Origin of the sequence: Amycolatopsis sp. NBC_01488, from assembly GCF_036227105.1 — a bacterium.
In the GTDB taxonomy this organism is placed as follows: Bacteria; Actinomycetota; Actinomycetes; order Mycobacteriales; family Pseudonocardiaceae; genus Amycolatopsis.
The window spans coordinates 5,493,310-5,608,652 of record NZ_CP109434.1; the positions used below are offsets into that span (position 1 = coordinate 5,493,310).

At 72.9% G+C, this 115,343-nt stretch carries 93 protein-coding genes (2 of these 93 only partly in view); 50 read left to right on the top strand and 43 right to left on the bottom strand.

The features are described from left to right. Positions 1-1,481: the 5' portion of a thiamine pyrophosphate-dependent enzyme gene (locus tag OG738_RS26270; protein ID WP_329044843.1), read on the bottom strand. The gene continues 190 nt to the left of window position 1, outside the view; 1,481 of the gene's 1,671 nt are visible here — the first part of the coding sequence; the start codon lies at positions 1,479-1,481; the stop codon falls past the left edge of the window. Positions 1,482-1,483: 2 nt separating this feature from the next. Between OG738_RS26270 and OG738_RS26275 the strand changes: the two genes are divergently transcribed. Beyond that, the gene (locus OG738_RS26275) at positions 1,484-2,158 is read left to right on the top strand and encodes a GntR family transcriptional regulator (RefSeq protein ID WP_329044844.1); all 675 of its coding nucleotides are present in this window, start codon (positions 1,484-1,486) and stop codon (positions 2,156-2,158) included. Between the two features lie 255 nt (positions 2,159-2,413). Beyond that, positions 2,414-3,256: an alpha/beta fold hydrolase gene (locus OG738_RS26280; RefSeq protein WP_329044845.1), complete on the top strand. Its 843-nt coding sequence runs from the start codon at positions 2,414-2,416 to the stop codon at positions 3,254-3,256. On the opposite strand, the gene OG738_RS26285 is transcribed toward OG738_RS26280, so the two are convergent. The 4 genes from OG738_RS26285 to OG738_RS26300 all read right to left on the bottom strand — a co-directional run bounded on the left by OG738_RS26285 (position 3,230) and on the right by OG738_RS26300 (position 6,627). Then, positions 3,230-4,234 carry a pirin family protein gene (locus OG738_RS26285; RefSeq protein ID WP_329044846.1) on the bottom strand — a complete coding sequence of 335 codons (1,005 nt, stop codon included), beginning with the start codon at positions 4,232-4,234 and terminating at the stop codon, positions 3,230-3,232. The two genes, OG738_RS26280 and OG738_RS26285, sit on opposite strands and share 27 nt — an antisense overlap. A gap of 350 nt (positions 4,235-4,584) precedes the next feature. Then, positions 4,585-4,878 (bottom strand): hypothetical protein, encoded by a 294-nt coding sequence (locus OG738_RS26290; RefSeq protein ID WP_329044848.1) that lies wholly within the window; start codon positions 4,876-4,878, stop codon positions 4,585-4,587. 140 nt (positions 4,879-5,018) lie between these two features. Continuing rightward, entirely contained in the window at positions 5,019-5,462 is a 444-nt protein-coding gene (locus OG738_RS26295) for a single-stranded DNA-binding protein (protein WP_329044849.1), read from the bottom strand. A 778-nt stretch (positions 5,463-6,240) separates the two neighbouring features. Further along, the gene (locus OG738_RS26300) at positions 6,241-6,627 is read right to left on the bottom strand and encodes a zinc-ribbon domain-containing protein (protein WP_329044850.1); all 387 of its coding nucleotides are present in this window, start codon (positions 6,625-6,627) and stop codon (positions 6,241-6,243) included. A gap of 100 nt (positions 6,628-6,727) precedes the next feature. Here OG738_RS26300 and OG738_RS26305 point away from each other — a divergent pair, with 100 nt between their 5' ends. Further along, a complete protein-coding gene (locus tag OG738_RS26305) occupies positions 6,728-7,153 on the top strand; it encodes a nitroreductase/quinone reductase family protein (RefSeq protein ID WP_329044852.1) in 426 nt (141 codons plus the stop codon). Here OG738_RS26305 and OG738_RS26310 read toward each other — a convergent pair. From OG738_RS26310 to OG738_RS26330, 5 genes are all read right to left on the bottom strand, one after another. Then, entirely contained in the window at positions 7,150-9,270 is a 2,121-nt protein-coding gene (locus tag OG738_RS26310; protein WP_329044853.1) for a transglycosylase domain-containing protein, read from the bottom strand. The genes OG738_RS26305 and OG738_RS26310 overlap by 4 nt on opposite strands. Before the next feature lie 36 nt (positions 9,271-9,306). Then, a complete protein-coding gene (locus OG738_RS26315; protein WP_329044854.1) occupies positions 9,307-10,128 on the bottom strand; it encodes an ABC transporter permease in 822 nt (273 codons plus the stop codon). Then, positions 10,088-10,891 carry an ABC transporter ATP-binding protein gene (locus tag OG738_RS26320; RefSeq protein WP_329044856.1) on the bottom strand — a complete coding sequence of 268 codons (804 nt, stop codon included), beginning with the start codon at positions 10,889-10,891 and terminating at the stop codon, positions 10,088-10,090. The genes OG738_RS26315 and OG738_RS26320 overlap by 41 nt, the downstream gene beginning before the upstream one ends. Continuing rightward, a complete protein-coding gene (locus OG738_RS26325; RefSeq protein ID WP_329044858.1) occupies positions 10,888-11,337 on the bottom strand; it encodes a MarR family winged helix-turn-helix transcriptional regulator in 450 nt (149 codons plus the stop codon). Before OG738_RS26325 ends, OG738_RS26320 begins: the two co-directional genes overlap by 4 nt. 69 nt (positions 11,338-11,406) lie before the next feature. Continuing rightward, entirely contained in the window at positions 11,407-11,733 is a 327-nt protein-coding gene (locus OG738_RS26330) for an ArsR/SmtB family transcription factor (RefSeq protein ID WP_329044860.1), read from the bottom strand. Between the two features lie 82 nt (positions 11,734-11,815). Between OG738_RS26330 and OG738_RS26335 the strand changes: the two genes are divergently transcribed. The 4 genes from OG738_RS26335 (at position 11,816) to OG738_RS26350 (ending at position 15,131) form a co-directional block, all read left to right on the top strand. Then, the gene (locus tag OG738_RS26335; RefSeq protein ID WP_329044861.1) at positions 11,816-12,820 is read left to right on the top strand and encodes a zinc-dependent alcohol dehydrogenase family protein; all 1,005 of its coding nucleotides are present in this window, start codon (positions 11,816-11,818) and stop codon (positions 12,818-12,820) included. Positions 12,821-13,039: 219 nt separating this feature from the next. Next, entirely contained in the window at positions 13,040-13,597 is a 558-nt protein-coding gene (pspAB, locus tag OG738_RS26340) for a PspA-associated protein PspAB (protein ID WP_329044862.1), read from the top strand. Positions 13,598-13,750: 153 nt separating this feature from the next. Continuing rightward, positions 13,751-14,392 (top strand): hypothetical protein, encoded by a 642-nt coding sequence (locus OG738_RS26345; RefSeq protein WP_329044863.1) that lies wholly within the window; start codon positions 13,751-13,753, stop codon positions 14,390-14,392. Positions 14,393-14,453: 61 nt separating this feature from the next. Further along, on the top strand, positions 14,454-15,131 hold the full coding sequence (locus tag OG738_RS26350) for a GNAT family N-acetyltransferase (RefSeq protein ID WP_329044864.1): 678 nt from the start codon (positions 14,454-14,456) through the stop codon (positions 15,129-15,131). Here the strand turns inward: OG738_RS26350 and OG738_RS26355 are convergent. Next, positions 15,128-15,553 carry a DUF2269 family protein gene (locus OG738_RS26355; RefSeq protein WP_329044865.1) on the bottom strand — a complete coding sequence of 142 codons (426 nt, stop codon included), beginning with the start codon at positions 15,551-15,553 and terminating at the stop codon, positions 15,128-15,130. The two genes, OG738_RS26350 and OG738_RS26355, sit on opposite strands and share 4 nt — an antisense overlap. 135 nt (positions 15,554-15,688) lie before the next feature. Here OG738_RS26355 and OG738_RS26360 point away from each other — a divergent pair, with 135 nt between their 5' ends. Beyond that, positions 15,689-16,045: a hypothetical protein gene (locus OG738_RS26360; protein WP_329044867.1), complete on the top strand. Its 357-nt coding sequence runs from the start codon at positions 15,689-15,691 to the stop codon at positions 16,043-16,045. 210 nt (positions 16,046-16,255) lie between these two features. Here OG738_RS26360 and OG738_RS26365 read toward each other — a convergent pair whose 3' ends face one another. The 6 genes from OG738_RS26365 to OG738_RS26390 form a co-directional block, all read right to left on the bottom strand. Then, on the bottom strand, positions 16,256-17,158 hold the full coding sequence (locus OG738_RS26365) for an IS5 family transposase (protein ID WP_329044868.1): 903 nt from the start codon (positions 17,156-17,158) through the stop codon (positions 16,256-16,258). A gap of 131 nt (positions 17,159-17,289) precedes the next feature. Beyond that, complete coding sequence (locus tag OG738_RS26370; protein WP_329044870.1) at positions 17,290-18,567, bottom strand: sensor histidine kinase; 1,278 nt, start codon at positions 18,565-18,567, stop codon at positions 17,290-17,292. Positions 18,568-18,664: 97 nt separating this feature from the next. Beyond that, positions 18,665-20,095: a carboxylesterase/lipase family protein gene (locus tag OG738_RS26375; protein ID WP_329044872.1), complete on the bottom strand. Its 1,431-nt coding sequence runs from the start codon at positions 20,093-20,095 to the stop codon at positions 18,665-18,667. Positions 20,096-20,269: 174 nt separating this feature from the next. After that, entirely contained in the window at positions 20,270-22,441 is a 2,172-nt protein-coding gene (locus tag OG738_RS26380; RefSeq protein WP_329044874.1) for a xanthine dehydrogenase family protein molybdopterin-binding subunit, read from the bottom strand. After that, a complete protein-coding gene (locus OG738_RS26385) occupies positions 22,438-23,400 on the bottom strand; it encodes an FAD binding domain-containing protein (RefSeq protein WP_329044876.1) in 963 nt (320 codons plus the stop codon). The genes OG738_RS26380 and OG738_RS26385 overlap by 4 nt, the downstream gene beginning before the upstream one ends. After that, a complete protein-coding gene (locus OG738_RS26390; RefSeq protein ID WP_329044877.1) occupies positions 23,387-23,839 on the bottom strand; it encodes a (2Fe-2S)-binding protein in 453 nt (150 codons plus the stop codon). Before OG738_RS26390 ends, OG738_RS26385 begins: the two co-directional genes overlap by 14 nt. Before the next feature lie 195 nt (positions 23,840-24,034). On the opposite strand from OG738_RS26390, the gene OG738_RS26395 reads away from it, so the two are divergent. Next, on the top strand, positions 24,035-24,601 hold the full coding sequence (locus tag OG738_RS26395) for a TetR/AcrR family transcriptional regulator (protein WP_329044878.1): 567 nt from the start codon (positions 24,035-24,037) through the stop codon (positions 24,599-24,601). Here the strand turns inward: OG738_RS26395 and OG738_RS26400 are convergent. Genes OG738_RS26400 through OG738_RS26410 form a run of 3 tightly spaced genes read right to left on the bottom strand, consistent with a single transcriptional unit; the run spans position 24,598 to position 27,384 of the window. Continuing rightward, the gene (locus tag OG738_RS26400; RefSeq protein WP_329044879.1) at positions 24,598-24,957 is read right to left on the bottom strand and encodes a hypothetical protein; all 360 of its coding nucleotides are present in this window, start codon (positions 24,955-24,957) and stop codon (positions 24,598-24,600) included. The two genes, OG738_RS26395 and OG738_RS26400, sit on opposite strands and share 4 nt — an antisense overlap. Before the next feature lie 39 nt (positions 24,958-24,996). Continuing rightward, positions 24,997-26,490 carry a CoA-acylating methylmalonate-semialdehyde dehydrogenase gene (locus OG738_RS26405; RefSeq protein ID WP_329044880.1) on the bottom strand — a complete coding sequence of 498 codons (1,494 nt, stop codon included), beginning with the start codon at positions 26,488-26,490 and terminating at the stop codon, positions 24,997-24,999. A 24-nt stretch (positions 26,491-26,514) separates the two neighbouring features. Then, on the bottom strand, positions 26,515-27,384 hold the full coding sequence (locus OG738_RS26410) for a Cgl0159 family (beta/alpha)8-fold protein (RefSeq protein ID WP_329044881.1): 870 nt from the start codon (positions 27,382-27,384) through the stop codon (positions 26,515-26,517). A gap of 170 nt (positions 27,385-27,554) precedes the next feature. On the opposite strand from OG738_RS26410, the gene OG738_RS26415 reads away from it, so the two are divergent. Continuing rightward, positions 27,555-28,349, top strand: a complete 795-nt coding sequence (locus tag OG738_RS26415) for a GntR family transcriptional regulator (protein WP_329044882.1) — start codon at positions 27,555-27,557, stop codon at positions 28,347-28,349. A gap of 201 nt (positions 28,350-28,550) precedes the next feature. Next, a complete protein-coding gene (locus tag OG738_RS26420; RefSeq protein ID WP_329044883.1) occupies positions 28,551-29,027 on the top strand; it encodes a hypothetical protein in 477 nt (158 codons plus the stop codon). 178 nt (positions 29,028-29,205) lie between these two features. On the opposite strand, the gene OG738_RS26425 is transcribed toward OG738_RS26420, so the two are convergent. The 8 genes from OG738_RS26425 to OG738_RS26460 all read right to left on the bottom strand — a co-directional run bounded on the left by OG738_RS26425 (position 29,206) and on the right by OG738_RS26460 (position 34,571). Further along, positions 29,206-29,895, bottom strand: coding sequence for a glycoside hydrolase family 75 protein (locus OG738_RS26425; RefSeq protein ID WP_329044884.1), 690 nt, complete (start codon positions 29,893-29,895; stop codon positions 29,206-29,208). Between the two features lie 198 nt (positions 29,896-30,093). Beyond that, the gene (locus OG738_RS26430) at positions 30,094-31,614 is read right to left on the bottom strand and encodes an FAD-dependent oxidoreductase (RefSeq protein WP_329044885.1); all 1,521 of its coding nucleotides are present in this window, start codon (positions 31,612-31,614) and stop codon (positions 30,094-30,096) included. Next, positions 31,611-32,318: a class I SAM-dependent methyltransferase gene (locus OG738_RS26435; protein WP_329044887.1), complete on the bottom strand. Its 708-nt coding sequence runs from the start codon at positions 32,316-32,318 to the stop codon at positions 31,611-31,613. Before OG738_RS26435 ends, OG738_RS26430 begins: the two co-directional genes overlap by 4 nt. Beyond that, complete coding sequence (locus OG738_RS26440) at positions 32,315-32,635, bottom strand: lycopene cyclase domain-containing protein (protein WP_329044888.1); 321 nt, start codon at positions 32,633-32,635, stop codon at positions 32,315-32,317. Before OG738_RS26440 ends, OG738_RS26435 begins: the two co-directional genes overlap by 4 nt. After that, complete coding sequence (locus OG738_RS26445; protein WP_329044890.1) at positions 32,632-32,976, bottom strand: lycopene cyclase domain-containing protein; 345 nt, start codon at positions 32,974-32,976, stop codon at positions 32,632-32,634. Before OG738_RS26445 ends, OG738_RS26440 begins: the two co-directional genes overlap by 4 nt. A gap of 1 nt (position 32,977) precedes the next feature. Continuing rightward, positions 32,978-33,925 carry a phytoene/squalene synthase family protein gene (locus OG738_RS26450; RefSeq protein ID WP_329044892.1) on the bottom strand — a complete coding sequence of 316 codons (948 nt, stop codon included), beginning with the start codon at positions 33,923-33,925 and terminating at the stop codon, positions 32,978-32,980. Next, the gene (locus tag OG738_RS26455) at positions 33,922-34,083 is read right to left on the bottom strand and encodes a hypothetical protein (protein ID WP_329044893.1); all 162 of its coding nucleotides are present in this window, start codon (positions 34,081-34,083) and stop codon (positions 33,922-33,924) included. The genes OG738_RS26450 and OG738_RS26455 overlap by 4 nt, the downstream gene beginning before the upstream one ends. Beyond that, on the bottom strand, positions 34,080-34,571 hold the full coding sequence (locus tag OG738_RS26460; RefSeq protein ID WP_329056844.1) for a hypothetical protein: 492 nt from the start codon (positions 34,569-34,571) through the stop codon (positions 34,080-34,082). The genes OG738_RS26455 and OG738_RS26460 overlap by 4 nt, the downstream gene beginning before the upstream one ends. 146 nt (positions 34,572-34,717) lie before the next feature. Here OG738_RS26460 and OG738_RS26465 point away from each other — a divergent pair, with 146 nt between their 5' ends. Beyond that, on the top strand, positions 34,718-35,710 hold the full coding sequence (locus tag OG738_RS26465; RefSeq protein WP_329044894.1) for a DUF5914 domain-containing protein: 993 nt from the start codon (positions 34,718-34,720) through the stop codon (positions 35,708-35,710). A 107-nt stretch (positions 35,711-35,817) separates the two neighbouring features. Here the strand turns inward: OG738_RS26465 and OG738_RS26470 are convergent, their stop codons facing one another. Further along, entirely contained in the window at positions 35,818-36,150 is a 333-nt protein-coding gene (locus OG738_RS26470; protein ID WP_329044895.1) for a hypothetical protein, read from the bottom strand. Between the two features lie 141 nt (positions 36,151-36,291). On the opposite strand from OG738_RS26470, the gene OG738_RS26475 reads away from it, so the two are divergent. The 6 genes from OG738_RS26475 (at position 36,292) to OG738_RS26500 (ending at position 41,989) form a co-directional block, all read left to right on the top strand. Next, positions 36,292-36,735 carry a hypothetical protein gene (locus OG738_RS26475; RefSeq protein ID WP_329044896.1) on the top strand — a complete coding sequence of 148 codons (444 nt, stop codon included), beginning with the start codon at positions 36,292-36,294 and terminating at the stop codon, positions 36,733-36,735. Further along, positions 36,732-37,523 carry a zinc-binding dehydrogenase gene (locus tag OG738_RS26480; protein ID WP_329044897.1) on the top strand — a complete coding sequence of 264 codons (792 nt, stop codon included), beginning with the start codon at positions 36,732-36,734 and terminating at the stop codon, positions 37,521-37,523. Before OG738_RS26475 ends, OG738_RS26480 begins: the two co-directional genes overlap by 4 nt. 24 nt (positions 37,524-37,547) lie before the next feature. After that, on the top strand, positions 37,548-38,015 hold the full coding sequence (locus tag OG738_RS26485) for a DUF4383 domain-containing protein (protein WP_329044898.1): 468 nt from the start codon (positions 37,548-37,550) through the stop codon (positions 38,013-38,015). A gap of 136 nt (positions 38,016-38,151) precedes the next feature. Then, entirely contained in the window at positions 38,152-39,174 is a 1,023-nt protein-coding gene (locus OG738_RS26490; protein WP_329044899.1) for an FUSC family protein, read from the top strand. Positions 39,175-39,801: 627 nt separating this feature from the next. After that, on the top strand, positions 39,802-40,527 hold the full coding sequence (locus OG738_RS26495; RefSeq protein WP_329044900.1) for a GAF and ANTAR domain-containing protein: 726 nt from the start codon (positions 39,802-39,804) through the stop codon (positions 40,525-40,527). A 1-nt stretch (position 40,528) separates the two neighbouring features. Continuing rightward, positions 40,529-41,989, top strand: coding sequence for a PP2C family protein-serine/threonine phosphatase (locus OG738_RS26500; RefSeq protein ID WP_329044901.1), 1,461 nt, complete (start codon positions 40,529-40,531; stop codon positions 41,987-41,989). Between the two features lie 171 nt (positions 41,990-42,160). Here the strand turns inward: OG738_RS26500 and OG738_RS26505 are convergent, their stop codons facing one another. The 5 genes from OG738_RS26505 to OG738_RS26525 form a co-directional block, all read right to left on the bottom strand. Further along, positions 42,161-42,580 (bottom strand): SRPBCC family protein, encoded by a 420-nt coding sequence (locus OG738_RS26505; protein WP_329044902.1) that lies wholly within the window; start codon positions 42,578-42,580, stop codon positions 42,161-42,163. 27 nt (positions 42,581-42,607) lie between these two features. After that, the gene (gene nrfD, locus OG738_RS26510) at positions 42,608-43,642 is read right to left on the bottom strand and encodes an NrfD/PsrC family molybdoenzyme membrane anchor subunit (RefSeq protein WP_329044903.1); all 1,035 of its coding nucleotides are present in this window, start codon (positions 43,640-43,642) and stop codon (positions 42,608-42,610) included. After that, positions 43,639-44,670: a 4Fe-4S dicluster domain-containing protein gene (locus tag OG738_RS26515; protein ID WP_329044904.1), complete on the bottom strand. Its 1,032-nt coding sequence runs from the start codon at positions 44,668-44,670 to the stop codon at positions 43,639-43,641. Before OG738_RS26515 ends, nrfD begins: the two co-directional genes overlap by 4 nt. Beyond that, positions 44,667-47,948 (bottom strand): formate dehydrogenase, encoded by a 3,282-nt coding sequence (fdh, locus tag OG738_RS26520; protein ID WP_329044906.1) that lies wholly within the window; start codon positions 47,946-47,948, stop codon positions 44,667-44,669. The genes OG738_RS26515 and fdh overlap by 4 nt, the downstream gene beginning before the upstream one ends. Positions 47,949-48,248: 300 nt before the next feature. Then, the gene (locus tag OG738_RS26525) at positions 48,249-48,626 is read right to left on the bottom strand and encodes a hypothetical protein (RefSeq protein ID WP_329044907.1); all 378 of its coding nucleotides are present in this window, start codon (positions 48,624-48,626) and stop codon (positions 48,249-48,251) included. A 127-nt stretch (positions 48,627-48,753) separates the two neighbouring features. Between OG738_RS26525 and OG738_RS26530 the strand changes: the two genes are divergently transcribed. After that, on the top strand, positions 48,754-50,418 hold the full coding sequence (locus OG738_RS26530; RefSeq protein ID WP_329044908.1) for a RecQ family ATP-dependent DNA helicase: 1,665 nt from the start codon (positions 48,754-48,756) through the stop codon (positions 50,416-50,418). A 248-nt stretch (positions 50,419-50,666) separates the two neighbouring features. Here OG738_RS26530 and OG738_RS26535 read toward each other — a convergent pair whose 3' ends face one another. The 4 genes from OG738_RS26535 to OG738_RS26550 form a co-directional block, all read right to left on the bottom strand. Next, positions 50,667-51,842 (bottom strand): zinc-dependent alcohol dehydrogenase, encoded by a 1,176-nt coding sequence (locus OG738_RS26535; RefSeq protein ID WP_329044909.1) that lies wholly within the window; start codon positions 51,840-51,842, stop codon positions 50,667-50,669. Then, positions 51,839-52,741 carry an SRPBCC family protein gene (locus tag OG738_RS26540; RefSeq protein ID WP_329044910.1) on the bottom strand — a complete coding sequence of 301 codons (903 nt, stop codon included), beginning with the start codon at positions 52,739-52,741 and terminating at the stop codon, positions 51,839-51,841. Before OG738_RS26540 ends, OG738_RS26535 begins: the two co-directional genes overlap by 4 nt. 499 nt (positions 52,742-53,240) lie before the next feature. Further along, complete coding sequence (locus OG738_RS26545) at positions 53,241-54,584, bottom strand: NtaA/DmoA family FMN-dependent monooxygenase (RefSeq protein WP_329044912.1); 1,344 nt, start codon at positions 54,582-54,584, stop codon at positions 53,241-53,243. Between the two features lie 11 nt (positions 54,585-54,595). Next, positions 54,596-55,801, bottom strand: a complete 1,206-nt coding sequence (locus OG738_RS26550; RefSeq protein WP_329044913.1) for an LLM class flavin-dependent oxidoreductase — start codon at positions 55,799-55,801, stop codon at positions 54,596-54,598. A 386-nt stretch (positions 55,802-56,187) separates the two neighbouring features. On the opposite strand from OG738_RS26550, the gene OG738_RS26555 reads away from it, so the two are divergent. The 11 genes from OG738_RS26555 (at position 56,188) to OG738_RS26605 (ending at position 69,822) form a co-directional block, all read left to right on the top strand. Beyond that, positions 56,188-57,126, top strand: a complete 939-nt coding sequence (locus OG738_RS26555) for an ABC transporter permease (RefSeq protein WP_329044915.1) — start codon at positions 56,188-56,190, stop codon at positions 57,124-57,126. Then, positions 57,126-58,121, top strand: a complete 996-nt coding sequence (locus OG738_RS26560) for an ABC transporter permease (protein WP_329044917.1) — start codon at positions 57,126-57,128, stop codon at positions 58,119-58,121. Before OG738_RS26555 ends, OG738_RS26560 begins: the two co-directional genes overlap by 1 nt. Before the next feature lie 10 nt (positions 58,122-58,131). Further along, positions 58,132-59,808 carry an ABC transporter substrate-binding protein gene (locus OG738_RS26565; protein WP_329044918.1) on the top strand — a complete coding sequence of 559 codons (1,677 nt, stop codon included), beginning with the start codon at positions 58,132-58,134 and terminating at the stop codon, positions 59,806-59,808. Beyond that, a complete protein-coding gene (locus tag OG738_RS26570) occupies positions 59,805-61,514 on the top strand; it encodes an ABC transporter ATP-binding protein (RefSeq protein WP_329044919.1) in 1,710 nt (569 codons plus the stop codon). The genes OG738_RS26565 and OG738_RS26570 overlap by 4 nt, the downstream gene beginning before the upstream one ends. A 170-nt stretch (positions 61,515-61,684) precedes the next feature. Then, the gene (locus OG738_RS26575) at positions 61,685-63,295 is read left to right on the top strand and encodes an ABC transporter substrate-binding protein (protein ID WP_329044921.1); all 1,611 of its coding nucleotides are present in this window, start codon (positions 61,685-61,687) and stop codon (positions 63,293-63,295) included. Next, on the top strand, positions 63,292-64,245 hold the full coding sequence (locus OG738_RS26580) for an ABC transporter permease (protein ID WP_329056845.1): 954 nt from the start codon (positions 63,292-63,294) through the stop codon (positions 64,243-64,245). Before OG738_RS26575 ends, OG738_RS26580 begins: the two co-directional genes overlap by 4 nt. Continuing rightward, complete coding sequence (locus OG738_RS26585) at positions 64,238-65,056, top strand: ABC transporter permease (RefSeq protein WP_329044922.1); 819 nt, start codon at positions 64,238-64,240, stop codon at positions 65,054-65,056. Before OG738_RS26580 ends, OG738_RS26585 begins: the two co-directional genes overlap by 8 nt. Further along, complete coding sequence (locus tag OG738_RS26590) at positions 65,053-66,618, top strand: ABC transporter ATP-binding protein (protein ID WP_329044923.1); 1,566 nt, start codon at positions 65,053-65,055, stop codon at positions 66,616-66,618. Before OG738_RS26585 ends, OG738_RS26590 begins: the two co-directional genes overlap by 4 nt. Before the next feature lie 240 nt (positions 66,619-66,858). Beyond that, positions 66,859-67,989 carry a dimethylsulfone monooxygenase SfnG gene (sfnG, locus tag OG738_RS26595; protein WP_329044926.1) on the top strand — a complete coding sequence of 377 codons (1,131 nt, stop codon included), beginning with the start codon at positions 66,859-66,861 and terminating at the stop codon, positions 67,987-67,989. Continuing rightward, positions 67,986-69,161, top strand: coding sequence for an acyl-CoA dehydrogenase family protein (locus tag OG738_RS26600; RefSeq protein ID WP_329044927.1), 1,176 nt, complete (start codon positions 67,986-67,988; stop codon positions 69,159-69,161). Before sfnG ends, OG738_RS26600 begins: the two co-directional genes overlap by 4 nt. 76 nt (positions 69,162-69,237) lie before the next feature. Then, positions 69,238-69,822 (top strand): TetR/AcrR family transcriptional regulator, encoded by a 585-nt coding sequence (locus tag OG738_RS26605; RefSeq protein WP_329044928.1) that lies wholly within the window; start codon positions 69,238-69,240, stop codon positions 69,820-69,822. Positions 69,823-69,874: 52 nt separating this feature from the next. On the opposite strand, the gene OG738_RS26610 is transcribed toward OG738_RS26605, so the two are convergent. Both OG738_RS26610 and OG738_RS26615 read right to left on the bottom strand, forming a co-directional pair. Then, the gene (locus OG738_RS26610; RefSeq protein ID WP_329044930.1) at positions 69,875-72,157 is read right to left on the bottom strand and encodes a non-ribosomal peptide synthetase; all 2,283 of its coding nucleotides are present in this window, start codon (positions 72,155-72,157) and stop codon (positions 69,875-69,877) included. After that, the gene (locus OG738_RS26615) at positions 72,154-72,867 is read right to left on the bottom strand and encodes a thioesterase II family protein (RefSeq protein ID WP_329056846.1); all 714 of its coding nucleotides are present in this window, start codon (positions 72,865-72,867) and stop codon (positions 72,154-72,156) included. The genes OG738_RS26610 and OG738_RS26615 overlap by 4 nt, the downstream gene beginning before the upstream one ends. 219 nt (positions 72,868-73,086) lie before the next feature. Here OG738_RS26615 and OG738_RS26620 point away from each other — a divergent pair, with 219 nt between their 5' ends. The 3 genes from OG738_RS26620 to OG738_RS26630 all read left to right on the top strand — a co-directional run bounded on the left by OG738_RS26620 (position 73,087) and on the right by OG738_RS26630 (position 76,830). Beyond that, entirely contained in the window at positions 73,087-74,496 is a 1,410-nt protein-coding gene (locus OG738_RS26620; RefSeq protein WP_329044932.1) for a KamA family radical SAM protein, read from the top strand. Next, positions 74,493-75,752 carry a pyridoxal phosphate-dependent aminotransferase gene (locus OG738_RS26625; RefSeq protein ID WP_329044933.1) on the top strand — a complete coding sequence of 420 codons (1,260 nt, stop codon included), beginning with the start codon at positions 74,493-74,495 and terminating at the stop codon, positions 75,750-75,752. Before OG738_RS26620 ends, OG738_RS26625 begins: the two co-directional genes overlap by 4 nt. Positions 75,753-76,095: 343 nt before the next feature. Then, positions 76,096-76,830: a helix-turn-helix transcriptional regulator gene (locus OG738_RS26630; protein WP_329044935.1), complete on the top strand. Its 735-nt coding sequence runs from the start codon at positions 76,096-76,098 to the stop codon at positions 76,828-76,830. Positions 76,831-76,920: 90 nt separating this feature from the next. On the opposite strand, the gene OG738_RS26635 is transcribed toward OG738_RS26630, so the two are convergent. Both OG738_RS26635 and OG738_RS26640 read right to left on the bottom strand, forming a co-directional pair. Next, positions 76,921-77,715 carry an ABC transporter permease gene (locus tag OG738_RS26635; RefSeq protein ID WP_329044936.1) on the bottom strand — a complete coding sequence of 265 codons (795 nt, stop codon included), beginning with the start codon at positions 77,713-77,715 and terminating at the stop codon, positions 76,921-76,923. After that, the gene (locus OG738_RS26640; protein ID WP_329044938.1) at positions 77,712-78,647 is read right to left on the bottom strand and encodes an ATP-binding cassette domain-containing protein; all 936 of its coding nucleotides are present in this window, start codon (positions 78,645-78,647) and stop codon (positions 77,712-77,714) included. Before OG738_RS26640 ends, OG738_RS26635 begins: the two co-directional genes overlap by 4 nt. Positions 78,648-78,813: 166 nt before the next feature. Between OG738_RS26640 and sbnB the strand changes: the two genes are divergently transcribed. From sbnB to OG738_RS26725, 17 genes are all read left to right on the top strand, one after another. After that, positions 78,814-79,860, top strand: a complete 1,047-nt coding sequence (gene sbnB / locus OG738_RS26645; RefSeq protein ID WP_329044940.1) for a 2,3-diaminopropionate biosynthesis protein SbnB — start codon at positions 78,814-78,816, stop codon at positions 79,858-79,860. A gap of 57 nt (positions 79,861-79,917) precedes the next feature. Further along, positions 79,918-80,913, top strand: a complete 996-nt coding sequence (sbnA, locus tag OG738_RS26650; protein ID WP_329044942.1) for a 2,3-diaminopropionate biosynthesis protein SbnA — start codon at positions 79,918-79,920, stop codon at positions 80,911-80,913. Between the two features lie 16 nt (positions 80,914-80,929). Continuing rightward, entirely contained in the window at positions 80,930-93,064 is a 12,135-nt protein-coding gene (locus OG738_RS26655) for a non-ribosomal peptide synthetase (RefSeq protein WP_329044944.1), read from the top strand. After that, positions 93,061-93,270, top strand: coding sequence for an MbtH family protein (locus OG738_RS26660; RefSeq protein WP_329044947.1), 210 nt, complete (start codon positions 93,061-93,063; stop codon positions 93,268-93,270). The genes OG738_RS26655 and OG738_RS26660 overlap by 4 nt, the downstream gene beginning before the upstream one ends. A gap of 25 nt (positions 93,271-93,295) precedes the next feature. Next, complete coding sequence (locus OG738_RS26665; protein WP_329044948.1) at positions 93,296-93,550, top strand: phosphopantetheine-binding protein; 255 nt, start codon at positions 93,296-93,298, stop codon at positions 93,548-93,550. Then, positions 93,547-94,785: a beta-ketoacyl-[acyl-carrier-protein] synthase family protein gene (locus tag OG738_RS26670; RefSeq protein WP_329044949.1), complete on the top strand. Its 1,239-nt coding sequence runs from the start codon at positions 93,547-93,549 to the stop codon at positions 94,783-94,785. The genes OG738_RS26665 and OG738_RS26670 overlap by 4 nt, the downstream gene beginning before the upstream one ends. Before the next feature lie 45 nt (positions 94,786-94,830). After that, a complete protein-coding gene (locus OG738_RS26675; RefSeq protein WP_329044950.1) occupies positions 94,831-95,886 on the top strand; it encodes a beta-ketoacyl synthase N-terminal-like domain-containing protein in 1,056 nt (351 codons plus the stop codon). A gap of 29 nt (positions 95,887-95,915) precedes the next feature. After that, the gene (locus OG738_RS26680) at positions 95,916-96,281 is read left to right on the top strand and encodes a 3-hydroxyacyl-ACP dehydratase FabZ family protein (RefSeq protein ID WP_329044951.1); all 366 of its coding nucleotides are present in this window, start codon (positions 95,916-95,918) and stop codon (positions 96,279-96,281) included. Beyond that, on the top strand, positions 96,278-96,766 hold the full coding sequence (locus tag OG738_RS26685; protein WP_329044952.1) for a 3-hydroxyacyl-ACP dehydratase FabZ family protein: 489 nt from the start codon (positions 96,278-96,280) through the stop codon (positions 96,764-96,766). Before OG738_RS26680 ends, OG738_RS26685 begins: the two co-directional genes overlap by 4 nt. After that, complete coding sequence (gene fabG, locus OG738_RS26690) at positions 96,763-97,512, top strand: 3-oxoacyl-[acyl-carrier-protein] reductase (protein ID WP_329044953.1); 750 nt, start codon at positions 96,763-96,765, stop codon at positions 97,510-97,512. Before OG738_RS26685 ends, fabG begins: the two co-directional genes overlap by 4 nt. An 18-nt stretch (positions 97,513-97,530) precedes the next feature. After that, positions 97,531-98,244 (top strand): 2-hydroxychromene-2-carboxylate isomerase, encoded by a 714-nt coding sequence (locus tag OG738_RS26695; RefSeq protein ID WP_329044955.1) that lies wholly within the window; start codon positions 97,531-97,533, stop codon positions 98,242-98,244. Between the two features lie 351 nt (positions 98,245-98,595). Beyond that, entirely contained in the window at positions 98,596-101,397 is a 2,802-nt protein-coding gene (locus tag OG738_RS26700) for a helix-turn-helix transcriptional regulator (protein ID WP_329044957.1), read from the top strand. Positions 101,398-101,614: 217 nt separating this feature from the next. Further along, the gene (locus OG738_RS26705; RefSeq protein WP_329044958.1) at positions 101,615-104,389 is read left to right on the top strand and encodes an AAA family ATPase; all 2,775 of its coding nucleotides are present in this window, start codon (positions 101,615-101,617) and stop codon (positions 104,387-104,389) included. After that, the gene (locus OG738_RS26710; RefSeq protein ID WP_329044959.1) at positions 104,383-107,124 is read left to right on the top strand and encodes an AAA family ATPase; all 2,742 of its coding nucleotides are present in this window, start codon (positions 104,383-104,385) and stop codon (positions 107,122-107,124) included. Before OG738_RS26705 ends, OG738_RS26710 begins: the two co-directional genes overlap by 7 nt. Positions 107,125-107,138: 14 nt before the next feature. Then, positions 107,139-108,065, top strand: a complete 927-nt coding sequence (locus OG738_RS26715; protein WP_329044961.1) for a HEAT repeat domain-containing protein — start codon at positions 107,139-107,141, stop codon at positions 108,063-108,065. Between the two features lie 60 nt (positions 108,066-108,125). Continuing rightward, the gene (locus OG738_RS26720; RefSeq protein WP_329044962.1) at positions 108,126-113,246 is read left to right on the top strand and encodes a phosphotransferase; all 5,121 of its coding nucleotides are present in this window, start codon (positions 108,126-108,128) and stop codon (positions 113,244-113,246) included. Beyond that, positions 113,246-114,277 (top strand): PQQ-binding-like beta-propeller repeat protein, encoded by a 1,032-nt coding sequence (locus OG738_RS26725; RefSeq protein WP_329044964.1) that lies wholly within the window; start codon positions 113,246-113,248, stop codon positions 114,275-114,277. Before OG738_RS26720 ends, OG738_RS26725 begins: the two co-directional genes overlap by 1 nt. A gap of 254 nt (positions 114,278-114,531) precedes the next feature. Here the strand turns inward: OG738_RS26725 and OG738_RS26730 are convergent, their stop codons facing one another. Then, a protein-coding gene (locus tag OG738_RS26730) for a M28 family peptidase (RefSeq protein WP_329044966.1) crosses the window boundary here: on the bottom strand, positions 114,532-115,343 show its end. 829 nt of this gene lie beyond the right edge of the window; only the last 812 of its 1,641 coding nucleotides appear in the window; its start codon lies beyond the right edge, outside the window — the gene reads right to left on this strand; the stop codon is at positions 114,532-114,534.

Below are 115,343 nucleotides of genomic sequence, written 5' to 3' on the forward strand. Positions count from 1 at the left end.
TTCCGCAGCCGCCCGCCCAGCGCGCGGCCCTCGAACAGCCGCTCCTGGTCGAGGTGGACGTTGCCGTAGTAGCCGTTGTCGAACACCACCGCCACGACGTTCAGTCCATATTGGACGGCCGTGGCCAGCTCCTGCGCCGCGAACATGAACCCGCCGTCCCCGGCCACCGAAACCACCGGGCGGCCGGGGAAGGCCGCCTGCACGCCGAGTGCCGTCGGGTAGCCGAAGCCGAGCGTGCCCTGGTGGCCGCACGTGACGAAGGTGCGCGGCGAGTAGACCTCGAACCCGAAGTAGGACGCGAAGCCGACCTGGCAGATCTCCTCGACGAAGAAGCCGTCGCGCGGCAGCACGTCCCGGATCGCCCGCAGGTACTCCAGTTCGGGGCCGACGTCGGTGCACCGCTCGGCCACGGTCGCCTTCAGCGCGGCGAACTCGGCGGTCCGGTCCGTCCTTTGTGGACCTGCCGCTTCGGTGAGTGCCGCTGTGGCGTCGGCGGCATCGGCGACGATCGCTACGTCCGGTTCCAGCCGCGTCGCCTGCCGCGGGTCGATGTCGAGCAGGATCGTCTCGAGGCCCGCGGGCTTCTCCGGCCAGCGGAACCAGGACAGCTCCATCCGCGACCCGATGCCGATCACCACGTCGGTCTCCGCCCACCGTTCGAAGCCGGAGACGCAGGTGAAGCCCAGCGGGTGGTCGTCGCCGACGATGCCGCGCCCGCCGCGGAACGGCACCACCGGCGCCTGCAGCCGCTCGGCCAGCGCCCGGACTTCGGCCGCCGCGTGCCGCGCGCCGCCGCCCACCATGATCATCGGGTTCTTGGCGCCGGCGAGGAGATCCGCGGCCTTCTCCACGGCGACCGGGTCGACGGCCGGGCGAGGCAGCGGCAGCGGACCGGCCGCCTCGGCGGGGGCACGCAGGCCCAGCACGTCCCAGGGCACGGCCAGGGAAACCGGCCTCGGCCGCCCGCCCGCGGCTTCGCGGAAGGCGGTCGCCAGCGCGTCCGGGACCGCCACCGGGTGCTCGACCAGCGCCGACCACTTGGTCATCGTCCGCAGGGTGGCCAGCTGGTCGGGCATCTCGTGCAGGTGCCCCAGCCCGCGGCCGAGGTACGCGCGGGGGATCTCGCTCGTCAGGCACAGCACCGGCGCGCTCGCCCCGTACGCCGAGAGCATCGCGGCCGAGGCGTTGAGGACGCCGGGACCGGGCACCACGGTGTAGACGCCGGTGCGGCCGGTCGCCTGGGCGTACCCGAACGCCATGTAGGCCACGGTCTGCTCGTGCCGGGCGCCGATCACCCGGATCCGGTCCCCGGCGCGGGCCAGGCTGTCGAACAGGTCGTAGGTCTGCACGCCGGGCAGCCCGAAGACGGTGTCGACGCCGTGGGCCCGCAGCCCGTCGACGATCAGGTCGGCCGCGGTCGGGGCAGGCGGGGGAATCGGCATCGGCGCGGCCTCCTGGGCGTCGTCCGTCGGCAGGACCATATATGGTTTCCTACATGATCAGCGCGTCCTCGGGAAGACCGGTCACGAAGTCCCAGCTGGCCTACGAGACGATCAAGGCCAGGATCCTCGACGGCCGCTACGGCCCCGGGTACCGGCTGGTGCTGGACCAGATCGGCCGCGAGCTGGACGTCAGCGCGGTGCCGGTCCGCGAAGCCCTGCGCCGGCTGGAGGCCGAGGAGCTGATCCAGTTCGAGCGGAACGTCGGAGCCAGGGTGGTGGCCATCGACCCCACCGAGTACCGGCACGCGATGCAGACGGTGGCGATCGTGGAGGGCGCGGCCACCGGGCTCGCCGCGCCGCTGCTCACGCCGGACGCCCTGGCACGCGCCCGTTCGCTGAACGAGCGGCTGCGGCGGAGCCTGGCCGAGTTCGACCCGCTGGCGTTCACGGCGCTGAACGCCGAGTTCCACGAGGTGCTGTTCGGCGCCTGCCCGAACCCGAACCTGGTCGACCTGGTGCGGCGCTGCTGGACCCGGCTGGCCGCGGTCCGCGACAGCACGTTCGCGTCCGTACCGGGGCGGGCTCGGGCGTCGGTCGAGGAGCATGAGCGGTTGCTCGCGCTGATCGAGGGTGGGGCTGATCCGGCGGAGGTCGAGCGGTTCGCGCGGGGACATCGGTTGGCGACGTTGGAGGCCTTTCTCGCGCGGGAGCGGTGACGGTTGCGGGATGGGCTGGTTCGGGGGTGGCCGACCGGGGGCATTGGTTGGCGCGGTTGGGCTTTTCTAGCGCTGGGGCGGTGACGGCTCCGGAGCACCAGTTGGGGCTGTCCCGGCGTTCCGCGGCGAGGGAAGTGCCGCACGCCGCATGAGCGGGGCAGCTCGGCGAGCCCCGGAGAGGGGAGCGCGGCACGTGGCAGGAGGGCTGCGCGAGTGAGGGTTGCCCGGGCCGGGCGCGGAGTGCCAGGGTCGGGGATGCCGATCTTCTCCGCGCCGGACGGGACCGCGCTCTCCGTGCACTTCTCCGGGGCCGGTGGGGCGCCTGTCGTCTGCCTGCCCGGTGGGCCCATGCGGGCCGGTGCCTACCTCGGGGATCTCGGTGGGCTGGGCGTCCGCTGCCGCCTTGCCGTGCTGGATCTGCGGGGGACCGGGGACTCCGAGGTGCCCGGTGACCCGGCGACCTACCGGTGCGATCGGCAGGTCGAGGACGTCGAAGCGCTGCGCAAGCACCTCGGCCTCGACCAGCTGGACCTGCTGGGGCACTCGGCCGGGGCGAGCCTGGCCGTGCTCTATGCCGCTCGGTGTCCCGGGCGGCTGCGGCGGCTCGTGCTCGTCGCGCCCAGTCCGCGGGCCGTCGGCTTGCAGCTGCCTGTCGCCGACCGGCGGCGGATCATGGCCCGGCGGGCCGGGGCGCCCTGGTTCGACGACGCCGCCGCGGCCTACGAAGCGATCGCCGCCAGGACCGCGACCAGCGCCGACTGGGCCGCCATGGCGCCGATGTACTACGGCCGCTGGGACGACGCCGCCCGGCGGCACCAGGCCGCCGAACCCGGTCAGCGCAACGGCGCCGCCGCGCGCGTCTACAACGCCGATGGCGCCTTCGATCCCGAGGTCACGCGGGCCGCGCTCGGTGCCGTCGACACTCCCGTTCTCGTGCTGGCCGGTGAGCTGGACTGGATCGCCAGCCCCGGTGTCGCGGAGGAGTTCGCCGCGCTGTTCCCGGACGGCCGGGTCGTCGTCATGCCCGGCGCCGCGCACTATCCCTGGCTGGACGACGCGCCCGCGTTCGCGTCAGCCGTGACGGGTTTCCTGGCCTGACGCCGGATTGCGCCTCGGCTTGATCCGGACCGCCGGCAGCTCCGGCGCCGGCAGCCGCCGCGGGGTGCCGGTGTAGCCGGTGACGCTGCCGAACTGGTCGGACTCCGCTTGCCAGGCTTCGCGGAAGGCCGCGATCTCCTCGTGGGTCCGGCCGACGAAGTTCCACCACATCAGGATCTCTTCGTCGAACGGTGTCCCGCCCAGCAGGAGAAACCGGGCCGGTGCCGTGCCCCGGTTGCTCAACGTCAGGGAGCGCACGCCGGTGCCGACATAACCCAGCTCCGCCGCGCGGACGCGGGTGCCCGCGACCTCCACGTCCCCGGTGTCGACCAGCACGCCGTGCTCGAAGCGAGGGTCGGTGCCGAGGGACATGTGCGCGTCCGGGCCCAGCACGATCTCGGCGCCCAGCAGCGGGGTGAACGTCGGGATCGGGGACGTGCGCCCGGCCAGCGACCCCAGGAACACCCGGATCTCGGCGCCCTCGATGCGGTTCACCGAAGGCACGTAGTGGTCGAAGGCGCGGGCGGTGTGCCGGTGCCGTTCGGGCAGCGCCACCCAGAGCTGGACGCCGTGGAGGGTCTTCGTGGCTTCGGTCGAGACCTCCGAGTGGCAGATGCCGTGGCCGCCGGTCATCAGGTTCAGCTCGCCGGGACGGACCATCGCGTGCGTGCCCAGGCTGTCGCGGTGCTCGATTTCGCCGGCGAACAACCAGCTCACCGTCTGCAGGCCGGTGTGCGGGTGCGGGGCGACGTCCATCGCGCCGGTCACCTCGGTCGGGCCGTAGTGGTCGGCGAAGCACCAGGCGCCGATCAGCGACCGCGACCGCTGGGGGAGCGTCCGCCGGACCCGCATCGCCCGTGGTCCGCCCAGGGGGACCTCACGCGGGGTGAGGATCTCGACGGCCGGACGGTCGGGATCGGCGGCCGTGGGCCGGTCGCCACAGGCGAGTTCGGCGGGGGCGGCCTCGGTGTTGCTCATGTCCGCCACGGTAGTCGCGTCGCGGGCCGGGTTCGGGTGCCTGGTGGCGTCGCGTCGGACGGGCGGACCGACGGCGCTGTGGGGGTGGAGTAGCTCTTGGAGGTGGACGCGCCGGAGGGCTGGGTGGCGCGCCCTTCGGCTGCGGTGGCACCTGCGGGCCATGTGGGCTGGTGGCGGTCAGGGCCGCTGAGGGTCGGTCCGCGGGTGCGCTCGGCTTGCGTGGCGGCGTGTGGCCTGCAGCCGAGGTGGTGGTCAGGACCGTCGAGATCCCTTCGCGGACACGCCGAGGGCGCATGGCGCGGCGGCCGCCGGTTTCGCTTTCTGGAGTTGTCAAACGTCGCACCGCCGGGTCAGGCGGCGTGGTGCTGGTGCTGTGCCGTGACGATCGCCTGGCCGTCGGCCGTCAGGATCGCCGGGACCAGCTCGCCCGGCTGTCCCGGGCGGGCCGGGCGGACCAGGCCCTGGTGGGCCAGCGCGTGGGCCGCGAACTGGTCGCCGCACGAGATGCCGTCGATGAACAGGTCGGGCTCGCTGCTGCAGGACACCCGGCCGCGGCCCGCGCCGACTGCTCGCAGCATCGCCAGCATCCGGTGGTTCACCAGGGGGCGCGCGGCCGGTGTCCCGGTCTGTTCGTTCCCGTCCATCTCGGTCCCTCCCGCTCGTGGTTCGACCTCGTCCTACCCATGCGTCGAACCCGCCGACGGGTTTTCGACAGCACATCCGGAACCGGCCCGGCCAGAAGCGTCCGTCCATCGTCACCGCCGCCGGTCGAGCCGGGATCGACTCAGAACGGAGGCTCCGCCCCGGAGCCCACCGGTACCGGCTCCGGCGTCCACGAGCTGTTCGCCTCCCCGGTCGTGGCCCGGCTGAGCCTGGTCACCTTGGCCGTGGCGTACCGCAGGGCCGGGCCGATCTCGTCGACGTCCAGCTCCGTCACGGTGCGCTTCTCGCCCTCCTTCGTGTCGAACGACCGCTGTCTCAGCCGGCCCTGGACGATCACGCGGGCACCGCGCCCGAGCGACTCCGCGACGTTCTCCGCGTACTGCCGCCACACGCTGCAGCGCAGGAACATCGCGTCGCCGTCGCGCCAGGCGCCGGACTCGCGGTCGAACGTGCGGGGCGTGGACGCGACCGTGAAGTTCGCGACCGCGGCGCCGGACGGGGTGAAGCGCAGCTCGGGGTCGGTCGTCAGGTTGCCGATCACGGTGACCAGCGTTTCGCCTGCCATCGGTCTCCTCCTTCTCCTCCGGGTGCGGGGTGCACCGCTCTTGCCGACGAGGAGAGCACGGGGGTCCGACAGTTCCGGGCCGGGCGACGAGATGCCGGCACCCGGCCGGGCTGGTTTCCGGCCGCCATGCCGACGGCGTTTCAGAAGGAGCTGGGCACGCTCGCCGACCGGCTGGCGGACCTGTGCGCCCTGGTCGCGATCGCGCTCGAAGACGCCACGCGTGCCGTGCTCGAAAGTGACCACACGCTGGGCGGACGGGGGCGAGATGACGCCGCCGCGCTCGCGGTCGCCTGCGAGGACCAGGCGGGTGCGCTGTCGGCTCTGCACACGCCGCGGGAGGAGGACGTGAAGGCGGTCGCCGGCGCCGTCCACACCGCCGCGGATCTCACTCGGATGGGTGGTCTTGCGCAGGAGGTCGCGCAGCCGCAGCGAAGGGTGCCGCCGGCCGCCCTCGGCCGGCTGGGCGGGCACGCGGTCGCCTCGGCCCGTGCCCTTCGGGAGTTGCTCGCCGGCGAGAGCGGCGCCAGGCTGGCCGACGCGGTCGCGCTCGCCGCGGTGGCCGAGCGGGAGCTGCGCGACGAAGCGAGCGGGAGCGATTGGCCGCTCGGGGCCCAGGCCACGGTCGAGGTCACGCTGCTCGCCGCGGCGTGTGGGGCGGTTCGCCGGGACTTCGGCCCTGATCGCGCGCCGGGTCGCGAAGTCTGCCCACGTCGGGGCCGGACCGGGAGAGCGCTCGAGGCCGGTCGGCAAGGGGACCGGCGCTCGAGTGCGGAATGGCTCAGCTGCCCTGCTGGGGGAACTGGGGCGGGTACTGCTGCTGCGGAAGCCCCTGCGAAGGGTGCTGCGGCTGCGGGAAGCCCTGCGGCTGCGAGGGGTGCGGCGACGGGAACCCCTGCTGCGGGTACCCGCCGGACGGCGGCTGCCGGCCCTGCTCCTCCTGGGCCTGCAGGCGCAGCGCGTCCTCCTTCGAGATCCGGTTCTCGATCCCGCAGAAGGTGCACTGCGCCGAGTACTTGACGCCGATCGGGAAGAGCGGGATGAAGAAGAGGGTGAACTTCGTGACCGCCTTCCGCACCGCGTGCGAAGCGGGGTTGCCGCACCGGCCGCACAGGAAGGTCGTCATCGCCAGCACGTAGATCCGTGTCCGCCAGCCCCAGATCAGCATCGGTACTTCTTTCTCCCAGGTCCTCGTTCGCCGCGCAGCCTCGCACACCGCTGCGCCGCCGCGTGGCGGTTTCGCCGAACTCGGGGACTAGATTGTGATCATGCCGAGCGACTTCGCCCTCAAGACCATGAACGCCGTGCACCGCGGCCTGATCAAGCTCACCGGCGGGAAGGTGGGCTGGCACGCCGCCATGCCGGTCCTCGAACTCACCACGATCGGCCGCAAGAGCGGGCAGCCGCGGTCGGTGCTGCTGACCTCGCCGCACCAGGACGGCGACACGCTGGTCGTCGTGGCTTCGCGCGGCGGGGACGACACGCACCCCGCGTGGTTCCTCAACCTGCGTGACAACCCGGAGGTCGAGGTGTCGCTGAAGGGCGCGCCGAAGCGGCCGATGCGCGCCCGGGTCGCCGACGCCGACGAGCGCGCGAAGCTGTGGCCGAAGATCGCCGGCCAGTTCAAGAACTACGCGCAGTACCAGACCAAGACCGAGCGCGAGATCCCGCTCGTCTTCCTCGAACCGCGCTAGTTCCGCGCGGTCAGGTACGCCGGGTCCGGCCCGGGGATCGGCTGGTCCGGCACGCCCGCGAGCAGCTGGCTCATCGCGTGGAAATACGGCGGCGCGGCGACCGTGCCGCCGAACGCGCCGTGGCCGCAGTTGCCCAGGTGCACCGGCGTGCCCGGGCAGATTTCGCGCGGGCGCGGGCCGTCGGCGAAGACCATGGACGACACCGCGTAGCCGTCGACACCGCCGACGAACGCGACGGACTCGCTCTGCTGCGTCGTGCCGGTCTTGCCGATGTCGGGCCGGGTCCAGCCGGCCGCGCGCGCCGCCTGGGCCGACGTGCCGCTGGTGGTGTCCTTGCTCAGCCCCGCTTCCAGGGTGTTCGCGACGCCGGTCGGGATGACCTGCTCGCACCCCTGCTGCTGCACCGGGACGGCGTTCCCGTTCCGGTCGGTCACCGAGAGGATCGGGGTGGGCGGGCACCAGACGCCCCCGCTCATCAGCGTCGCCGAGACGTTCGCCATCTCCAGCGGGCTCACCGGGCTGTTGCCCAAGGTGAACGACAGCAGGTTCCGGAAGTACTGCGACTGCGGCTCGTCGTACTGCGGGTTCGACGACTTCGGGTCCGGCGTCGCGCCCGCGTCGTTCGTGGCCAGGGTGTTCCGCAGGCCCAGCTTGTAGGCCATGTCGAGCACGGCGGGCATCCCGACCTGGCTCTCGAGCCCGACGAAGGCGACGTTCGGTGACGTCGCGAGCCCGTCGGCGAGGGTGATCGGATCGGCGTAGTGGCCGTCGTTGTGGACGGTGTAGCACGCGGTGTGCGCGTTGGCGTTCGGCGGCGCGAAGCACTGGCTGTCCGGGTTGGGCAACGGCGTCTCGAGGCCCGCCTTGCCGGTGACGAGCGCCGCGGCGGAGGTGAAGATCTTGAACGACGAGCCCGCGCCGAACTCGTTGCTCGCGTCCGCGACGATGTCCGTGGACGTCTGGCCCTGCGCGGGATCGGTGCCGTAGTTCCGGTTGGCGACCATGGCGAGCACCTGGTGCCCGGTCGAGCCCGGCTGCACGACGGCGAAGGTGTTGGCCACGCCGTCCTGCGTGGTCGGGACGTTCGCGTCGACGGCGTCCTTCGTCACCTGCGAGACACGCGGGTCGAGGGTCGTCTTGATCGTGTAGCCACCGGTGGCGAGCTGGTCCGCGGTGAACCCGGCGTGCACCAGGTAGTTTTCCGCGTAGGCGCAGAAGAACCCGGCGTCCGGCGCCGCGCCCATGCACGTCCCGGACGGCGTCACCGGCCCGTTCGGCAGCAGCCCGAGCGGGGCCGCCTTCGCCGTCGCCGCGTAGGACGCGGGGAGGGAGCCGTTGGTGACCATGTCGTCGATGACGAGGTTGCGCCGCTGCAGCGCCTTGGCCGGGTGCGTGTACGGGTTGTAGACGCTCGGGTTGTTCACCATTCCGGCGAGCAACGCGGCCTGCGGAACGGTCAGTTTGTCCGCTGTGGTCCCGAAGTAGGCTTTCGCCGCCGAACCGACGCCGTACACCGTTCCGCTGAATTCCACGACGTTCAGGTACGCGGCGAGAATGTCGTCCTTGCTCATCGTGTCGTTGAGCTGGACGGCCATTTTCGCTTCCCGCAGCTTGCGCGCGACGGAGTCCTCGCGGTCGGCCGCCTGGGCCACCGGGTCGGTCCGGTCGACGACGTTCACGAGGTAGTTCTTGACGTACTGCTGCGAGATCGTCGACGCGCCCTGCAGCGAGCCGCCGGTGCTGTCGTTGACCGCCGCGCGGAGCATGCCCTGCACGTCGACGCCGCCTTCGGTGTAGAACCGGCGGTCCTCGACCGCGATGATCGCGGCCTTCATGGTGGTCGCGATCCCGGCCGCGGTGACCGGGAGCCGGTACTGCGCGTAGAGCGTCGCGATCGGCGTGCCGTCGCGGTCGGTCACCGTCGTGGTCAGCGGCGGGTCGGCCGCGGCGAGCTGCGCGGAAATGGTGTCCACCGAATCACTGACCTGATTCGACAGCACGCCGGCGCCGATGGCCGCGGGTGCCATCGTGCCCGCCACGAGAATTCCGGCGAGAACGCACAATCCGACCAAAGAGAACACGCCAGGACGACCATTCACGGAACCGAGATTAGCCATCCGGGAATGAAGCTTCTGTTCGGTGAGACATGTGCCTCACCGGGCCAACCTGCCGAGCAGCGCGGAAGCGACCGCGACTCCGGCGGCCGTCGCCGCGGCCAGCACGCCGAAGTCGAGGCCCAGGTGCGCGGGCGTCCCGATCAGCAGGCCGCGCAGCGCGTCGACCTGGTAGCTCAGCGGGTTGACGTGGCTGAGCACCTTCAGCCACGACGGCATCAGGTCCACCGGGTAGAGCGCGTTCGAGCCGAAGAACAGCGGCATCGTGATCGCCTGGCCGATGCCCATCAGCCGTTCCCGCGACAGCACGATCCCGGCGATCACGATGGACAGGCAGCAGAAGAACGCCGACCCGAGCACGAGCACGACGGCCATCGCCAGCAGCTTCAGCGGGTTCACGGTCAGCCCGACGCCGAGGATCGCGGCCAGGATCAGCACCATCAGGGCCTGCACGAGCGCGCGGACGCCGGCGGCGAACGCCTTGCCCGCGACGAGCGCGGCCCGCGGGGTCGGCGTCACCAGGAGCTTGGCGAGCACGCCTGCGTCGCGTTCCCAGATGATCTGGATGCCGTAGAAGATCGAGATGAACAACGCCGACTGCGCGAGGATGCCGGGGGCCAGGTAGTCGAGGTACGGCGTCGAGCCGGTCGGGATCGCCCGCAGCCGGGTGAACGTCTCCCCGAAGATCAGCAGCCACAGCGCGGGCTGGATCGCCCGGGTGAGCAGCTCGGTCTGGTCGCGCCGCAGCTTTTGCAGCTCCACCAGGCACATCGCGCCGACGCGGGCGGCGAGGATGCGCGCCTGGCGCAGCGGACCGGGGTCAGCCGAGACGGCGGGCGGTGCGGCGAGTGGCACGGACACTGCGGATCCCTCCTTCGTCGGTTTCGAGGCGGTCGCCGGTGACCGCGCGGAAGACGTCGTCCAATGTGGACCCCGGGCCGAGGTCGGTCTCGAGCTCGGCGGGCGTGCCCAGTGCCCGGATCCGGCCGGTGTGCATGAGCGCGACGCGGTCGCAGTACTGCTCGGCCTCGTCCATGTAGTGGGTGGTGACGAGCACGGTCATGCCGGTGTCGGCGCGGATCTGCGTGATCCGCTCCCACACGGCCGAGCGGGCGACCGGGTCGAGCCCGATCGTCGGCTCGTCGAGGATCAGCAGCCGTGGCGAGCTGACCAGCGCCTGGGCGAGCTCCAGCCGGCGGATCATGCCGCCGGAATAGCCCTTCGCGACGCGATCGGCGTCGTCGGTCAGCCCGACGAGGTCCAGGGCCCGCCGCACTTCGCCGTCGCGCCGCGCGCGGGGCACGTCGAAGAGGCGAGCGAACAACGCGACGTTCTCGCGGCCGGTCAGGGCGCCGTCGGCCGACAGCTGCTGCGGGACGTAACCGATGAGCCGGCGTACGGCCATCCGGCGGCGCGCGACGTCGACGCCGAAGACGGTGATGTGGTCCGGTGCCGTGGGCAGCAGCGTGGTGATCATCCGGAGCGTCGTCGTCTTGCCGGCACCGTTCGGGCCGAGCAGGCCGAACACCTCGCCGGGCGAGATCTCGAGGTCGACGCCGTCCACCGCCCGGGTCGTCCCGAACGAGTGACTCACGCCGGTGCACCGCACCGCGGGTTCGGTCATGGCTGCTCCTTCAGGATGCCCATGAGCTTTTCGAGTGCCGGCAACGCCTGTTCGATCGCCGCGGTGTCCTCTTCGGACAGTCCGGTGAGGGCGTCGGCGACGAGCCCGGTGCGGGCCCGGCGCAGGGCCGCCATCCGGTCGCGCGCGGCGGCGGTGATCTCCAGCCGGGCCGCGCGCCGGTCGGCGGGGTCGGCTTCGCGGCGCAGCAGGCCGGCGTCGACGAGCTGGTTCACCAGCGTGCTGACGGAGTTGGCGGCCAGGTGCAGTTCGCGCGCGGCCGCGGCGACGCCGATGCCCGGCTGGTCGGCGACCACGCGCAGGACCTCGACCTGCGCGCCGGGCAGCGGGAAGCCCGGCACGTCGGGCCCGTCGGCGCGCACGCGGCGGCGCACCACCCGGCGGATCCCCTGGACGGTGCCGAGCAGTCGTTCGGCGAGTTCGGTCATGCTTCCAAGGTAGCTCTGATTCAGACCTATTAGCAACGCTAAATGTCTGGTTGGCCGGGAAGATCCCGATCAGGGCAGTCGCGCGGCTTCGGCGAGTGCCAGGTCGAGCAGGCCGGGGAAGCGCGCGTCGAACTCCTCGCGGCGCAACGCGTTCAGCCGTTGCGTGCCGCTGTCCCACTGCTTCAGCAGGCCCGCCGCGCGGAGGATCTTGAAGTGCCGGGACGCCGCGGGCTTGCTGACCGGCGGCATGATCGCGCCGCACGACTGGCCGGGTGCGCGGGCGAGGGCGGCGACCATGGCCAGGCGGTGCGGGTCGCGCAGGGCTGCCAGCGCCTCGGGGAACGAGACGTCCTCGAGGGCCGGGTGCTCCAGGGGCGTCGCGGTGCGGCTGGCCATGGTCCGAGTATCCCTGGTTGCCGTGGCGCGGGCCGCTGTGCCAGGCTCGATGTTAGCCATTCGATTAACATGAGGAGGTCCGGTGCGCGTCTACCGTCCCGAGTCCGGCCGTCTGGTCCAGCGGGAAGAGCCGGTGCCCGAGCCACGGCGCGGCGAGGTGCTCGTCCGGGTGCGGGCGACGTCGCTGAACTACCGGGACCTGCTCATCCTCGACGGCGACCACTTCACGAACGGGCCCGGCAGCCTGATCCCGGTGTCCGACGCCGCGGGCGAGGTCGCCGCGGTGGGCGAGGGCGTCACGCGCTTCGCGGTCGGCGACCGGGTGATCAACGCCTTCCACGCGAACTGGATCGGCGGCCGGCTGCCCGCCGCGGAAACCCTGCGCGGCTACGGCAACGGCCAGGACGGCTGGCTCGCCGGCTACCGCGCCGTCTCGGAGAACGCGCTCGTCGCGCTCCCGGATCGGCTGACCTTCGAGCAGGGCGCGACGCTGCCGTGCGCCGCGGTGACGGCGTGGACCTCGCTCAACGGCGGCACGCCGCTGGGGCCGGCCGACGTCGTGCTCACCCTCGGCACCGGCGGGGTCTCGCTGTTCGCCCTGCAGCTGGCCAAGGCACACGGCGCGCGCGTGATCGCGACGACGTCGAGCCCGGAGAAGGCGGCGAAGCTGACCGCGCTCGGCGCGGACACCGTGATCGACTACCGGGCGACCCCCGAGTGGGGCAAGGCCGTGCTCGACGCCACCGGTGGCCACGGGGCCGACCGGATCGTCGAAGTCGGCGGGCCGGGCACGTTCGCGCAGTCGATCGTCGCGGCCGGGACGCACCACGCCGACATCGCGCTCGTCGGGTTCGTCGGCACCGGGGGAGCGCCGGTGGACTTCATGGACCTGTTCCGCAGCGGCGCGACCGTGCGGAAGATCTGGGTCGGCAGCCGCGACGACACCGAGGACCTCGTCCGGCGCCTGGCCGTGCGCCCGATCGAACCGGTCGTCGACAGCGTTCACCCGTTCGACGACGCCGGGGTGGCGTTCGAGCGGTTCCGGAGCCGGCAGAACCTGGGGAAGGTCGTGATTTCGGGGGCGTGAGGCGAGAGGGATACCGCTGATCGGCTGAACCTGACTCCGAGTGACCGTTCGGCGGCGAAGTGCCGCCGTTCGCCGCGTGACCGCGTGGTTCCGGTCCGGAACCGGCGGCCGCGGGCGCATGCTGTCCTCTCCGACCCCCGCGTCCCCGCGCCTGACGTCCATTGTGGACATTGCCAGTGCGCCCGGCCCGGCGGTCTTTCGCTACCGGAGACAGGACACATGACTCTGCTGGACAGCAAGCTCGTCCGGTGCTGGACGTCCCGCCCGCACCTGCAGTCCCTCTACACCCTCGCCGCGGCCGCCCCGCGGATGCGCGCCGCGCTCGGCCTCACCCCCACCGGTGGCGGCACGGTCGGCTTCCGGGTGGACGGAGACGCACTGGCCCGCACCGAGGCGGAGCTGATCGCCGCGACGTCGGCCCGGCTGCCGGTGCACCCGCTGGTCACGCAGGATCTCCACGGCCGCTCGACGGTCCGGTGCTGGCGCCGCAACCGCGACCTGCGCGTGCTGACCGCCGACCTGGTGGACGTCGCCGACCGGCTGGCCAGGGCGGGCTACGGCGGCTGCCTGCGGTCCGCGAGCGTCGAGTTCGCCGAGCTCGCCGGACGCCGCGACCGCAAGCTCGCGCTGGTGTACCTGTTCGACCGCGGCACGTTCCACACCGCGCCCGCCGCCGGGACCGCGCCGCTGGACCGCGCGCTGGAGCTGCGCGCCCGCGCCGCGCTGAACGGCGCGCTGCCGCTGGAACCGCACGCGCACCGCCGGTTCGTCGTCTGAGACTTCCGCGCCCACCGCTGGAGCCGGACGACGGCTCCCGGTGCCGGCATCGCCCATCAGGCGTACCGGGGCGTTGCAGCCCGCGCCCGCGTCGGTGACGATGAGAGACCGGCGTGCTTCCGCGCCGGGGAGGCCGGGGGAGAAGGAGGCCCGATGGCGGGTGTCCCCTGGACGTGCGCGCAGTGCGGTGCGGTCAACGACCCCGCGGCCGGGCGGTGCGGCACCTGCTCGAGCCTCGCGCCCGGCCGGGCCCGCGCGCGGGCGCTGTGGGTGCTGCTCACCCTGATGCTGGTCGCCGGCGTCGCCGTGGGCGGGGTCCTGCTGTTCAGCGCCCGCTCGAAGCCCTCGCCCGACGCGTCCGGGCCGTTCCCGTCGTACACGACGCCCGCCCTGCCGACGACCAAGACCGTGGTCACGACGGCCAACGCCCTCACGCCGCCGGTCACGCCGACGACGTCGGCCACGTCGACGTCGGCCACGCCGGCGGGGAAGCCGTGTCCGGGGGACGCGGCCCGGTACCTGCCGGGCGGCCAAGGGACGGCGCTGCTGGTCGCGCAGACGGCGAAGTCCCTGATCACCATCTGCCAGGTGCCCGACGGCCGGATCTTCTACGACGGCCAGGCCCGGGGGCAGGCGGCTTCGGACGAGACCCACATCGTGCTGCCCGCGCAGGCCGCGGGCGACGGTTTCGTCGCGAAGAACGGCGACTACACCTATCAGGTCAGTGCCGGCAGGCTGATCGTGTCGGCCGGGTCCGGCGTGCTCTCGGACGACGAGCTGACGACCGTCGGCTGAGCGCTTGCTCAGGATGTGGGAGCACCGCCGCCGGACCGGCGAGATCGAGCAGTCTGGAGGTATGGCTTCTCCGCTCGACAACCCGGCTTGGGCGTCGCTGACCGGCCCGCACGCGCGCTTCGCGGAACGACGTGGGCGCGTGCTGCGCTACCCCGAAGACGTCGCGCCGTTCCTGGCCCTGCCGGACGACCCCGGCGAGCAGGACTGGCGGGACGTCGCCGAGCTGGGCGGGCCGGGCGCGGTCGTCGTGCTCGCCGCCACCGCCGCGCGGCCGCCGTCCGGCTGGGAGATCCTCGACGCGCTGCCCGGCGTCCAGCTCGTCGACGAGGGCGTCGCGGCCGCGCCGGACCCGGAAGCCGTGCGGCTGGGGCTCGCGGACGTGCCGGAGATGCTCGACCTCGTCGAGCGGACGAAGCCCGGGCCGTTCCGGAAGCGGACCGTCGAGCTCGGCACGTACCTCGGGATCCGGCGGGGCGGCGCGCTGGTCGCGATGGCCGGGGAGCGGCTGCACCCGCCCGGCTACACCGAGATCAGCGCGGTGTGCACGGACCCGGCGTACCGCGGGCACGGTCTCGCGACGCGGCTCGTGCTCGCCGTGGCGGCGGGCATCCGCGAGCGCGGCGAGACGCCGATGATGCACGCGGCCGCGAGCAACACCTCCGCGATCCGCCTCTACCTTTCGCTCGGGTTCGTCCTGCGGCGGCGGCCGGACTTCGTCGCCGTCCGCGTGCCCGGCTAAGCGCCGGTCGAGGAACCCGGCCGCACGATCATCAGCACCGTGACCGCGGCCCACAGCAGGTTGAACACGCCCGTGACCATCGCGAGCCGGGCCAGTCTGTCCGAAGTGGACTCCTCGGCCAGCAGCCGCTGCTGCCGCGGCAGCACCAGAAGCGCGAGGACCGCGGCCGCGACGGCGGTCAGCCCGATCGACGTGAGCAGCCACGGGTCGCCCATGACGTGCATCGTGCCCGCGACGCCGAAGCCGAACACCGGCACGGCGATGGCGGCGTAGGCGTACACGCGGCAGATCCGGTGCAGCATCTTCGCGATCTTGAGATCGCCCTTCCGGACGGCCGCGGGGAACATGCTGGCCGCGACGGCGACCGGGCCGACGGCGAGCACCGCCGCCAGGACGTGGACCGAGAGCAGGAATTTCGACACGCCGCGAAGTTACCGATCTTCGCGCCCGGCCGGCAGTGGCTGGAATGCCAGGAACCGCCGACATCCGGCCAACCTCGGCCGGATGTCGAATCCGGCGGCCGCCCTTCGACGAACCAGTAGCGGAAGGGGATCGCGATGACCACCACGACGTGCACCACCACCCGGGTTCGCAGCCTGCCGGTCCTGCTCGCCACCGAAGACGACGCCGAGGACACCGGCCTGCTGGCGCCGGACGACCGCCTGACCTGCCACGTGCACGGCCGGTGGATCCACCAGTGCGTCGCCTCGCCGGCGCACGTCAGCCCGGTCACCCGGCACCGCTGGTGCCGCGGCTGCCGGACCGAGCTGCGCGTCGCCGTCGACGAGCTGTCCCTGGCCGTCTCGATGACCTGCCCGCGCTGCGGCCGCGGCGGCAGCGCCGCCACCACCCGGCTGACCGCGGCCTGCCGCGCGAGCCTGGCCGCCGAACGCCACGCCCGGCGCGCGGCCTAGCGCCCAGGCCCGCGTAGACATCCGGCCGGCGCCGCCGCAGCCACCCGGCGAGCCCGAGCCCGCCGGCCACCGCGACGGCCGGCAGCGATGGCAGCAGCGCGATCGCGGGGCGCGTCGGAGCCCGGCCTTGTGCCGCAGCGCAGAGCCGTTGACGCCGCGCGCGAACTCGTCGCGCGGGCCGGCCCGGATCATCGCCGCCTAGAGCCTGTTTCAATGTCGTAGCCACTCGTTGATCGCCGCGATGTGCACGGTCGCCTCGTAGCGAACCGCGAGTTTGTCGAACCGTGTGGCGACGCCTCGGTTGCGTTTGAGCCGGTTGATGCCGCACTCGACCGCGTGCCGTTGCTTGTAGATCTCTGGGTCGAATGCTGGTGGCCGCCCACCGGCCCGGCCGCGGTTGCGGCGATGCCGGACTTGATCAGAGGGCTGGGGAATCGTGCACGCGATCCCGCGCCGCCGCAGATAGGCCCGGTTGGCGCGGGAACTGTAGGCCTTGTCCGCCAGGACACGATCCGGCCGGGTCCGGGCTCGCCCACCACCAACCCGGGCGACCCGGACCCTGGCCAGCACCGCCTCGAACTGCGGTGAATCACCACGTTGACCGGCGGTCACCAGCAACGACAGTGGTTTCTGGCCTTGCTCGGTGGCCAGATGCAGCTTGGTCGTCCAGCCTCCCCGCGACCGGCCCAGCGCGTGGTCGGCCGGTTCGGGCTCGCCGATACCGCCTGGCGGTTCTTTCTGCAGGTCGCCCTCGATGCGGGCGCCTGCGGCATGCTGGTGCGCCCGGTTGATCGTGGAATCCACGCTCACCTCCCAGGTGATCAACCCGGCGGCGTCGGCCCGAGTCTGCAACGCCGCCAAGATCAACGCCCACACACCAGCGCGCTGCCAGCGCCGGAACAAGCCATAGACGGTTTGCCAGCAGCCATACACAGGTGGGACGTCACGCCACGGCGAACCGACACGAACCCGCCAGCGGATACCGTCCAAAAGCTGGCGTTTACTCCACAGTGGCGGGCGGCCGGGCTTCTTGCCGACAGGCAGCAGCGGTTCCAGAATCGCCCACTGCGCGTCGGTCAGATCGGCTCGCCCCGTCGCCGCTAGGCTGGGCACGAGGTCTCCGGTGTACTTGATCAGCTTGGTCGTTGATCGGTCTACCGGAGACCTCGTCTATCTCACCCAAGACACGCCACACCCCACAACGCCGACCACAAGCTCCGCTGGTCAGCACATCAAAACAGGCTCTAGCTCGGTACCCACATCGTCACGCGGGTGCCGCGGCCCGGCTGCGAGTCCACCGTGCCGTGGCCGCCCACCTCGGCCAGGCGGGCGACGATCGACTGGGTGATGCCGAAGCCCGGGGGCCGCTCGCGGACGTCGAAGCCCTGGCCCTGGTCGCGGGCCACCACCGCGATCCCGCCGTCGCGCTCCTCCACGCGCAGCACGACCTGCTTCGTCCCGGAGTGCTTCACCGTGTTGCGCAACGCTTCCCGCACCGCCTCGCACATCGCCGTGCGGCGGTCCTGGGACAGCTGGTCGTCGTCGGCGAAGTCCGCGGCGACGAGCTGGGTGCGCAGGCCGTCGCGGGCCATCTCGGTCGCGACGTCGGCGAGCTCGACCGCGAAGCCGCGCGCCGTGCCGTTCGGGATCGGCTCGGTGATCTGGCGGCGGATCTCGGCGGCCTCCGCCTTGGCGACCGATCGCACCTCCGCGAGCCGGCTCACGGCGTGCGCGTCGTCGCCCGGCGCCGAGATGGCGAGCGCTTCCAGCGTCTGCAGCACGCTGTCGTGCATGATGCGCCGCGTGCGGCGGCGCTCGGCCTCGCGCCCGCGCCGGATGCCGATGTCGACCGCGAACCGGGTGCCGGCGCCCAGCAGGATGAGGATGCCCGCGGCGATCACGATCGCCACCGCCAGCGCGATCATGCAGCCGATCGACCGCGTCACGGCGAGCTGGTTGCCCAGCGGCAGGCCACCGGCCAGCGTGAGGAGTGCCCGGAGCGGGGCGGCCGCCACCAGCAGCCACAGCGCCGAGGGCAGCCCGGACGTGCCCGCCCACATGGCCACCGCGCCGACCAGCCAGGTCCACGACACGTCGACCGCGAACGGCTGCACCGGCGCCGGGGCCGTCGCGGCGACGGCGAAGTTGAGCGCGACCCCGACGACCAGGTCCACGGCCAGTGCCCGGCCGGACACGCGCGCCCGCAGGCCGCCCGAGCGCAGCACCCAGGCCAGCGCCGCGGTGTTGGCCGCGACCGCGAACACCGAGGCGGCCAGCACCGGCCCGAGCCCGAGCCGGCCGTTGGCCGCGGCGAACCCGATGAACACCTTGACGAACGCCGCGATCCGGTAGGCCAGCGGCACGACGACCCAGTAGCGCGCGGCACGGGCGAGCGTCGCGTCCCCGACGGCGGCGAGGTCGCCGTTGTCGTCGGGGAGCTCGGCCGGTTCCGCGGGTGTGCCGCTGCGCAACAGCGTGCGAACGAGCGCGCGCGGCGGCGCGACGGAGCCCGCCTCGGGCATCGGTGGTCCCCATTTCATCCGGCCGTCCGGGCGGTCTGAGCCTGGCAGCGCGGCGGGGGCGTCGTCAACCGCTCGCGGGGTGGGTCCGAGCAGGGGTTCAGTACGTGTGGAACAGCGTGTCCTCGCCCGCGTACTCCTCCCAGCCGGGCGACCCGGTGGCGGCGAAGCGGTACCAGGCGCCGTTCAGGTCGCCGGCCAGCTCGCGCGGCGGGTGCTCGCCCAGCAGGCCCCGCGGTCCGGACGCCGGCCCCAGCGCGTCGAACACGAAGGGCAGTTCGAGTCCGTGGCACGCGCCCAGGGCGCCATCGAGCAGCGGCGAACCCCACTCGAACTCGTACCGGAAGGTCCGGCCGGCGTGGTCTTCCGCGAGGTCGCGCACGCCGTCGCGGAAGACCAGGTCGGTCAGGGCCGCGACGAGGACCTCGCCCGCCGAGCGGTCCGAGCCGAGGCCGTACCGGTGGAGCACACCGGCCGGGTCGGGGTGCGACACCGCCAGCGACGCCACGGCCTGGTCGTCGGTGACCGCGTCGAGCGCGCCGGTGGGCACCAGGTAGAGCCGCATTTCCTCGCTGCAGCTGCCGACGACCAGGTCGACGTCGCGGCCGGCGCCCGCGCGGATCGCCTTGGCCGGGTGCTGCGGCAGGACGTCGTCGCCGACCACTGGGAGGAACGGGCTGAGCCCGTAGCCGCGGTCGTAGCCGAGCGCGTCGCGCAGGTCGGGGGCACCGCCGGGCCGCAGGACGGCGTCCTGCGCGTCGAGCAGCTGCTCGGTCGAGCACTTCCGGAACGCCTCGGCGGTCGGCTCGGCCTTCAGCTCGTCGGCGATCACCCGGGCCAGGCGACGTGCCTGGACGCCGTCGCGCACCATGTCCGGGTGTCCACTCTGGACGATCGCCCGGTGGAAGAGTCCTTGCGAGAGCGGGGAAGCGAGGAGGCAGGCGACACTCACCGCGCCGGAGGCCGCGCCGAAGAAGGTGACGTTGGCGGGGTCGCCGCCGAAGCCGGCGATGTTCTCCTGGACCCATCGCAGGGCCGCGAGCTGGTCACGCAGCCCGAGGTTCGTCGTGCCGCCGTCCAGCGGCAGGAAGCCGTCGACCCCGAGGCGGTATTGGACGGTCACCAGCACCGCGCCCGCGTGGGAGAAGGACGTGCCGTCGTAGACCGGCGCGGACCCGGTGCCGCCGAGGAACGCGCCGCCGTGCACGAACACCAGCACGGGCAGGGCGGCCGCGCCGAGCTGCGGGGTCCAGACGTCGACCGTCAGGTACTCCGGGCCCGGCCGCCAGCCGCTGCCGGAGAGGGGCGAGAGGTCGAGCCCGGGCACGTCGTGGCGGCGCTGCGGCGCGGTCGGCCCCGGTCTGCTCGTGTCGCGGACGTCCTCCCACGGCGGAGCCGGGACGGGCTCGGCGAAGCGCAGGTCGCCCTCCGGAGCGGCGGCGTACGGGATGCCGCGGAACAGCGCGAAGCCGGCGGCGGTGACCTGACCGCGGACCGCGCCGGACGTGGTGGGGACGACGGGGTCGGTCATGCCGGGGGGTCCCTTCGAGGAAGATCGGGCGAGCGCCCGTCAGCCTAGGACCGAGGACGGGCCGCCGTCATCGGCGACCGCCGCGGGATGGTCGCGGATGGATCACGGCACCGGGCCCGTTGCGCCACATGGCCGAACGCCGGGGCGGGACACGTGCGTGCCCCGCCCCGGCCGTCAGCCTTCGAGCAGATCTTCGATGGTGATCGGGATGTGCCGGACCCGGATGCCGGTGGCGTTGTGCACGGCGTTGGCGACCGCCGCCGCCATGCCGACCGTGCCGATCTCGCCCAGCCCGCGCGCGCCGACCGCGTTGTGCAGCGTGTCCGGGTACTCGACGAACTGGACGTCGACCTCGGGGATGTCGGCGTTCACCGGGAGCAGGTAGCTCGCGAAGTCGCCGTTGGCGAGCCGGCCGTTCGCCTCGATCTCCAGGCCCTCGTGCAGCGCGGCCGAGACGCCCCAGATCATGCCGCCCATGAGCTGGCTGCGGGCCGCCTTGTCGTTGATGATCCGGCCCGCGTCGAACACGCCGAGCATCCGCGACACGCGGGCTTCGCGCGTCCACTTGTGCACCCGGACCTCGCAGAACTGGGCACCCCACGAGCTGAACGAGTGCTTGGTCAGCTCTTCACCGGGTGCCGACGAGCCGGTCACCTCGAGCGTTTCGCGGCCCAGCGTCCGCAGCAGCTCGCCGAAGGTCATGGTCTTGCCGTCGGCGAAGACGCGGCCGTCGGCGTAGGTGACTTCGGCGCCTTCGAACGGCGCACCCGGGTCGGCGGCCAGGGCCACCAGCTCGTCGATCGCCTTGGTCGCGGCGATCATGATGGCCGTGCCCGCGCTCGCCGTCGCCGTCGAGCCGCCCGAGAGGCCGCCCGGCGGGAGCGACGAGTCGCCGAGCCGCGGGGTGATCCGGTCCGCGGGGATGTCCAGTGATTCGGCGCCGATCAGGGACAGCACGGTCAGCAGGCCGGTGCCGGGGTCCGCGCCGCTCGTCGCGACGTCGGCGGTGTCGTCCGCCCGCAGCGTGATGCCGACCGTGGCCGGGAACCGCAGCGCGGGGAACATCGCGGTGGCCGCGCCCATCCCGACGAGCCAGTCGCCGTCGGTGTGCCCGCCCGCCCGGCGATGCTGCCAGCCGAAGCGGGCCGCGCCGACGCGGAAGCACTCGTCGAGGTGCTTGCTCGCCCACTGCAGGTCCTTGCCCGGCGGGGCGATCGAGTTGTTCTTGATCCGCAGCTCGACCGGATCCATGCCGAGCGCTTCGGCGAGCTCGTCGATCGCGCTCTCCAGCGCGAAGGAGCCGGGTGCCTCGCCGGGGGCGCGCATGAACGTCGTCGGCGGGATGTTCAGCGGCACGATCTTCTGGCTGATGGCGAGGTTCTTCGTGGCGTACCACTCGCGCGAGGTGCCGTGGGACGTCGGTTCGACGAACGAGCGCGCGGTGTCCGTGCTGCACCAGGAGTCGTGGCTCAGGGCGATCAGGCCGCCGTCGGAGTCCGCGCCGAGCTTGATGGTCTGGACCGTCGCGGCCCGGCCCGCGGTCGCGGTGAAGACCTGCTCGCGGGTCAGCGCGGCCTTCACCGGCCGGCCGAGGTCGCGGGCCGCCGCCGCGGCGAGGAACGCCGGCGCCGACGTGCGGCCCTTGCCGCCGAACGCGCCGCCCACGAAGGGGTTGACGGCGTGCACGGCCTCGACCGGCACTTCGAGGGCCTGCGCCAGCTCCATCGCCTGCAGGTTCGACCCCTGGTTTCCACTGTGGACGGTCACCTCGCCGCCGTCCCAGACGGCGACCGCGGAGTGCGGTTCCATCGCGGCGTGGTTCTGGGTCGCGGTCGTGTAGGTCGCCTCGACGACCACCGGGCTCGCGGCGAAGGCGTCCTCGATGGATTCGACGCCGTCCTCGAGGACTTCGAGGGAGGGCGGAGCGCCGTCACGGGCCGGCGGCGCGTCCTCGGCCGTGGCCAGGCCGGCGGCCAGCGACGTCTGGGCCGGCAGCTCGCGGTAGGCGACCTGGACGAGGTAGGCGGCGTCCCGCGCCTGCTCGAACGTCTCCGCGACGACGAAGCCGATCGGCTGGCCGTAGTAGGTGACTTCCTTGTCCTGCAACGGAACCCACGTCTCGCCGAACATCGAGTTCGGCGTCCGCAGCGGTAGCGGGTCGAACGGCGAGTACACGCCGACGACGCCGGGGGCTTCCCGCGCGGCGGAGAAGTCGATGGCTTCGAGTTCGCCGTGGGCGATCGTGCTGAGCAGGACGTAGCCGTAGACCATGCCGGGGAAGGTGTGGTCGGCGCCGTACTTGGCGCCGCCGGTGACCTTCAGCGGCGCGTCGAGCCGGGTGATCATCGGGAGCTCCCCTCGGTCAGTTCGAGCAGCGCGCGGACGATCGTCCGCTTCAGCAGGGGCACCTTGAAGCCGTTCTCCGACAACGGTTCGGCGCCGTCGGCCGCCACCTCCGCGGCGGCTTCGAACGAGGCCTCGGTCGCCGGGGCGCCCCGCAGTGCGTCCTCGACGGCGGGCAGGTGCCACGGCACCGTGCCGACGCCGCCGGCCGCAACCCGCGCGTCGGCGATGACTCCGTCGCGCACGTCCAGCGCGACGGCGGCGGAGCACAGCGCGAACTCGTAGGACTGCCGGTCACGTACCTTGACGTAGGTGGAGTTCGCCGCCCAGTCGAGCCGCGGGACGAGCACCTCGGTGATCAGCTCGCCGGGGCGCAGGTCGTTCTCCAGCGCCGGGGTGTCGCCGGGCAGCTGGTAGAAGTCGCGCAGGGCGACTTCGCGGGTGCCTTCGGCGTCGGCCAGCTTCAAGCGGGCGTCGAGCGCGACCAGGGCGACGGCGACGTCGCTGGCGTGCGTGGCCGCGCACGAGTCGCTGGCGCCGAGGATCGCGTGCATCCGGTTGGCGCCTTCGAGCGCCGGGCAGCCGCTGCCGGGCTCGCGCTTGTTGCACGGCGTGGCGACGTCGCGGAAGTACGTGCAGCGCGTGCGCTGCAGCAGGTTCCCGCCGATGCTGGCCATGTTCCGGAGCTGCTGGGACGCGCTCAGCAGCAGGGCGCGCGAGATCGCCGGGTACACCTGCGGGTGCGCGGCGATGGCGCTCATCCGCTCCAGCGCGCCGAAGCGCAGGCCGTCGCTGGTGTCGATGCCGCGCAGCGGGACCTGGTTGATGTCCAGGACGTGCTGCGGCGTGAGGACGTCGAGCTTCATGAGATCGACGAGGGTGGTGCCGCCGGCGAGGAAGGTGCCGGACGTGGCGAGGGCGTCTTCGACCGTGGTGGGGGCGGTCAGCTCAAAGGGACGCATCGGCCCGCCTCGCCTGGTCGACGGCCTTGACGATGTTCGGGTAGGCCGCGCACCGGCAGAGGTTGCCGGACATGAACTCCCGCACGTCTTCGACGTCCTGCTCGACGGCCGCGACCGCCGACATGATCTGCCCGGCGGTGCAGAACCCGCACTGCAGGGCGTCCTGGTCCACGAAGGCCTGCTGCACCGGGTGCAGCTTGTCCTCAGTGGACAGTCCTTCGACGGTGGTCACCGGCTGCCGCACGGTGGCGGCCAGGGTGAGGCACGACAGCACGGGCCGGCCCCCGACGTGCACGGTGCAGGCGCCGCACTGCCCGCGGTCGCAGCCCTTCTTCGGGCCGGTGACGTCGAGGCGCTCGCGCAGCGCGTCCAGGAGCGTGACGCCGGGATCGACGTCCAGGTGTTCGGTACTGCCGTTGACTTCGAGTGAGATGTCCACTGGTCTCTTTCCGCAGCTCGTCCGGTGGGTGCCTGACGGTGGTGGTGGCGGCGAACGGGGAGCGGATACTCATCCGCTTCACCCGGTCGCGAGGCTAGCGGATTACAATCCGGTTCGCAACGAACCCGGCACGCTGGAGCAGCTCCAGGTCTGGGTTAGATTCGGCGGACGCAACCTCGGCAGACGGGAGGGACGATGACGACGGGATCGGTCAGCCCCCGGCGCGCGGACACCCGGCGCAACCACGAGCGCATCCTCGTCGTGGCCGCGGAGTCGCTCGCGAAGACCGGCGAAGTTTCCTTCAACGCGATCGCGAAGCAGGCCGAAGTCGGCGTCGGCACGGTGTACCGGCACTTCCCGACGCCGGAGGCGCTGATCCTGGCGGTGTACGAGCGCGAGGTGCGGCACATCGTCGACATCGTGCCGGTGCTGCTGGAGGAGCACGCCCCGGACGAGGCGTTCCGGGTGTGGGTGACCGGCCACCTGGCGCACTACATGATGACCAAGAAGGGGCTGGCCGACGCCCTGCGCCGCGCGACGGCGTCCCGCGGCGAGCTGCCGGCGAGCGCGTACGAGGCGATGGTCGGCGCGGTGTCGACTTTGCTCGAGGCCAACGAAGCGGCCGGGACCGTGCGGCCGGACCTCGACCCGCTGGTGGTGCTGCGCGGCCTGGCCGGACTGCTCCTGCTCGACCCGAACGGCGACTGGCGCGGCGACGCGGCGGCCCTCGCCCACCTGCTCTGGCACGGGATGGCGCCCTAGCCGTCTTCCGTCAGCCGGACGGTCACGGTGACCCGGCCCTGGGCGTCGCGGTGCGCTGTCGCGTGGCCGGTGCGCTGGTGGTCGTCGAGTTCGAGCGACAGCGGGGCGCCGTCGCCGGTGAAGTTGCGCCACCACGACTTCGCGTCCGGCAGCCGGACGCCGATCGTGACGACGTCACCCGCGCGCCGGTAGCCGACCGGGGTGCTGAACGTGCGTCCCGACCGGCGTCCCGTGTACGTGACCACCGTGAGGTGCCGGCGGACGAGCGAGCCCCAGCGCGGGGATGTCCGGAGCGAGCCGACGCAGGTGTTGAACCGGCCGACCGCGCTCTTCGGAAGCGGACCTCGATAACCCATGGCGGCCACGGTACCAAAAACCGGAGGTGGGTGTTCCGGTTAGCTGGACGTGGGGAAGGTGAAGGCCGCGGCCGAAGCGCTCGTGTGCGGCCAGCGCGTCGTCACCACCTTCGCGCGGGTGTAGAACCGGACGCCCTCGGGGCCGTGGACCGGGCTGTCGCCGATGAGGGAGTCCTTCCAGCCGCCGAAGGAGTAGTACGACATCGGGACCGGGATCGGCACGTTGACGCCGATCATGCCGACCTTGACCTCGCGCTGGAACTTGCGCGCCGCCTCGCCGCTGCCGGTGAAGATCGCGGTGCCGTTGCCGTAGGGGTTGGCGTTGATGATCGCGATCGCCTCGTCCACGGTCTCCGCGCGGACGACCGCCAGCACCGGGCCGAAGATCTCCTCGCGGTAAGCATCCATCTCGGTGGTGACGTGGTCCAGCAGGGACGGCCCGACGAAGAAGCCTTCCTCGTGTCCCTCGACCTTCAGGCCGCGACCGTCGACCACCACGGACGCGCCCTGCCCGGCACCACTGGCGACGGCGCTCTCCACGCGCCGGCGGGCGGCCTCGGTGACGACCGGGCCCATGTCGCTGGCCGGGTCGCTGCCGGGACCGACCTTCACCTCGCGCGCCTTGCGTTCGAGGATCTCGACCAGCCGGTCGCCGGCCGCCCCGACGGCCACGCCGACCGAGATCGCCATGCAGCGCTGCCCGGCCGAGCCGAACGCGGCGGCGGTCAGGTGGTTCGCCGCGTACTCCAGGTCGGCGTCGGGCAGCACGATCGCGTGGTTCTTCGCGCCGCCGAGGGCCTGGACGCGCTTGCCGGCCGCGGTCCCGCGCTCGTGCACGTACTTGGCGATCGGGGTCGAGCCGACGAACGACACCGCCGCGATGTCCGGGTGGTCCAGGATCGCGTCGACCGCGGTCTTGTCGCCGTGCACGACGTTGAACACGCCCTCCGGCAAGCCGGCCTCGGCGTAGAGCCGCGCGACGAAGTTCGACGCCGACGGGTCGCGCTCGCTCGGCTTGAGGACGAACGTGTTGCCGGTGGCGATCGCGACCGGGTGCATCCACAGCGGGACCATGATCGGGAAGTTGAACGGGGTGATCCCGGCGACCACCCCGAGCGGCTGCCGGAAGTCGTGCACGTCGACGTCGTGGGAGACCTGGTCGGAGAAGCTGCCCTTGAGGGCGTCGGCGATGCCGCAGGCGTACTCGACGACCTCGCGGCCGCGCACGATCTCGCCCCGGGCGTCGTCGACGACCTTGCCGTGCTCGGCGGAGATGAGCCGGGCCAGCTCGTCCTCGTGCCTCACCAGCAGCTCGCGGAAGGCGAACATCACCTTGGTCCGCTGGGAGAGCGAGGCGTTGCCCCACGACTCGAAGGCCTTGCCCGCGGCCGCGACCGCGGTGTCCACATCGGACTTCTCGGCGAGCAGGACGTCCGCTTGCCGCTTCCCGGTGGCGGGGTCGTAGACCGGCGCCGTGCGGGTCGAGCCCGCGGACGTGGCGGTGCCGTTGATCCAGTGTTCGATGGTGTTCACGGTGCTCCTACAGGTAGTGGAGTTTCACAGCAGCCCCACCGCGGTGTCGACGGCCTTGGCGACGTCCCCGTCGTGCGGGTAGAGCAGCGAACGCCCGACGACCAGGCCCTGCACGGTCGGCAGCGACAACGCCCGCTGCCAGGCCGCGAAGGCCGCGTCCGGGTCCTTGACTTCGCCGCCGAGCAGGACCGCCGGCAGCGTCGAGGACGCGAGCACGCGCTCCATGTCGTCCACCACGGGCAGCTTGAGCCAGGTGTGGGCCGACGACCGGCCGAGCCCGGCGGCGATCGTGATGGACTTGACGACGGCGTCGGGGGAGAGGTCGTTCTTGATCCGCCCGTCGGCCCGGACCGACAGGAACGGCTCGACCATCGCGATCAGCTTCCGGTCGGCCAGCTCGTTGACCGCCTTCGCGGTGTTCTCCAGGACGGCCGGCGTCGCCGGGTCGTCGAGGCAGATCCGGGTGAGCGTCTTGCCGCCGTCGAACCGCATCCGCTCGATGGCTTCGGCGTCGTAGCAGGCGAACCGGTCGTCGATCTCGAAGCTCGACCCGGCCAGCCCGGTGCGGTTCATCGACCCGATCACGGTCTTGCCGTCGAGCACGCCGAGCAGCAGCAGGTCGTCGACGATGTCCACGGTCGCGAGCACGCCGGTGACACCGGGGCGCTCCAGCGCGAGGCACAGCCGGTCCAGCAGCTCGCCCCGGTCGGCCATTGCCGAGGGGTTGCCGCCGACCGCGTTCGCGCCGCGGGCGGGGTGGTCCGCAGCGATGATCATCGTGCGGCCCTTGTCGTTGAACGGCGACTTGGCCCGCACCCGGTTCGCGGCCGCCTCGGCGATCGCTTCCGGGTCGTGCACCCGCTTGGCGACGATCCGCCGCACCACGTCGGTCACTGAACCTCTCCCCGCTTTCGCAGTACCTGGTCTTCGGTGTCCGAGCACGCCAGTTCGCCGCGGGCGGGACCTCGTCCGGAACCGACAGTGCCAGTACGGTGTGTCTTTGTCAAGACATATGGACATGCGGTCATCCCTACCGGAGTCCCGATGGCGGTAGGCTTCCGATGATGAGCACGCCGCCGCCGTCGTCCCGCGTGGACGTCACGTACCCGGCCTGGGACCCCGGCCGGGAGATCGTGCTGGATCCCGGCAGCCCCGAGCCGTTGTACTTCCAGGTCTCCCAGCAACTGCAGCACGCGATCGAGGACGGCAGGCTGCCGGCGGGCGCCCGGCTGGGCAACGAGGTCGACCTGGCGGCGAACCTGCGGCTGTCCCGGCCGACCATCCGCCAGGCGATCCAGACGCTGGTCAACCAGGGCCTGCTGGTGCGACGGCGCGGCGTCGGCACCCAGGTCGTCCGGACCAAGGTGGCGCGGCCGCTGCGGCTGAGCAGCCTGTTCGACGATCTCGCCGGGCTCGGCGGCAAACCGGAGTCGGTGGTGCTGGCCAACAGCGTCGAGGAGGCCGACGCCAAGGTGGCCGAGCTGCTGGAGGCCCCGAACCTGACGCACGTGCGGCGCCTGACGCGCATCCGCTCGACCGACGGCGAGCCGCTCGCCCTGATGAACAACTACCTGCCCGACGGCGTCATCGACCCGACGGACGCGGAACTGCGCGAGAAGGGCCTCTACCAGCTGCTGCGCTCGGCGGGGATCCGCCTGCACGCGGCGGAGCAGAACATCGGCGCCCGCCTGGCGACGGAGGAGGACGCGGAGCTGCTGGACGAGAAGCGGGGAGCGGCCCTGTTGACCATGCAGCGCACGACGTACGACGACACCGGCCGCGTGGTCGAGTACGGCTGGCACGTCTACCGCGCGTCCCGCTACGCGTTCAACCTCTCGCTGACCAACGGCCCTCGGTAGTCATCGGTTCCGTTCCGGCCGGTTCGCGCGCCTTTTCGGATTCCGTGCGCTCGAAATCCTCGACCCGGGCACAATGGCTGCAGCCGGATGCGGAGAATACCGCGAGCGAATATCGCCGACGGCTGATGGTGCTGCCCTGGACGTACTATCGGCCCCGGCGATCCTGCCGCTTTGCCGGTCGAGGGGAAAGGTGAAGAAACGATGAACTGGACGTGGCCGAAATGGCGCGCGGTGCTCTTGGATCTGCTGGAGCGGGCCGGGTGGTCGGCCGGCCAGGTGTTCTTCGCGACCCTTCTCGCGGGCGGTAGCACGGTCGCGGGATTGCCGTGGTCCTACGCCGCGACCCTGGGCCTCGGCGCGGCCGTGGTGTCCGTCGCCGGGACGGTCCTGCAGTACCTCGGCCGGAAGACGGATCTGGCTTTCTGGCCGGATCTCGGCCTGCGCCTCGCCAAGACTTTCCTCGGGTCGCTGTTCGGCTCGTTCGTCGCCGCGGAAGCGTTCGACATCATGACGTTCGACTGGGCGACGGCCTTGGACGTGGCGTTCCTCGCGACGCTGACCGCGCTCGGAAAGGGCTTGCTCGCCCGTGGGCCGGTTTCGTCGGCGCCGGACGTCCGGACGAGCCCCTCCACCCTTCCCGTCGACAGGTACGAGGAGGCCGTCGCTCGGCCGCGTTGAGCGCTGGTCAGCCGATCCGGTAGCGGTGCCCGACCTGCCCGGCTGAGGTGGTCACTCCTCTTCGGACCGCCGAAGCGGACGTGACCACCGGCAGCGCCGCCGGCGCAATCCCGGCCGGCGCCACCACCTCGTTCGCTGTCGGCGGTGATCGCGGCCGGCCGGGATTGCCTTGCCGGGACTAGAGACCCATGCTCGCGCCGAGGCTGTTCAGCGCCTTGTCGACCAGAGCCTGGGCATTGCTGTTCAGGGTGGAGTTGGTGCCGTTCACGACCCAGGACGAGCCCGAGAAGATCACCACGGTCACGCCGTTGTCGACGCCGCCGGTGGTGCCGCTGCTGGGAATGCCGAGCAGCGAGGCCGACTTCACCGACGCCTCACCCAGTTCGCGGGAGTCGTTGTTCGAGGTCGTCTGGTTGTTCCCGGTCTGCGTGTCGCCGAAGATGGCGCCGATGCACTTGCTCTTGTAGAACATCAGCGCGAACTGACGGCCCTTGATGTTGTGTTCCTTGTAGAAGAAGTGCGGGCAGGGGGACTTGCGGTCGTAGCAGTCGTCGCCCAGCACGTAGAACGGCACGTGGTGGGCGGCCAGCTGCTTGCCGTTGCTGTCCTGGAAAGTCGTCTGGCCCTGGTGGTCGGGATCGGGGTCGGGGTCGCTGCCGTCGTCGTCGACGGCCAGGCTGGAACTGTAGGCGTAGACGCCCGTCGCCACCTGGTAGACGTTCACGTTCTGGGACCGCGTCATGGTGTTGATGTGCGGCTTGGAGTTGACCTTGTTCGCGGTCGTGCTGTTCTTCTTGACACCGGCCAGCACCTGAGCGGCCGTGTACGTCTTGTCGGCCGACGGGGCGGCCTGGGCATCGGTGTTCATCGTGGCGGCGTCGGCGGACTTCAGAGCGAATGGCGTGACGAGCGCCAGAGCCGCAGCGGCTGCGACAGCGAAGCGCGTACGGGATGACATGCGGGGGCCTTCCGTCGGTCGGGGGGACACCGGACTTCGTTAGGAACACTTCCTAACTCAGGGAACCACTTGTGGGCCCAGCACGTAACACTTTTACGAAAATTTTAATCAGATGTCCCGGTCTCCGGGGCAGGCGACCGAGTTCGCGAAGCGGTCGAGCAGCGGGATGCGGCCGCGGTTGGGGACCGAACGCAAGGGGTGGCCGGCGAGACCCCACCGGGTCAGCAGGGTGTTCGCCGCGACCCAGCCGGTGGTGGCCGCGCGTTCCATCAGCGCCACCGGCAGGTCGACGCGGATCGCGTCCCCCGCCAGGACCAGCGCGGGGTCGGGGGTGCCGACCGTCGGGCGGCGGGCGAACCCGCCGACGGGGAACAGCGGGCAGTCCTGGCGCACCAGCGTGCTTTCGTGCAGCACGCGCGCGTCGGCCGTCTCCGGATACAGCTGGTGCAGGCGGCCTTCCAGCGCCTCTGAGGCATTGTCGGAGACGTACGCGTGCAGTTCGACGACGGATCCGCCGGTGCGCGCGACCCACCGGCGCGCCTCGCCCTCGTAGCGGTTCAGGACGCTGATGTTGTCCAGCGGTGGCAGGTTCCCGGTGCCGAGGAACGCGGGCCGCGCGGGATCGACGGGACGGTCGAGCCAGAGGCGCCGGACGACGAACGGCGGCGCGGTCCGCAGGTCGGCGACCTCGCTCCGCCACTCCGGTGAGCCGAGGTCCGGTGACGCGGCCACGACCCGGCGCAGGCCGGGCACGTCGCAAGCGAGCACGACGGCGTCGAACGCCTCGCCGCCGACCTGGAACCTGTCGGCGGCACGCCGGATCTCGGTGACGCCGGTGCCGGTGCGGACGTCGGCCCGCAGGCCGGCGAGGTAGTCGGCGAGCGGGTTCCACAGCGCCTGCGGGAACGGCTCGGTGGGGACGTCGAAGAGCAGCCCTTCGGCGGAGCCGAGGAAGTACAAGTGGAACATCGTGGCGAGTTCGGCGGCCGACAGCTCGGCCGGATCGGCGAAGAAGCTGCGGGAGAACACTTCGAACGCGAGGTGGCGGGCCGCCGCGGGGAAGTTGATCGCGGCGAGGAACGAACCGGCGTCCAGGTGGTCCAGCTGGCGGTAGACGCGCGGGACGCTGACGGTGGCCAGCGGCAGCGCGCGGCGGCCGTTGAGGCGCAGCAGGTCGCGCGGGGTGAACGTCGGACTGCGCAAGGCGAACGCGAGCGCGTTGAACGGCGGGGCCTGCGGCAGCCCGGCGAAGGTGTCGGTGCGGCCCAGCGCGTCGACGAGCGGGTAGTCCGGCACCGCGGTGAGCCGCTCGAGCCCGGGATCGGTGCGGGTCAGCAGCGCCCGCAGGTTGTAGTACTGGCGGAAGAAGGCGTGGAAACCGCGGCTCATCGTGACCGGGGTGCCGTCCGGGAGCCGCTCCGGCCAGCCACCCGCCCGGCCGCCCAGGTGGGCTTCGCGTTCGAACACCGTGACGTCGACGCCGCGTTCGGCCAGCCCCGTCGCCGCGGTGAGGCCGGCGATCCCGCCGCCGACGACGGCGGTCCGGGGCCGGCGGCCGAGCCGGCCCGCGTCGGGGAGGCCACCGGGCGCCGGGTGGGTTTCGAGCCGGCGGTCGCGGCCGGGGATCACGCGGTGCCCAGGAAGGTGTGCGCGATGCCGCGTTGCCAGCCGGGCATGGTGCCGGTGCGGACGTCGTGGAAGCCGGCGCGGGTCAAGCGGTCGCCCAGCTCCGCGACGCCGTCGAAGGCGAGGACGCTGCGGCGCAGGTGCCGGTACAGCGTGGCGTCGCCGGTGGTGAGCCGGCCCGCCGGGATGACGATCGCGCCGCACACGGCGTTCCACGCCCACCGCGCGCGCCGGGAGTCCCGGACGGAGTACTCGTGCACCGCGATCCGGCCGCCCGGGCGCAGCAGGCCGTGCAACCGCTTCAGCTGCGCGTCCGGGTCGGCGAGGTTGCGCAGCAAGTACGCGGCGAAGACCGCGTCGAACGTTCCGTCCACATGAGACAGTTCTTCGACCGGGGTGTGGACGAACTCCACGGTGTCCGGCCAGGGTTTCGCGCGCGCCCGGGCGAGCATCTCGGCGGACGCGTCGATCGCGGTGATCCGCGCGCCGGGGGCGACGGCGAGCAGCGCGGCGGTGGACGCGCCCGTGCCGCAGCCGGCGTCGAGGATCCGCGGCCGCACGGGCAGGCCGAGCCGCTTCGCGGAGATGCGCAGGTGGCGGTGGTAGCCCGGGTTGACCCCGACGAGCCGGTCGTAGGCGGCGGCGCCGGAGTCGAACGCGGCGGGGACGTCGGCGCGGGCGAGGCCGTCGGGCGGCAGCGGGCTCATCCACTGTCCTTTCGGGACTTGCCGCGTTCCCACAGCAGGAGGACGGCGGTGACGAGGGCGTAGCCGAACAGGAAGTCCTCCACCGGGATGTCCCAGGGGAACCGCCAGCCGGTGATCTGCGCGGGGGAGTACCGGACGATCGGGGCGGACGACTTCGTCAGCCACCCGTCGACCGGGATCTGGAACGCGGCGACGATCGCCATCGTGACCCAGTAGGCCGGCCGCCGCAGCAGCCCGGTGCGCAGCACGACCACCTCGGCCGCGACCACCGCGAGCACGGCCGCGACCGCGGGAACCGTGTAGCCCCAGGGAATCATCGGCGCACCCGCTGCCGCGGGGACGACCGCCGCAGCAGCTTCCCGGTCAGCTGCACGGCTTCGTAGGTCAGCACCCCGCACACCGGCACGACGACGAAGAACAGGACCTCCTCGAGCGGCACCCCGAACGGCACACGCAGGCCGGTGACGAACGCCGGGTCGAAGTCCCAGACGCCGGCGGCGATCGCGAGCGCGTCCCAGACCAGGAACACCGCCGCCACCGGCAGCACCGCGCGGGCCAGCGACCGCGCCCGGCGGTAGACGCGGGCGCCGGCCAGCTCCAGCGGCAGGGTCACCACCACGCACGCGACGAGGACGAGCAGGTACTCCACGCGGCCCACCTCACGCCACCGCCACCGGGTGCCGGCGCCGGGCCCACTGGGCGCGGACCAGCGCGTCGCACGCCGCGGTGAGCCGCCGGTGCCGGGGGACGCGCGCCCGGCCGGCGAAGACGTTGCAGCCGACGGCTTCGACGCGGTCGAGGATGCCGCCGTAGAGCCGGAACGCGGTCGCCACGCACGGCCGCGACACCGGGTGCAGCAGGCCGATCCCCGGCTCCGCCTCGGCGTAGACCCGCCGGGTCCGGGCCACCTGGTCGGTCAGCGCCGCCCGCACCGGCCGGTCGATCCGCCGGCCGCGGGCACACCACTCGAGCCGGTCGCGGTCGACGCCGAACGCGGCCAGCTCGTCCGCGGGCAGGTACACCCGGCCCCGGCCGAGGTCTTCGGCGACGTCGCGCAGGAAGTTCGTCAGCTGGAACGCCTTGCCGAGCGCGGCGGCTCGGGGGGCCGCGTCCGCGCGGGACCCGACGGTGCCCAGCACGGGCAGCACCTGCAGGCCGATGACCTCGGCCGAGCCGTGGACGTACTCGTCGAGCGCGGCCCGGGTCGGGTAGCCGGTCACCGTCAGGTCCATCCGCATCGAAGCGAAGAACGCGCGGAAGTGCGGCTCGGGGATGGCGTACCGGATCACCGTGTCGATCACGGCCGCGTGCACCGGGTCGTCGCTGTGCCCGGCGCCGAGGTCGCCGAGGAACCGCCGTTCGGCGTCGCGCAGCGCCTCGGCCACGGACTCCGGGGTGGCACCGGGTTCGGGTTCGTCGACGAGGTCGTCCAGGCGGCGGGCGAAGCCGTAGAGCGCGTGCACCGCGGGGCGCTGCGCCGGGGTCAGCATGCGCGTGGCGAGGAAGTAGGTCCGGCCGTGACGCGCGTTGAGCTCCCGGCACCGCTGGTACGCGGCGCGCAAATCGGTTCCCGTGATGCCGGCGGCGTCGAGTTCGCGGCGGGTCATCGCGCTCCCTCCAGGGTGCGGACGGTTGTCCCGGTGACCCGGTCGGCCGCCGGCCGGCCGGACAGCAGCATGGTCGGCACGCCGCGGCCCGTCCGTCCGCCGGGTTCGGGGTCGCGTTCGGCCACGACCCGCCCGGTGGGACCGGCGACCGTCCTCATCGGACCCGCTCGGTGCACCGGCCGGCGAGGACGCCGAGCGCGCCGGACGCCTGGACCGGCAGCGACGTCAGATCGAGCACTTCGAGGGCGCGGTGGACGCGCTCGTCGATGAACTTCTCCAGCTGGTCACGGGCGCCGGTCGCCGTGATCACGCTCCGCCAGCGCCCGACGGCCCCGTCGTCGACGACGTCGAGGGCGAGCAGCGCGGTGAGCTCGGCACGCTGACGCCGGTCGGCGAGTTCCGCGGTGAGGACGACCACGCTGGACGCCGCGCTTTCCGGGCCGCCGCACCGCCAGCCGGCGTAGGCGAACAACGGGCGCAGGAACTTGCCGCCGGTGACGAAATCCGGCAGTGCCGCGGCGGCCGGGGTGTCCGCGGCGTGGCCGGTGAAGTGCTCTCGGACCCGCTCGCTCACGAGCGTGCTCACCTCGGTCTCGCACCGGCGGCGGACGCCGTCGAGCCACGCCACCGAGCCGACCGCGGGCATCGTCGTCACCCGGGCTCCTTCCGCCGTTGCCGAGCCGATACCCGGGCGACCACCGGATAAACGACCGGGCGCGGAGTTTGCCTCGGCGTGGCCGGGGTAGCCCGGACTCGATCCCGGACTCAATCCCCGGCTCAGGAGCGTGGTTCGTGAGCGTCACCCAGCGGATCGCCGGGCGATGGCCGCGGCGCTGGCCCGTCCAGCCCTTCCGCGAACCTGCGTGGGCGAACCAGGAACCGGCCTACCGGGACTGCGCGCCCGCGGTGATCGAAGCCGCGGGCAAGCGTGCGTCGGTGCGGCCGTCGGGCAACTGGTTCGTGCTCGCCGCGAGCCGCGAAGTCCGGGCCGGCCGCCCGTTCGGCGTGACCGTCGGCGGGCAGGAGCTGGTCGCGTGGCGCGGCCGCGACGGCGAGGTCCGGGTCGGCCCCGGCGCCTGCCCGCACCTCGGCGCGCCCCTCGCGGACGCCCGCCTCGACGGCGGCGCGCTGGTGTGCCGGTGGCACGGGCTGCGGCTCGACGGCGCCCGCTGCGGGACGTGGGTCCCGGTCCCGGCCCACGACGACGGCGTCCTGGTGTGGGCGCGCCTCGACCGGCTCGGCGGCGAGCCGCCCACGGACCGGCCCGTGGTGCCGGCGCGCCCGGAAGGGCCGGTCCGCATCGACGCCGTCGCCACGGTGACGGGAACGTGCGAACCCCGGGACGTCGTGGCCAACCGCCTCGACCCATGGCACGGCGCCTGGTTCCACCCTTACTCGTTCACCCGCCTGCGGGTCCTGGAGACCCCGGACGAGGACGACCGGTTCCTCGTCGAGGTGACGTTCCGGCTGGCGGGCCGCTTCGGTGTGCCGGTGCTCGCGGAGTTCACCTGCCCCGAGCCGCGGACGGTGGTGATGCGCATCGTCGAGGGCGAGGGAGCAGGAAGCGTGGTCGAGACCCACGCGACCCCGCTGGGCGACGGCCCGGACGGCCAACCCCGCACCGCGGTGATCGAGGCGACGATCGCAGCGTCGCAACGCAGAGGCTTCGCGGTGGCCGCCAAGCTGTCCCCGGCCATCCGCCCGTTGATGCGCCACACGGCAACCCGCTTGTGGCGCGACGACCTCGCGTACGCCGAGCGCCGCTACGCCCTGCGATCACGGTGAGCACTGCCGCGCTTCGCGGTGAATCTTGGCATCTTCCGCTCCTCTCACCGTCGTCGAGAGGGAGCCGCAGACCATCAGCTCGGCGAGATCGGCAAGCTCGCGCCGGGTCAGGGCCGGCCGCGCTGGGGTGTCTGCCCGGCGACGCCGTGCCGCAGCGGCGTGCTTCCGGGTGCCGCGGTCGCCTCGCTCACCGGTGAGCCGCCCGGAGTGCCGGACACGGGTGGTGCCTGCCGCGGATCGCCGGGGGCGGGTTCGGCGCCGTCGCGCAGCTCGGCGAGCCGGGCTTCGAGGAGCTGCCGGACGGGGACCCGGTCGCCGTGCGCGCGTTCGTGGTCGACGAGGGCGCGCAGGCCGGCTTCGTCGAGGGAACGGATGCGGTGGCGCAGCTCCCCCAGCGGCAGCTGGTCGTAGTCGGGCAGCGGAAGGTCGTGGTCGGGCATGCCGGTCTCCGATCGTCGTCGGTGGCCTACCCGGTGCCGCAGGGGTCAAACGCTCCCCAGCCGACCCGATCGATGTGTGTTCCGGGGCAAAGCGGGAAAGCCAGCCTCGACCCTGGCCCCCAAGGAATCGAGGAACCCGGCATGAAGTGGCCGATGGGAGCACTCGCCGTCGCGGGGATCGCGGCGGGCGCGGCCGCCGCGCGGCGGAAGTCCGCTGACCGGCCGAACCGCTGGCTCGGCGTCACGGTCAACCTGCCAACCGAAGAAGTCGAGAACGACCCGCGGCTGCGGGACGCCTTCGCCGCGCTCGCCGAGGAGGCCGAGACGCGCGTGCGTCCGGCACCCGGCGGACGCGGGACGGAGCTGGCGGCCCGGCGCCGGGACCCGGGCCCGGGCGGTGTCGCCGAGCGGCTCGCCGGGCGCGACCCGCGGCAACCGGTGCGCAGCGCGCTGCGGGACGTCAAGTCGCTGCTGGAAACGGGTGAGGTGCTCCGCCCGGACGCGCCGACGACCGGGCAGCCGACGCCGGGCGGCGCGCTGGTCCGCCTGGCCACCCGGCGCGCGGGCGGGGAGGGACGGCTGTGAAAGCACTGTGCTGGCAAGGAGTCAACGAACTCTCCGTCGACGACGTGCGCGTCCCGTTCGCCGACCACGGTGCCTTCCCGATCCCCGAAGGCATGGACGACGACACCGCGCTGTTCGCCTCGGACTCGGTGCCCACGGGTTGGATGGGCGCCGACCTCGGTGGTGTCCAGCCGGGTGACACCGTGGCGGTCTGGGGCTGCGGTGCGGTCGGCCAGATGGCGGCGAAGGCGGCGATGCTGCTCGGCGCCGAGCGGGTGTTCTCGATCGACCGCTACGGCTACCGGCTGCGGATGACCGAGCAGCACATCGGCTCCGAGACGATCGACTACTCCAGCACCGACGTCGGCGCCGAGCTGCGCGAACGCACCGGCGGCCGCGGCCCGGACGTCTGCATCGAGGCCGTCGGCATGGAAGCCCACAGCGCCGGTGCGCACCACTTGTACGACCAGGTCAAGCAGCAGTTGCGGCTGGAGACCGACCGGCCCGACGCCGTCCGGGAAGCGATCTACGCGTGCCGCAAGGGCGGGACGGTGTTCGTCCTCGGCGTGTTCGCCGGCGTCGTGGACAAGTTCCCGCTCGGCGCGGTGATCAACAAAGGGCTGACCGTGCGTGGTTCGCAGCAGCACGGGCAGCGCTACGTCCCGATGCTGCTCGACCGGATGGCCCGCGGCGAGCTGCCCACCGCCCACCTGGCCACGCACCGCCTGCCGCTGGCCGACGGTCCGCGCGCCTACGACCTGTTCAAGCACAAGAAGGACGACTGCCTGCGCGCCGTCCTGCACCCCTGAACCCGTTCAACGAAAGGAAAACTCATGTCGACAACCAGTCCTGCCCGCACCCGGACCCCGGTGCAGGTCGCCGCCGCGGTCGTCTCGGTCGTGTTCCTGCTGGTCGGTGTGCTCGGGTTCGTCCCGGGCGTCACGACCCACTACGACCAGCTCAGCTTCGCCGGCCACGGCTCGATGGCCATGCTGCTGGGCGTGTTCATGGTTTCGGTGCTGCACAACATCGTGCACCTGCTGTTCGGGATCGTCGGCCTGGGCGCCGCGCGCACCGCTCGCGGCGCGCGGCTGTACCTCCTCGCCGGCGGCGTCGTGTACCTGGTCCTGTGGCTGTACGGGCTGCTGATCGACCACGGCAGTGACGCCAACTTCGTGCCGGTCAACACGGCGGACAACTGGCTGCACCTCGGCCTGGGCGTCGGCATGATCGCCCTCGGCCTGCTCACCGCCCGCGCGGGCGCGACCTCGCGCGCCGCCCGCGGCCCGGGTCTCGGCTAGCCACCACGCTGCGCGTGGACACCGGGGACGCCGGCGGTCGCTCACCATGGCCCGCCGGCGTCCCGCTGTGCGCACTGTCCACTGCGGAGTGGCCGCGCCGGGCTTGGCCGCCGCCGCAGGCGGGTACCCGTCGCCGATGAATCCGCGGTGGGAGGGCCGGCTGCGTGCGACCGCGCGCGCGGCCGTCGGCCGGTTCCGGCGGGCCCGGTGGGCGGTCGTGCAGACCGCGGTCGCGGTGAGCGTGTCCTGGTTCATCGCGCACGACCTGCTTGGGCACCCGCAGCCGTTCTTCGCGCCGATCGCGGCCGCGGTCTCGTTGTCGGCCAGTGACGTGCTGCGCGGACAGCGTGCGGTGCAGCTGATGAGCGGGGTGGCGCTGGGGATCGTGGTCGGCACGCTCGTCGAGGCGATCGCGGGCACCGCAGCACCGGCGTTCGGGCTCGCGGCGCTCTTGGCGGTGTACGGTGCGCTGGCCCTCGGCGGTGGCCCGTTCGGCCAGGGCCTGATGTTCGTCAACCAGACCGCCGCGTCGGCGATCCTGATCCTCGCGCTGCACCGGCCCGGCTCCGGCACCGAACGGCTGGTGGACGCCCTGGTCGGGGGCGGCGTCGTGGTGGTGATCGGCGTCCTGTTGGTCCCGGCGGACCCGCACCGCCTGCTCGACGACGCCGCGCGCGGTCTGTTCGCCGAACTGCGGGACGCGCTGAGCGGGCTGCGGCCGGCCGGCCCGCCGGCGGCCGGCGACGCGGACCGGGAACTGGCTGCCGGGCAGCGCATCCACTCGCGGCTGGCCGCGCTGGCCCAGGCGCGCGGAACGGCGCGGCAGGTGGTGGTGATCGCGCCGCGCCGGTGGCGGTCGCGGGCAAGCGTCGATGCGGCCATCGCCCGCAGCAGGCACCTGACGTTGCTGGCCAACGCGGTGCTCAGCCTGGTCCGCGTCAGCGGTGCCGCTGTCGACGTCGGCGAGGACCTGCCTCACGCCTTGGGCGAAGCAGTCGCCGAGCTGGCCCGGGCGTGCGCCGCGCTGGCCGGAGACGGCGATGCGGACGAGGCGGTCGCGGCCGCCACGCGGGGCCGAGCGGCTCCTCGACCCCGCCCGGCACGCGGGACCGGGCTACCGCGGCCCCGCCGTCTACGCGGCCCGGGCGTGCGCGCGTGACCTCCTGGCGGCGATCGGTCCGCGATGACGCCGGCGCGGGCCCCGCCGCCGGTCTGCGTTGTCGGTGGCTTCGGCGGCCTGAGAACCACCGAATTCGCGAGCGACGTCCCGGATAAGCGACGGAGACACCTGACAGGCCCAGCGAGTTCGCTTCCCGCACCAAGGAGCCCGGCACCAAGTCATGAGCGGCCTGCCCGTCCGCTGGCGTGCTGCCATCCGTGACGCGCTGGGCTGCGACGGCGGCCAGGCGCCGGGACCAGGGCGGCGATGGCGATGGCGGCGAGCCAGAGCACGGCCGAGGCGTGCGCTGTCAACGACATCGTCGCCCCGCAGAACAGCCGGAGTGACACGGAGACGACCAGGCGCCACAACCTCGGGTGCATGGACAGGTGGTTCCCCGGTGGCCTCCGGTGAAACGAGCCGGGCGCCGCCTCGAGCGCGTGGTGCCGGTGTGCCGCGACGTCGATGAAAGCGCCGGCGTGGCCGGAATTGCTGCCACGGCTGCTTGCCCGCTGGCTCGGGTCACGTGAAGCCGACTGCGCGCGTGCACCATCGGGTTAACCGCGCTCGTGGTGGGTAAGCCGTCGGTGTCTTCAGCCGCTCACCGGTCCGGGGAAGTGACGTCGCATGGACCAGGAACTGCCGCCCTCGGAGGAGCTCGCGGCGGTGTTCGCCCGGATGTCCGGGCTCCTGCTGACGACGGACACGGCGGGCTCGGCGCTGCGCGCGGGCACCACGCTGGCGCAAGAGATCTTCCCGGACACCGCGGGCGCCGGGATGAGCCTGCTCGACGAGGACGGGACGCAGATCACGACGGCCGCCACCGGCGAAGTCGTCGAGCGGGCGGACCGTCTCCAGTACGAACTGCGGGCCGGTCCGTGCCTGACGGCGTGGGCGGACCGGACCGTCGTGCGGGTCGACGATCTGGCGCGCGATCCGCGGTGGCCTGACTGGGCCCGCCGGGCGGCGCGCGAGCTGGGGCTGCGCGCTTCGCTGAGCGTTCCCGTGGTCGCCGGCGACACCGCGCTGGGGGCGCTCAAGGTCTACGCGACGCGGCCGGGTGCCTACCGGGAACGGGAGGAGTCGCTGCTGGCCTTGTTCGCGGCGCAGGCCGCGATGCTGGTGGCGAACGCGAAGTCCCACGCCGATGCGCGCCGGGTCAGCGCGCGGCTGCGGGACTCGCTGCGCGGGCGGGACGTCGTCAACATCGCCAAGGGCGTCCTGATGAGCCGCGGTCACGTCGACGAGCAGACCGCGTTCCTCCAGCTGGCCGACTTGGCCCGGGAACGGCGCCATTCCCTTCGCGACGCGGCGGAAGACCTCGTGCGCACCACGCTGCGGCGGCGGCGCTGACATGACCGGAAGCGACGCCCAGCACCAGCAGCGTGCGTTCGCGTCGGCGTTCGGCCGCGCCGAGCTGAGTGCGGAAGAGCTGTGGCTGCGGTACTTCTCGCTCGGCGGCAGCCTCGGGCTGCTGGAGGTCGAAGCGTACTTGCACGGGTTGTCGGACCTGCCGGGTTTCGACCGCGACGTGCTGGCGCACGCGGTGAATGAACGGCTGGACGAGCTGACCTGGCACCGGCGGGCGCCTTACACGCGGACGGTTCGGGAAGCGGCGCCGCGGGGCGCCGCGCTGACCGCGTTGACGACCCTGCTCGAAGGTGCCGAACTCGCCCCGCCGGAGCGGCTGCCGAAGCTGGCCGCGGCCGCCGGTGAAGTACTGGGCGTCGGGCTGACGGTCTACCTCGCCGACTACGGGCAACGCTACCTGCGGCCCGTGCCGCCCCCGGGTACCGAGCCGGGGAGCCCCGACCTCGAGGTGGACACGACACTGGCCGGGCGGGCGTTCCGGCGGCTCGAGATCCTGCCCGCCGAAACCGTCCCGCCGCGGTTGTGGGTGCCCCTGCTCGACGGGGCCGAACGACTGGGTGTCCTGCGCGCCGACCTGGTCGCCAGCGCCGACCTCTACGACCCCGGGCTGCGCACGCAGTGCCGCTGGGCGGCCCTGCTGATCGGGCACTTGGTGGTGCAGATGACGAAGTACGGCGACGGTCTCGACGTCACCCGGCACCGGCGGGTCCGCACCGTCGCCGGCGAGCTCATCTGGTCGCTCCTCCCGCCGCTGACCGCCGGGATCGACGGCTTCGTCGTCAGCGGCGCCGTCGAGCCGCGCCACGCGATCGCCGGGGACACCTTCGACTACTCACTGGCGGAGGACACCGCGCGGCTGCTGATCCTCGACGCCGTCGGGCACGACCTGCGCAGCGGGCTGATTGCCGCCACCGCCGTCGCCGCCTACCGGGCGGCCCGCCACACCGGCCGCGGGCTCTACGAACAGGCGCGGTACATCGACGAAGCCATCAGCGGCACCTTCGGGGACACCGGCTTCGCCACCGCGATCCTGGCCGAGGTCGACCTGCCGGGAGGGCGGCTGCGCTACGTCAACGCGGGGCACCCGCCGCCGCGGATCATGCGCGACGGCCGGGTGGTCAAGCCCCTCACCGGCGGCCGCCGGCTGCCGCTCGGGCTCGGGCCCGGCCACGAGTTCGTCCTCGGCGAAGAGCGCCTGCAACCGGAGGACTGGCTGGTGCTGCACACCGACGGCATCACCGAGGCACGCGACCGCGCGGGTGAGTTCTTCGGCGAAGCGCGGCTCGCGGACTTCCTCGAACGCGAAGCCGCGGCCGGCTACCCGCCGCCGGAGACGGTCCGCCGGCTCATCCAGGCGGTGGCGGCCCACCAGGACGGCCGGTTCCAGGACGACGCCACGGTGCTGCTCGCGCGGTGGACCGGGCCGGACGGCACGGTGCCGTAGCCGACGCAGCGGGCGGAACAAGACCCGTCGCCCACTGATCGCCCGAGAGCACGCCGAGGGTGACGGCGACGGTGACCGTCAGCGGCCCCGTCGCTGGCACGCGGCTCGGTGCCGCCGGAGGCCGGAGGCCGAGCCGAGAATGGTGCCGTGGCTGCGGCGCTCGCCGGGCGGTCAGCCCGCCCGGCTTTCGACCAAATCGGCCAGCCGGTCGAGGGATCGGCGCAGCTGCCGGCCGACGTCCGCCGCCGGCTCGCCGCCGTGGTTGCGAGGGTCGTTGCCGAGGAACGACAGGTGGATCGTCGCGTAGCTGATGCCGCCTTCGGCCGCGGAGACCTGGAGCCAGCCGCTGTAGTCCGGGCTGCCCCGCCGTCCCCACTCGAGCCGCCGCTGCTCGCGGCTCTCCCGCAGCAGCCCCGGCTCCTGCCGGTGCCCGCTCGGACCGGACACGTCGACGTCGACCCCCGGCGGCTCGGCCGGGTGCACGGACACGGTCCCGGGCAGCCACCGGTCCAGTGTGGATCGATCGGCGGCCGTGGTGAACACCGCGTCGGCGGCGGCGGAGATCCGTCGTTCGCATTCGAATTCGGCCATGTCCCCGCGTACCCCACCGGGACGGAGTTACCCGCGCGAGGCCTGGCGTCCTTCGCGGCGCTCGCGCTGGGGGACCACGACGTACTTCGGGTCCTTCGTGGACTCGACGCCCGCTTCGAAGACCCCGAACCGCTGCAGTGCGCTGCCCGCGAACAACGCCGCGCCGGACACCACGGACAGCGCCCGGCTGCGGTGGGCGACCGTGAGCGTGCCCAGCAGGCCGGCCGCGGTCAGCCGCTCCGACCACTTGCGCAGCCGGTGCGCCTTTCCGCTCGTGTAGGCCTCCGCGCTCAGGCCGAGCTGCTTCTCCAGCACCTTCGACGCGGCGAGCTCGGTGACGGCGCCGAACGCCGCCAGCGCGCGGGCCGGTCCGGCTTCGTCCACCGGCACCAGCGCCATTGCGAACCCGCCGGAACTCGCGGCCGCCGAACCGGTGAAGACGAACGGCAGCTGTGGGTGGGCCTCGTGCCACGCCGGGACCGCGGTCTGGGACAGCAGGACGGCCGTGTACGACGCGACGGCGGGGGCGATGACGGCGGAAGCGAGCCCGGCGGGCCGCGCCGTGGCGCGCAGGAGCTTCCCGGGCAGGGTGCGCCGGAGCGGGCCCGGCAGCACTTCGGCGGCCGCCGCGACGGCCACGCCGGGCCCGAACGCACTGAGGACCCACGTCCCCACGCTCATCGGCGACGTCGGCTTCGCCACCCGGAGCATGTGGTGGAACCGGGCCGGCCGCCCGAGGTCGGCGACCAGCAGGTAGACGCTCGCGAGCAGCGCGGCGAGGGAACCCGTGCGGGTCGCGCGGCGCAACCGGGGCCGTCCGGTCAGGTCGGCGCCGGCGGCCAGCAGCGAGGTGCCCGCGGCCAGCCCGCCGGTGAACAGGTACGCGGGCACCTTCCACTCCCACACCGGCGGCTTGAGCACCGGCCGGCCGTAGTACGACCGGAACTCGGCGCGCGGCACCATCAGCTCTTCGCGGGAGCCGCCGCCCCCCTTGCGGCGGCCGAACACCCGGGCCCGGGTGGCGGAGGCCGGTGCGTCGCTGCGCGGCTCGTGAGGGGTCACCGGCGCCTCCTTCCGAACGCCGCCACGGCCGCCGCGAGCAGCGCCGACGCGGCCATCCCGGCGTACTTCCACATGGCGGGCAGCTCGCGGGTCGGCACCACCGGGTCCGGCGGCAGCCCGTACACCTCGGGTTCGTCGAGCAGCAGGAAGAACGCGCCGTTGCCGCCGACGCCGTCCTCGGGGTCGTGGCCGTAGAGCCGCGCCTCGGTGACCCCGCGTTCGTGCAGCTGCTCGACGCGGTGGGCGGCTCGCTCGCGCAGCTCGTCCAGCTCGCCGAACTGGATCGAGTCGGTCGGGCAGGCCTTGGCGCACGCCGGTTCGAGGCCGTCGTGGAGCCGGTCGTAGCAGAGCGTGCACTTCTGGGCGCGGCCGTCGCCGGGGCGGCGGTCGATGACGCCGTACGGGCAGCCGGAAACGCAGTAGCCGCAGCCGTTGCAGATGTCCTGCTGCACGACGACGGTGCCGAACTCGGTGCGGAACAGCGCCCCGGTGGGGCAGACGTCGAGGCAGCCGGCGTGCGTGCAGTGCTTGCACACGTCCGAGGCCATCAGCCAGCGGAAGTCGGTCCGGCCGTCGGTGCCGGTCTTCGCGCCCGGCAGGTCGAACGAAGGCATGCCGAGGTCTTCGGGCGCCCGCGGCAGCGGGGACGTGCCCAGCTCACCGCCGCCGCGCGGCGCTTGGCGCAGTTCGTCGGCGACGAACGCGGTGGTCACGTCGATCGCCGACGGCCCGGTCGGCAGCCCCTCGAGCCCCGCCGACTGCTCGCCGAGCGGACGCTGCTGCTCGATGAAGGCCACGTGCCGCCAGGAGTTCGCGCCGAGCGCGCCGGTGTTGTCGAATGACATCCCGAGCAGGTCGAGGCCGTCTTCGGGGACGTTGTTCCACTCCTTGCAGGCGACTTCGCAGGCCTTGCAGCCGATGCACACCGACGTGTCGGTGAAGAACCCCATCCGCGGTGGGTGGCCGACGTGCCCCGCTTCGCCGGCGACGTCGGGCAGCGGGCCGGACAGCCGGTTCTCGATGCTCATGATCGGTCCTCCTCGGCCGCGTGGCCGGGCTCGACGTGCCGGGTGTCGTGGACGGTGGCCACCTGAGTACCCGTTTCCGGTGTGATGCCCGCCCGGGTCCGGTACTCGGCGAGCAGTTCGAGCAGCGCCGGGCCGCGTGGCCGGCGGCCGGGCCGGACGTCGCAGGTGGCGACCTTGCTCTCCTGGATGAACACGTTCGGGTCCACCACCACGCCGAACAGGTCGTTCACGACGTCGCGGGAGACGAGACCGGCGTTGCCCCAGTGGTAGGGCATCCAGACCTGGTGCACGACCCGATCCTGCACGCGCAGCGGCGCCAGCCGGTCGGTCACGAAGACCCGCGCCTCGACCGCGGCCCGCGCGGTGACGACGTGGGCCCAGCCGAGGTGGTCGAGCCCGCGCTGCTTCGCCAGCTCGGGGGAGACCTCGACGAACAGATCCGGCTGCAGCTCCGAGAGGTACGGCAGCGTCCGGCTCATCCCGCCCGCGGTGTGGTGCTCGGTCAGCCGGGCGGCGGTGAACACGAACGGGAACACCTCGCTGTGCGCCTCGGGCGGCGACGGGTGCGAGGGGTTGTCCCGGCGGCCGTAGACCTTCCGCGTCGGATTGCCCTGCTGGGCGTAGAACCCGTTGCGGAACGGCGACTCGTGCGGTTCGTAGTGCGTCGGCAGCGGGCCGTCGGCCAGCCCCGACGGGGCGAACAGCCACGCCTTGCCGTCGGACTGCATGATGAACGGGTCGTCGCCCCGGAGGGCGGCCGGGCCCACGGCGTCCGGCGGCGGCACGTGGTCCGGTGGCTTGGTCTTCTCGAAGTCGGGGACGTCGTGGCCGGTCCATTCGCGACGGTCGGCGTCCCACCACACCAGCGCCTTCCGCTCGCTCCACGGCTTCCCGGCCGGATCGGCGGACGCGCGGTTGTAGAGGACGCGGCGGTTGAGCGGCCAGACCCAGCCCCATTCGTGGGCGTAGAAGTCCTGCTCGAACCGGGACTTGCGGCGGGCCGCCTGGTTGACGCCGTCGGCGTAGACGCCGCTGTAGATCCAGCAGCCACAGGACGTGCTGCCGTCGGCCTTGAGGTCCAGGTAGCCCGAGACCTCCTTGCCGGTGCTCAGGTCCTGGCCGTTGATGCGGCGCAGGACGTCGCCGGCGGACGGCTCGTCGCCGTGCACCTCGTAGTCCCACGCGAGGTCGAGCAGCGGCCGGTCGCGCTCGTCGGCGGACCCGGCCAGCCGCTCCCGCAGCTTCCGGCCCAAGTGGTAGAAGAACCACAGGTCCGAGCGCTGGTCCCCGGCCGGTTCGACGGCTTTCTCGCGCCACTGCAGCATCCGCTGCGTCTGAGTGAACGTCCCCTCCTTCTCGGCGTGCGACGCGGCGGGGAAGAAGAACACCTCGGTGCGGCAGTCCTCCGGGACGATCTCGCCGGTCTCGACCTCGGGCGCGTCCTTCCAGAAGGTGGCGCTTTCGATCATCACCAGGTCGCGCACGACGAGCCAGTCGAGGTTGGCCATGCCGAGCCGCTGCAGCTTCCCGTGCGCCGAGCCGACGGCGGGGTTCTGGCCGAGCAGGAAGTAGCCGGACACCTTGCCGTCGACCATGTCCATCACGGTCCGGTAGGTGCCGTGGTCACCGTTGATCCGCGGCAGGTAGTCGAAGCAGAAGTCGTTGTCCGGCGTGGCTTTCTCGCCCCAGTACTCCTTCAGCAGCGACACGGTGTAGGCGTCGGCGTTGCGCCAGAAGCCCTTCTGCTTGTCGCCGCGGACGCTACCGAGGTAGTCGTCCAGGGTCCGGTGCTCCGGCGTGGGCATCGGCAGGTAGCCGGGCAGCAGGTTGAACAGCGTGGGGATGTCGGTCGAGCCCTGGATGCTGGCGTGCCCGCGCAGCGCGAACACCCCGCCGCCGGGCCGGCCGATGTTGCCCAGCAGCAGCTGGATGATCGAGCCCGCCCGGATGTACTGCGCGCCGACGCTGTGCTGGGTCCAGCCCACGCTGTACACGAGCGCCGCCGTGCGTTCCCGGCCCGAGTTCGACGTCCACGCGTCACAGACCCGCCGGAACAGCTCCTGCGGCGTCCCGCAGGTCGCTTCGACCATCTCCGGGGTGTAGCGGGCGAAGTGGCGCTTGAGGATCTGGAAGACGCAGCGCGGGTGCTCGAGCGTCGGGTCGGCGGCGATCTCCTCGCTGCCGCCTTCGAGGACCGGGCCGCCGGAGCCGTGCTGGTAGGACGACGACGTCTCCTTGCCGTGCCCGGTGTCGTGCGGCTCGACGCTTTCGTAGTGCCAGGTCGCCGGGTCGTAGGCGGCCTTGGCTTCGTCGTAGCCGCTGAAGAGGCCGTCGAGGTCCTCGGTGTCCTGGTAGTCCTCGGCGACCAGGAAGGACGCGTTCGTGTACGCGACCACGTACTCCCGGAAGTCCAGGTCGTTGCTCAGGATGTGGTTGATCACCCCGCCGAGGAACGCGATGTCGGTACCGGCGCGCAGCGGGACGTGGGCGTCAGCCAGCGCGCTCGTCCGGGTGAAGCGCGGGTCGATGTGCAGCACCTCGGCGCCGCGCGCCTTCGCCTCCATCACCCACTGGAACCCGACCGGGTGCGCCTCGGCCATGTTGGAGCCCATGATGATGACGCAGTCGGAGTTCTGCAGGTCCTGCTGGTAGTCCGTCGCGCCGCCGCGACCGAAGGAGGCCCCCAGACCGGGAACCGTGGCGGAGTGTCAAATCCGGGCCTGGTTCTCGATCTGGATCGCGCCCAGCGCCGTGAACAGCTTCTTGATCAGGTAGTTCTCTTCGTTGTCCAGCGTGGCGCCGCCGAGGCTGGCGATCCCCATCGTGCGCCGCAGCGGCTTCCCGTGGGAGTCGGTGTCCTGCCACCCCTTGCGGCGGGCGTCGAGCACGCGGTCGGCGACCATGTCCAGCGCCGTGTCGAGGTCGAGGTCGGTCCACTCGGTCGAGTGCGGCGCGCGGTAGCGGACCTTCTGCTCCCGCTGCGGCCCGGTGACCAGCTGCTTGCTCGCCGAGCCCTTCGGGCAGAGCCGGCCGCGGGAGATCGGGCTGTGCGGGTCACCCTCGATCTGGACGACCCGCTCGTCCTTGACGAAGATCTGCTGGCCGCAGCCGACGGCGCAGTACGGGCAGACCGACTTCGCGACCCGGTCGGCGCTCGCGGTGCGCGGGGTGAGGGCCGCCGACCGGGGCGATTCGGCCGCCTTGCCGCGGCCGAGCGGGTCGCCGCCGGTCAGCTGGCGGTAGACGGGCCACGACTCGAGCCACTTGCGTGGTCCCATGTCGCCTCCGTTCGCCTCGCTGCTCGCCGCGAAGTCTACTCGGGGCAGGCGCACCTTGACCGGCCGAAGACAGCGTCAGGCCGGGTGAAGTTCGGCCGGTGGCGCGACGGGCAGGTACCGGCCCGCCGCTTCCGCGAGCGCGACGAACCGGTCGGCCCGCAGCTTGGCGACGACGAGGTACGCCGCTGTCGCCGGGTCCGCCCGGCCAGCGCGTGCCCTCCTCGGCGAGGTACCGGGCGGTCACCAGGTCGTAGCGCGTCTTGGCCCGAGTACTCCCGGCTGCGCCGCGCGCCGCCGGGCTCACTCGGGCGGCGGCTCCCGGATCTCCTCCGGCATCGAGCCGCCGGCGACGTCGGCGGCGATGCCTAGCTCTTCCTCGTAACCCCGCGCGCCGAGGCCGTCTTCGCGCACCGCGGGGGCCGTCGCGTCGACGTCGGGTCGCTCCTCGGCCAGGCGCTCGCCGAGCGGGCGGTCGTGGGCCTGCTCCCACGGCGTCATGCCGTACTTCGTGACACCGGTCCAGCGCTCGGGGGGGTCCATGGCCCCTTCGAGGGGATCCTGGCGAAGGCGGTCCTCGTCGAGGTCTTCGGCGCTGTTCAGCGCCGCCGGATCGGTCTCCACCGGGTCCGGCGCGCCGGTGTCCTGGGGTGGGTCGTAGGGCTGGTGCGGTTCGGTCACCGCGGCACCTCCTTCCTTCGCTGGGAACCGGAGGCTGCCCCGATCGCGCCCGGCGAAACGTCCGGGCGCCCGGCGAAGACCGGGCCGGCCTTCGTTTCCGTCGCCGGGGCGCGGGTACTTGCGGCGGATGGCGGGAAGACGCGACGAACTCCAGCGGATCGCGGCGGAGAATTTCGGCTGGCCACAGCTCACCGACGAGCAGCTGGCGGCGATGGAGCACGTGATGAGCGGGCACGACGTGCTCGCCGTGCTGCCCACCGGGGCCGGCAAGTCGGCGATCTACCAGGTGCCCGCGCTGCTGCTGGACGGCCCGACCGTGGTGGTGTCCCCGCTGATCGCCCTGCAGAACGACCAGATCGAGGCCATCGAGGAGAGCCGGGCCCCGCAGGCGGTCGCCTTGAACTCCGCACAGCGCGCGGCCGAGCGCAAGCACGCGTGGGAGTCGCTGCGGGAGGGCAAGGCCGAGTACCTGTTCCTGTCCCCGGAACAGCTGGCCTCCGACGAGGTCCTCGACGCGGTCGCGGAGCTCGGCGTCTCGCTGTTCGTGGTGGACGAAGCGCACTGCGTTTCGGCGTGGGGGCACGACTTCCGACCGGACTACCTGCGCTTGGCGCCGGTGCTCGAGCGGCTCGGGCGCCCGCGGGTGATCGCACTGACGGCGACCGCCGCGCTGCCCGTGCGCACCGACATCGTGGCCCGGCTGGGGCTGCGCGACCACCGGGAGGTGCTCGCGAGCTTCGACCGGCCCAACCTGCGCCTCGGCGTCGATCCGCTGCCGGACGACGACGACCGGCACCAGGCGGTCATCACCCGGACGCGCGCGCTGACCGCCGATCCCGCGACGCGGCCGGGGCTGGTGTACGTCACCAGCCGCAAGGACGCCGAAACCTACGCCGGGGAACTCGCCGCGGAGGGCGTCCGCGTGGCGGCCTATCACGCCGGGATGAAGGCGGCCGACCGCGAACGCGTGCACGAAGAGTTCCTGCGCGGCGATCTCGACGCGGTGGTCGCGACCTCGGCGTTCGGCATGGGGATCGACAAGGCCGACCTGCGGTTCGTGCTGCACGCGGCGGCGCCGGAGTCGCTCGACACCTACTACCAGCAGATCGGCCGCGCCGGCCGCGACGGCGAACCGGCCGAAATCACCCTGTACCACCGGCCGCGGGACCTGGGCCGGCAGAAGTTCCTCACCGCGGCGAAGGCGCCCGAGCAGGCGCTGGCCGAGGTGGCCACCACCCTCGCCGAGCACGACAGGCCGCTGAAACCGGCGGAACTCGGCAAGGAGGTGGCCGTCTCGGCGGCCCAGCGCACCCGGGCGGTGAACCTGCTGGAGCAGACAGGCTCGGTCGGTGTCACCGCCGACGGCCGCCTCGAATACCGGGACTCCGGTGTGGACCCCGGCCAAGCCGTCGAGCAGGGCGTCGAGGCCGCCGAGGCCCACCAACGGCTGATCCGGTCCCGGATCGAGATGATGCGCGGCTACGCCGAGACCACCGGCTGCCGCCGCCAGTACCTGCTCGGCTACTTCGGCGAGCAGCTCGAGCAGCCGTGCGGCAACTGCGACACCTGCATCGCCGGCACCGCCGAAGCGCAGTCGTCCGGTGGCGGGGATTTTCCCGTCAACAGCGCGGTGGAGCACGCGGAGTGGGGCCGCGGCATCGTGATGTCCGCGGACGACGACACGGTGACCGTCGTGTTCGACCACCACGGCTACAAGACGCTGTCGGCGCCCGCGGTCCGCGGGCACAAGCTCCTCGCTGTCGTCGACAGCACCGGCCGGCCGCGGGATTGACCGCGGTCCGCGCGGGTAGCCCGGGGGGCAGTTACCAGGGCCCCGGTGCCCAGCCGGCGGTCCGCAACGAAGGCGGTCCCCGGTCGAGATGAGGTTCGCCACGAACAAGCCGGTCAGACGCCGCGCAGCGGGGACCAGGCTCGACCTGCACGTGGCCACCCGAGCCTGGAAGGTGCTGGGCGGCTCGGGGGTGAACGGACGAGCGGCATCCGGCCACCGTGCTCGCGGTGGCCGGATGCCGGTGGCCGTCAGGGTTTGAGGACGACCTTCTCGCAGTTGTCCTGCTTGTTCTTGAAGATCTCGAAGCCGCGTTCCGCCTCGTCCAGCGCCAGCGTGTGGGTGATGATCCGGGTCGGGTCGAGCTCCCCGCGTTCGATGCGCTGCAGCAGCGGCTTCATGTAGCGCTGCACGTGGCATTGCCCGGTCCGCAGGGTCAGCGACCGGTTCATCCACGCGCCGGCCGGGAACTTGTCCAGCAGCCCGCCGTACACGCCGATCACCGAGACCACGCCGCCGCTGCGGCACGACAGGATCGCCTGGCGCAACGCGTGCGGCCGTTCGGTCTCCGACCGCACCGCCTGCTTGACCCGGTCGTACGCGGCGATGTGCGCGCTGCCGTGCGTGGCCTCCAGGCCGACCGCGTCGATGCACTTGTCCGGCCCGCGCCCACCGGTCAGTTCCAGCAGCCGGGACCGCACGTCGACCTCGTCGAAGTTCACCGGCGTGTAGCCCGCCCGCTCCGCCAGCTCCAGCCGGTACGGCTCCTTGTCGATGGCGATGACCTTCGCGGCACCCAGCACCCGGGCGCTGTCCATGGCGAACTGGCCGACCGGGCCGGCGCCCCAGACCGCGACCACGTCGCTGGGCCGGATGTCGCACATCTCGGCACCCATGTACCCGGTGGGCAGGATGTCGGAGAGGAACAGCACCTGCTCGTCGGTCAGGTCCGACTCGATCTTCAGCGGGCCGACGTCGGCGAACGGCACCCGCGCGTACTGCGCCTGACCGCCCGCGAAGCCGCCGGTCAGATGCGAATAGCCGAAGATCCCGCAGACCGGGTGACCGAACATCTTCTCCGCGATCCCGGCGTTGGGATTGGTGTTCTCGCAGCAGGAGTACAGCTCGGCGGCGCAGGCACCGCACGCACCGCAGGCGATCGGGAACGGCACGACGACCCGGTCCCCGACGCGCAGCCGGTCCGGATCGACGCCCTTGCCGACCTCGAGCACTTCGCCCATGAACTCGTGCCCCATCACGTCGCCGTCCTGCATGGTGGGCACGTACCCGTCGACCAGGTGCAGGTCCGAGCCGCAGATCGCGGTGGAGGTGATCCGGATGATCGCGTCGCGGCTGTTCAGGATCTTCGGGTCCGGCACGTCCCGGACCTCGACCTTGTTGCGGCCCGCCCAAGTGTTCGCCCTCATGCGTCCGCTCCCTTCTCGAGCTCGGCATCCGACAGCGGTTGCGCCGGGCGCTGCGGGAACTCCTTGCGCGCCCGCTTCCCCCACGGGGCGCCGTCGGACCGGACCACCTCGCCGGTCTCCAGGACCTGCTTGAGCCGGCGCAGGTCGTCGTCGAGCTGCTGGTGCGGTTCCTCGCCGAAGTACTTGGCGACCGCCTTGCCGACCGAGCCGCCGGGGATTTCGTACACCAGGACGACGTTCACCTCGGTGCTCACCCCGTCCGGGGCGGGCGCGAACCAGACCGTGCCGGCGTTCGGCACGTCCGCTTTCCCGGTCGAGCGCCACGCGATCCTCTCGCCGGGTGTCTCGTCGGTGATTTCCGCGTCCCACTCGACGTCCTTGCCGAACGGGGCACTGGCGGACCAGTGGCTCGTCCGGTCACCGGTGGCGCGGACCTGCTCGAGGTGCGCCATGAACGTGGGAAGGTTCTCCAGGTCGCGCCAGAACGCGTAGACGTCCGGCGCGGGTTTGCGGATGGTGGTCGTTGCGGTCAATTCCACGGATCCTCCTTTGCGTGCGCCCCGCGCCGCCGGCCGGGAGCCGCTGTTCTTCGCTCGAGTGGCCCGCACGGCGGTCAGCAGGTCCAGTGCCGTGATCCCGGCGACGGCGCCGGTGACCCCGACGAGCCGCCGCCGGCGGCGCCCGCCACGGTGGGCGATGGCGATCCCCAGCGCGGTCAGGTCCATCGCGTCGCCCGCGACCCTGGTCCACGCCCAGACGCCGGTCCGCCGGCTCGTCAGGAGCCCGGCCGCGTGGATCAGCTCGCGTGCCCCGACGGCCGGTACCACCGCCCGGGACGTCGCGGAGTCGTCGACGCCGCTGATCCGGCGCACCGTGCCCGGCGCCGCCAGCTGTGCCACGCCGAGACCGAAGCTCAGCCAACCCAGCCGCCGGCCCTGCCGCTGTACCTCGTGGTGCCTTGCTTGCCCTGCCGTTCGGCTTGGCGATGGCGTCATGGGTAGCCTCCGTATCCGATCGCGCCTGTCGAACGGGCCCGGTGCACCGCCTGGGGCGCGTTCGATCTGGGCTCGGCTACCCCTCGGCGATCCGGCTAACCCACGGATCGACCACGGCGCGGAGAAGGCATCCGGTCGTGGGAGGCGAGTCGGTGGACTCGCTCGGGGGCGCCGCACGGAGAACGGGAACGCGGGCGGGCTGCCCGCCTCGATGCCGACGACCGTCGGCGCCGGTTTGTCCAGGGCGTCGAGAAGCGCGCCGGCGTCGGCGGCCGCACCGAGACCACGCAGGTCCGGGCGACGACTCAGTGGTGCCGGGCCAGGTGGTCCCACCATCTCGGGCGAGACCGAAAGCTACCCGGGCCGGAAGTCACTCGTCGGACTGTCCGAAAAGGACTGGTCGTCACGCCTCGGCCGGCTCGATCCCGAGGTGCTCGCGCAGGGTCGTCCCGGTGTACTCGGTCCGGAACGAGCCGCGCTCCTGCAGCAGCGGCACCACGGTGTCGGCGAACTCGTCGAGGCCGCCGGGGGTGACGTGCGGGACGAGGATGAACCCGTCGCTCGCGTCGGCCTGCACGAGGTCGTCGATCGCGGCGGCGACGGTCGCGGGTGCGCCGATGAACGTCTGCCGGCCGGTGACTTCGATGATCAGGTCGCGGGTCGACAGGTTCTTCGCCTCGGCGAGCTGCCGCCATTCGCGGGCCGTGGCGAGGGGGTCGCGGTACATCCGGACGCTGGCGCGGCCCGGCGCGATCGTGGATTCGCCGACCACGGGGTCGAACGCGGGCAGCGGGCCGTCGGGGTCGTGGCCGGACAGGTCGGTGTTCCAGAGCTGCTCGAGGAACTTGATCGCGGTCTGCGCGCTGACCTGCTGCCGCCGCACGACGTGGGCGCGCTCGTGGGCATCGGCGTCGGTGTCGCCGAGGACGAACGTCGCCGCGGGCAGGATCACCAGCTGCTCCGGGGTCCGGCCGTACTTCGCCAGCCTGCCCTTGACGTCGGAGTAGAACGCCTGGCCCGCTTCGAGGGTGCCGTATCGGCTGAAGATCGCGTCCGCGGTCGCCGCGGCGAATTCCCGGCCCTCGTCGGAGTCGCCGGCCTGGATGATCACCGGGCGGCCCTGGGGGCTGCGCGGCACCGGGAACCGGCCCTCGATGGCGAAGTGCGCGTCGTGGTGGGCGAAGGCGCCCGCGGCGGGATCGCGCAGGAACTCGCCGGTTTCGGCGTCGGCGGCGATCTCGTCGCCGCGCCAGGAGTCGAACAGCTCCCAGGCGGTGCGCAGGAACGTCTCGGCGCGCTCGTAGCGCTGGTCCTGGGGAAGGAACCCGCCGCGGCGGAAGTTCTCGCCGGTGAAGGCGTCCCACGACGTGACGACGTTCCACGCGGCGCGCCCGGCGGAGAGGTGGTCGAGCGAGGCGAACTGCCGGGCCACCTCGAAGGGCTCGTTGAACGTCGAGTTGATCGTGCCCGCGAGGCCGAGCCGGTCGGTGACGGCGGCCAGCGCCGAGAGCACGGTGAAGGTGTCGGGACGGCCGACGACGTCGAGGTCGTAGATCTGCCCGTTCTGCTCGCGCAGCCGCAGGCCTTCGGCGAGGAAGAAGAAGTCGAACTTCGCGCGTTCGGCGGTCTGCGCGAGCTTGACGAAGGAGCCGAACTCGATGTGGCTGCCGGCTTCGGGGTCGCTCCACACGGTCGTGTTGTTGACGCCGGGGAAGTGCGCCGCGAGGTGGATCTGCTTACGGGACATGGCAAGCCTCCTCAGACGGCGGCGTAGCGGTTGGCGGGCCGGGCAAGACCGAGCAGCCCGCGCAGGGTGCTCGCCTCGTACTCGGTGCGGAAGGCACCGCGGCCTCGCAGTTCGGGGACCAGGCCGCGGGTGATCGCGGTCAGGTCGTGCGGCACCGCGCCCAGCCGCAGCCGGAAGCCGGAGAGCCCGGCGTCCTGCCAGTCGAGCAGCAGGTCGGCGAGCCCGGCCGGAGTGCCGGTGAAGGTGTACGCGTCCGAGGTGTACTCGGCGCCGAACCGGTCGTCGAGCCGGGCCTTGCGGTCGGCGGCGGCCTGCTCGGTCTCGTCGAGGAACACGACGACGTCACCGAAAACGTGCAGGGTTTCGGCGGCGCGTCCGGCCTTCTCCTGCTCGTCGCGCACGGCGGCGACGATCGTGGCGGCCTGCCCGCGGTCGAACGGTGTCACGTAGACGACGTCGGCGGAGCGGGCGGCGAGCCGGTAGGGGATGGCGGCGTGCGCGAGGGAGGTGACCGGGGGCTGGCCCTGCGGCGGCCGCGGCGTGATCGACGGGCCCTTGACCGAGAACCAGCGGCCTGCGAAGTCGATGTAGTGCAGCTTCTCGCGGTCGACGAACCGGCCGGTGGCGACGTCGCGGATCTCGGCGTCGTCCTCCCACGAGTCCCACAGCCGGCGCAGCACCTCGACGTAGTCCGCGGCTTCGTCGAAGAGGTCGGCGAGCGGGCTGGGCTTGCCGGGTTCGGCCGAGTCCTCGAGCCGGAACTCGCCGAAGTCGCGGCGCCCGAAGTGCCGGTTGTCGGCGGCGCGCCCCGCGACCTGCACGCGGACGCCGGCCCGCCCGGTGCTCACGTAGTCGAGCGTGGCGATGGCCTTGGACAGGTGGAACGGCTCGGTGTGGGTGACCACGGCGGTCGGGACGAGCCCGATGTGCGAGGTCAGCGGTGCGACGCGGGCGGCGATGAGCACGGCGTCGAGGCGGCCCTGGACGATGTCGGTCCGCTCGCCCGGCCGGTCGAGGTAGCTCACCGTCTGCAGGGCCAGGGAGTCTTCGATGGTGACGAAGTCCAGCTTGGCGGCCTCGGCCTCGCGGACCAGGTCCGCCCAGTACCCGGCGGTGAGCAGATCACGCGGCCGTGCCCCGGGTTCGCGCCACGCGGCGGGGTGCCACCCCGCCCCGTCCAGCGCGACGGCGATCCGCGGTCCGGGTGCTGATGCCATCTCGGCGTTCCCTCCGGTCGGTCCTCGTGCCGGTCGGTCCTCGTGCGCAGTGTGCGCCGAGTCCCGCGCCTCGCGCGGGACCGGCCAACTGCTGGGACGAGCGGGGAACGCGGGGAATAAACCGCGGGTCACCCGACTTCGTTCAGCTTTCCGGTGGCGACGTCGAAGACGAAGGCCCGCGCGGACTCCGATCGACTGGCGCAGGTCCTCTTGAAGCACTCAGGCGTCCGCGTGGTGGACCCAAGTCGGGCATCCAGTCGCAAATCACCGCGCAGGCCGGGAACTTGCTGTCCGGATCGTGAGATGGTGGATCGATCACTGGGTTCGGCAGGCGAACTTCCTTAAGGTCCTGATCGTCACTCGATCGGCTGAACCTTGAAGGTGCTGTGGTCAACCCTCCGCCGACACCCACCGGTGTCCCGGCCCTCGCGGCACGTTCCCTGCCGGCCGCGGTGTGGCGTGCCGTCCGCTCCGGGCGGTGGACGTCCGTCTGCGCGCTCCTGATCGTCGTCATCGTGCTGCTCGCCGCCGGGGCCGACCTGTTCGTCCTGGCCGAAGGGCAGAGCCTGGTCCCGGACATCGCCACGCTCGGCCCGACCGGGTTGCCCGCCGGGGCGCTGGGCGGGGTGAGCGGGGCGCACTGGTTCGGGGTCGAGCCGCTGACCGGCGTCGACCTCTTCGCGCTCGTCGCGCACGGCGCGCGGACATCGCTGCTCGTCGGCCTCGGCGCGACGGTGCTGGGCACCGTGCTCGGCGTCGTGATCGGGGTCAGCGCCGGCTACCTCGGCGGCTGGTGGGACCGCCTGGTGACGTGGACCGCCGACGTCATCCTCGGCTTCCCCTACCTGATCTTCATGATCGCGCTCGGCGCGGTCCTGCCGGTCGACTTCCCCCGGCAGGTCACGCTGATCGTCGTCCTCGGGCTCTTCGGCTGGCCGCGCGTGGCCCGCATCGTCCGGTCGCAGACCCTGACGCTGGCCAGGCGCGACTTCGTCGCCGCGGCCCGGGTCATCGGCGGCGGGCCGTGGCACGTGTTCACCAAGGAGCTGCTGCCCAATCTCTGGGCGCCGATCATCGTCGTCGCCAGCCTGGCCATCCCGTCGATGATCGGCAGCGAGGCCGCGCTGTCGTTCCTCGGCGTCGGCGTCCTGCCCCCGACGCCCAGCTGGGGCCACCTCATCAGCACCGCCATCGACTTCTTCGAAACCGACCCGCTGTACCTGATCTTCCCCGGGCTCCTGCTGTTCCTCATCACGCTGGCGTTCAACGTCGTCGGCGACGCGATCCGCGACACGCTCGATCCGCGCTCGGGAGGTGCGGCCTGATGCGCACCGCGCGGTTCGTCGCCACCCGGTTCGCCGGGATGCTGCTGGTCCTGCTGGTCGTCGCCTTCGTGACGTTCGTGGTGTTCTACGTCCTGCCCGCCGACCCGGCGCGGATGGCCTGTGGCCGTCCGTGCTCGCCCGAGGGGCTGCAGCTGGCGCGGGAGTTCATGGGCTACGACGTCCCGTGGTACCGGCAGTTCCTCGACTTCCTCGGCGGGATCATCGGCGGCCGGACGTTCGGGACCGGCGCCGCGGCCGTCCACTGCACCGCGCCGTGCTTCGGCTGGGACTTCCAGAACAACGTCGGCGTGCTCAGCGAGATCGGTGGCCGGATCGAGGTCAGCTTCTCGGTCGCGCTGGGCGCGGCCGTGATCTGGATCGTCCTGGGCGTCGGGCTCGGCGTGCTTTCGGCGCTGCGGCGCGGAACCGCCGTCGACCGGATCACGATGGCCGCCGCGATGGCCGGGGTGTCCATGCCCGCCTACCTGGCCGGGATGATCGGCATCACGATCTTCGCCTTCGCGCTCGACGTCGTGCCGAAGTCCGGGTACGTGCCGCTGACCGAGGACCCCGCGCAGTGGGCGTGGCACCTGGTGCTGCCGTGGTTCGTGCTGGCGTTCCTGCACGCGGCGATCTACGCACGGCTCACCCGCGGGCAGATGCTGGAGACCCTCGGCGAGGACTACATCCGCACCGCCCGGGCGAAGGGCCTCACCGAACGGAAGGTCGTGGGCCGGCACGCGCTGCGCAATGTCCTGCTGCCGATCATCACCGTCTTCGGCGTCGATCTCGGCGGGCTGCTGGCGGGGACGGTGATCACCGAGCGGATCTTCGGCATGGCCGGCGTCGGGCGGCTGCTCGTCGAAGCGATCGCGTCGCTCAACCTGCCGGTGCTGCTGGGCGTGACGTTGTTTTCGGCCCTGCTGGTCACGGTCCTGAACTTCCTGGTCGATCTCTGCTACGGCGCGCTCGATCCGCGGGCTCGCCTCGTCTGAAGGGGACACGATGAAACGGGGATACCTGCGACTTGCCGCGGGGGTGACGGCCGCCGTCACGCTGCTGACGGCGTGCGGCGCCAACGACACACCGGCCGCACCGGGCGGCACCGTCAAGCCGGGCGGGAACCTCGTCCTGCTCAACGACGCGCCGTCGATCACCTGGGATCCCGCGAAGAGCTCGAACCTGGTCGTCACCACGCTCGGGCTGATCCACCGGCGGCTGACGTCGTGGGACGTCGCCCCGGGCAAGGACACCACGATCGTGCCCGACCTGGCCACCGACACCGGCCGCCCGAGCGACGGCGGCAAGACGTGGACGTTCACCCTCAAGGACGGCCGCAAGTACGCCGACGGCACGCCGATCAAGGCCGAGGACGTCAAGTGGGGCCTGGAGCGCTCGTTCGCGCCAGCCTTCTCCGGTGGCCTCGCCTACCACAAGGACCTGCTGTCGCCGGGCCTGGCGTACAAGGGCCCGTTCGAGGGCAAGGAACTCGACACCATCCAGACGCCGGACGCCAAGACGATCGTCTTCCACCTCGCCCGCGCGTACGGCGACTTCAACTGGGTCGCCAGCACCCCGGCGTTCTCCCCGGTGCCCAAGGGCAAGGGAGCCGAGGCGAACTACGGCGACCACCCGGTCGCTTCCGGCCCGTACCAGCTGCAGAGCTACGAGCGCGGCAAGTCGGCGAAGCTCACGCGCAATCCGAACTGGAGCCACGACGAGGACAAGACGCGGCTGGCGAACCCGGACACCATCGAGTTCCAGCTCGGCCAGGACACCAGCGTCATTTCGAAGCGCCTGATCGACGACAGCGGGACCGACCGCAACGCCTTCGGCATGTCGTTCGCCTCGCCCGCCCAGCTGGCGCAGATCCAGGGCAACGCGTCGGCGAAGTCGCGGCTGGTGACGTCGGAATCCGGGGCGCTGGCCTACCTTTCGCTCAACACCCAGCGCGGCAACCTGACCAACCCGAAGGTGCGCCAGGCGTTCCAGTACGCCGTCGACAAGGCCGCGTACCAGGTCGCGAGCGCGGGCAGCGCCCAGCTCGCCGGCGACGTCGCCACCACGCTCATCACGCCCGGTCTGCAGGGCCGGGAGCAGTACGACCTGTACCCGGCGCCGCCGTCCGGTGACGTGGCGAAGGCCAAGCAGCTGCTGGCCGAGGCGGGCTTCCCGAACGGCCTCGACGGCCTGGTCCTGGCCACCCACAACGAAAACGGCTACCCGGAGAAGGCCGCCGCGATCCAGGCCTCGCTGGCCAGGGCGAACATCAAGGTCACCATCAAGCCCCTCGACGAGGACACCTACACGTCCGAAGTGGACACCAAGGGCCTCTCGGACTACGACCTGACGCTCACCTCGTGGCAGCCGGACATCCCGTCGGCCAATGCGAACATCCAGCCGCTGTTCCAGTCCACCGAGATCGGCAACGGCGGGGTCAACGAATCCCGCTACCACAACCCCGAGGTCGACAAGCTCATCACCGAGGCACAGGCCACCGTCGATCCGGCCGAGGCGGGCAAGAAGTGGGCGGCGCTGGACAAGAAGATCCTCGCCGACTCGCCCGTCGTGCCGCTGATCTACACCCGCAACTCCTTCCTGCACGGCTCGAACGTCGGCGACGTCCAGATCGGCCGCTTCCCGGCCTACGTCGACTACCGCAAGTTCGGGATCGTCCAGTGACCGGAGCCGGGCTCCTTCGGCTGCACGACGTCGCGGTCTCGTTCGGGGACGTCGAAGCCGTCCGCGGGGTCGGCTACGAGGTCCGTGCGGGCGAAGTCGTCGCGGTGGTCGGGGAGTCCGGCTCCGGCAAGACGGTCACCGCGATGTCCCTGCTCGGCCTGCTCCCGGCCACGGCCCGCGTAACGGGCCGCGCGGAGCTGGCCGGGCGGGATCTCTACACGATGACCCCGGCCGAGCTGCGGGAGGTCCGCGGCGGCGAAGTCGGCATGGTGTTCCAGGAGCCGATGAGCGCGCTCAACCCGGTGTTCACCGTCGGCGACCAGCTCGTCGAGGCCATCCGCACGCACCGGTCGCTCGGCGCCCCCGCGGCCCGGGAACGGGCGATCGAGCTGCTCGGCCTGGTCGGGCTGCCCGCGCCGCGCGAGCGGTTCCGGTCGTACCCGCACGAGCTGTCCGGCGGGCAGTTGCAGCGCGTCGTCATCGCGATGGCGGTGGCGAACGAGCCCCGGCTGCTGATCGCCGACGAGCCGACCACCGCGCTCGACGTCACCGTGCAGGCGGAGATCCTCGAGCTGCTGCGGGACCTCCGTGCGCGGTTGGCCACGGCGATCCTGCTGATCACGCACGACATGGGCGTCGTCGCCGATCTCGCCGACCGCGTGGTCGTGATGCACGAGGGCCGCGTGGTCGAACAGGGTGACGTCCGGACGATCTTCACCGCGCCGGCGCGGGACTACACGCGGCAGCTGCTCGGCTCGGTCGTCTCACTCGGCAGCGCCGCGACGACCGGGCTCGAACGCGCGCCGGCCGCGGACATCGAGGTGTCACCCGGGCATGTCGCGACGTCCGAGCACCCGGCGGTGGCGTCGGTTCCCGACGTGCCCGCCGAGGCGCCGCTGCTGCGCGTGGAGAACCTGTCGGTGACCTACCGCGGCCGCTTCCGCGCGATGGCCGTGCACGCCGCTTCGGGAGTCAACCTGCACGTGGCGCCGGGGGAGGTGCTCGGCCTGGTCGGGGAGTCGGGTTCGGGAAAGAGCACGGTCGCGCGCGCCGTCACGGGCCTGATCGCGCCCACGGCGGGCTCCGTGCGCATCGGGGACGCGGACATCACCCGGGTGCGCGGCCGGGCGGCGAAGGCCCTGCGGCGCCGGATCGGCGTGGTGTTCCAGGACCCGCTGTCTTCGCTGAACCCGCGCACGACGGTGGGGGAGAGCGTCGCGACCCCGCTGCGGCTGCACCGCGCGGCTCGCGGGTCCGAAGTGGACGGCCGGGTCGCCGCCCTGCTCGAAGCCGTCCAGCTTTCGCCGTCGCTGGCTTCGCGGTACCCGCACGAGCTTTCCGGCGGGCAGCGGCAGCGTGCCTGCATCGCGCGGGCCCTGGCGCTGCGCCCGGACCTGCTGGTGGCCGACGAGCCGACGAGCGCGCTCGACGTCACGATCCAGGCCCGGATCCTCGATCTGCTGCGCGAGCTGCGGCACGAGTTCGGCTTCGCCTGCCTGTTCATCAGCCACGACCTCGCGGTGATCGAGCAGCTGGCCGACCGGGTGGCGGTGATGCACCGCGGGCACGTCGTCGAACAGGGCCCGGCGAAAGAGGTGCTCACCGCGCCGGCGCACCCGTACACGCGGCGGCTGCTGTCGGCGGCGCCCGTTGCCGACCCGGAGGCTCAACGCCGGCGCCGCGAAGCCTGGCGGCAGCTGCGCTGATGGTGGGCCGAGCGTGACCGGTCCCGGGGTGCCGCACTTTCGCTGGGGTGTCAAGGGCGCGTCGTCGCGGTGCCAGGGAATGGGACTCCGGTTCGCACAGTGGGACGGCCTCAAGCGCATGGCTAGCGTCGCGGTCGAAGCCGCAACCGTTCCCCGCTGGAGGCCGTCCGGTGTCCCCCTTTTCCCGTGCCCGCAACGCCGCGGCCCTGCTCGCCCTGCCCGTTCTCCTGACCGCCTGCTCCGCGGCCGGCACCGAACAAGCCGCCGACGCCGGGCCGCCGAAGGCCGGTGGCACGCTGCGCCTGGGCATCTCGTCCGCGCCCGACTGCATCGACCCGCAGCAGGCCGCCACGAACGCGTCCATCAACGTCGCCCGTCAGCTGGTCGACTCGCTGACCGACCAGGACCCGAAGACCGGCGAGATCAAGCCGTGGCTGGCCGAGAAGTGGGAGATCAGCGCCGATTCGACGGCGTTCACCTTCCACCTGCGCTCCGGCGCGACGTTCTCCGACGGCAGTCCGGTCGACGCGGCCGCCGTCAAGACGAGCTTCGACGGCATCAAGGCCCTCGGCACGAAGGCCCAGCTCGGCTACGGCTACCTGGCCGCGTACCAGTCGTCGACCGTCGTCGACCCGCGGACCGTCCGCCTCGACTTCTCCGCGCCCAGCGCCCAGTTCCTGCAGGCCAGCTCGACGATGTCGCTCGGCCTCCTCGCGCCCGCGGCGTTCAAGAAGACGCCGGAGCAGCGTTGCCAGGGCACCGGCCTGATCGGCTCGGGGCCGTTCGTCTTCGAAAGCCTGAAGCAGAACCAGGAGATCGTCCTGGCCAAGCGCACGGGCTACGCCTGGGGCTCGTCGCTGTTCAAGCACCAGGGTGAGGCCTACCTGGACAAGATCGACTACAAGATCGTGCCGGAGCCCGGCGTCCGCACCGGCAGCCTCGCCTCCGGCCAGCTCGACGCGGCCACCGACATCCAGCCGGTCGACGAGCCGCAGTTCAAGGGCAACGGCTTCAGCGAGAACATCCGGCCCAATCCCGGCGTCGTGTTCAACCTGCACGCCAACACCACCCGCGGCGTGCTCACCGACGAGAAGGTGCGGCAGGCCGTGCTCAAGGGCGTCGACCGCGCCGAGGTCGTGAACACGGTGCTGACGCCGAGCTACAAAGCCGCCACGAGCATCCTCGGCTCGGCGACGCCGCTGGTCAGCGACCTCTCGCAGCAGCTCGCGTACGACCAGAAGGGCGCGGACGCGCTGCTGGACGGCGACGGCTGGGTGCCCGGCCCGGGCGGGATCCGCGTCAAGAACGGGCAGCAGCTCAGCGCGTCCGTGGTCTTCTCGCCGGTGTTCAACCAGAACCGCAGCGTGCTGGAGCTGGTCCAGCAGCAGCTGCGCAAGATCGGCTTCGACCTGCGGATCGAGCAGCACACCACGGCCGAGACCACCCAGATCCAGCTGAGCGGGAACTACGACTTCCTCTGGTACAACGTGACCCGCGCCGACCCGGACATCCTGCGCGGCCAGTTCTCGACGAAGGCCGGCAACCGCAGCAAGCTCACGCCGGGCAACCCGCTCGACGTCGCCCTCGACGCGCAGTCGTCCACAGTGGACACTGTGAAACGCAAGCCGTCCGCCGACGAGGTGCAGAAGCTGATCGTCGACCACGCCTACGCGATCCCGGTGTTCGAGCTGACCCAGGTCGTCGCGCTGAGCTCGAAGGCGCACGCCGTCGACTTCGAGGCGTCGTCACGGCTGCAGTTGTTCGACGCGTGGCTGTCGTGAGGCGCTACCTCCTCCGCCGCGTCGGGCAGGCGGTGTTCGTGCTGTGGGCGGCGTTCACGCTCTCGTTCCTGATCCTGTACCTGCTGCCGGGCGACGCCGTTTCGGCGAAGCTCGCGAGCAGCGACGCGGGCTCGGCGGCCACGCCCGAGCAGCTCGCCGCCGCCCGCGCGGAGTACGGCCTCGACTCCCCGCTGCCGGTCCAGTACCTGAAACGGCTGGTTTCGGCCCTGCACGGCGACTTCGGGCGCAGCGTCGCGACCGGCGACGACGCGACGCACATGGTCGTCACGGCGTTGCCTCCGACGCTCGCGGTGACCGGGCTCGCGCTGGTGTTCGCGGTGCTGTTCGGCGGCGGGTCGGCGTTCCTCGGCACGCTCACGCGGTTCCGCTGGCTGCGGCAGGCGCTGCTCTCCCTGCCGTCGCTGGCGATCTCGCTGCCGCCGTTCTGGGTGGGCCTGCTGCTGATCCAGATCTTCTCGTTCCGGCTGCGGCTGCTGCCCGCACTGGGCACGCAGGGCTTCTCCGCGGTGCTCCTGCCCGCGATCACGCTGGCCCTGCCGACCGGCGCGATCATCGGGCAGGTGCTGGCCAAGAGCCTGGCCACGCAGCAGGAAGAGCCGTACGCGGAGATCGCGGCGGCCAAGGGCGCGAGCCGCTGGCGGGTCCACTTCGGACACCTGCTGCGCAACGCCGCCGTGCCGACGCTGACCGTCGCCGGCGTGGTGGCGGGCAACCTGGTCGCGGGTTCGGTGATCACCGAGACGGTGTTCTCGCGCGACGGCGTCGGCCGGATCACCGCGGCCGCCGTCACCGCGCAGGACGTCCCGGTCGTGCAGGCGGTGATCGTGCTGGCCGCACTGGTGTTCGTGGTGCTCAACCTGAGCGTCGACCTGCTCTACCCGCTGCTCGACCCGCGCATCGCGCGGACGCCGGAGGTGGCCCGTGGTTGACCTCGCGCCGGCCCGGGTGGTGCGGCGCCCCGGGCTGGCCATCGCCATCGCGGTGCTCGCGTTCGTGCTGCTCGCGGCCTTCGTGCCGACGCTGCTGACCGGGTACGACCCGATCACCGGCGTCCCGGTCGAGCGGCTGCAGGGGCCGTCGCTGCACCACCTGTTCGGCACCGACGAGACCGGCCGCGACGTCTACGCGCGGGTGATCCACGGTGCGTCGCTCTCACTGCGGGCCACCGCGATCGCCGTGCTCGTGGCGCTCGTCGCGGGCTCCGCGCTCGGCCTGCTGGCCGGATTCCGCGGCGGCTGGCTGGACACCGTCATCATGCGGATCGTCGACGTGTTCCTGGCCATCCCGCCGATCCTGCTGTCGCTGGCCCTGGTCACGGCGCTGGGCTTCGGCACGACGAACGTCGCGATCGCCGTCGGCATCGCGAACCTGGCGTCCTTCGCCCGCGTCATGCGCGCGGAGGTGCTTCGCGTGCGCAATGGGGTCTTCGTCGAAGCGGCGCGCGCGAGTGGAGTGCGCTGGTCGGGCGTACTGCTGCGGCACGTCCTGCCGAACGCGGCGGGCCCGGTGCTGGCGCTGGCGACGCTCACGCTCGGCACGGCCGTGCTCGAGGTGTCCGCGCTGAGCTTCCTCGGCTTCGGCGCGACCCCGCCGACGCCGGAGTGGGGCTCGCTCGTCGCGGGCGGCCGCAGCTTCCTCGCGACGGCTTGGTGGATGACGACGTTCCCGGGGCTGACGGTCGCGGCGGTGGTCCTCGCCGCGAACCGCCTGTCCCGCGCACTGGACGGAGGAGACCGATGACCCTGCTGCGGATCTCACAGCTGGCCGTGTCGTACCGGAAGGTCCCGGCTGTCCGTGACGTCGGCCTGGCCGTCGACGCGGGCGAGGTGGTCGCCGTCGTCGGGGAATCGGGCTCCGGCAAGTCGACCACGGCGCACGCGGCGATCGGCCTGCTGCCCCGCGGCGGCCGCATCGACGGCGGCTCGATCACCTTCGACGGCCGGGACCTGCTTTCCCTGTCGGACAAGCAGTGGCGTGGCGTGCGCGGCCGCGAGATCGCGCTGGTGCCACAGGACCCGGCGGTGTCGCTGAACCCCGTGCACCGGATCGGCGACCAGGTCGCCGAGGTGCTGAAGATCCACGGGCTCGCGGACCGGCGATCCGCCTCCGTGCAGGCGATCGAGCTGCTGGAGCGCGCGGGCGTGCCCCAGCCCGAGCTGCGGGCGAGGCAGTACCCGCACCAGCTGTCCGGCGGACTCCGGCAGCGCGTGCTGATCGCGTCGGCGCTGGCCGGGCGGCCGAAGCTGATCATCGCGGACGAGCCGACGTCGGCGCTGGACGTCACCGTGCAGCGCCGCATCCTCGACCACCTGACGTCGCTGGCGCTTGAATCGGGCACGGCGATCCTGCTGATCACGCACGACCTCGGCGTCGCGGCCGACCGGGCGTCACGAATCGTCGTGCTCTCGCAGGGCTCGGTGGTCGAAGAGGGTTCCTCGGTCGTCAGCGCGCCGACGCACCCCTACACCCGGCAGCTGCTGGCGGCGACGCCGAGCATGACGAGCACGGCACGGCCACCCGCACCGCCCGCCGAACCGCTCGTTTCCGTCCGGGACCTCGCGAAGACGTTCGAGGGCGGGATCCGCGCGGTCGACGGGATCTCGTTCGACATCCCGCGCGGTCAGACGCTGGCCCTGGTGGGCGAGTCGGGCTCGGGCAAGTCGACGACCGCCCGGATGGTGCTCCGGCTGGAGGCAGCCTCGGCGGGCTCGGTGGAGTTCGACGGCCACGACATCACCTCGCTCGCAGGTGCCGAGCTGCGCCGGCTGCGGCGACGGATGCAGATCGTCTACCAGAACCCGTATGCGTCGCTGAACCCGAAGTTCTCGATCGAGGACGTCGTCGCGGAGCCGTTGCGGGCGTTCGGCCTTCCGCGCACCCGGGTCCCGGAGCTGCTGGAGCAGGTCGCCCTGCCGGCGTCGGTGGCGCGCCGGAAGCCGGCCGAGCTCTCGGGCGGCCAGCGGCAGCGGGTGGCGATCGCGCGGGCCTTGGCGCTGCAGCCGGACCTGGTGGTGTGCGACGAACCGGTGTCGGCGCTGGACGTCTCGGTGCAGGCCCAGATCCTGCGGCTGCTGGCGGAACTGCAGTCGGAACTCGGGGTCACCTACCTGTTAATCTCCCACGACCTGGCCGTGGTCCGGCAGCTCGCCGACCACGTCGGGGTGCTGCGCGCGGGCGCGCTGGTGGAGCTGGGCCCGGCGGCCCGGGTACTGGCGGAACCGGACTCGGAGTACACGAAGGAGCTGCTGGCGGCGATTCCCGGCAGCCGGGTGCGGAACGGGCTGAGCACTACGGGAAGGTGACCCACTGGGAGGTCAGCAGGACGAGCTTGCCGCCGCGAGTGGACCAGTAAGCCGCGTAATCGAGTCGGCACTGATCCGCGGAGCCACTTTGCCTGAATCGGAGTTCATGACTGCAGGACTGTAGGCTCTGGTAAGCCGTCGGACCAGGGCAGCGCCCGCTCGTCCAGTTCTTGGGACTCCGGGTTCTCATCTCCTGGATGCCGTTGCTGCGGTGCGATGTCATGCTCCACGCTGCCGATCATGACCCAGCTCCACGAACCTCTGAAATTCGCCTATTGGGTGCCGAACGTCAGCGGCGGCCTCGTCACCAGTGATATCGAACAGCGCACCGACTGGGGGTATGAATACAACCGGGACCTCGCGGTCATCGCCGAGAACAACGGGTTCGAATACGCTCTCACCCAGGTGCGCTACACCGCCAGCTACGGCGCCGCCTACCAACACGAATCGACCGGCTTCAGCCTCGCGCTGCTGCTGGCGACGCAGCGGCTGAAGGTGATCGCGGCGGTCCACCCCGGACTGTGGCACCCCGGCGTGCTGGCGAAGTTCGTGGCCGGCGCGGATGTCCTGTCCGGTGGCCGGGCGGCGGTGAACGTCGTCAGCGGCTGGTTCAAGGACGAGTTCACCGGGCTCGGCGAGCCCTGGCTGGAGCACGACGAGCGTTACCGGCGTTCCGAAGAGTTCATCCGGGTGCTCAAGGAACTGTGGACGAACGACCACGCGGAGTTCGTCGGCGACTTCTACCGCATCCACGATTTCGACATCAAACCCAAGCCGCAGGCGCGCGAAGGCCGTCCGCATCCGGAGGTCTTCCAGGGCGGCAACTCCACCGCGGCGCGGAAACTGGCCGGCCGCGTGTCGGACTGGTACTTCAGCAACGGCAAGGACTACGACGGGTTCAGCGAGCAGGTGGCCGAAGTCCGCAGCTATGCCGCCGAGAACGACCACGTCGTCCGGTTCGGGTTGAACGGTTTCGTGATCGCCCGTGACAGCGAGTCCGAAGCGCGGGACGTGGTGCGCGAGATCGTCGCGAAGGCGAACGTGGCAGCGGTCGAGGGATTCCGTTCCGCCGTGCAGCAGGCCGGCAATTCCACCGCGGACAAGAAGGGCATGTGGTCGGATTCGGAGTTCGCCGACCTGGTGCAGTACAACGACGGCTTCCGCACCCGGCTCATCGGCACCCCGGAACAGATCGCCGAGCGTGCCATCGAATACAAGCGGCGGGGCGCGAGCCTGCTGCTGCTCGGTTTCCTGCACTTCCAGGAGGAGATCGAACACTTCGGCCGGCACGTGCTGCCGATCATCAGGGAACTGGAAAAAGACCTCGACCGCAGCGCCGCGACACCCGAACCCGTGAGGAGCCGAGCATGACCGACTGGATCGAACGCGCCCGCGAGGTCGCCGCCAAACTCGCCGTCGACGCCGTCGAACGCGACCAGCGAGGCGAAACGCCGTACCAGGAAGTCCAGCTGCTGAAGGACAATGGCCTGGTCACCCTGCTCGGCCCGGTCGACCACGGCGGAGGCGGGCAGACCTGGGACACCGCGTACCGGGTGATCCGCGAGATCGCGAAGGCCGACGGCTCGATCGGGCAGCTGCTGGGCTACCACTACCTGTGGGCCTGGGCGGCGCGCCTGGTGGCCACCGACGCCCAGGTCGCCGCCGTCGAAGAGCTGTACACCAAGGACAACCTGTTCTTCGGCGGCGCGGTGAACCCGCGGGACTCCGACCTGACGATCACCGAAGACGGCGACTCGATCGTCTACAACGGACACAAGTCGTTCTCCACCGGCAGCAAGGTGTCCGACCTGACCGTGCTGGAAGGCGTCCGGGAAGGCACCGAGGACCACATCTTCGCGATCGTCCCGTCTCGGCAGGAGGGCATCACCTTCCACGACGACTGGGACAACATCGGCCAGCGCCTCACCGAATCCGGCAGCGTGACGATCGACAACGTCCGGGTGCCGTGGGCGTCGGCCGCCGGGTACGTCGACCGGAAGTTCCAGCCGCTGGTCTACAACACGCTCAACGTCCCGGCGATCCAGCTCGTCTTCACCAACTTCTACCTCGGCATCGCCCAGGGCGCGCTGGAGACGGCGCTCGCGTACACCAGGGACCGGACCCGCGCCTGGCCCTACGGCGGTGACGACAAGCAGGCGGCCTCGGAGGAGTGGTACATCCTCGACGGCTACGGCGACCTGCAGGCGAAGCTGTGGGCCGCAGAAGCCCTGACCGACAAGGCAGGCGCGGCGATTTCCCGCGTGCTGCACGCACCGCGGGAGGAGCTGACGCCGGAAGCACGCGGCGAGGTGGCGGTCCTGATCGCGGCGGCCAAGCAGCGCACGGTGGACACCGGCCTGGAGATCGCGACGAAGATCTTCGAGCTGACCGGCGCCCGGGCGAGCGCGTCGAAGTACGGCCTGGATCGCTTCTGGCGCAACCTGCGGACCCACTCGCTGCACGATCCGTTGCCCTACAAGCGCCGCGAGGTGGGCGAGTACGCGCTGCTCGGCGAGTACCCGACGCCGACCTGGTACACCTGAGCGGAGTTCAGGCCGGGGCAGACCTCGTTGGTGTCCAGCACGCCGGACGGCCAGTGAGGGCCGGTAGCATGCGGCCGTGAGCGAGTCCCGTGCCGCGGCGGAGAAGCCGCCGCGGCGTGCCGACGCGCGGCGCAACGCCGAAAACGTCCTCGAAGCCGCGGCCGCGGTGTTCGTGACGTCCGGCGTCGAAGCACCGATCCGGGAGATCGCCGCCCGGGCCGGGGTGGGCACGGCGACTATCTACCGCCACTACCCGACCCGGGCCGACCTGATCCTCGCGGTGTACCGGCGGCAGGTCGAGTCCCTGGCCGAAGCCGGTCCCGCGCTGCTCGCGGCCGAACCGGGACCGCACCAGGCCCTCACGAAGTGGATCGACCGGTTCGTCGACTTCGTCATCACCAAGCAGGGCCTGGCGTCGGTGCTGCAGTCCGACGAATCGTGCTACGACCCGCTGCACGCCTACTTCCTCGAACGCCTCGGCCCGGTGTGCACGCAGCTGCTGGACGCCGCCGCGGCGGCCGGGGAGATCACCCCCGGTCAGGACGCGTACGAGCTGATGCGCGGCGTCGGCAGCCTGTGCGCCGGCGCGGGCACCGCGACCCGCTACGACGCGCGCCACCTCGTGCGGCTTCTGGTCAGCGGCCTGCGCAAACTGGAGTGAGCACAGACGGCCGGTCGTGAGTGAGAAACTGGGTTAGCACACTGTTTCTCACTCACGACCCGGTCCCGGCTCCCGCACGCGACAGGATCCCGGCCACCCCGCGGACCGTGCGGGTCCGGTAGAGGTCGGCCACCGCCAGGTCGCCGAGGCCCGCCTTGCGGATGCCGTCGACGATCGTGAAGGCCAGCAGGGAGTTGCCGCCGGTGAGGAAGAGGTCGTCGTCCAGGGCGATCGGGCGGCCGACGGCGCCGGCCCACAGCTCGGCGACCCGGAGCTGCAGCTCCGTCGCTTCGACGGCGTCGACAAGACCGAGGTCTTCCGCGACGGCCCCGGGTTCGGGCAGCCGGGCCGGGTCGAGCTTCCCGTTGGCGTTCACCGGCAGGCCGGCCAGCTCGGTCAGCGTGTCCGGCACCAGGTAGCCGGGCAGCTGCTCCCGCATCCGCTCGTCCAGCGCGGCGAGGTCGAGCCCGGTGCCGGCCACGTAGGCGTCGAGCCGTTCCGAGCCCGCGCCCGTGCCGCGCGAGCGCACGACGACCGCCGCCGCGCGGACGCCCGGCTCGGCCAGCAGCACCGCGCGGATCTCGCCGAGCTCGACGCGGTGGCCGCGGATCTTGACCTGGTCGTCGAGCCGGCCCAGGTACTCCAGCTCGCCGTCGGGCAGGACGCGGCCGCGGTCGCCGGTGCGGTACCAGCGCGCGCCCGGTTCGCCGAGGAACTTGGCGGCGGTCAGCTCGGGTCGCCGGTGGTAGCCGTCGACGATCCCGGCGCCGCCGAGCAGGATCTCGCCCGGCACGCCCGGAGGCACGCGCCGGCCGTGCTCGTCGACGACGTCGACGCGCCAGCCGGGCACGGCCCGCCCGACCGAGCGGCTGCCCGCCGCGGCGGCCTCGCGGGTCACCGGGTGCCACGTACAGGCGACCGTCGTCTCGGTGATCCCGTACATGTTGATCACCCGGCAGCGCTCCTCCGGGTACCGCTCGAACCACCGGAGCATCAGCGCCATGTCCAGCGGTTCGCCGCTGAAGATGAGCCAGCGCACGGAAAGCCGCGCGGCGCGGTCGGCGTCCACCGCCGCCAGCTGCGTGAACACCGACGGGGTCTGGTTGAGGACGGTGACCTGCTCCGCGGACAGCAGGTCGTGCAGGGCGTGCGCGTCGCGGGCGGTCTCCTCCGGCACGATGACCAGCCGTCCGCCGGTGGTCAGGCAGCCGAAGATCTCCCACACCGAGAAATCCCACGAGTAGGTGTGGAACAGCGCCCAGCTGTCGTCGCGGCCGAAGCCGAACCCGAACACCCGGGTCGCGTCGAGCAGGCTGCAGATCTGCCGGTGCGCCACCACCACGCCCTTCGGCTGCCCGGTGGACCCCGAGGTGTAGATCAGGTACGCGCCGTCGTCGGCGGTCCCAGCCGGCAGGAACGGCTCCGCCCGGTCCGTCCACACACCGTCGTCGACGACCAGCGTGGGCGGGCCAAGCTCGGTCGGGGAGTCGGCGAGGACGAGCGACACCTCCGCGTCCTCGGCGATCCCCTTCAGCCGCTGCGGCGGGTTTTCCGGCGCCAGCGGGACGTAGGCGGCGCCCGTCTTCAGCACCGCGAACATCGCGGCGATCAGCTCCGGCGACCGCGCGAAGCTCAGGCCGACGCGGCTGCCCGGCCCGCAGCCCTGGGCGGCGAGCCGGGTGGCGAGGACGTCCGCGGCGTGGCCGAGCTCCCGGTAGGACACCGCTCGTTCCCCGGCCGTGACGGCGATCGCGTCCGGATGTGCCAGCACCCTTCGCTGGACCAGCTCGTGGAGCGTGTGTTCGCCGTCGAGCCAGTCCGGGGCGGCTTCGCCGGGCAGCACCGGCGCCGGGTGTTCGCCGGCGGTCAGTTCGGCGGACCCGATCGTCGCGCCGGGGTTCCGGACGAACAGCTCCAGCAGGACGCCGACGCCGTGCAGCAGCCAGCGAGCCGCGGTCTCGTGGACGTGCTCGCGGTGAAAGCGGCACCGCAGGCGCCGCGGGTCGGCCGGATCGAGGTCGAGCACCAGCGGGAAGTCGCCGTCCGCCACACCGATCGCGACCGATGCCGGTCCGTCGTCCGCCGAGGCGCCGACGAAAAGCTGTGCGCGATAACGGGAAGCGGGCAGCTCTTCGGCCACCGGGAGGATCCAGGTCCGCTGCCCGTCCGCGTCCGGCAGCGCGATCCGCGGGGTCTCGCCGGAGAACCGGGCCAGCACCGCGGCGGTCGCGGCCGCGAGCGTCCGCACGTCCGTGGGGCTGTCCGCGGGGAGGGGGACAGTCACTTCGGCGGGCCCGGAGCCGGCCGGGCCGAAGGACATCCAGACGTCGCTCATCGGGCACCTTCCCGTGCCGGGACGGCGAACCGCGCGGCGAGCAGGTCCAGCAGCGCGGCCGGGTCCGGCAGGAAGTACATGTGCTCGCCCGGCAGCTCGGCGACGTCGAAGCCCGCACTGGTGATCCGCGCCCAGCCGGCCAGGTCGGCGCGGGACACGAGCGGGTCGTCCGCGCCGCGGATCGCGAGCACCGGCACCGGCAGCCGGGTGCCGGCGGGGGCCAGGTACGCCTCGCGCGCCAGCAGGTCCGCGCGCAGCGGCGGCAGCAGGATCTCCCGCAGCTCGGGCTGCGCGAGCGCGGGGTGGGCGTAGCCGATCAGCCGCTCGACGGCGGCGACGAACTCCTCGCCCTCGAGCCCGCGCAGGCCGAGGTCCACCGGGGTCACCGGATCCGGCGCGCCGCTGACGACCAGCCCGGCCACCCGGAACTCGCCCGAAGCCGCGATCGCGCGGGCCGTCTCGAACGCGACCGCGGCGCCCGAGCTGTGGCCGAACAGCACGATCTCCTCGCCGGCCGCGGCGGTGCGGCGGATCTGCCCGAGCGCGTGCGCGGCCGCGGCGGCGACGTCTTCGTGCGGCGGGAGGGCGAACTGCTCCTCGCGGCCGGCCAGCTGCACCGGCCGGATCTCGATTTCCGCGTCGCCGGGCGGCGTCCAGGAACGGTAGACGCTCGCGCCGGCGCCGGCGAAGGGACAGCAGTAGAACTTCATGCTCACCAGACCATCCTCGTACGGGGCAGCGATGCGTTTTCCGACGTTAGTGCGCGCCCCGGTGGCGCTCTGCCAGTCCCGTTCCCCGCTTTCGCGGGACGAGCATTCTGCCAGGAGGCCGACTCCTAACCTGGCCCCAGGAAACAGAAATCCCCCGCAAAAGAGATTCGCCGTTTTTCGGTGCCGTGGCCGAGTTTCGAAGGAAAGGGAATTGTCGACGTGAAGCTGCTGGAACAGCCGGCCCCGGTGGGCACCAGGTTCGAAGCGTACGGACCGAGCAAGCTCGACGAAATCCTGAAGCGGTTCCCCGTCCCGGAAGGGCTCGCCGAGACCATCCGGCTCTTCTCCCTCGTGCTCCCGTTCCGGGTGAACGAGTACGTCCTGACGGAGCTGATCGACTGGAGGAACGTCCCGGCGGACCCGATCTTCCAGCTGGTCTTCCCGCAGGACGGGATGCTGTCGAAGGAAGACGAGCACGACCTGGCCCGCGCGGCCACCGGGCCCGGCCGGCGCGCCGATCTGCCCGCCGTGGTGCGGCGGATCCGGCAGCGCCTCAACCCGCACCCGTCGGGCCAGCTGGAGCTCAACGTGCCCACGCTGGGCGGGGCCGAGCTGGGCGGGCTCCAGCACAAGTACCGCCACACCGTCCTGTACTTCCCCCAGCAGGGCCAGACCTGCCACACCTACTGCACGTACTGCTTCCGCTGGGCGCAGTTCGTGGGCGAGAAGGACCTGCGGTTCGCGGTGAAGGAGGCCGACCGGCTCGTCGAGTACCTGCGGGCCCACCCGGAGGTCACCGACGTGCTGGTCACCGGCGGCGACCCGATGGTGATGTCCGCCGAGCGGCTGCGGGTGCACCTCGAGCCGCTGCTGGCGATCCCCACGGTGCGCACGATCCGGATCGGCACCAAGTCGGTCGCCTACTGGCCGCAGCGCTTCGTGACCGACGCCGACGCGGACGCCGTGCTGCGGCTCTACGAGGACGTCGTCGCCTCCGGGCGCACGCTTTCGGTGATGGCGCACTACAGCCACGAGCGGGAGCTGGCCACGGACGTCGCCGGCCAGGCGGTCAAGCGGATCCTGGCCACCGGTGCCCGGGTGTACTGCCAGTCGCCGCTGATCGCGCACGTCAACGACGACGCGGACGCCCTCGCCGGGCTGTGGAACACCGAACTGGCCCTGGGTGCGGTGCCGTACTACCTGTTCGTCGCCCGGGACACCGGTCCGCACGACTACTTCAAGGTGCCGCTCGGCCGCGCCCACGAGCTGTTCTCCGCGGCGTACGGGCAGCTGCCCGGGCTCGCCCGCACGATCCGGGGGCCGGTGATGTCGGCGACGCCGGGCAAGGTCGTCGTCGACGGCACGGTCGAGCTGGGTGAGCAGCGGCTGTTCCAGCTGAGGTTCCTGCAGGCCCGGCGGCCCGGGCTGACCGGCAGGCCGTTCTTCGCCCGGTACACCCCGGACGCCGCGTGGCTCGACGAGCTGGAGCTGCTCCCGGACACCCCACCCGACATCGCCGAAGCGGTCCGGTCGCAGCATCTGGTGGGAGGAGGGGGTTCGACGGCCGCCCCGCGTGCCGTCTCGGCGGACCTCGATCTGCTCCCGAACACGCCGGGAGGGGCCCGATGACCGCCGCGCACGCGGTCTCGCCGAACCTCGCGCTCGACGAGGCCGTGAGCCGGCGCCACGCGGCCGGGCAGCCGCTGATCCACCTCGGGTTCGGCGAGTCCCGGCTGCCCCTGCCGGACTTCCTGGCCGAGCGGCTGCTGGCCGGGGCCCGGCGCACCGCCTACGGACCGGTCGCCGGAGCGGACGACAGCCGGTCCGCCGCGGCGGGCTACTTCACCCGCCGGGGCCTGCCGACCGAGGCGAACCAGGTCGTGCTGGCGCCGGGGAGCAAGCCGCTGCTGCTCGCGCTGATGGCGGCGATCGACGGCGCGGTCGTCCTGCCGCGGCCCTGCTGGGTCACCTACGCCCCGCAGGCGCGGCTGTTCGGCCGCCCGGTGCTCGAGGTGCCCATCCCGGCCGGCTGCGGCGGAGTGCCCGAACCCGACCTGCTGCCCGGCGCGCTGCGGTCGTTCCGCGCGGCCGGCGGGCGTCCGCGGATGCTGCTGCTGACGCTGCCGGACAACCCCACCGGCACCCACGCGCCGCCCGACGTCGTGCGGCGGCTGTGCGAGATCGCCGAGGCCGAAGACCTGCTGATCGTCTCCGACGAGATCTACCGCGACATCCTGCACGACCCGGCCGATCCGTTCGCGAGCCCGGCCGAGTTCGCGCCCGAGCGCACGGTGGTGACGTCCGGGCTGAGCAAGAGTCTCGCGCTCGGCGGCTGGCGGATCGGTTTCGCCCGGTTCCCGGCCACCGACGCCGGCCGGGCGCTGCGCTCCACCGTGCTGGGGCTGGCCAGCGAGATCTGGTCCACCCTGGCGGGCCCGATGCAGGAGGTCGCCTGTCTCGCGCTGGCCGAGCCGCCCGAGGTGACCGCGCACCTGCGGGACAGCACGCGCCTGCACGGCGCCGTGGCGGACGCGGTGCACCGGATCGTCACCCGGGCGGGCGCGGTCTGCCGCCCGCCGACCGGCGGCTTCTACGTGTACCCCGACTTCGGGCCGGTGCGGGACGTGCTGGCCGCGAAGGGGATCACCGGGTCGGCGTCGCTGCAGGAGCACCTGATCGACCGGCTGGGCGTTGCGGTGCTGGGCGGCGAGCACCTCGGCGACGATCCCGGCGCGCTGCGGTTCCGCGCCGCGACGAGCATGCTGTACGGCGCCGACGACGCCGAGCGCTGGGCCGCGCTGCGGTCGCCGTCGCCGCTCACGCTGCCGCACACCGCGGCGACCCTCGCCGCTCTCGACGCGGCGTTCACCGGCTTGACCAGCTGAATCGCATAACGAACCCGTCAAGGCCATCTCAAGGGCGTCCGCTGCCCTTAAGATGGCCTTAACGTAGGTAAAAACGGATTGTGTTCTTTCGCCGGGCCTGGGTCGTGTCAACCGCCGGACGGGAATCGAGGAGAACATCTAAACCGCACCGACCGTACCGTTCGGTGGGTGCGGTCGCCGTACGGTCACCCGGAGTGCCACAGGATTAGGTCGCACTCACCCGTTCGTGTTGACGCTGGTGACCGCCCGTTCCTAGGGTGAGTCCCGACGGTGGTACGGCCGGTACCCGGCCCCCGAAGCCACCGGATCCCGCAACGCCCGACGACGAACCGGTGGTTTTCCCATGCCCGAAATCCAGGTCCACGACTCGGTGACCGACGAACGCCGTTCTCTTTTCTCCCCCGACCGCGAAAAGGAAATCGGGGGCGAATACCAAAGAATGTTCTCGTCGTTCTTGGAGAATTCGGACGTCTCATCGGCGATCCTCGACGACCGGCTGCGGGTGGTCGCGGCGAACCGCGAACTGCTGGGCCTGTTCGACCGGAGCGCGGCCGACGTCTGCCGCGCGGATCTACCCGGCTTGCTGCACCCGTTCGTCTCGGAGCGGGTCCAGCGCCGCCTCGGCCGGCTCGTGCGGGAGGGGGAGCGCGGGTTCCGCGAGCGGTTCACCCCGCTCGTGCCCGCGGCGGGTGCCCTGCCGGTGACGCTGATCGCGGCCGCCCTGCCCGGCCGCCGCCCGGCCGCCGCGGCGGCGCTGCTGCTCTTCCTGCCGGACCGCGCGCACCGGCGCGGCGTCGACCCGGCAGCCCGGAACCGGGCCATGAGCGAGATCGAGACACAGATCCTGCAGGGCGTCGCGGCCGGGGCAAGCACCGCCGAACTGGCCCGGCGGCTGTACCTGTCCCGGCAGGGCGTGGAGTACCACATCCACCGGATGATGCGGTTCCTCAAGGTGAAGAACCGGACGGAGCTGGTCTCCCGCGCGTATGTCGCCGGCCTGCTGGCTCCGGATGTCTGGCCGCCGCAGGTGCTGCCGGGGCGGTCGGCTGTCGCTCAGACCGCGGTGTCGGTTCGGTAGGTTCATGTGGTGGCGGGCGCCGCGGATGTGGGGCGCCGCACGGGAAAGACCGCTGGACGTCCGGCCGCCACAGCTGCTGCCGGGCGCCGGTCAGGCCGCCGTGCCGGCCCGGTAGATCCGCGTCCCCGCCGGGATCGCCACCACCAGCACCCCCGCCAGCACGACGAGCGCGATCAGCGTCGCGTGGCGCTGGGGGAAGCCCGCTCCGGCGGTCGCCAGGTCCGGGTTGCCCCACAGGCGGCGGGTCGCGGCCACGACCGAGCTCACCGGGTTCCACGCGGACACCGTCGCGAGCCAGCCCGGCAGGCCGCGCAGTGGCACGAATGCGTTCGACACGAACGATCCGACGACCATGACCAGGGCGGCGATCGCGCTGATCGCCTCGGCGCCGCTGGTGGTCAGCCCGATGAGGGCACCGAGCCACAGCATCGCGTAGGCGAACAGGAGCAGCAGCCCGAAGCCGGCCAGGCCAGGCAGCAGTCCACTGTGGATCCGCCAGCCGATGGTGTACGCGATCCCGGTGGTGGCCGCGATCCCGGCCGCGGCCAGCGCGAGGTCCGAGAGCGTGTGCCCGAGCAGCACCGCCGACCGGGGGATCGGCAGCGAGCGGAACCGGTCGGCCAGCCCGCCGGCCAGGTCGTCGGCGATGCCGAGCCCGCTGGTGGCCACCAGCGTCAAGCCGACTTGCGCGGCGACCCCGGCGGTCAGGTAGTCGACGTAGGGCGCGCCGCCGGGGAGGGTGATCGAGCCGTCGAAGAGGAAGCCGAGCACCAGCACCAGGCTGATCGGCATGAGCAGGACGCCGACGATCTTCGCCGGCGACCGGACCGTCGCGCGCAACCGGCGTCCGGTCAGGGCAACGACGTCGCTGAGGAGCGTGTTCATACCGCCTCCGAAGTGCGAGTGAGAGCGAAGAAGACGTCGTCGAGCGACGGGCGGCGCAAGGCGAAGTCCTGCACGGCGATGCCGTTCGCGTGGAGTTTTCCCGCCACCGTGGCGATTCCGGCCGTCCCGTCCGGGACGGGCGCGCTCAGCTTGCCGCCAGCGGATTCGACCGGACCGGCGACCGACGCGAGGATTTCCCGGGCTTCGGCCGCGCGGGCGGGATCGGCGACGGAGATCTCCAGCCATTCGCCGCCGACGTCGCGCTTGAGCTGCTCCGGGCTGCCCTCGGCGACGACCTTCCCGGCGTCGATGACCACGACGCGGTCGGCCAGCTTGTCGGCCTCTTCGAGGTACTGCGTGGTGAGCAGCACGGTGGTGCCGGCCGCCGCCTGCTCGCGGATGGCCGCCCACAGCACGGCCCGGCTGGCCGGGTCCAGCCCGGTGGTCGGCTCGTCGAGGAAGACGACCGGTGGCCGGGAGATCAGGCAGCTCGCGAGGTCGAGCCGGCGCCGCATGCCGCCGGAGTACGTCCGGACCTGCCGGTCGCCGGCGTCGGTGAGGTCGAACTGCGCCAGCAGCTCGCGGGCGCGGGACCTCGCGGGCGAGCGTCCGATGTGGAGCAACGTGCCCAGCAGCACCAGGTTCTCCCGGCCGGTCAGCCGGTCGTCGACGGCGGCGTACTGCCCGGTCAGCCCGATCCGCGTGCGCACTTCGGCCTGCTGCCGCACCACGTCGAGTCCGGCGACGAACGCCCGGCCCGAGTCCGGGACCAGCAGGGTGGACAGGATCCGCACGGTCGTCGTCTTGCCCGCCCCGTTGCGTCCCAGTACCCCCAGCACCGTGCCGGCCGGCACGTGCAGGTCCACCCCGCGCAACGCCTGATGACTGCCGTACCGTTTGGTCAGACCCTCGGTTTCGATTGCTGCGGTCACTCCTCGGCCCTTCTCTTCCGGCGACGGCGCGGGTTCCATTCCAGCAGTGCGCCCGTTTGCCGCCCGCCAGCAGTGGTGGCGGATTGCCAGTGGCAGCGCGGCTAGCGTCATTTCCGCAAGCCACCCCAATGCCCCGGGAACTCCGGGCGGGAATCGGAGGGAAGAAATGCCGGAGCGGAACGAAATTCCTCCTTTCGCGGTCATTTCCGGCCGGCAGGTGTCGAACGTACTGGCCGGGAACGAGAAGAAGGTCGTCGACCTCGTCGAGGCGGCCTACCGGCTGCACGGCGCCGGCGACACGGTCAACCCGCCGTCCTACTTCCTGCGGTTCCCGGACCGCCCGGACTCCCGGATCATCGCGCTGCCCGCCTCACTCGGCGGTGCAGACGGCGTCGACGGTCTCAAGTGGATTTCCAGCTTCCCCGGCAACGTCCGGCACGGGATCCCGCGGGCGTCGGCGGTGCTGATCCTCAACGACCCGGCCACCGGATATCCCTTGGCCTGCCTGGAAAGCTCGATCATCAGCGCCGCGCGCACGGCCGCCTCGGCCGCGCTGGCCGCGGCGGTGCTGAGCACGACCCGCGGCCGGCCGCGGCGGGTCGGGTTCGTCGGGACCGGCCTGATCGCCCGGTTCGTCCACACCTACCTGCAGGCGACCGGCTGGGAGTTCGACGAGATCGGCGTGCACGACCTGCACGCGGAGTCGGCCGCCGGGTTCGGCGACTACCTCGCGGGCACCGGCACGACCGCGCGGATCACCGGCCACGAAGACGCGCGGAGCCTGATCCGCGCGAGCGACCTGGTCGTGTTCGCCACCGTCGCCGCCGAACCGTACGTGACCGACGTCGACTGGTTCGCCCACGACCCGCTGGTGCTCAACATCTCGCTGCGCGACATCGCCCCGGAGATCGTGCTGGTCTCCACCAACGTCGTCGACGACGTCGACCACTGCCTCAAGGCGAACACGTCACCGCATCTGGCCGAGCAGCTGACCGGCGACCGGGGCTTCCTGTCCGGCACGCTGTTCGACGTGCTGACCGGCCGGCTCGAACCGCGGCCCGGCCGTCCGCTGATCTTCTCGCCGTTCGGCCTCGGGGTCCTCGACCTGGCGGTGGCGAAGTACGTCTACGACGAAACCGCCGCGGCGGGGGAGCTCCCGGTGATCGACGGCTTCTTCCACGAGCTGGACCGGCACCGGCCCGCGGCCCGCTGACCCGGACCGCGGCGAACCCGCCCGGCCCAGTTTCTCCCGCACGAACAGGGGTTGTGCGTGCCCATCATCTCGGCTCCGCAGGAATACAACGAAGACAACCTGTACGTGGATCTGCGGCCGGTCTTCGGCCCCGCCCTGTACCTCAAGTGCGAGGCGTTCAACTTCGCCGGCTCGGTCAAGCTGAAGGCCGCGCGGGAGATGATCACGAGCGCGGAGCGGCGTGGCCTGCTCACGCCCGGCGCTACGCTGGTGGAATCCTCCTCGGGCAACCTCGGCGTCGCGTTGAGCATGATCGCCGCCGACCGCGGCTACGGCTTCGTCTGCGTGACCGACGCGCGCTGCAACGAGGCGACCCGGCGGATGATGGAGGCCTTCGGCGCCCGCGTGCACGTCGTCACCGAGCCGGCCGCCGAGGGCGGGTTCCTCGGCGCGCGCATCGCCTGCGTGCGGACGCTGTGCGCGCGGAACGGGTTCGTGTGGCTGAACCAGTACGGGAACCGGGACAACTGGATGGCGCACTACCTGACGACCGCGCCCGCCATCGCCCGGCAGTTCCCCGACGTCGACGTCCTGTTCGTCGGCGCGGGCACCACCGGGACGCTGATGGGGTGCGCCCGGTACTTCCGCACCGCCCGGCGGGCACCGCGGATCGTGGCCGTGGACGTCGAGGGGTCGGTGACCTTCGGCCGGGCGCCCGCGCGCCGGCTGATCCCGGGGCTGGGCACCAGCGTCCGCCCGGGGATCCTCAACGAGTCCTTTGTGGACGAAGTGGTGCACGTGACCGAACCGGACGCCGTGCGCCGGTGCCGCGAGCTGGCCCGGCGGGGCTTCCTGTTCGGCGGGTCCACCGGCACCGTGATCGCGGGCGCGCTGGCCTGGCTGGACGTCAACGCGGGGAGCTCGCCGGCCACCGCCGTCGCCATCGCGCCGGACTTCGGCGAGCGCTACCTCGCCACCGTCTACGACGACGCCTGGGTGCGCGAGTCCTACTGGCCCGAATACGAACCGGCGTACGAAGACGGCCGGCTGTCCGAACTGAACGCCGCGCACTGACCGGGAGCACACCAGCATGTCGCAGAATCCATCCGGGGCCGCCCTGCCGCTGTCGGCCGCGCAGCTCGAAGTCTGGTACGCCCAGCAGCTCGACCCGGGCAACCCGATCTGGAACATCGCCGAGTACTACGAGATCGACGGCCCGCTGCGCGAGGACGTCTTCGCCGACGCCGTGCGCCGCGCGGTGACCGAGGCGGAGTGCCTGCGGGTGCGGTTCCACGTCGAGGGCGACACCGTGCGCCAGGTCGTCGAGCCGCTGACGGGGTCGCCGTTGACCGTGCTCGATTTCGCCGCGGAGCAGGACGCGCTGGAGTGGATGCGGGCCGACGTCCGCCGTCCCGTGGACCCGGCGGATCCTGGCGCGGCGTTGTCCGAGCTGGCCCTGCTCAGGCTGGATTCCGGCAAGCACTACTTCTACACGCGGGCGCACCACATCCTGTGGGACGGCTTCAGCGAAGCGGTGTTCGTGCGGCGCGTCGCCGCGATCTACACCGCGCTCGTCGAAGGCGGCGACCCGGCCGAGGGCGCATTCGAACCGCTCTCGGTGCTGCTGGCCGACGAACAGTCCTATCTGGACTCGAAGCAGGCCGAGCGTGACCGCGAGTTCTGGGCCGGCCGGTTTGCGGAGACCCCGGAGCTGACCTCCGTGGCGAGCCGTCCGGTGGTGCCCGCGGACGGCTTCCTCCGGCGCGGCGCGACCCTGGACGCGACCGCCGCCGAGGCCCTGCGCGCGCTGGCGTGGGAGGACCGGGCCGCCTGGCCGACGTTCGTGATCGCCGCGATGGGCGCGTACCTGCAGCGGCTGACCGGCGGCCCCGAGGTCGTCCTGGCGCTGCCGGTGACCGCCCGCACCACCGACGCGACGCGCGCGATTCCCGGCATGCGCGCCAACGTGCTGCCGCTGCCCCTGGCGATCCGCCCGGCGATGACCCGCGGCGAGCTGCTCGGCCACGTCGGCAAGGAGGTCCGGCGGACGCTGAAGCACCAGCGCCACCGCGGCCGCGAGGTGCGCGGGCTGATCGGCCTGCCGCCGACCGACACGCGGCCGTTCGGGCCGGAGCTGAACGTCGCGTCCTTCGTGGAGCAGCTGCGGTTCGGCCCGTGCCCGGGCCGCACGCACAACCTGTCCACCGCGCCGAACGACGACCTCTCCATCACCGTGTACGACACCGAGGACGGCGAGCTCGGCGTCCTCTTCGACGGCAACCCGCGGCTCTACACCGCGGCCGACCTCGACCGGCTGGCCCACCGGTTCCTCGGCTACCTGCGCGACCTGGGGAACTGGCCGGCGGACCGGCCGCTGGGCGGGATCGACGTGCTCGACGCCGCCGAGCGCGAGCTGCTGGCCCGGTGGACCGGCACCTGCGGCGCCACGGAATTCACCGGCGTCGTCGAGCGGATCGACGCGATCGCCACCGCCCGGCCGGATGCAGTCGCGGTGGTCGACGACGCCGGTGAGACCACTTACGCGGACCTGGGCGGCCGCGCGGCCGCCGTCGCGCGGCAGCTGCGGGACCGCGGGCTCGCGAAGGGGGACCGGGTCGGCATCCTGGCCGGGCCCGGCGGCGGGTTCATCGCGGCGATGGCCGGCGTCTGGGCCGCGGGCGGCGCCTACGTCCCGCTCGACCCGAGCGCCCCGGCCGTCCGCACGGCGCAGCTGATCGCCGAAAGCGGGGCCACGGCGGTGATCGCGGCCCCCGAGCACCGGGAAGCCGCCGTCGCGCTCGGCGTGGACCCGGTCGTGCCGGCCGGGACCGCCGGCCGCCTGCTCGACGTCGCGGTGCCCACCACGCCCGACGACCTCGCCTACGTCCTGTTCACCTCCGGCTCGACCGGCACGCCCAAGGGCGCGATGGTCACCCACGGCGGGCTGGTCAACCACCTCCAGGCCAAGATCGACGACCTCGGCCTGCGCGGCGAGGACGTCGTGGTGCAGAACGCGCCGCTGTCGTTCGACATCTCGATCTGGCAGATGGTCTGCGTCCTAGTGCTCGGCGGCCGCGTGCGCGTGGTCGGCCGGGAGGTCGCTGGTGACCCGGCGGCGCTGTTCGGCCTCACCGCCCGCGAGAGCGTGACGATCCTCGAGGTCGTGCCCTCGCTGCTGCGGGCCGCACTCGACTCCTGGGACGACGGCGCGCCGGCGCCGGAGCTGCCGGTCCTGCGCGAGCTGGTGGTGACCGGTGAGCCGCTGCCCCCGGACCTGTGCCGCCGCTGGTTCTCGCGGTTCGCCGGGATCCCGATCGTCAACGCCTACGGGCCGACCGAGTGCGCCGACGACGTCACACACGCCGTGCTCACTTCCGCCGGCCCGCTCGACGGGCCGCTCGTGCCGATCGGGCACGCCGTGCGCAACACCCGGCTCTACGTGCTCGGCGACGGCCTGCGCCCGGTCCCGCCCGGCGTGCCGGGGGAGCTGTACGTCGCCGGGCACGGCGTCGGCCGCGGCTACCTGGCCGACCCCGGCCGGACCGCCACGACGTTCCTGCCGGACCCGTTCCAGCCCGGCTCGGGCGCGCGGATGTACCGCACCGGCGACCTCGTGCGCCACCGCACGGATGGGCAGCTGGAGTTCCTCCGCCGCCGCGACCGCCAGGTCAAGATCCGCGGGCACCGCATCGAGATCGGCGAGGTCGAGGTCGCGCTGCGCGGGCTGCCCGGCGTGACCGACGCCGTGGTGGTCGTGGGCACCGACCCGGCCGGGCAGAAGCGGCTCGTGGGCTACGTCGTCGGCGACGGCGACCCCGAGCAGTGGCGGTCCATGACGGCCGAGCGGCTGCCGGCGCACCTGGTGCCGTCGGTGTTCGAAGCGCTGCCGGCGCTGCCGCTCACCCCCAACGGCAAGGTCGACCTCAAGGCGCTGCCGGAGCCCAGGGTGGCCACCGGCGCCGACGCCCGCGCCCCGCGGACCGCTAACGAGGAGCTGGTGACCACGGCGTTCGCCGAGGTCCTCGACGTGGCGCGGGTCGGCGTCGACGACGACTTCTTCGACCTCGGCGGGCACTCCCTGCTCGGCACCCGGCTGATCGGGAAGCTGCGCCGGGCCACCGGGATCGAGCTGTCACTCAAGGACCTGTTCGGCGCGCCGAAGGCCGCGGACCTGGCCGCGCTGCTCGACGGCCCGGTCCGGCCCCGGCCCCCGCTCGAACGCGCGGAGCGGCCCGAGCGCATCCCGCTTTCGCCCGCCCAGCAACGGTTGTGGTTCCTCGACCGGCTGGAAGGCCCGAGCGGCACCTACAACGTGCCCGCCGTGACGCGGCTGTCCGGCGACCTGGACCGCGACGCCCTCGAGCAGGCGGTCTGGGATCTCATCGCGCGCCACGAGACGCTGCGCACGGTCTTCCCCGACGACGGCGGCGAACCGCGTCAGGTGGTGCTCGCCCCCGAGGCGGCCCGGCCGCGGCTGGACGTCGTCGAGACCTCCGAAGACGACCTCGCCGAAGACCTGGCCGAGGCGGGCGCGCACGTCTTCGACCTGGCCACCGAGATCCCCGTGTGCCCGACGCTGTTCGAGCTGGACGACCGGGAGCACGTCCTGCTGGTGGTCGTGCACCACATCGCCGCCGACGGCTGGTCGGCCGCCCCGCTGGCCCGCGACCTGAGCACCGCCTACAACGCCCGGACGCGCGGGCAGGCGCCGGACTGGACGCCCCTCGACGTCCAGTACGCCGACTACACGGTGTGGCAGGAGGAACTGCTCGGCGCCGACGACGACCCGGGCAGCCTCGCGAACGAGCAGATCGAGTACTGGCGGGCCGAGCTCGTCGGGCTGACCACCGACCTCAACCTCCCGCTCGACCGGCCGCGGCCGGAAAAGCGGACGCCCCAAGGGAACACGCTCCACTTCCCGCTCGACGCGGCGCTGCACGCGGGGGTCATCGAGCTGGCCAGGGCGTGCGGGGCCACGCCGTTCATGGTGGTGCAGGCCGCGTTGGCCACGCTGCTGTCCCGCATCGGCGGCAGCACGGACATCGCGCTCGTCAGCCCGGTCGCCGGCCGCACCGAGCCGGTGCTCGACCCGCTGGTCGGGCTGTTCCTCAACACCGTGCTCCTGCGGACCGATCTGTCCGGGGACCCGAGCTTCCGCGCCCTGCTCGCCCGGGTGCGCGAAACCGACCTCGCCGCCTACGCGCACCAGGACGTCCCGTTCGAGCGGCTGATGGAGACCATCCGGCCGGCGCGCTCCGGCGGCGCGAAGACGATGTTCGAGGTCATCCTGACCTTCCAGAACAACGAGCGGCCCGCCGTCGCGATGGACGGGCTGGTCGGGCACTTCGAGCTGGCCACGAACGGCACCGCGAAGTTCGACCTGTCGTTCGACTTCGTTGAGGACTTCGGCGCCGACGGCACCCCGGCCGGGATGACGCTGGGCCTGGAATACAGCACCGACCTCTTCTTCGAAGACACCGTCCGGCTGCTCGGGGAACGCTTCCTGGCCGTGCTCGCCTCGGCCGTCGCCGATCCCGGGCGGCGGCTGTCCACTGTGGACCTGCTGGCGACGGGGGAGCGCGAGACGCTGCTGGGGGAGTGGAGCAAGCGCGCGGCCGGCGTGCCGGAGCTGCTGGCCGGGCTGCCTGTCGCCCCGCCCGCGCGGCCGCGGGTCTACCTGCTCGACGACCACCTTCGCCTCGTCCCGCCCGGCGTGCCGGGGTGGTGGTACGTCGCGTCGAGCCGGCCGCTGACGACGACGGACGCCGACTCCGTCGCGCTCGCCACGACGCTCGTGCCCAGCCCGTTCGGCAAGGCGGGCACGCGGATGGCCGCGACCGGCCGCCGGGGCCGGTGGAGCCGCTACGGCGAGCCGGAGGTGCTGGAACCGGTCCGGCCGCAGCCCGAACCCGAGGTCGTCGGCCCGCGCTCCCAGGAGCCGCGGAATCCGCGGGAAGAGATGCTGTGTCGGCTGTTCGCCGAGGTGCTGGGCCGCGAGAGCGTCGGCATCGACGACAACTTCTTCGAGTGCGGCGGACATTCGCTGCTCGTCACCAAGCTGGTCGGCCGGATCGAGGCCGTCCTGCACGCCGGGCTGACCATCCGCGAGGTCTTCGAGAACCAGACGCCGGCCCGGCTCGCGACCCGGCTCGGCGGCACGGGCACCCGCCCGGCGCTGACCGCGGGCCCGCGTCCCGGCCGGGTGCCGCTGTCGTTCTCGCAGCAGCGGCTGTGGTTCCTCAACCAGTTCGAAGGACCCGGCGCCACCTACAACATCCCGATCGCCTTGCGGTTGACCGGGAAGCTCGACGTCGACGCGATGCGCGCCGCCCTGCGGGACCTCGTCGACCGGCACGAGGTGCTGCGCACGGTGTACCCGCAGGTGGACGGCGAAGGCGTGCAGCTCGTGCTCGCCGCGGCCGAGGCCGAGCCGGAGCTCCCGGTCGTCGAGACCTCGGCAGCCGAGCTCGACCGGGTGCTCGGCGAGGCCGCGCGCACCGCGTTCGACGTGACGCGGGACGTGCCGCTGCGGCCGACGCTGTTTACCGTCGGCCCGGACGAGCACGTGCTGCTGCTGGTGCTGCACCACATCGCCGGCGACGGCTGGTCGGCCGCCCCGCTGGCGCGTGACCTCGCGCGGGCCTACGCCCGCCGCCTCGACGGCGTGGCCCCGGACTGGGCGCCGCTGCCGGTGCAGTACGCGGACTACGCGCTGTGGCAGCGCGAGCTGCTGGGCGACGCCGGCGACCCGGAAAGCCTGCAGGCGCGCCAGCTCGCGTACTGGAGCGAGGCACTCGACGGCCTGCCCGGCGAGCTGCCGCTGCCGGTCGACCGGCAGCGCCCGGCCACCTCGACCTACGCCGGGGACATCGTGCCCTTCACCCTGGACGCCGACCTGCACACACGGCTCGACCGGCTGGCCGCCGAGACGGGCTCGACGGTGTTCATGGTGCTGCAGGCCGCCGTGGCCGCGGTGCTGGGCAAGTACGGCGCGGGTACGGACATCCCGCTCGGCACCTTGGTCGCGGGCCGCACCGACGCCGCGCTGGCCGACCTGGCCGGGTTCTTCGTCAACACGCTCGTGCTGCGCGTCGACCTCGACGGCGACCCGGCGTTCCGGGAGCTGCTGGGCCGGGTCCGCGAGACCGACCTCGCCGGGTACGGCCACCAGGACGTCCCGTTCGAACGGCTCGTGGAGGTGCTCAACCCGCCGCGCGTGCGCGCCCGGCACCCGCTGTTCCAGGTCGCGATCACGTTGCACAGCAACGAAACCCCGCACGTGGAGCTGCCCGGTCTGACGCTGGGCGGCAAGCTGGTCCCGACCGGCACCGCGGACCTGGACCTGCACTTCGAGTTCGCCGAGGAGCGGACCGGCGACAACGCGTGCGCCGGAGTCGTCTCGCTGGTCAAGTACAGCACCGACCTCTTCGACCGCGAGACGGTGGAGCGGCTGGCCGCCGGGCTGGTGCGGTTCCTCGACCGCGCGCTGACCCGGCCGGAGCTGCCGCTCAGCCAGGTCGGGGTGCTCGATCCCGCGGAGGAACACCGGCTGCTGGTCGAGTGGAACGCCACCGGACGCCCGCTCGGCTGGACCGACGTCGTGGCCCGGGTGCGGGAGTTCGCCGAGCGCTTGCCGGAGCGGATCGCGGTCGGCGACGAGCACGGCGAAACGACGTATGCGGATCTCGTCCGCCGCGCGAACGCGGTGACCACCCGGCTGCGCGACGCCGGCGCCGCGACCGGCTCGCTGGTCGCGCTGCTGGCCGAACCGGGCGCGGGTTACGTCGCTGCGGTGCTCGGCGTGCTCGGTGCCGGGTGCGCCTACCTCCCGCTGGACGCCGCCGCGCCGGTCGTCCGGAACGCCGGTCTGCTGAACGAAAGCGCGCCGGTCGTCCTCCTGGCCGACCCGGCTCACGGGACGCTCGCCGCCGGACTGGCCGGCGGCGTCCCCGTCCTGACCCTCGACGGCGCGACCGCCGAGGACGCACCGCCGCTGTCCGGTGACGAGCTGGACCTGGCGTACGTGCTGTACACGTCCGGGTCGACCGGCCGGCCCAAGGGCGCCATGGTGGCGCGGCGGGGGATGGCCAACCACCTGCTCGCGAAGGTCGAGGACCTCGGGCTCGGTGAGCGGGACGTCGTGGTGCACAACGCCCCGGTCACCTTCGACATCTCGGTGTGGCAGATGCTCGCGCCGCTCGTCGCCGGCGGGCGGGTCCAGGTCACCGGCCGCGAGTCCGCGCGGGATCCCCGCGCCCTGTTCGCGACGGTGGCCGAGCACGGGGTCACCGTCCTGGAGATCGTGCCCTCCCTGCTGGCCGCCACCCTCGATACCTGGGAGATCGAGGGTGGCGCGCCGGCGCTGCCCGGCTTGCGCCTGCTCATCGTGACCGGGGAGGCGCTGCCACCGCGGTCGTGCGAACGCTGGCTCGCCCGGTTCCCCGACGTCCCGCTGGTCAACGCCTACGGGCCGACGGAGTGCTCGGACGACGTCACGCACGCCGTGCTCACGACGGCGCCGGCCGGGTCGCGGACGCCGATCGGCGCGCCGCTGCGCAACACCGCGCTCTACGTCCTCGACGACCACCTGCGGCCGGTCCCGGCCGGGGTGGCGGGGGAGTTGTACGTCGGCGGGCTCGGCGTCGGCCGCGGTTACCTGGCCGACCCGGGCCGCACCGCCGCGACGTTCGTGCCGGACCCGTTCCGGCCGGTGCCGGGGGAGCGGATGTACCGCACCGGCGACCTGGTCGTGCTGCGCGCCGACGACCGGCTGGAGTTCCTGCACCGCCGCGACGACCAGGTCAAGATCCGCGGCAACCGCATCGAGCTCGGCGAGATCGAGACCGCGCTGCGGGCCCAGCCCGAGGTCCGCGACGCGGTCGTGCAACCCCACGGCGACGAGCTGGCCGCCTACGTCGTGCTGCACACCGAAATCCCCGACGACGAACTGCGCGGCCGGCTCGCCCGCGCCGTGCCCGGGTACATGGTGCCGGGCGCCTACGTCCGGCTCGAAGCACTTCCGCTGACCCCGAACGGCAAGGTCGACCGCAAGGCGCTGGTGCCGCCGAGCGCCGGTGCGGCCGAACCCGGCCGGGCGCCGGAAACCGAGCGCGAACGGCGGTTGCAGGCCCTCTTCGCCGAGGTGCTGCGCCGGGACGTCGGCGTGACGGACGACTTCTTCGCCCACGGCGGGCATTCACTGCTGGCCACCCGGCTGGCCAGCCGGATCCGCACCGAGCTGGACGCCGAGGTGTCCGTCCAGGACCTGTTCGACCACCCGACGGTCGCCGGGCTCGCCGGGCGCCTGGACCAGGCACGGACCCGCGCCGCGCTGGTGGCCCGGCCGCGCCCCGGCGTGCTCCCGCTGTCGTTCGCGCAGCAGCGGCTGTGGTTCCTCAGCCGGTTCGAGGAGCAGAGCGCGGCGTACACGCTGTCCGTCGCGGTGAAGCTCACCGGCCCGGTCGACACCGGTGCCCTCGCGGCCGCGTTCGACGACGTCGTCGCGCGGCACGAAAGCCTGCGGACGGTGTTCCCCGAGCACGACGGGGTGCCGTACCAGCAGATCATCGAGGTCACGGGGTTGTTCACCGCCGCGGACGTCACCGCCGGCGAGCTGGACGACGCCGTGCGCGCCGCCGGCACGCGGGGATTCGACCTCGCGGTGGAGCCGCCGATGCGGGCCACCCTGCTCAGTACCGGCGAGCGTTCGCACGTGCTGGTCGTCGTCGTGCACCACATCGCCGCCGACGGCTGGTCGTTCGGCCCGCTCACCCGCGACCTCTCCCACGCCTACGCCGCGAGGCTGGCGGGGCGCGCGCCGGAGTGGACCCCGCTGCCCGTGCAGTACGCGGACTTCGCTTTGTGGCAACGGGATCTGCTCGGCACCGAGGAGGACCCGGACAGCCTCGCCGCCCGGCAGCTGGACCACTGGCGCAGCGTCCTGGCCGGGCTGCCGGACCAGCTCGAGCTGCCCACCGACCACCCCCGGCCCGCCGTCGCCGACGGCCGCGGCGACCGGGTGTACTTCGAGCTGGACCGCGAGCTGCGGGCCGGCCTCGACCGGCTCGCCGCCGACGCCGGGGTCAGCGTGTTCATGGTGCTGCAGGCGGGCCTCGCCACGCTGCTGGCGAAGCTGGGCGCGGGCGAGGACGTCCCGCTGGGCACCCCGGTCGCCGGCCGCACCGACGACGCGCTCGACGACCTGGTCGGCGTCTTCCTCAACACCCTCGTCCTGCGCACCGACCTCGCCGGCGACCCGACCGTCGCCGAGCTGCTCGCCCGGATCCGCGCGACCGACCTGGCCGCATACGCCCACCAGGACCTGCCGTTCGAGCGGCTGGTGGACGTGCTCAACCCGGCCCGCTCGCAGGCGCGGACGCCGCTGTTCGGCGTGCTGCTCGTGCTGCACAACAACGCCGGCGCGAGCCTCGCCCTGTCCGGAGTGGACGCCGAGGTGCTGCCGGCGGCCACCGGCACGGCCCGGTACGACCTGTCGTTCGAGTTCACCGAGCACGACGGCGGCTTCGGCGGGTTCGCCGAATTCCGCACCGAGCTGTTCGAAGCCGCGACCGTGACGCGGATGGCGGAGCGCCTGAGCACCGTGCTGCGGGCGATGGTCACCGACCCGGCGAAGCGGCTCGGCGCGATCGACGTGCTCGACGCCGGTGAGCGCGAGCGGATCCTGGTGGCCCGCAACGACACCACGCGGGAGCAGTCCGGGACCGCCTTGTCCGACCGGCTGCGGGAGACCGCCCAGCGGGCCTGGGACACGGTCGCGCTGGTGGCCGGCGACACCGAGCTCACCTACCGCGAGCTGGACGCCCGGGCGAACATGCTGGCCAGGACGCTGGTCCGGCACGGCGCCGGGCCGGAGTCGGTGGTCGCCCTGGTCCTGCCGCGCTCGGCGGACCTGGTCGTCGCGCTGCTCGCGGTGCTGCGCACCGGCGCCGCGTACCTGCCGATCGACCCCGGTTACCCGGCCGGGCGGGTCGCCTTCATGCTCGAAGACGCGTCCCCCGCGGTGGTCGTCACCACCCCGGGCACCGAGACGGGCACCGCACCGCGGGTGGTGCTCGGCGACGCCGTCCCGGCGGAGCCCTACCCCACTCCGCCGGACGGTGTCGTCACCCGGCCCGACGATTCCGCGTACATCCTGTACACCTCGGGGTCCACCGGCCGTCCCAAGGGCGTCGTCGTCCCTCTCGGTGCGCTGGCGAACCTGCTCGACGACATGGTGACCCGCACCGGGATCACCCCGGAAGACCGCTTCCTCGCCGTCACCACACCCGGGTTCGACATCGCCAACCTGGAGATCCTGGTGCCCCTGCTGGCCGGGGCACGGCTGGTGGTCGCCGACCGCGACGAGGTCCGCGACCCGGTGGCGCTCGGCGAGCTGATCGTCCACACGGGAGCGACGATCATGCAGGCGACCCCGACGCTGTGGCAGGAGCTGGCCGAGACGGCGCCGGAGACCCTGGGCGGGCTGCGAGCCCTGATCGGCGGCGAGGCGGTCAGCCGGGCGCTGGCCGACCGGCTCGGCGCGGCCACCCGGGGCGTCACCAACGTGTACGGCCCCACCGAGACGACGATCTGGTCGACCGCGGCGGACCTGACCGCCGTGCCCGGCCGCCCGGGTGCGCCGACGATCGGCGGGCCGCTGGCCAACACCCGCGTCTACGTGCTCGACGCCGCCCTGCGGCCGGTGCCGGACGGCGTCCCCGGCGAGCTGTACATCGCCGGCGCCGGGCTCGCGCGGGGCTACCTGAACCGCCCGGGCCTCACCGCGCAGCGGTTCGTCGCCGACCCGTTCGGCGCGCCGGGCACGCGGATGTACCGCACCGGCGACCTCGTGCGGTGGGGCGGCGACGGACGGCTCGACTACGTCGGCCGGACCGACCACCAGGTGAAGCTCCGCGGGTTCCGCATCGAGCTCGGCGAGATCGAAACCGCGCTCCTGGCCGTGCCGGGGGTCGGCCGGGCCACGGTGATCGTGCGGGAGGACGCTCCGGGCGACCGGCGGCTGGCGGCCTACGTCGTCGGCGAAGGGATCGAACCGGCGGACGTGCGGGCTCGGCTGGGCCGGACGCTGCCGGACTACATGGTCCCCGCCGCGGTGGTCGTCCTGGAGCGCTTCCCCTTGACGGCCAACGGGAAGCTCGACCGCTCGGCCCTGCCCGCGCCGGTGGTCCCGGCCACGGCGGGCCACGACCGGCTGCGGACCCCGGCCGAAGACCTGCTGTGCGCGGCGTTCGCCGAGGTGCTCGGCGTGCCCGCGGTCGGCCTGCACGACGACTTCTTCGCCCTGGGCGGTCATTCGCTGCTGGCGACCCGGCTGCTGAGCCGCGTCCGCGAGCGCCTGGCCGGCGGGCTCGGCATCCGCGACCTGTTCGACCACCCCACACCGGCGCGGCTGGCCCGGCGGATCGAGAGCAGCGAAGGGGGAACGTCCTTCGACGTCCTGCTCCCGCTGCGCCGGGAAGGCAGCCGCGAGCCGCTGTTCTGCGTCCACCCGGCCGGCTGCGTCAGCTGGTCCTACCACGGGCTCGCCGCGCACCTGGCCGACCGGCCGCTGCACGGCCTGCAGGCGCGCGGGATCGTCGACGACGCCGCCTTGCCCGCCGACGTCGGCGCGATGGCGGCCGACTACCTGGCGGAGATCCGGCGGGCCCAGCCGCACGGGCCCTACCACCTGCTGGGCTGGTCGTTCGGCGGCGTGGTCGCGCACGAGATCGCCTGCCGGCTGCAGGACGAGGGCGAGCAGGTGGCGCTGCTGGTGAGCCTCGACAGCGCGCCGGGGGGCGACGACGCCCTGCCGGACGACGAGGAGCTCGCGGCGATCGTGCTCCGGTTCTTCGGCTACCGCGGCGACGAGGAACCCGTGCACGGCCCCGACTTCGCCGGCCTGCGCGAGCTGTTCGCGCGGGAAGCCAACCCGCTGGCCGAGCTGACCGCGGAGCAGCTGAAGCGGTGTTTCGCCGCCTGGCGCAACAACCTGAAGCTGCAGGCGGAGTTCGTCCCGCGGACGTTCCACGGCACGCTGCTGCACTTCGCCGCGGCCGCCGACGCGGACAATCGCACGGCCGCGGCCTGGACGTCCCATGTGGACGGTGCGGTGACCGTGACCGGCCTGCCGGCCGGGCACGACGCCATGACCGGAGCCGAGCCGCTGCGGCGGGTCGGCGAGGCAATCGAAAAGTACCTCGCGAACGAAAGGAGCGATCGGTGACCAACCCCTTCGACGACGAGACGGGCACCTTCCACGTGGTCGTCAACGCCGAAGGCCAGCACGCCCTCTGGCCCGTCTTCGCCGAACTGCCCGATGGGTGGGACCGCGTGCACGGCCCGGAGAACCGCGCGGCCTGCCTCGCCTACGTCGAGGAGAACTGGCGGGACCTGCGTCCGCGCAGCCTCGCCGCCAAACACGCCGAATAACCCCCGAACCGAAGGAAGCACGAAGATGACCAGTACCGAAACCTCCTCGCGCACCGCCCGGATCAAGGAGATCGTCTGCGACGTCCTGGAGATCGACGAGGACGAGATGACCCCGACCAGCCTCTTCATCGACGACCACGGCGCCGACTCGCTGCTCGCGATCGAGATCCTCGCGTTGCTGGAGAAGGAGTTCAAGGTGACCATCGAGCAGGCCGAGCTGCCGCGGATGGTGAACCTGACCGCCGTGCACGAAGTGGTCGCAGAGAGCGCGGGCTGGTGACCGGCCACCGGGTGGTGCTCACCGGGCTCGGCGCGCTGTCGAGCATCGGCCTCGGCGCCACCGAGTTCGCGGCCGGCCTGCGGGCCGGGCGCAGCGGCGCCCGGGACATCACCGGGTTCGACACCACCGGGTTCGAGCACTCCCGCGGCTGCGAGGTGCGCGGGTTCGATCCCGGCGACTGGATCCGGAACCTGCCGGTGGAGTCACTCGGCCGGGCCACCCGGTTCGCGGTGGCCGCGGCCCGGATGGCCCTCGAGGACGCCGGCCTGACCCCCGATCTGCTGCGGTCCCGGCGCGGGATGGTGGCGATCGGGACGACCGACGGCGAATCGAACGAGCTGGACGAACTGGCCGCGGCCGGCATCGCCGGCGGCCCGGAATCACTGGCGCCGCAGGCGGTCCGGCGCGTGCCGCCGAGCCGCTTGTCCACGGCGATCGCCCGTGAACTGGCGCTCGGCGACGTCGAGGCGACCACCATCGCCACGGCGTGCTCGGCGGGCAACTACGCGCTCGGCTACGGCTTCGACGCGGTGAAGGCGGGCGAGGCCGAGTTCGCGCTGTGCGGCGGCGCGGACGCCATCTGCCGCAAGACCTTTGCCGGGTTCTACCGGCTGGGCACGATCGCGCCGGACAACTGCCGTCCGTTCGACATCGGCCGCAAGGGCATCCTCACCGGCGAGGGCGCCGGCGTGCTCCTGCTGGAGACGCTGGACTCCGCGCTCGCCCGCGGCGCGCGGATCCACGCGGAGGTACTGGGGTACGGCCTGAACTGCGACGCTTACCACCAGGTGGCACCGAACCAGGACGGCGTCGCGCAGTGCATGCGGCTGGCCCTCGACGACGCCGGGCTCGACCCGGCCCAGGTCGACCTCGTCTCCGCGCACGGAACCGGCACCAAGGCGAACGACGTCACCGAATGCGGTGCCATCCACGACGTCTTCGGCCCCGACGCCCCGCGCACGGTTTCGCTGAAGTCCATGCTCGGCCACACCATGGGGGCGGCCAGCGCGCTCGCCGCGATCGCCGGCGCGCTGGCGATCCGCGAGGGCTTCGTGTTCCCGACCATCAACCACGTCGAGACCGACCCCGAGTGCGCGGTCGACTGCGTCCCCAACCACGCCGTCGACGCCGAGATCGACGTCGTGCAGAACAACGGGATGGCGTTCGGCGGCAACAACGCGAGCGTGGTCCTCGGCCGCTACCCGGCCCTGGCCGGCTCGGGCCGGGCAGCGTAGCGCGGGCCGCGGGACCAGACCACCACGCAGTGAGGGAGTGAGCAGATGAGCGCAACGGCGACCGGCGCGGTGATCACCGCGTGGTCCGCGGTGTCGCCCTTCGGGATCGACCGCAAACATTTCCTGGACGGGCTGCGCACCGGCGAGCCCGCTCGCCACACCGCAGCGGCCGAGGGCGGGGTGCCCGGCGAACGCGGCCACGCCGTCCCGGACTTCGACGTCCGGGAAGTGCTGGGCCGCAAGGGAACCCGCGCGATGGACCGGGTGACGGCGCTGGCCGTCACGGCGGTGGGGCAGGTCTTCGACGCCGGGGCCGCGCCCGGCGGCACGGGACTGGTGCTCGCGACGAGCGGGAGCACGCAGAGCATGATGGACTTCACGCGGTCGTCGCTGCTCGGGGACAAGCCCTACCACGTCGACCCGGCCCGCATGCCCAACACGGTGATGAACTGCGCCGCCGGCCGCTGCGCGATCTGGTACGGGCTGAACGGGCCCAACGTCACCCTGGCCAGCGGCCGGGTTTCGGGCCTGTCGGCGTTCCGCTACGCGACCCGGCTGCTCGCCCGCGGGCGAGCCGACACGGTGCTCGTGGGCGGGGCCGAGGAGTACTCCGCCGACCGGGCGTGGCTCGACTTCCACGGCCGCGAGGACGGGCCGGCGCCCCGGCCGCTCGGCGAGGGCGCCTGCATGATGCTGCTGGAGCGAGCCGGGACCGCGGCCGCGGGCCGACCGCGGGCGTTGGCCATCACGTCCCGGGTCTTCGCGAGCGACGACCTGCGCGAAGCATTGCGCGGCTGCGTGCTCGCGGCGCTGGCCGAAGCCGGCGTCGACCCGGCCGCGGTGGACGTCGTCGTGCCCTCCGGGGCGGGCGGCCGGACCGGTGCGCAGGAAACCGAGGTCCTCGACGCGGTGTTCGGCGCGGCCCAGCTTCTCGACGTCGGTGCGCTGATCGGGGACACCGGTGCCGCGTCGGCGTGCTTCGGCGTGGTCGCCGCGCTCGGCGAGGCCGAGACGGGCGCGCGGATCGCCGTGGTGACGTCGGCCGACGCGGACGGGTCCGTCGCCTGCGGTGTCTTCGGGCTGCCGGGGCACGAGCGTTGACCGGGACGGCGAGCCCGGTCCGGGGTGCGGTGGAGGTGCTGGAGACCGGCGTCCAGGCGGACGGCGGCTGGCACTCGAAAGCCCGCTTCGCGGTCCGCGAGATCGAACCGGTCTTCGCGGGCCACTACCCGGGACTGCCGCTGTTCCCGGGCGTGTGCCTCGTCGAGTGCGTGCACCGCGGCGCGGTCGCGGCCCGGCCGCCCGGCACCGGGGACCTGCGGCTGGCCGAACTGGGTTCCGCCCGGTTCGTCTCCGCCGTGGTCCCGGGTGACGTGCTCGAGCTGGACCTGGACTGGCGGCGCGCCGACGGCGGCTGGCGGGTCTCGGCCCGGATCGGCACCGCCCGCGGCCGGGCGGCGACCGTCCGGCTGCACTACGCGGAAGGCCCGGCGTGATCGGCGGCGCGGGCGTGCGGGAGCTGCTGCCGCACCGGTACCCGATCCTGCTGGTGGACCGGGTGGTGGAGCTGGAACCGGGGGTGCGGGCGGTCACCGTCAAGGCCGTGACGGCGAACGAGCCGTGGTACGCGACGCTCGGCGAGGACGTCGGCGAGGAGCAGCTCGCCTACCCGGACGTGCTGCTCGTCGAGTCCTTCGCGCAGTCGGCCGGGGTGCTCGGCGTCACCGGCGGCGCGGCGGGGGCCGGGCGGGTGACGCTGATCGGCGCGGTCGCCGGGGTCCGGTTCCTCGGCAAGGTGTTCCCCGGCGACCTGGTCGAGCACCGGCTGCACGTGGTCCGCGTGTTCGCCGACAGCGCGATCGTCGCGGGGGAGAGCACGGCCGGCGGGCGCCCGGTGCTCAGCGTGGAGCGCATGACGCTGGCGTTCCGGCCCGAAGCGGACCTGGACACGATCGACGAAAACGGGACGGGAGAAGGATGAGCGAGGAGAGCGCGCCGCGGGTGGCGCTGGTCAGCGGCGGGTCGCGCGGGATCGGCGCGGCCGTGGTCCGGCGGCTGGCCGAGGACGGCTGGGACGTCGGGTTCTGCTACCGCTCCGACGAGCGGGCGGCGACCGAGGTGGAGAAGCTGGCCGGTGAGTCCGGCGTACGCGCCCTGGGGGTGCGCGTCGACGTCGGCAACGCGGCCGAGGTGCGGGACTGGGTCGACCGCGTCGAGGGCGAGCTGGGTCCGGTCGGGGTCGTGGTCACCTCGGCCGGGATCACCCGCGACCAGCCCCTCGCCCTGATGACCGACGACCAGTGGAACGACGTCGTCCACACCAACCTCGACGGCGTCTACCACGTCTGCCGCCCGGCGGTCTTCGCGATGATGAAACGGCGCGCGGGCTGCGTCGTGAACCTGTCGTCGGTGTCCGGGGTGTACGGGAATCCGTCGCAGACGAACTACTCGGCGAGCAAGGCCGGGATCATCGGCTTCACCCGCGCGCTGGCCAAGGAGGTCGGCCGGTACGGCATCCGGGCCAACGCCGTTGCGCCGGGGATCATCGACACCGAGATGACGCGCGTGATGACGGAGTCCGCGCGCGAAAAGCTGCTGAAGGCCATTCCGCTGCGGCGGTTCGGAACGGCCGGCGAGGTGGCTGACCTGGTTTCCTTCCTCGCCTCGCCGCGCGCGGCCTACGTCACCGGTGCCGTTTTCCAGATCGACGGCGGAATCACCGTCTGAGTGCGAAGGAGTCCGTTCATGGCGCGCAGGAACGCGCAACCGCGGTGGTACTTCTCCCTGCGGAGCCCGTATTCGTGGTTTTGTTACCGGGAACTGCTGGAAACGGAGCCCGCGGTGCTCCACGCCGCGGAATGGATACCGGTCTGGGAACCGGACCCGTTCTCGGAGCGGATGCTCGCCGCACGCGGCGTCGAGCTGCCGGTGGTGCCGATGTCGCGGGCCAAGAACTTCTACATCCTCCAGGACACCCGGCGGCTGGCGAAGGAGCGCGGCCTGCCGATGATCTGGCCGGTCGACCGGGAACCGGTGTGGGAGGTCGCGCACCTGGCCTACCTCGCGGCGACCGACGAGGGCATGGGCCGTCCGTTCCTCGACCGCGTGTACGCGGCGCGCTGGGAACGCGGGGAAGACATCTCCGACCCCGTGGTGATCGGCGCGATCGCCGCAGGGCTCGGGCTCGAGCCGGCCCGCTACGCCGGGGCGGCCGACGACGAGGGGTTGCGCGAGCGGGGGATCGACGTCCTCTCCCGCGTGGCCGACGACGGCGTCTTCGGCGTCCCGATGTTCGTGCTGGGCCGGGAGAAGTTCTGGGGCACCGATCGGCTTGGCCGGTTCCTGGCGGCGTGGCGGGCCCGCACCGCGCCCGCCGAATCGGGCTCAGTTGAGCGAGTGGAATTCGCCGAGGCGGCCAGGGCCGTCTCGGACGGTGGACACGCGGGCGGCTGCGGGTGACCACTGAGTGGGAAACGGACAAAAGCCCGTGGCCCGTTCGGTGGATTACGCGTGCGCAGGCGGGTGGTTTTCCGGCCGGGTGACCAAAAGGGAAAGGCGAAAAAATTTCAAATCCCTTTCCTGCCCGTCCGGCACAGGGTTCTTGCCCGCGGTTACCCGGCTTCCCCTGAATCGCCCGTGCTGCCCCTTGTCCGCGTGACGGCCTTGTGATTTCTTGGAGCTCGATCACGGACTGTCGCAGCAGGCGCACCCAGTGGAGTGGTCTGACTCCGCCCGGGTGGCCCGCGCAGCGGAAACGGTAGGTGGCACTTGGCTTCCGGGACCCCGTTCCCCCCACGGCCGGCCAGGCTGGTGGGGCGTCGGCGAGAGCTCGACCGCTTCACCGAGAGCAGGCGGCTCGCCGGGGACGGTCACGGCCACGCCCTGCTCGTGCGCGGCCCGGCGGGCATCGGCAAGACCAGCCTGCTCGCCGCGGCGCTGCACGACGCGGCGGCGGACCTGCCGGAGGCGGGCCGGATCCTGACCGCCGCGGCGGTGCGGAAGGACGCGAACACCGCCTACGGCGTCGTGCGGGACCTGTTCGCGCCCTTGGGGTTGGCCGGCGAAGCGGGCGAGTCCCTGCTGCAGGGCAGCGCCCGGTTCGCCCGGCACGCGCTGACCACGGACGCGGTCGCGCAACCGCCCGCCGTCGGCTCCTATGCCGTGCAGCACGGGCTGTACTGGCTGGCCGCGTCCCTCGCGACCCCGGGGCCGCTGATCATCGTCGTGGACGACGTGCAGTGGTGCGACGAAAGTTCGCTCCGCTGGCTGGAGTTCCTGGTGCGCCGCGCCGCGGACCTCCCGCTGCTCGTGGTGCTGGCCCAGCGGAGCGGGACGGCGCTCTCGGCCGACGGGACCCTCGCCGAGATCGAGGGCGCGCACGGCACGCGGACCCTCGATCTGGGCCCGCTGCCGCTCGACGCGGTGGCCGAGCTGATCCCGGAGGCCCTGGCCACGCCGGACGGCCTGTTCACCCGCAGGTGCCTCGACGAGACCGGCGGGAACCCGTTGCTGCTGCGCCGGATGCTCGGCGAGCTGGCCCGGACGCGGACCGGCGACGAGCCGCTCTCGCTGTCTTCGCTCGCCGGCTCCGGCCGCGCCGTGCTGGCGACTTCGACGCTCGATCGGCTCTCGGCGCCCACCCGCGCCGTCGCCATGGCCGTCGCGGTGCTCGGGGACGACGATCCGGACCTGCTCGCGAAGCTGGCGGAAGTGCCCGGCGCCGTGGTGTCGGCGGCCCTGGAAACGTTGCAGGCGCACGAAATCCTGCTCGACGGCACCCGCGAGTTCGTGCACGAGCTGGTCCGGGCGGCGATCCTCGACGCCGGGGGCGCGGGCGAGTCGGCCCGCTGGCGCCGGCGTGCCGCGCGGCTGCTCAGCGACGCCGGCCGGCCCGCCGAAGAGGTGGCGGGGCACCTGCTCCTGCTGCCGGAGCTGGACGAGCGGTGGATGGCCGGCATCATGCGGGAGGCGGCGAAGAGCGCCACCGGGCGCGGCGCGCCCGGTACCGCCGCGCGGTACCTGAAGCGGGCATTGGCCTTCGACCCGTCCGACGTCGGCCTGCTGCTGGAGCTGGCGGCCGCGCTGGCGCCGGCGGAACCGTTCGCGGCGTTCGACCTGCTGGAGCGGGCGCGCGGGCTGGCCGGGGACGTGCGGGAGCGGGCGCGGATCGCCGTCCGGCTCGGCATGGTCGCACTGGCCGTCCAGCGCGCGCCGGAGGCGGTGGTCGTGCTGCGCGACGTGGCCGCCGAACTGGACGCCCGGCTCGGGGAACCGCGGTCCGTCGCCGACGCGGGGCTGCGCACGCTGGTCGAGTCGATGGCGCTGATCACCGGGCTCGACGAAAAAAGCACGGTCCCGGCCGCGCTGGCCCGCGTCCGCGAGCAGCCGACGCCGGCCGGGGACGACCCGGCCGAGTGCCAGCTCCTCGGGATGAGGGCGGCAGCGCGGGCCCTGGAAGGCGATTCGGCGGCGACGGCGGTCGCGGAGGCGACCCGGGCGCTGCGCGTCGACCCGGTCGGGCTGGGCGGCTGGGCGGCGCTGGGCGCCGGCCTCGCGCTCCAGCTCGCCGACGAGCTGAAACCCGCGCAGGACGCGCTGAGCCGGCTGATCGAGCACGCGAGCGGCGTGGGTGACGCGTGGACGTACTGCCTCGCGCAGTGCACGCGGGCGATGTTCTGGCACTGGGCGGGCGACCTGACCGAGGCCGGGGCGGACGCGCAGGTCAGCTACGACCTGGCGCACCAGGAATCCTGGGGCGAGACCACGACGATGCCCCGCATCGCACTGGCGACGGTGCTGGCCCCGCGCGGCGACGCGGCCCGCGCCGAGGAACTCCTCGACGGCATCACCCGCCCCCGGCTCGACCGGTTCGCGCTGGAGTACCACTGGTACCTCATGGCCAGGGCACAGGCGCGGGCCGCGCTGGGCGACCCGGCCGGTGCGCTGGACCATCTGCGCCGGTGTGGCGAAAGCCTGAGCGGCGCGGGAATGGCGAACCCGGTCTTCGCGCCGTGGTGGCTGGAAGGCGCGTGCCTGCTGGCGGAGCTCGGCCGGGTTTCGGAGGGCCGGGAACTGGCCGAGCACGGCCAGGCGCTCGCCGAGCGCTGGGGCACGCCCCGCGCGATGGGCATGGGCCTGCTCGCGGCGGGCGTCACGACGCCCGGCGCCGAGGGCGTCGACCTGCTCACCGAGGCGGTCCGGACCTTCGAAGGCGGCCCGGGCCTGCGCGAGCACCAGCGCGCGGAGTACTCGCTGGGCCGGGCGTTGCTGGCCCGCGACGACCGCAAGGGCGCGCGAGAGCACCTGCGGCGAGCGGTCGACGGGTGCACCCGCACCGGCGACTGGCTGTTGCTCGAAGCGGCGCGCACGGCACTCCTCGCGGCCGGCGGCCGGCCGGGGCCCCAGGGAGGTTCGGCCCTCGACACGTTGACGGGCAGCGAGCGCCGGGTGGCGGAGCTGGCCGCCGCCGGCGACGGCAACCGGGCGATCGCGGAGGCGCTGTTCGTCACGGTGCGCACGGTGGAGATGCACTTGACGAGCGTGTACAAGAAGCTGAACGTCGGTGGCCGCGCGGACCTCGCCGCGGTCCTGTCCCGCCGGGACCCGGGATGACGGGCGGCGGAAGAGGTTTCGCCGCGCGGCGGGCGGGTGCCGGGGTGGGCCGGCGCGGCCGGGGCAGCCGCCCCGCAGGACGCGGGACGACCGGCGGCGGAAGGAACCTTGCCGCGCGGCCGGCCGCGAACCCCGCCGGCTTCGGGCACCCCGTACCGAAGCCCGTGCGCCCGGCCGGCGTCCGTCCGAAGTGGACCCCGACGGGATGGTTCGCCGGATGACCGTGCTCGCCGCAGGTGCCGGGGCGGACCTGCTCGCCGAGCGGGTGAGCGAAACCGCGCTGCTCACCGGGCTGCTCACCGAGCTCGAACAAGGCAAGTCCGGCATCGCGGTCGTCACCGGCCTGCCCGGCACCGGCCGCACCAGCCTGCTCTCCCTCCTGGCGGCGCGCGGCCAGGACCGGCCGATCCAGGTGCTCAGCGCCCGCGGCTCGCTGACCGAGTCGGCGCTGCGGTTCGGCGTCGTCTCGCAGCTGGCCTCCGCCCTGCCCGACCGGGCCGTTGCCCGTGCCCTCGGCGAGCTGCTCGCCACCGGCGCGCTCGACGAAGGGTCGCCCGAGCTGTGGCACCCGTTCGTCGAGGCCGCCCGGCGGCGGCCGGTGCTGCTCCTGCTCGACGACGCCCACCTGATGGACGACAGCTCCAAAGCCTGGCTCGGCGCGCTGCTGCGGCGGCTGTGGCAGGTCCCGCTGCTGGTCGTCATCACCGGGGCGGGCGTCGTCCTGCCCTTCTTCGACCAGGAGACCGCCGAACCGTGGCAGCTGTCCGGGCTCAACTGGCACGCGACCCACGTCGTCCGGCTGCGGCCGCTGAGCCGGTCCGGGGTCGCCGAGGTCGTCCGCGCGCACGGGGCCGGCCCCGGCGACGAGGACTTCGTCACCGAGCTGCACGCGGCCACCGGCGGCAACCCCGCCCTGGTCCGCGTCGTGCTCGACCACTGCCGGACCGATCCCGAGCCGGGCGCGCGGCCGGACCGGCTGGCCGCGGACGCGCGCCGCGACCAGATGCTCGGACTGCTCGGCCGGCTGCCCGACGACCTGCGCCGGCTGCTGCGCGCCTTCGTCGTCGCCGGCCACCTGCTCACCCCGGACCAGCTCGGCCCGCTCGCGGGCCGGCAGACGCTGGCGCCCGCGCGGGCGTGGCGCGTGCTCGCCGGCATCGGGCTGGTGCCGGGCCGCGGCCGGTGCGCCGACCCGGCGATCGCGACCTGGGTCCTGGCGGGGATGACCCGCGCCGAACGGGCCGAGCTCTACGGCGCCGCCGCCGAACTGGCGCACCGGTGCGCCCTGCCGGAAGAGGACGTCGCCCGGCTGCTGCTCGGTGCCGGGCCGACGGGGACCCGCTGGGCGCTCGACGCCCTGCTCGCCGCGGCGAGAAGCGCCGCCGGCGAAGCGGCCCCGTACTACCGCCGCGCGTTGCGGGAACCGCTCGCGGACACCACCCGTGCGCAGCTGACGCTCGAACTGGCCGCCGCCGACGGGGTGGCCCCGCACACCGGCGAGGTACGGCTCGCCCGCGCGGCCTTGACGGCGACCACGGACCGGCTGCGGTGCGACCGGCTGGCCGCGGCCGACCTGCTCGTCACGCGCTGCGCGCCGGAACGGGCGGCCGGCCTGCTCACCGGGCTCGCCGCCGGGACCGAGACGGCCGGCCGCGGGACCCTCGCCGCGCTCCACTGGCTCGCCACCGACTCGCCGGACGGGGTGCCCGCCCTCGGCATCCCGGCCGCGGCCTACGCCGAGGACCGCCTGGACCCCGATCGCGCGGGCGCTGCCGCCTGGCTCACCGCGACCCGCGGCACGGACCCGCGACGCGCGCGGAAACTGGCCAGGGTCGCGCTTTCGCCGGGCCGGGACGGCACCCGCCTCTACGCGCCGAGGATCGCCGCCGCCTGGACGCTCATGGCCACCGACGACCCCCTGGAAGCGGCGGAAGGATTGGACGGCGTGCTCGCCGACGCACGCCGCCGGGGGTCGCGGGCCGCCGCCGCGCTGGCCCTGGTCACCCGCGGCCGGCTCAGCCTGCGGCGCGGGCGCGTCCCGGCCGCCGAAGCCGACGCCGAGGCCGCGGTCGAGGGCTACCCGCTGACCCGGTGGCCGCCGCCGATGGCGCGGGCGTTGCTGGGCCTGCAGATCCTGCTCGGCCTGGCCCGCGGCGACCGCGACGCGGCCGAACGGGCGGCCGTGACCCCGACGCGGGGGACAGCGGCCCGCCGGGGCCGGCACCACCTCGACACGCAGCTGCTGTTCGCCCGCGGCCTGCTCGACTGGACCGGGCAGCGCCCGCAGGCCGCGCTGCACCACTTCCAGGAATGCGGCCGGATCCTGCTGAGCCGGGGCTGGGTCAACCCGGCGCTGCTGCCCTGGCGCTCGCTCGCCGGCGTCGCCCAGCGCGACCTCGGCCACCCGGAGGCCGCGGAAGAACTGCTCACGACCGAGTGGGAACTGGCCAGGGCGTGGGGAACCCGGACCGCGACCGGGCTGACCCACCTGTTCGCCGGCATCGCGCTGCCCGCGGGAAGCGCGTCGTTCCGGCTCACTCGCGCGGTCGAGGCGCTGCGGGACTCGCCGGAGCGGATCTGGTACGTCACCGCGGTGCTGCGGCTCGCCGAAGCGCAGCTCGACGCCGGTCAGCCGGCCGGGGTGTCCGGTCTGCTGCACGAGGCCGGGCGCCTGGCGAAGGCCTACCGGCTCGACGCCCAGTCGGCGCGGGTGCGCGACCTCACCGCCCGGCTCGCCGCGCAGCCCCGCCCCGCGGGCTCGGCCCAGCGCGCGGACCGCAAGCGCCAAGCCCTGTCGGAGACGTCGGCGCGGGTGGTGGACATGGTGGTGCAGGGACTGCCGAACGCGGAGATCGCCCGGCGCCTGGCGGTCGGCAAGCGGGCGGTCGAGGTGCGGCTCACCCGCGTCTACCGGCACTTCGGCGTCACCGGGCGCGCCGAGCTGCGGGCGTTGTTCGCGTTGGAGGACGGGGAGTTCGGGACGCCATGCTGATCGAGCGCGACGCCGAGCTGGCGGTGCTGGCCGACCTGCTGGCGGCCGGCGGCCGGGGAGCCGGCTCGCTGGCGGTGATCGGCGGACGGCTCGGCTGCGGCCGCTCGGCGCTCCTGCACGCCGCGGCCGGGCTCGCGGCGGCGAAGGGGATGCGGGTCCTGCGCGCGTCCGCCGCGCCCACCGAACGCCGCTTCCCGCACGGGGTGGCCCGGCAGCTGCTGGAGCCGCTGGTGGCCGAGGGCCGGGATCTGCCCGCGGAGCTGAGCCTGGTCAGCCCGCCCGACCCGGCGGCGCTCGCGGCCGGCCGGCACGCCCTGCTGCACCGGCTGTGGGTGCTGGTCGCCGAAGCCGCCGCGGACCGGCCCGTGGCGCTGATCGTGGACGACCTGCAGTGGTCCGACGCCGAGTCGCTGGGCTGGCTCGCCCACCTCGTCAACCGGCTGCGGGCGATGCCGTTGGTCGTGGTGGCCACCGTGCTCGACGGCGACGCCGGGGCGGACCGCCCGGTGGTCGGCGACCTGGTGCGCGCGGCGGCCGTGGTCCTGCAGCCCGGGCCGCTGTCGCCGGAGGGGACGCGGGCGTTCCTCGGCCACCATTGCGGGGAACCGGCCGGCGAGCGCCTCGCGGCCGCGTGCCGCGAAGTCACCGGCGGCAGCCCGATGTTCCTCGGCGCCCTCGCGGACGCGATGCTCGCCGAGGACCTCCGCCCGGCCGACGGGCAGCTCGCCGAAGTGCTGGCGCTGCGGCCGACCGGCCCGTCGCACCACATCGCCCGCTGCCTGCGCGCCCAGCCGCCGCGGGTGGCGGAGCTGGCGCGGGCGCTGACGTCGTTCGGCGAGGCCGGTGACGCCGCCGCGCTCGAGCGGCTCAGCGGGCTCGACCGGGCGGACCTCGAGGAAGCGGCGGGAGCGTTGCGGCGCCTGGGTTTGCTGGCCGCGGACGGGATCCGGTTCGCCGGTGCCCGGATCGCCGAAGCCGTCGCGGGCACCATGACCGTGGCCGAACAGGACGAGCTGCGGCTGCGCGCGGCCGAGGTGCTCTACACCGACGGCGCGCCGCTGGAGCGGATCGCCGGGGAGCTGCTCGCGACGACGGCCGAACCGGCGCCGTGGGGGACCGAGGTGCTGCGGGGCGCGGCCGCGGCCGCGGCGGACCGGGGCGAGGCCGAGCAGGCGGCGCAGTACCTGCGGCACGCCCTGCTCTACCCGGCGTCCGAGCGGGGGGTGCTGCTCGCCGACCTCGTCGCGGCCGAACGCGGGCGCGACCCCGGCGCCACGACCCGGCACCTCCAGCAAGCGCTTCCCCTGCTGCGGACCCCGGCCGAGCGGGCGGACCTGCTCTGCCGCGTGCCCGCCCTCGCGACCGCGCGCAGCCGCGAGGAAACCGACCTGCTGCGCGGCACCCTCGTCGAACTGGCCGCGAACGGCGGCGAGGAGGACCTGCGGGCGCGGCTGGAAGCCCGGCTCTGGCTGCACGGGCAGGACAACGCGAGCACGTTCACCGCGGCGGCCGACCGGCTGCGCCGTCTCGGCCCGGACCCGGCACCGGCCGGTCCGGGGCAGCGCGAGCTGGTGGTCGCGCTGCTGCACGCGGCGACGCAGGCCGAGACGGTCCCGCGGCGGGCGGCCGCCGACCTCGCCCACCGCGTCCTCGGCCGCGAACCCGGCGGTCCCGCCCAGATGTTCACGGTGCTGCCGCTGGTGACCGCGGTGCTGGTGGCGGCCGACGCCACCGAGGGCCTGGAGTCCTGGTTGCTGGCGGCCGCGGAGCCCGGCCGGGGCGAGCCCGGGCTGGCGGCGCTGCAGGCGTGGACGAACCAGGCGAAGCTGTGGGCCGCGACCGGCGCCCCGGTGCGGGCGCGCGACCGTGCGCTCGAAGCGCTCGAGCACGCCGCGCCGGACTGGTCCACTGTGGTCACCGACTGCGTGGTTCTGTTGGCGCGCCTGGCGATCGAGCTGCGCGACGACGAGCTCGCGGTCCGCGCCCGGCAGGCCGCCGGCGACGCGCGGCTCGCGCCGTGGGAGCTGTCGATGGTCCACGGCGCGGTGGCGGTGACGACCGGGGACCTGCCGACCGCGATCGAGTACGTCGAGGACTTCGGCCGCCAGGTGAGCCGGGCCGGCCGGACCAACGTGGCGTGGTACCCGTGGCGCCTGCTGGCCGCGACCCTGCACAGCCGCGCCGGCCGGCGCGGGCCGGCCGCCGAGCTGGTGGAGCAGGAGTACGAGCACGCGCAACGCTGGGGCGCCCCGGCGGCACTCGGGCGCGCGCTGCGGGCCCGGGCGGCGCTGACGGCGGGCGCACCGGGCATCCGGCTGCTGCACGAGTCGGTGGCGGCGCTGGCGACGTCGGGCGACCGGCTGGAGCTGGCGAAGTCCCTGATCGCCCTCGGCCGGCGCCCCGGCGTCCCCGACGCGGAGGACCACCTGCGCCGCGGCCGCCGGCTGCGCCTGCTCTGCGACCTCCCCGATCCGGCGCCCGGCGACCACCCGCCCGGCCGCACGCCGGCCGGCGACCCGGCCTTGACGACGACCGAGCAGCGGATCGTGGAGCTGGTCGCCCGCGGTGGTCGCAACCGCGACATCGCGGCCGAGCTGGGGGTGACGACGAGAGCCGTCGAGAAGCACCTGACCAGCGCGTACCGGAAGCTGCGCATCAAGGGCCGGGCGGAGCTGGTGACGGGCGCGGCCGCGCCCGCCCGGCACCACGACCTGGCCGACCCGCGCGCCGGGTGACTACCGTGTGCGGGATGGCGCGTTCGGCCGCCTTCGAGCGGTTCCTGGCCGGGGTCACCGCACCCGTCACCAGCGCGAGGGACTCCCTCGACGAGATCCCCGACGTCGGCGCGATCTTCGACCTCGTCGGCGAAGAACGGGCCGAAGCGGAGGACATCCTCATCGCGAAGCTCGCCACCGGCGACGGCCGCGCCGCCGCGGCGCTCGCCGACGCCGGCTGCTTCCGCGCGATCCCGGCGCTCGTCGAGGCGACCTCCGAAGCAGCACCCCCGGCCACGCGGGTGGCCGCCGCGCGGGCGCTGCTCCAGCTCGACGACCTCTCCGGTGAACCCGCCATGGTCCGGTTGCTGCGCACGCACGCGGGCAGCGGCTACGACCGCGGCGCCGCCGTCCGGCTGCTGGCCGAGTTCCCCGCCCCCGACCGGGAACTCCTGTACGAAGTGCTGGCGGCCGATCCCGACCCCACCGCACGATCCGAAGCGACGGACGCGCTGCTCACCCTCGTCGGGCTGGACGACGACGAGCTGCGCTGGGGAGACGTGCTCAAGAGCGTGAGCGGACGGCTGCTGTCCTCGCTGACGACCGTGCAGGCCGAGGCGATGGCCGAGCTGCGGGAGATCGTCACCCGGTGGGAAGCGGGGGAGCCGAGCGAAGACCTGGCCTGGCGCTGTGACAGCGAGGCGGTGCGCCGGTTCGTCGACAGCATCGACAGCGCCGAGCCCGACCTCAGGACGCCCGGGCTGGAGACCCTGACCGGCCGCGAACGCACCCTCGTCGAGAACCTGGTGCTGCTGCGCCTGCACGCCGACCGCCGCGCGGTCCGGGCCGCGGGGACGCTGGGGGTGCACCGGGCGGTCGAGCCGCTGCGGGAGCTGCTCGCCACGGCCGAAGGGCCCGCCCGCACGGAGATCGAGGCCGTCCTGGCCACCCTGACGGGGTGAACGCCGTGGTGACGCCGCGGTGACGTCCGGGGCGCGCGTCCCCTGCCATTCTCGGGTCCGATGCCCGTCCCCATGAAGGTCCGCGGTCCGCGGCCGCCCGCCGTGACGACCGACGTCACGTCCGCCGTGACGTCCGCGGCGCCGCCGCGCCGGCCGGAGACCCGCGGCGCCCTGGACCCCGGCCCCGCGGACGTCGTCCGCGCGCAGTCGCTGGTCGGCAACGCGGCCGTGTCGGCGGTCCTGGGCGGCCCGCCGCGGGGGAGCGAGCCGAAACCGGGCACGTGGGCCGCGCGGATGATGCTGACCGGGCAGCAGCTGGTCGGCAACCAGGTCGTCGCGAGCCAGGCGCCATCGGTGCCTCCTGCTCAGCGAGTGCCGGTGCCGGCCGCGAAGAAGCCTCCGGCCCCGGTCGCGCAGAAGGCGAAACCTGCCGCCGCGGACCGGCCGGCCGAGCCGGACAAGTCCACAGTGGAGCGTCCGGACAAGCAGGCGCCGAAGGAGAAGGCGGCCGGCCCCCGCACCCCGGGCGCGGACCCGAAGTTCCAGGCGCTGAAGAAGGACGTCGCCGCCAAGAAGAAGACCATCGGCGCGAGCCACCCACCCGCGCCGGCGGAAGCGGGCTCGGCGCAGGCGGCCGCCGTCGCGCCGGCCGACGACCAGGAAGCCCGTGGCAAGGCCGCGCACGCCGAGGACATGGACGCCGCGCAGCCCAAGGAGTTCGACAAGAAGGCGTTCGTGGACGCCGTGCGGAAAGCGGTTGCCGACAAGGCGCCCAAGAACCTCGACGAGGCCGACAAGTTCGGCGAGTCCGGCAAGGCCGGCGAGATCAAGACCGAAGTCCAGGGCAAGGTCGGCGCAGGCAAGGACGCTTCGGCCAAGGAGATCGCCGACACCACCGCCGCACCACCGGAACCCGCGCCGGACGCCAAGCGGGTCGTCCCGATGGCGCCGGACCGGGTGCCCGCCAAGCCCGGTGCGCCGAACCCGGCCCAGGCCGCTCCCGACACCCTGCCGCCGTCCGCCACGGACCTGTCCGCCGGTCCCGAGCAGGTCGACCGGCAGCTGGCCGCCGCGGACGTCACCGAACAGCAGCTGACGTTCCAGAACTCGCACGAGCCGGGGTTCGACAAGGCTGTCCAGGACAAGAAGGCCCTGGACGCGCACTCGGAGGCGGCGCCGAAGAAGCTGCGGGCCGACGAGCACCGCGAGATCGGCGAGGTGAAGGCCGGCGCGGCCGCCCGCGGTTCCGCCGCCATGGCGGGCATCCACGTGACCCGGGTGGCCACCGGCCGGCGCGTCGGCACCGGGAAGGCGGGCACCAAGAAGACCGACGAGGACAAGCGGACGGAGGTCACCGACCTCCTGCAGAAGGTCTTCGACCGGACCAAGGGCGACGTCGAGCAGATCCTCACGGACCTGGACAAGAAGGTCGACGACGAGTTCACCACCCAGGAGAAGCGCGCCCGGGACCGGTTCACGCAAGAGCACGAAGACGGGATGCGCCGCTACAAGGACGAGCGGTACGGCGGCTGGGACGGCTGGATCAAGTGGGGCCGCGACCTGTTCGCGGGCCTGCCGGAGGAGGCCAACCGCATCTACGAAGGCGCGAAGGACCACTACCTGACCGCGATGGGCCTGCTCATCTCCGACATCGCCGACCTGGTGGAACGGGAGCTGCGCCGCGCCAAGGACCGCATCGCCGGCGGCCGCCGGGAGCTCCAGGCCGCCGTGGACGCGCTCCCGGCCGACCTGAAGGCGATCGGCCGCGAGGCGGCCACCGGCTTCGCGAGCCAGTTCGACGAGCTGAAGGACACCGTCGACGACAAGGGCACCCAGCTCGTCGACACGCTCGCCACGAAGTACACCGAAGCGGTCAAGGCCGTCGACGACGAGATCGCGGCCGAGAAGGAGAAGAACAAGGGCCTGGTCGCGAAGGCCGCGGACGCGATCGGCGGCGCGATCAAGGCGATCGTCGAGCTCGGCCGCATGTTGCTGGGGGTGCTGGCCAAGGCGGTCAGCGCGATCGGCGCGATCCTGAAGGACCCGATCGGGTTCCTCGGCAACCTGGTCACCGGGGTCGGCGGCGGGCTGAAGCTCTTCCTCCGCAACGCGGGCAAGCACCTGGAACAGGGGGTGCTGGCGTGGCTGCTGGGCACCGCCGCCACGGCCGGGCTCCAGCTGCCGACGACGTTCGACATCGCCGGCATCCTGATGCTGATCGCCACGCTGCTCGGCATCTCGTGGCCGAACATCCGGTCCCGGCTGGTCCGCAAGGTACCGGAGAAGGCCGTCGCCGCCGCCGAGTTCGCCGTGCCGGTGCTCGTGGAGGTCAAGCGGCGGGGCATCCTCGGCATGGTCGACGACGTCAAGACCCGCGTCGGCGACCTGAAGAAGACCCTGGTCGACGACCTGGTGTCGTACCTGCTGCCGACGATCGTCATCGCCGGCATCACGTGGATCCTGTCGCTGTTCAACCCGGCGTCGGCGTTCATCCGCGCCTGCAAGATGATCATCGACATCATCCGGTTCGTCGTCCTGAACGCCCGGCAGATCATCGACTTCGTCAACGCCGTGCTCGACGCGGTCCTCGCGATCGCCCGCGGCGGCACCGGCGGCGTGCCCGCGCTGGTCGAACGCGCCCTCGCCCGCGCCGTCCCGGTCCTGATCGGCGCGCTCGCCGCCCTGCTCGGCATCGGGGGCATCGCGGGCAAGGTCCGCCAGATCTTCCAGAAGCTGTCCAGGCCGGTGGACCGCGCGATCGACTGGGTCGTCGACAAGATCGCCGGGCTGGTGAAGAAGCTCTGGGCCAAGCTCAAGCCGAAGCCGCGCCGGCCCGTGCGCGGGCGGCCGGACGACCACCTGCCCGCCCGGCGCCGCACGCCGTCGAGCCGGCGTGCTCCCCGCCCCGCGAAGAAGGACGACTCGGCGCTGCGCCGGAAGCTCATGGCCGCGCTGCACGAGGCCGGCCGGCTGGCCGACCGCGTGTCCGGCGACCAGGACGCCGTGCGACGCGGGCTGCCCGCGATCAAGTCCCGGTACCGGCTCACCACGCTCACAGCGACCACCCGGCCCGGTGCCGGCGAGGCGGTGCTGTTCCTCTTCGACGGGGCGATCAACCCGCGGGCCAAGTTCGAGCACCTGGCGAACGACCACTACCTGTTCGAGGCCCAGCGGGCTTACAAGCGGTCGAACCCCGCGGACAGCCTCGAGTTCGCCATCGACGACATGCCGGGCCGGATGGGTGCCACCGTGCCCGGGCTGAGGAAGGTCGTCCGGCTCGGCGAGACGCAGGCGCGCAAGTACGCCGAGAAGTGGGTCGTCGAAGGCAAGCTCAGCAAGAAGGTCACGGCGCGCGGCCGCGTCGTCTACAGCTTCGTGCACCTGACCGACGTCGACCTGCGGGTGCCCTTCGACCATCCGGAGCGTGCCAAGTGGATGGCGGGCGCGGCGAAGATCCACCTGTCGTCCGCGAAGGCCGCCCATCTCTGGTACCTGGTCATCGCGGGCCTGCGCGACCACCGGCCGGACTACTTCGAGATCGTCGCCGACGAACTGATGCGCGGCATGCGGATCCCGCCCGGCAAAGGCGCGCTCTGGTCGAAGGGCGTCGACCTCAGCGACTACGTGGCCGGCCTCGGGTTCGTCACGCTGGAGACGCAGGAGTTCTACAACGTCACCGAGGGCCTGGTCCTGCTCGACGACTGGGCCGTCGTCCGCCCGCTGTGGGTGACCTTCTCCCGGCGGTACGCGGGCAGCCTCCGCAAGGAGATCCACGTCTTCGTGCGGCAGTTCCTGGCGTCGTCGGTGCTCGTCGAAACCGAGCTGCCCACGGTGCGCCGGATCATGCGGTCGACCGGTCTCTCGATCGCCCTGAAGTTCCACGGCATGGACTGGGGTGACGACCCCACGAAGATCCTGGCGAACCCGGTACCCCGGTACTGGCGGGAACTGCTGGCCGACGGCACCGCCCTCAAGGAGGGGCAGCAGCACGTGCTCGACGAGGCGGCCGCCCGGTCCGCGACCGACCGGGCGCGGCTGCGGTTCACCACCAGCCAGGCGAACAAGCGGGCGGCGGGGACCCGGACACCGACCGGGGACGTCGACCCGGACGCGCTGGACCGGCTGATGGGGGCGCTGCCGGTGGTGCAGGCCACGCCCGGCTCGTTGCGGCGGTTCGCCCGCACCGCCGTCCGGGCCGCCGGGGACGTCGAGCTGGTGCCGGTCGGCGGCGGGTACTCGGGCGCGCCGGTGCAGCGGATCCTCGACGCGAGCGGCACACTGCTCGGCGTGCTGAAGATCTTCCCCAGCCGGGAGCAGTTCGCGATGGAGCTGTCGGCGCTCGCGCGGCTGGGCCGGGTGCGGATCGTCGGCGGCCGCGCGGTCGCCGCGCTGGGCGTCGCGCGGACGACCACGGCGGGCCTGGTGGCTACGAGCGCGGCGCGCGGCCAGGACGTCGAAGGGATGATGAAGGAGACCGGCGCCACCCCGAGCGGACCGGAGCGCAGGCGGCTGTTCGCGCAGCTGAGCACGGCCGTCGCCGGGATCGGGCGCACGCTCGCCCAGCTGCACACCTCGCCGACGGGCTCAGGCGGTCCGGTCGCCGACGCGTTCCTGCGGCGGCACCTCGACGACATGGCGGACCGCCGGACCAGGCTGACCGGCCTCCGCGACCAGCTGGCCCACGCCGGGATCGACGTCCGCGTGCTCCAGTCGCGGATCGACGCGCTGGTCGCGGGCTTCCGCGCGCACCCGGGCGGGGCGGCGCTCGTGCACGGCGACGCGCACCCCGGGAACTACTTCTTCGACCCGGCGAACGGCGTGACCATCATCGACGTCACGACCCTGCACCTGTCCATCGACGCCCACGGCCACCCGATCGGCGCGCCGTCCCGCGACGTCGGCGTCTTCGCGCAGCAACTGGCGCACTACAGCGTCGCACTGAAGCTCACCCGCGCCGAAGTGGCGACCTTGCAGTCCGTGTTCCGCCGCGCGTACGCGGCCGCCGGTGCCACCGGCACGACGCCGCAAGCGGACGCGTTCTTCCGGGCCCGGGCGTCGCTCGGCTGGCTGATGCGGGCGATGGACGACCTGCGGGCCCGGACCGTGCACGGTGTGGTCCCGCCCATCGATCCGGTGCAGCAGCAGCACATCGACCTCGCCGCCGAAGCGTTCGGGCTCTGATGACGACGTCGCCGTTTCCGTTGGCGGGCACCGGGAAGGTGCGATGGCGTGTCCCGCTGCCCGGCCGGCACGTCGCCGGGATCTCGGTGGCGGCGGACGGAATGTGCTTCGTGACGACGGAAACCGGCGTGGTCGCCCTGCACGGCCCCGAGGTCCGCTGGACCGCCGACGGGGGCGCCCTGCTGCTCGACGGCGATCTGCTCGTCACGGCGGGCGCCGACGGGTACGAACTGCGTGACCGGCGGACCGGTGCCGTCACCGGGGTGCTCCGGACGGCGCCGAGGTCCGCGCCGATGCCGCTGGCGGACGGGTCGCTGGTGTTCCTGACACCCGGGCCCGTGCTCCGTGCGGCCACGCTGACCGGCGAGCCGCGCTGGGCGGCCGAGGTGCCCGCGCCGGCGTGGCCGCTCGTCTGGCACGACACCGTGTTCGTCGCCGGGCGTGCCGCGGTCCGGGCGTTCGACCGGGACGGCGCCGCGCTGTGGCTGGCCGAGCCGGCGGGCGACGTGGCCGGGACCATGGTCGGCCTGCCGGACGGCGGCGTCCTGGTGCCGGTCCACGGCGAGGAGCACACCGGCTACGTCGTGCTCGACCCGGGCGGCGAAGTCCGGCCGGTGCCCGCGCACCTGCCGCCCGGCAGCCTGGCGGTGCCGCTGCCCGGCGGCCGGCTCGTGCTGCCCGGCTGGCCCGAGCGGGACGACGTGGGGGAGTGGCGCCCGACAGTGTCCATAGTGGACAGTGGAACCGGAGCAGTGGTCCAGCACCACCGCCTGCGCGCCGACGTGCAGGGTATCGCCGCCGGCGCGAACGGGCTGGTCGCCGTCGCGAGCAGCCCGACGTGGGAGCGCTGGACGAAGTACCACGGCTGGCCCGGGTTCGACCTGAGCCAGGACTGTTCCGTGCTGTTCCTCGACGAGGACGGCCCGCGGGGTACCTGGACGGCGGGCCGGCCGATCACCGGCCCGCTCGCCGTCGGCGCGAACGGCGACCTGCTGGTCCCGCTCTCGGGCGAGCTGATCAGCCTCGGCTGACGAGCTTCCGCCTGTCGGCTCGCACCTGGCGTGACACCCCCAAGCTGCCAGGTCGGTCCTGAGCGGGCGCGGGACACTTGCTGCTGCGGCCCGGGGAACGTCGAGCTTCAGGAGCGCGGTCCGGCCCGGTCGATGAGCGGCCCAAGTCTGGACAGGCCCTGCCGGCTTTCGTCAGCGGTGTGTGGCAACGGACCGGTCCCCGAAGCCCTGGTCCGCGGCCGGTGGACGCGAACCAGGGCGTTCGAGGCAGCGGACTACCGGGCCGGGGCGCCCGTGCCGGCCTGCGCCGGCGCCGCCAGCGCGGGCTTGGCGGCCACTTTGCCGCTGGAGGCCAGCACGGTCGTGTTGAAGGCCATGTCGACGACCATGGTGGCGAATCCCCTGGACACGAACGTCATCACCTTCGGATCGTTGTTGGCGAGGTTGTCGCACCAGCGGAACGGGTTGTCGACGCAGCCGCCGTCGGTACTCGGCACGTTCCCCTCGAAGTTGCCCAGCGATCCGCCGAACAGATCGACGTCGGACTGAAGCTTGCAGCAGTCCTGCCCGGTCAGCACCCCGCTCGCGGGAATCCCGGCCTGGTTGAAGGAGAACGCGTCCGTACCGACCGGCGAGAACAAGATGTTCTTCTTCCCGATGGAGGTGAAGTACCCGATGCCCTGGTCCCTCGCCACCTTCGACGGCTCGTACACCTGCGGCGGGAACTGCGTCGAAACGGTACGGCCGAACAGGTCGACACCGGCCGGATCGAGGACGCCGACGACGTAGTTCGGTGTCGCCGTCACGTCCGCGTCCAGGTCGTAGCCGATCTTGGACAGCTCGGCCGGGCTGAGGTTGTTCACGTAGAACGCCGAGCCCAGCAGCCCCAGCTCTTCGCCACCGAACCAGATGAAGCGCAGCTTGTTGCGCGGCTTGACCTTGTGCATCATCTGGGCGATGTCGAGGATCGTCGCGGAGCCGGACGCGTTGTCCAGCATGCCGGCGCCGTAGATCGCGTCGAGGTGCGCGTCGACGACCACGACGTGGTTCGGGTCCCCGCCCTTCGAGTCGGCGATGACGTTGTAGT

Coding starts and splice junctions, on each gene's coding strand:
- OG738_RS26275 (WP_329044844.1), top strand. CDS start 1,484: ATGGTTTCCTACATGATCAGCGCGTCCTCGGGAAGACCGGTCACGAAG.
- OG738_RS26280 (WP_329044845.1), top strand. CDS start 2,414: ATGCCGATCTTCTCCGCGCCGGACGGGACCGCGCTCTCCGTGCACTTC.
- OG738_RS26285 (WP_329044846.1), bottom strand. CDS start 4,234: ATGAGCAACACCGAGGCCGCCCCCGCCGAACTCGCCTGTGGCGACCGG.
- OG738_RS26290 (WP_329044848.1), bottom strand. CDS start 4,878: ATGGACGGGAACGAACAGACCGGGACACCGGCCGCGCGCCCCCTGGTG.
- OG738_RS26295 (WP_329044849.1), bottom strand. CDS start 5,462: ATGGCAGGCGAAACGCTGGTCACCGTGATCGGCAACCTGACGACCGAC.
- OG738_RS26300 (WP_329044850.1), bottom strand. CDS start 6,627: ATGCTGATCTGGGGCTGGCGGACACGGATCTACGTGCTGGCGATGACG.
- OG738_RS26305 (WP_329044852.1), top strand. CDS start 6,728: ATGCCGAGCGACTTCGCCCTCAAGACCATGAACGCCGTGCACCGCGGC.
- OG738_RS26310 (WP_329044853.1), bottom strand. CDS start 9,270: ATGGCTAATCTCGGTTCCGTGAATGGTCGTCCTGGCGTGTTCTCTTTG.
- OG738_RS26320 (WP_329044856.1), bottom strand. CDS start 10,891: ATGACCGAACCCGCGGTGCGGTGCACCGGCGTGAGTCACTCGTTCGGG.
- OG738_RS26325 (WP_329044858.1), bottom strand. CDS start 11,337: ATGACCGAACTCGCCGAACGACTGCTCGGCACCGTCCAGGGGATCCGC.
- OG738_RS26330 (WP_329044860.1), bottom strand. CDS start 11,733: ATGGCCAGCCGCACCGCGACGCCCCTGGAGCACCCGGCCCTCGAGGAC.
- pspAB (WP_329044862.1), top strand. CDS start 13,040: ATGACTCTGCTGGACAGCAAGCTCGTCCGGTGCTGGACGTCCCGCCCG.
- OG738_RS26345 (WP_329044863.1), top strand. CDS start 13,751: ATGGCGGGTGTCCCCTGGACGTGCGCGCAGTGCGGTGCGGTCAACGAC.
- OG738_RS26350 (WP_329044864.1), top strand. CDS start 14,454: ATGGCTTCTCCGCTCGACAACCCGGCTTGGGCGTCGCTGACCGGCCCG.
- OG738_RS26360 (WP_329044867.1), top strand. CDS start 15,689: ATGACCACCACGACGTGCACCACCACCCGGGTTCGCAGCCTGCCGGTC.
- OG738_RS26370 (WP_329044870.1), bottom strand. CDS start 18,567: ATGCCCGAGGCGGGCTCCGTCGCGCCGCCGCGCGCGCTCGTTCGCACG.
- OG738_RS26375 (WP_329044872.1), bottom strand. CDS start 20,095: ATGACCGACCCCGTCGTCCCCACCACGTCCGGCGCGGTCCGCGGTCAG.
- OG738_RS26380 (WP_329044874.1), bottom strand. CDS start 22,441: ATGATCACCCGGCTCGACGCGCCGCTGAAGGTCACCGGCGGCGCCAAG.
- OG738_RS26385 (WP_329044876.1), bottom strand. CDS start 23,400: ATGCGTCCCTTTGAGCTGACCGCCCCCACCACGGTCGAAGACGCCCTC.
- OG738_RS26395 (WP_329044878.1), top strand. CDS start 24,035: ATGACGACGGGATCGGTCAGCCCCCGGCGCGCGGACACCCGGCGCAAC.
- OG738_RS26400 (WP_329044879.1), bottom strand. CDS start 24,957: ATGGGTTATCGAGGTCCGCTTCCGAAGAGCGCGGTCGGCCGGTTCAAC.
- OG738_RS26415 (WP_329044882.1), top strand. CDS start 27,555: ATGAGCACGCCGCCGCCGTCGTCCCGCGTGGACGTCACGTACCCGGCC.
- OG738_RS26420 (WP_329044883.1), top strand. CDS start 28,551: ATGAACTGGACGTGGCCGAAATGGCGCGCGGTGCTCTTGGATCTGCTG.
- OG738_RS26425 (WP_329044884.1), bottom strand. CDS start 29,895: ATGAACACCGATGCCCAGGCCGCCCCGTCGGCCGACAAGACGTACACG.
- OG738_RS26435 (WP_329044887.1), bottom strand. CDS start 32,318: ATGAGCCCGCTGCCGCCCGACGGCCTCGCCCGCGCCGACGTCCCCGCC.
- OG738_RS26440 (WP_329044888.1), bottom strand. CDS start 32,635: ATGATTCCCTGGGGCTACACGGTTCCCGCGGTCGCGGCCGTGCTCGCG.
- OG738_RS26450 (WP_329044892.1), bottom strand. CDS start 33,925: ATGACCCGCCGCGAACTCGACGCCGCCGGCATCACGGGAACCGATTTG.
- OG738_RS26455 (WP_329044893.1), bottom strand. CDS start 34,083: ATGAGGACGGTCGCCGGTCCCACCGGGCGGGTCGTGGCCGAACGCGAC.
- OG738_RS26460 (WP_329056844.1), bottom strand. CDS start 34,571: ATGCCCGCGGTCGGCTCGGTGGCGTGGCTCGACGGCGTCCGCCGCCGG.
- OG738_RS26470 (WP_329044895.1), bottom strand. CDS start 36,150: ATGCCCGACCACGACCTTCCGCTGCCCGACTACGACCAGCTGCCGCTG.
- OG738_RS26475 (WP_329044896.1), top strand. CDS start 36,292: ATGAAGTGGCCGATGGGAGCACTCGCCGTCGCGGGGATCGCGGCGGGC.
- OG738_RS26485 (WP_329044898.1), top strand. CDS start 37,548: ATGTCGACAACCAGTCCTGCCCGCACCCGGACCCCGGTGCAGGTCGCC.
- OG738_RS26490 (WP_329044899.1), top strand. CDS start 38,152: ATGAATCCGCGGTGGGAGGGCCGGCTGCGTGCGACCGCGCGCGCGGCC.
- OG738_RS26495 (WP_329044900.1), top strand. CDS start 39,802: ATGGACCAGGAACTGCCGCCCTCGGAGGAGCTCGCGGCGGTGTTCGCC.
- OG738_RS26500 (WP_329044901.1), top strand. CDS start 40,529: ATGACCGGAAGCGACGCCCAGCACCAGCAGCGTGCGTTCGCGTCGGCG.
- OG738_RS26505 (WP_329044902.1), bottom strand. CDS start 42,580: ATGGCCGAATTCGAATGCGAACGACGGATCTCCGCCGCCGCCGACGCG.
- OG738_RS26515 (WP_329044904.1), bottom strand. CDS start 44,670: ATGAGCATCGAGAACCGGCTGTCCGGCCCGCTGCCCGACGTCGCCGGC.
- OG738_RS26530 (WP_329044908.1), top strand. CDS start 48,754: ATGGCGGGAAGACGCGACGAACTCCAGCGGATCGCGGCGGAGAATTTC.
- OG738_RS26535 (WP_329044909.1), bottom strand. CDS start 51,842: ATGAGGGCGAACACTTGGGCGGGCCGCAACAAGGTCGAGGTCCGGGAC.
- OG738_RS26545 (WP_329044912.1), bottom strand. CDS start 54,584: ATGTCCCGTAAGCAGATCCACCTCGCGGCGCACTTCCCCGGCGTCAAC.
- OG738_RS26550 (WP_329044913.1), bottom strand. CDS start 55,801: ATGGCATCAGCACCCGGACCGCGGATCGCCGTCGCGCTGGACGGGGCG.
- OG738_RS26560 (WP_329044917.1), top strand. CDS start 57,126: ATGCGCACCGCGCGGTTCGTCGCCACCCGGTTCGCCGGGATGCTGCTG.
- OG738_RS26565 (WP_329044918.1), top strand. CDS start 58,132: ATGAAACGGGGATACCTGCGACTTGCCGCGGGGGTGACGGCCGCCGTC.
- OG738_RS26590 (WP_329044923.1), top strand. CDS start 65,053: ATGACCCTGCTGCGGATCTCACAGCTGGCCGTGTCGTACCGGAAGGTC.
- sfnG (WP_329044926.1), top strand. CDS start 66,859: ATGACCCAGCTCCACGAACCTCTGAAATTCGCCTATTGGGTGCCGAAC.
- OG738_RS26600 (WP_329044927.1), top strand. CDS start 67,986: ATGACCGACTGGATCGAACGCGCCCGCGAGGTCGCCGCCAAACTCGCC.
- OG738_RS26610 (WP_329044930.1), bottom strand. CDS start 72,157: ATGAGCGACGTCTGGATGTCCTTCGGCCCGGCCGGCTCCGGGCCCGCC.
- OG738_RS26615 (WP_329056846.1), bottom strand. CDS start 72,867: ATGAAGTTCTACTGCTGTCCCTTCGCCGGCGCCGGCGCGAGCGTCTAC.
- OG738_RS26625 (WP_329044933.1), top strand. CDS start 74,493: ATGACCGCCGCGCACGCGGTCTCGCCGAACCTCGCGCTCGACGAGGCC.
- OG738_RS26630 (WP_329044935.1), top strand. CDS start 76,096: ATGCCCGAAATCCAGGTCCACGACTCGGTGACCGACGAACGCCGTTCT.
- OG738_RS26635 (WP_329044936.1), bottom strand. CDS start 77,715: ATGAACACGCTCCTCAGCGACGTCGTTGCCCTGACCGGACGCCGGTTG.
- sbnB (WP_329044940.1), top strand. CDS start 78,814: ATGCCGGAGCGGAACGAAATTCCTCCTTTCGCGGTCATTTCCGGCCGG.
- OG738_RS26655 (WP_329044944.1), top strand. CDS start 80,930: ATGTCGCAGAATCCATCCGGGGCCGCCCTGCCGCTGTCGGCCGCGCAG.
- OG738_RS26665 (WP_329044948.1), top strand. CDS start 93,296: ATGACCAGTACCGAAACCTCCTCGCGCACCGCCCGGATCAAGGAGATC.
- OG738_RS26675 (WP_329044950.1), top strand. CDS start 94,831: ATGAGCGCAACGGCGACCGGCGCGGTGATCACCGCGTGGTCCGCGGTG.
- fabG (WP_329044953.1), top strand. CDS start 96,763: ATGAGCGAGGAGAGCGCGCCGCGGGTGGCGCTGGTCAGCGGCGGGTCG.
- OG738_RS26695 (WP_329044955.1), top strand. CDS start 97,531: ATGGCGCGCAGGAACGCGCAACCGCGGTGGTACTTCTCCCTGCGGAGC.
- OG738_RS26705 (WP_329044958.1), top strand. CDS start 101,615: ATGACCGTGCTCGCCGCAGGTGCCGGGGCGGACCTGCTCGCCGAGCGG.
- OG738_RS26710 (WP_329044959.1), top strand. CDS start 104,383: ATGCTGATCGAGCGCGACGCCGAGCTGGCGGTGCTGGCCGACCTGCTG.
- OG738_RS26715 (WP_329044961.1), top strand. CDS start 107,139: ATGGCGCGTTCGGCCGCCTTCGAGCGGTTCCTGGCCGGGGTCACCGCA.
- OG738_RS26720 (WP_329044962.1), top strand. CDS start 108,126: ATGCCCGTCCCCATGAAGGTCCGCGGTCCGCGGCCGCCCGCCGTGACG.
- OG738_RS26725 (WP_329044964.1), top strand. CDS start 113,246: ATGACGACGTCGCCGTTTCCGTTGGCGGGCACCGGGAAGGTGCGATGG.